The 94,155-nt window shown below is 62.7% G+C and carries 73 protein-coding genes and 1 riboswitch (1 of these 74 cut by a window edge); of the genes, 41 read left to right on the top strand and 32 right to left on the bottom strand.

Annotation, left to right across the window (positions count from 1 at the left end; translation table 11 throughout):
• Positions 1–183, bottom strand: the 5' end (the start) of a protein-coding gene (locus VWZ81_RS17570; RefSeq protein WP_340544588.1) for a primosomal protein N'. 2,013 nt of this gene lie to the left of the window's left edge; the window shows 183 of its 2,196 coding nt (coding positions 1–183); its start codon is at positions 181–183; its stop codon lies off the left edge, out of view.
• Positions 184–375: 192 nt separating this feature from the next.
• On the opposite strand from VWZ81_RS17570, the gene fsa reads away from it, so the two are divergent.
• The 5 genes from fsa (at position 376) to VWZ81_RS17595 (ending at position 4,206) form a co-directional block, all read left to right on the top strand.
• Positions 376–1,029 (top strand): fructose-6-phosphate aldolase, encoded by a 654-nt coding sequence (gene fsa, locus VWZ81_RS17575; protein ID WP_072505527.1) that lies wholly within the window; start codon positions 376–378, stop codon positions 1,027–1,029.
• A gap of 233 nt (positions 1,030–1,262) precedes the next feature.
• Positions 1,263–1,970, top strand: coding sequence for a DUF484 family protein (locus tag VWZ81_RS17580; RefSeq protein WP_340544586.1), 708 nt, complete (start codon positions 1,263–1,265; stop codon positions 1,968–1,970).
• Positions 1,967–2,902 carry a tyrosine recombinase XerC gene (locus tag VWZ81_RS17585; protein ID WP_416542517.1) on the top strand — a complete coding sequence of 312 codons (936 nt, stop codon included), beginning with the start codon at positions 1,967–1,969 and terminating at the stop codon, positions 2,900–2,902. Before VWZ81_RS17580 ends, VWZ81_RS17585 begins: the two co-directional genes overlap by 4 nt.
• Before the next feature lie 97 nt (positions 2,903–2,999).
• The gene (locus tag VWZ81_RS17590; protein WP_416542518.1) at positions 3,000–3,341 is read left to right on the top strand and encodes a hypothetical protein; all 342 of its coding nucleotides are present in this window, start codon (positions 3,000–3,002) and stop codon (positions 3,339–3,341) included.
• A gap of 169 nt (positions 3,342–3,510) precedes the next feature.
• The gene (locus tag VWZ81_RS17595) at positions 3,511–4,206 is read left to right on the top strand and encodes a CDP-alcohol phosphatidyltransferase family protein (RefSeq protein ID WP_340544582.1); all 696 of its coding nucleotides are present in this window, start codon (positions 3,511–3,513) and stop codon (positions 4,204–4,206) included.
• Between the two features lie 60 nt (positions 4,207–4,266).
• On the opposite strand, the gene VWZ81_RS17600 is transcribed toward VWZ81_RS17595, so the two are convergent.
• Positions 4,267–4,788 carry a methylated-DNA--[protein]-cysteine S-methyltransferase gene (locus VWZ81_RS17600; protein WP_416542519.1) on the bottom strand — a complete coding sequence of 174 codons (522 nt, stop codon included), beginning with the start codon at positions 4,786–4,788 and terminating at the stop codon, positions 4,267–4,269.
• 235 nt (positions 4,789–5,023) lie between these two features.
• Between VWZ81_RS17600 and VWZ81_RS17605 the strand changes: the two genes are divergently transcribed.
• Positions 5,024–5,359 (top strand): hypothetical protein, encoded by a 336-nt coding sequence (locus VWZ81_RS17605; RefSeq protein WP_340544580.1) that lies wholly within the window; start codon positions 5,024–5,026, stop codon positions 5,357–5,359.
• Between the two features lie 245 nt (positions 5,360–5,604).
• Here the strand turns inward: VWZ81_RS17605 and ileS are convergent, their stop codons facing one another.
• Positions 5,605–8,535 carry an isoleucine--tRNA ligase gene (ileS, locus tag VWZ81_RS17610; protein WP_416542520.1) on the bottom strand — a complete coding sequence of 977 codons (2,931 nt, stop codon included), beginning with the start codon at positions 8,533–8,535 and terminating at the stop codon, positions 5,605–5,607.
• A gap of 696 nt (positions 8,536–9,231) precedes the next feature.
• Between ileS and VWZ81_RS17615 the strand changes: the two genes are divergently transcribed.
• Positions 9,232–9,642, top strand: coding sequence for a group III truncated hemoglobin (locus tag VWZ81_RS17615; RefSeq protein ID WP_416542521.1), 411 nt, complete (start codon positions 9,232–9,234; stop codon positions 9,640–9,642).
• A gap of 107 nt (positions 9,643–9,749) precedes the next feature.
• Here VWZ81_RS17615 and VWZ81_RS17620 read toward each other — a convergent pair whose 3' ends face one another.
• The 3 genes from VWZ81_RS17620 to VWZ81_RS17630 are packed head-to-tail and all read right to left on the bottom strand — an operon-like array spanning position 9,750 to position 12,741.
• On the bottom strand, positions 9,750–10,787 hold the full coding sequence (locus VWZ81_RS17620) for a YcjF family protein (protein WP_340544575.1): 1,038 nt from the start codon (positions 10,785–10,787) through the stop codon (positions 9,750–9,752).
• Positions 10,784–11,329, bottom strand: coding sequence for a GNAT family N-acetyltransferase (locus tag VWZ81_RS17625; RefSeq protein ID WP_340544574.1), 546 nt, complete (start codon positions 11,327–11,329; stop codon positions 10,784–10,786). The genes VWZ81_RS17620 and VWZ81_RS17625 overlap by 4 nt, the downstream gene beginning before the upstream one ends.
• The gene (locus VWZ81_RS17630; RefSeq protein WP_340544573.1) at positions 11,326–12,741 is read right to left on the bottom strand and encodes a YcjX family protein; all 1,416 of its coding nucleotides are present in this window, start codon (positions 12,739–12,741) and stop codon (positions 11,326–11,328) included. Before VWZ81_RS17630 ends, VWZ81_RS17625 begins: the two co-directional genes overlap by 4 nt.
• Positions 12,742–12,886: 145 nt before the next feature.
• Between VWZ81_RS17630 and truA the strand changes: the two genes are divergently transcribed.
• Both truA and VWZ81_RS17640 read left to right on the top strand, forming a co-directional pair.
• A complete protein-coding gene (gene truA / locus VWZ81_RS17635; RefSeq protein ID WP_416536332.1) occupies positions 12,887–13,660 on the top strand; it encodes a tRNA pseudouridine(38-40) synthase TruA in 774 nt (257 codons plus the stop codon).
• A gap of 172 nt (positions 13,661–13,832) precedes the next feature.
• Positions 13,833–14,504 (top strand): PAS domain-containing protein, encoded by a 672-nt coding sequence (locus VWZ81_RS17640; protein ID WP_340544569.1) that lies wholly within the window; start codon positions 13,833–13,835, stop codon positions 14,502–14,504.
• 55 nt (positions 14,505–14,559) lie between these two features.
• Here VWZ81_RS17640 and queF read toward each other — a convergent pair whose 3' ends face one another.
• The 8 genes from queF to VWZ81_RS17680 form a co-directional block, all read right to left on the bottom strand.
• Positions 14,560–15,024 (bottom strand): preQ(1) synthase, encoded by a 465-nt coding sequence (gene queF, locus VWZ81_RS17645; RefSeq protein ID WP_340544567.1) that lies wholly within the window; start codon positions 15,022–15,024, stop codon positions 14,560–14,562.
• A 26-nt stretch (positions 15,025–15,050) separates the two neighbouring features.
• Positions 15,051–15,758 (bottom strand): 7-carboxy-7-deazaguanine synthase QueE, encoded by a 708-nt coding sequence (queE, locus tag VWZ81_RS17650; RefSeq protein ID WP_340546281.1) that lies wholly within the window; start codon positions 15,756–15,758, stop codon positions 15,051–15,053.
• A complete protein-coding gene (queD, locus tag VWZ81_RS17655; RefSeq protein WP_260075073.1) occupies positions 15,755–16,108 on the bottom strand; it encodes a 6-carboxytetrahydropterin synthase QueD in 354 nt (117 codons plus the stop codon). The genes queE and queD overlap by 4 nt, the downstream gene beginning before the upstream one ends.
• Positions 16,108–16,806 (bottom strand): 7-cyano-7-deazaguanine synthase QueC, encoded by a 699-nt coding sequence (gene queC / locus VWZ81_RS17660; protein WP_416537298.1) that lies wholly within the window; start codon positions 16,804–16,806, stop codon positions 16,108–16,110. The genes queD and queC overlap by 1 nt, the downstream gene beginning before the upstream one ends.
• Positions 16,807–17,080: 274 nt before the next feature.
• Positions 17,081–18,319 (bottom strand): acyl-CoA dehydrogenase family protein, encoded by a 1,239-nt coding sequence (locus tag VWZ81_RS17665; RefSeq protein WP_340544563.1) that lies wholly within the window; start codon positions 18,317–18,319, stop codon positions 17,081–17,083.
• 143 nt (positions 18,320–18,462) lie between these two features.
• Positions 18,463–21,312: an aminomethyl-transferring glycine dehydrogenase gene (gcvP, locus tag VWZ81_RS17670; RefSeq protein WP_416542523.1), complete on the bottom strand. Its 2,850-nt coding sequence runs from the start codon at positions 21,310–21,312 to the stop codon at positions 18,463–18,465.
• Between the two features lie 142 nt (positions 21,313–21,454).
• Entirely contained in the window at positions 21,455–21,817 is a 363-nt protein-coding gene (gcvH, locus tag VWZ81_RS17675; RefSeq protein WP_340544561.1) for a glycine cleavage system protein GcvH, read from the bottom strand.
• Between the two features lie 295 nt (positions 21,818–22,112).
• Positions 22,113–22,193, bottom strand: a riboswitch (glycine riboswitch).
• 223 nt (positions 22,194–22,416) lie between these two features.
• Positions 22,417–23,868: a glutamine synthetase family protein gene (locus tag VWZ81_RS17680; RefSeq protein WP_416542524.1), complete on the bottom strand. Its 1,452-nt coding sequence runs from the start codon at positions 23,866–23,868 to the stop codon at positions 22,417–22,419.
• Between the two features lie 406 nt (positions 23,869–24,274).
• Here VWZ81_RS17680 and VWZ81_RS17685 point away from each other — a divergent pair, with 406 nt between their 5' ends.
• From VWZ81_RS17685 to VWZ81_RS17700, 4 genes are all read left to right on the top strand, one after another.
• The gene (locus tag VWZ81_RS17685; protein ID WP_340544559.1) at positions 24,275–25,045 is read left to right on the top strand and encodes an IclR family transcriptional regulator; all 771 of its coding nucleotides are present in this window, start codon (positions 24,275–24,277) and stop codon (positions 25,043–25,045) included.
• Positions 25,046–25,159: 114 nt separating this feature from the next.
• Positions 25,160–25,990 carry a bifunctional allantoicase/(S)-ureidoglycine aminohydrolase gene (locus tag VWZ81_RS17690; RefSeq protein WP_416542525.1) on the top strand — a complete coding sequence of 277 codons (831 nt, stop codon included), beginning with the start codon at positions 25,160–25,162 and terminating at the stop codon, positions 25,988–25,990.
• A 117-nt stretch (positions 25,991–26,107) separates the two neighbouring features.
• A complete protein-coding gene (locus tag VWZ81_RS17695) occupies positions 26,108–26,602 on the top strand; it encodes a hypothetical protein (RefSeq protein WP_416542526.1) in 495 nt (164 codons plus the stop codon).
• A 145-nt stretch (positions 26,603–26,747) separates the two neighbouring features.
• Entirely contained in the window at positions 26,748–27,737 is a 990-nt protein-coding gene (locus tag VWZ81_RS17700) for a type I glyceraldehyde-3-phosphate dehydrogenase (RefSeq protein ID WP_416536326.1), read from the top strand.
• 85 nt (positions 27,738–27,822) lie between these two features.
• On the opposite strand, the gene VWZ81_RS17705 is transcribed toward VWZ81_RS17700, so the two are convergent.
• The 3 genes from VWZ81_RS17705 to puuE form a co-directional block, all read right to left on the bottom strand.
• A complete protein-coding gene (locus VWZ81_RS17705) occupies positions 27,823–29,250 on the bottom strand; it encodes a uracil-xanthine permease family protein (RefSeq protein ID WP_340544553.1) in 1,428 nt (475 codons plus the stop codon).
• A 136-nt stretch (positions 29,251–29,386) separates the two neighbouring features.
• A complete protein-coding gene (locus tag VWZ81_RS17710) occupies positions 29,387–29,872 on the bottom strand; it encodes an ureidoglycolate lyase (RefSeq protein ID WP_340546280.1) in 486 nt (161 codons plus the stop codon).
• A 28-nt stretch (positions 29,873–29,900) separates the two neighbouring features.
• Entirely contained in the window at positions 29,901–31,316 is a 1,416-nt protein-coding gene (puuE, locus tag VWZ81_RS17715) for an allantoinase PuuE (protein ID WP_416542527.1), read from the bottom strand.
• Between the two features lie 155 nt (positions 31,317–31,471).
• Between puuE and uraH the strand changes: the two genes are divergently transcribed.
• Positions 31,472–31,843: a hydroxyisourate hydrolase gene (uraH, locus tag VWZ81_RS17720; RefSeq protein ID WP_340544551.1), complete on the top strand. Its 372-nt coding sequence runs from the start codon at positions 31,472–31,474 to the stop codon at positions 31,841–31,843.
• Between the two features lie 87 nt (positions 31,844–31,930).
• On the opposite strand, the gene VWZ81_RS17725 is transcribed toward uraH, so the two are convergent.
• Positions 31,931–32,923, bottom strand: a complete 993-nt coding sequence (locus tag VWZ81_RS17725) for a LysR family transcriptional regulator (protein ID WP_416542528.1) — start codon at positions 32,921–32,923, stop codon at positions 31,931–31,933.
• 228 nt (positions 32,924–33,151) lie between these two features.
• Between VWZ81_RS17725 and VWZ81_RS17730 the strand changes: the two genes are divergently transcribed.
• The 3 genes from VWZ81_RS17730 (at position 33,152) to VWZ81_RS17740 (ending at position 40,141) form a co-directional block, all read left to right on the top strand.
• The gene (locus tag VWZ81_RS17730) at positions 33,152–34,399 is read left to right on the top strand and encodes a urate hydroxylase PuuD (RefSeq protein ID WP_416542529.1); all 1,248 of its coding nucleotides are present in this window, start codon (positions 33,152–33,154) and stop codon (positions 34,397–34,399) included.
• Between the two features lie 229 nt (positions 34,400–34,628).
• The gene (locus VWZ81_RS17735; protein ID WP_340544548.1) at positions 34,629–36,482 is read left to right on the top strand and encodes an autotransporter assembly complex protein TamA; all 1,854 of its coding nucleotides are present in this window, start codon (positions 34,629–34,631) and stop codon (positions 36,480–36,482) included.
• Positions 36,479–40,141: a translocation/assembly module TamB domain-containing protein gene (locus VWZ81_RS17740; protein ID WP_416542530.1), complete on the top strand. Its 3,663-nt coding sequence runs from the start codon at positions 36,479–36,481 to the stop codon at positions 40,139–40,141. The genes VWZ81_RS17735 and VWZ81_RS17740 overlap by 4 nt, the downstream gene beginning before the upstream one ends.
• Before the next feature lie 25 nt (positions 40,142–40,166).
• Here the strand turns inward: VWZ81_RS17740 and VWZ81_RS17745 are convergent, their stop codons facing one another.
• Positions 40,167–41,117: a glucokinase gene (locus tag VWZ81_RS17745; protein WP_416542531.1), complete on the bottom strand. Its 951-nt coding sequence runs from the start codon at positions 41,115–41,117 to the stop codon at positions 40,167–40,169.
• Positions 41,118–41,278: 161 nt separating this feature from the next.
• Here VWZ81_RS17745 and VWZ81_RS17750 point away from each other — a divergent pair, with 161 nt between their 5' ends.
• Complete coding sequence (locus VWZ81_RS17750; protein ID WP_416542532.1) at positions 41,279–42,394, top strand: glycosyltransferase family 2 protein; 1,116 nt, start codon at positions 41,279–41,281, stop codon at positions 42,392–42,394.
• The gene (locus tag VWZ81_RS17755; RefSeq protein ID WP_416542533.1) at positions 42,391–43,377 is read left to right on the top strand and encodes a glycosyltransferase; all 987 of its coding nucleotides are present in this window, start codon (positions 42,391–42,393) and stop codon (positions 43,375–43,377) included. Before VWZ81_RS17750 ends, VWZ81_RS17755 begins: the two co-directional genes overlap by 4 nt.
• 35 nt (positions 43,378–43,412) lie before the next feature.
• Here the strand turns inward: VWZ81_RS17755 and VWZ81_RS17760 are convergent, their stop codons facing one another.
• Positions 43,413–44,165 (bottom strand): WecB/TagA/CpsF family glycosyltransferase, encoded by a 753-nt coding sequence (locus tag VWZ81_RS17760; RefSeq protein ID WP_416542553.1) that lies wholly within the window; start codon positions 44,163–44,165, stop codon positions 43,413–43,415.
• A gap of 164 nt (positions 44,166–44,329) precedes the next feature.
• Between VWZ81_RS17760 and VWZ81_RS17765 the strand changes: the two genes are divergently transcribed.
• From VWZ81_RS17765 to VWZ81_RS17800, 8 genes are all read left to right on the top strand, one after another.
• Complete coding sequence (locus tag VWZ81_RS17765; protein WP_416535536.1) at positions 44,330–45,793, top strand: hypothetical protein; 1,464 nt, start codon at positions 44,330–44,332, stop codon at positions 45,791–45,793.
• 266 nt (positions 45,794–46,059) lie between these two features.
• Positions 46,060–52,551 (top strand): type I polyketide synthase, encoded by a 6,492-nt coding sequence (locus VWZ81_RS17770; protein ID WP_416542534.1) that lies wholly within the window; start codon positions 46,060–46,062, stop codon positions 52,549–52,551.
• Positions 52,552–52,553: 2 nt separating this feature from the next.
• The gene (locus VWZ81_RS17775; RefSeq protein WP_416537327.1) at positions 52,554–53,627 is read left to right on the top strand and encodes a glycosyltransferase family 2 protein; all 1,074 of its coding nucleotides are present in this window, start codon (positions 52,554–52,556) and stop codon (positions 53,625–53,627) included.
• A complete protein-coding gene (locus VWZ81_RS17780; protein ID WP_416542535.1) occupies positions 53,624–58,261 on the top strand; it encodes a MupA/Atu3671 family FMN-dependent luciferase-like monooxygenase in 4,638 nt (1,545 codons plus the stop codon). The genes VWZ81_RS17775 and VWZ81_RS17780 overlap by 4 nt, the downstream gene beginning before the upstream one ends.
• On the top strand, positions 58,258–58,971 hold the full coding sequence (locus VWZ81_RS17785; RefSeq protein WP_416542536.1) for a 4'-phosphopantetheinyl transferase family protein: 714 nt from the start codon (positions 58,258–58,260) through the stop codon (positions 58,969–58,971). The genes VWZ81_RS17780 and VWZ81_RS17785 overlap by 4 nt, the downstream gene beginning before the upstream one ends.
• Positions 58,968–59,870 carry a hypothetical protein gene (locus tag VWZ81_RS17790; RefSeq protein ID WP_416542537.1) on the top strand — a complete coding sequence of 301 codons (903 nt, stop codon included), beginning with the start codon at positions 58,968–58,970 and terminating at the stop codon, positions 59,868–59,870. Before VWZ81_RS17785 ends, VWZ81_RS17790 begins: the two co-directional genes overlap by 4 nt.
• Positions 59,867–62,440 carry a hypothetical protein gene (locus VWZ81_RS17795; protein WP_416542538.1) on the top strand — a complete coding sequence of 858 codons (2,574 nt, stop codon included), beginning with the start codon at positions 59,867–59,869 and terminating at the stop codon, positions 62,438–62,440. The genes VWZ81_RS17790 and VWZ81_RS17795 overlap by 4 nt, the downstream gene beginning before the upstream one ends.
• A complete protein-coding gene (locus VWZ81_RS17800; protein ID WP_416542539.1) occupies positions 62,437–63,279 on the top strand; it encodes a glycosyltransferase in 843 nt (280 codons plus the stop codon). Before VWZ81_RS17795 ends, VWZ81_RS17800 begins: the two co-directional genes overlap by 4 nt.
• A gap of 18 nt (positions 63,280–63,297) precedes the next feature.
• Here VWZ81_RS17800 and VWZ81_RS17805 read toward each other — a convergent pair whose 3' ends face one another.
• Positions 63,298–64,515 (bottom strand): glycosyltransferase, encoded by a 1,218-nt coding sequence (locus VWZ81_RS17805; protein WP_416542540.1) that lies wholly within the window; start codon positions 64,513–64,515, stop codon positions 63,298–63,300.
• A gap of 144 nt (positions 64,516–64,659) precedes the next feature.
• Between VWZ81_RS17805 and VWZ81_RS17810 the strand changes: the two genes are divergently transcribed.
• Positions 64,660–66,024, top strand: a complete 1,365-nt coding sequence (locus VWZ81_RS17810; RefSeq protein ID WP_416540639.1) for an oligosaccharide flippase family protein — start codon at positions 64,660–64,662, stop codon at positions 66,022–66,024.
• 22 nt (positions 66,025–66,046) lie between these two features.
• Here the strand turns inward: VWZ81_RS17810 and VWZ81_RS17815 are convergent, their stop codons facing one another.
• The 3 genes from VWZ81_RS17815 to VWZ81_RS17825 form a co-directional block, all read right to left on the bottom strand.
• Positions 66,047–67,333, bottom strand: a complete 1,287-nt coding sequence (locus VWZ81_RS17815; protein ID WP_340544519.1) for a DUF874 domain-containing protein — start codon at positions 67,331–67,333, stop codon at positions 66,047–66,049.
• 103 nt (positions 67,334–67,436) lie between these two features.
• Positions 67,437–68,495 carry a CpsD/CapB family tyrosine-protein kinase gene (locus VWZ81_RS17820; protein ID WP_416537279.1) on the bottom strand — a complete coding sequence of 353 codons (1,059 nt, stop codon included), beginning with the start codon at positions 68,493–68,495 and terminating at the stop codon, positions 67,437–67,439.
• 75 nt (positions 68,496–68,570) lie between these two features.
• Positions 68,571–69,314 carry a sugar transferase gene (locus tag VWZ81_RS17825; protein WP_416542542.1) on the bottom strand — a complete coding sequence of 248 codons (744 nt, stop codon included), beginning with the start codon at positions 69,312–69,314 and terminating at the stop codon, positions 68,571–68,573.
• 846 nt (positions 69,315–70,160) lie between these two features.
• Between VWZ81_RS17825 and VWZ81_RS17830 the strand changes: the two genes are divergently transcribed.
• A complete protein-coding gene (locus VWZ81_RS17830; RefSeq protein ID WP_416542543.1) occupies positions 70,161–71,015 on the top strand; it encodes a 2-dehydro-3-deoxygalactonokinase in 855 nt (284 codons plus the stop codon).
• Positions 71,016–71,030: 15 nt separating this feature from the next.
• Here the strand turns inward: VWZ81_RS17830 and VWZ81_RS17835 are convergent, their stop codons facing one another.
• Positions 71,031–72,161 (bottom strand): THUMP domain-containing class I SAM-dependent RNA methyltransferase, encoded by a 1,131-nt coding sequence (locus VWZ81_RS17835; RefSeq protein WP_416537276.1) that lies wholly within the window; start codon positions 72,159–72,161, stop codon positions 71,031–71,033.
• Between the two features lie 327 nt (positions 72,162–72,488).
• Here VWZ81_RS17835 and VWZ81_RS17840 point away from each other — a divergent pair, with 327 nt between their 5' ends.
• The 8 genes from VWZ81_RS17840 to VWZ81_RS17875 all read left to right on the top strand — a co-directional run bounded on the left by VWZ81_RS17840 (position 72,489) and on the right by VWZ81_RS17875 (position 80,211).
• Positions 72,489–74,222, top strand: a complete 1,734-nt coding sequence (locus tag VWZ81_RS17840) for an ABC transporter substrate-binding protein (RefSeq protein WP_340544511.1) — start codon at positions 72,489–72,491, stop codon at positions 74,220–74,222.
• Positions 74,223–74,374: 152 nt separating this feature from the next.
• The gene (locus VWZ81_RS17845) at positions 74,375–75,451 is read left to right on the top strand and encodes an ABC transporter ATP-binding protein (RefSeq protein WP_416542544.1); all 1,077 of its coding nucleotides are present in this window, start codon (positions 74,375–74,377) and stop codon (positions 75,449–75,451) included.
• A 7-nt stretch (positions 75,452–75,458) separates the two neighbouring features.
• On the top strand, positions 75,459–76,562 hold the full coding sequence (locus tag VWZ81_RS17850) for an ABC transporter ATP-binding protein (RefSeq protein ID WP_340544505.1): 1,104 nt from the start codon (positions 75,459–75,461) through the stop codon (positions 76,560–76,562).
• On the top strand, positions 76,562–77,425 hold the full coding sequence (locus tag VWZ81_RS17855; protein WP_340544503.1) for a carbohydrate ABC transporter permease: 864 nt from the start codon (positions 76,562–76,564) through the stop codon (positions 77,423–77,425). The genes VWZ81_RS17850 and VWZ81_RS17855 overlap by 1 nt, the downstream gene beginning before the upstream one ends.
• Positions 77,426–77,437: 12 nt before the next feature.
• Positions 77,438–78,235, top strand: coding sequence for a carbohydrate ABC transporter permease (locus VWZ81_RS17860; protein WP_008561997.1), 798 nt, complete (start codon positions 77,438–77,440; stop codon positions 78,233–78,235).
• Entirely contained in the window at positions 78,235–78,513 is a 279-nt protein-coding gene (locus tag VWZ81_RS17865; RefSeq protein ID WP_340544496.1) for a DUF2160 domain-containing protein, read from the top strand. The genes VWZ81_RS17860 and VWZ81_RS17865 overlap by 1 nt, the downstream gene beginning before the upstream one ends.
• 158 nt (positions 78,514–78,671) lie before the next feature.
• Positions 78,672–79,067 carry a BlaI/MecI/CopY family transcriptional regulator gene (locus VWZ81_RS17870; protein WP_340544494.1) on the top strand — a complete coding sequence of 132 codons (396 nt, stop codon included), beginning with the start codon at positions 78,672–78,674 and terminating at the stop codon, positions 79,065–79,067.
• Complete coding sequence (locus VWZ81_RS17875) at positions 79,057–80,211, top strand: M56 family metallopeptidase (RefSeq protein ID WP_416537274.1); 1,155 nt, start codon at positions 79,057–79,059, stop codon at positions 80,209–80,211. Before VWZ81_RS17870 ends, VWZ81_RS17875 begins: the two co-directional genes overlap by 11 nt.
• A 193-nt stretch (positions 80,212–80,404) precedes the next feature.
• On the opposite strand, the gene VWZ81_RS17880 is transcribed toward VWZ81_RS17875, so the two are convergent.
• The 5 genes from VWZ81_RS17880 to VWZ81_RS17900 all read right to left on the bottom strand — a co-directional run bounded on the left by VWZ81_RS17880 (position 80,405) and on the right by VWZ81_RS17900 (position 87,482).
• Positions 80,405–82,684: a methyl-accepting chemotaxis protein gene (locus VWZ81_RS17880; RefSeq protein WP_416542545.1), complete on the bottom strand. Its 2,280-nt coding sequence runs from the start codon at positions 82,682–82,684 to the stop codon at positions 80,405–80,407.
• A gap of 166 nt (positions 82,685–82,850) precedes the next feature.
• A complete protein-coding gene (locus VWZ81_RS17885) occupies positions 82,851–84,101 on the bottom strand; it encodes an NAD(P)/FAD-dependent oxidoreductase (RefSeq protein WP_416542546.1) in 1,251 nt (416 codons plus the stop codon).
• 56 nt (positions 84,102–84,157) lie between these two features.
• Entirely contained in the window at positions 84,158–85,588 is a 1,431-nt protein-coding gene (locus tag VWZ81_RS17890) for an aldehyde dehydrogenase family protein (RefSeq protein ID WP_416542547.1), read from the bottom strand.
• A complete protein-coding gene (locus VWZ81_RS17895) occupies positions 85,588–86,532 on the bottom strand; it encodes a proline racemase family protein (RefSeq protein ID WP_416542548.1) in 945 nt (314 codons plus the stop codon). Before VWZ81_RS17895 ends, VWZ81_RS17890 begins: the two co-directional genes overlap by 1 nt.
• Positions 86,523–87,482, bottom strand: coding sequence for a dihydrodipicolinate synthase family protein (locus tag VWZ81_RS17900; protein WP_340544485.1), 960 nt, complete (start codon positions 87,480–87,482; stop codon positions 86,523–86,525). Before VWZ81_RS17900 ends, VWZ81_RS17895 begins: the two co-directional genes overlap by 10 nt.
• A 158-nt stretch (positions 87,483–87,640) precedes the next feature.
• Here VWZ81_RS17900 and VWZ81_RS17905 point away from each other — a divergent pair, with 158 nt between their 5' ends.
• On the top strand, positions 87,641–88,303 hold the full coding sequence (locus VWZ81_RS17905) for a GntR family transcriptional regulator (protein WP_340544483.1): 663 nt from the start codon (positions 87,641–87,643) through the stop codon (positions 88,301–88,303).
• 28 nt (positions 88,304–88,331) lie between these two features.
• Here the strand turns inward: VWZ81_RS17905 and VWZ81_RS17910 are convergent, their stop codons facing one another.
• A complete protein-coding gene (locus tag VWZ81_RS17910) occupies positions 88,332–89,276 on the bottom strand; it encodes a glycosyltransferase (protein WP_340544482.1) in 945 nt (314 codons plus the stop codon).
• A gap of 412 nt (positions 89,277–89,688) precedes the next feature.
• Between VWZ81_RS17910 and VWZ81_RS17915 the strand changes: the two genes are divergently transcribed.
• Positions 89,689–90,099 (top strand): sugar 3,4-ketoisomerase, encoded by a 411-nt coding sequence (locus tag VWZ81_RS17915; RefSeq protein ID WP_416535556.1) that lies wholly within the window; start codon positions 89,689–89,691, stop codon positions 90,097–90,099.
• On the top strand, positions 90,099–91,196 hold the full coding sequence (locus VWZ81_RS17920) for a DegT/DnrJ/EryC1/StrS family aminotransferase (RefSeq protein WP_416542549.1): 1,098 nt from the start codon (positions 90,099–90,101) through the stop codon (positions 91,194–91,196). Before VWZ81_RS17915 ends, VWZ81_RS17920 begins: the two co-directional genes overlap by 1 nt.
• A gap of 35 nt (positions 91,197–91,231) precedes the next feature.
• Here the strand turns inward: VWZ81_RS17920 and VWZ81_RS17925 are convergent, their stop codons facing one another.
• Complete coding sequence (locus tag VWZ81_RS17925) at positions 91,232–92,035, bottom strand: SDR family NAD(P)-dependent oxidoreductase (RefSeq protein ID WP_416542551.1); 804 nt, start codon at positions 92,033–92,035, stop codon at positions 91,232–91,234.
• Positions 92,036–92,283: 248 nt separating this feature from the next.
• Here VWZ81_RS17925 and VWZ81_RS17930 point away from each other — a divergent pair.
• The coding region (locus tag VWZ81_RS17930) for a calcium-binding protein (RefSeq protein WP_416542552.1) at positions 92,284–94,155 on the top strand (1,872 nt) is incomplete at its 3' end.

Consider the following 94,155-nt stretch of genomic DNA (forward strand, 5'->3'; position numbering starts at 1 on the left):
GAAATCGCCCGCCCCCGGCCCCCAGATCACCCCGAGCACACGGCGCGGGCCGAGCGGCACCTCGACATAGGCGCCGAGATGGCAGCCGCCCTCGGGCGCGCGATAGTCAAGGACGCGGTCCAGCGGCTGTGTCGTCAGGACGCCAACCCGGTCGCCTTGGTGAAAAAATGCCTGCTCCTGCACGCGTTTCTGCCTCTTCTGCCCATCCGCCGGGGCCGGGTGTTTCCCCGCCCTGCTGGTTCTGCCCCGGCCTTGGTGCCTGAGCCCGGGCCTGCTGCTCAGCTCGATCCGGGCGTTACGGGGGGTTTTTAAAGCCCGCCCCATCAGGTAAAGGCTAGCGCAATCAAGGCCAACCCATCCAGAGGACCCTAGCCGATGAAATTCTTCGTAGACACCGCTGAAATCGACGCCATTGCCGAGCTGAATGATCTGGGCATGGTGGATGGTGTGACCACCAACCCCTCGCTGATCAAGAAATCCGGTCGTGACATCATCGAAGTGACCAAGGAAATCTGTGATCTGGTCGATGGTCCGGTCTCTGCCGAGGTGACCGCAACAGATGCCGAGACCATGATCGCCGAAGGCCGCAAGCTGGTTGAGATCGCCGAAAACATCGCTGTGAAAGTGCCGCTGACCTGGGACGGTCTGAAGGCCTGCAAAACCCTGACCGACGATGGCCATATGGTGAATGTGACCCTGTGCTTCTCGGCCAATCAGGCGCTGCTGGCGGCCAAGGCTGGCGCGACCTTCATCTCGCCCTTCATCGGCCGTCTGGACGATATCAACCTCGATGGCATGGATCTGATCGCGGATATCCGCACCATCTATGACAACTACGGCTTTGAGACCGAGATCCTTGCGGCCTCCATCCGCAGCGCCAACCACGTGCTGGAAAGCGCGCGCATCGGCGCCGATGTGATCACCGCACCGCCCGCCGTGATCAAGGGCATGATCAACCATCCGCTGACCGACAAGGGTCTGGATGCCTTCCTCGCCGATATCAAGGCTGCGAACATCAAGATCCTGTAAGGCCGGGGACCGTCGATAGACGGCCACGACACGTTAGAGACAGCAAGGGGCGGCCTGACGGGCGGCCCCTTTTTCTTTGTGCCGCTGGCCCGTGCGGGCGATCGCAGGGCGACCTGTATCTGAGGCGTTCCATCGGCAGGGTTTTGCAAAGGGTGTCCAAAATTTTGCCACCCCTGCGTGAAACCCGTGTTATAACACCGGCAAAACCCATCAGAGGTCAAAAAGAGCAGAGCATGAGCACGACGGCAGAACTGGAAGATACCCTGCGCCAGGCGATCCTGGCCAAACCCGACGCCCTGTTGGAGGACCAAAGCGTGATGAGCGCGCTGGTCAGCGCCAATGAGCGCGCGATGGGGTCCAATATCGTGGACCTGCGCGGCATTGCGATGGAGCGGATGGAGGCCCGGCTGGACCGGCTGGAGGACACCCATCGGTCGGTGATTGCGGCGGCTTATGAGAACCTTGCCGGGACCAATCAGATCCACCGTGCCGTCCTGCGCCTGCTGGATCCGACGGATTTTGAAAGCTACCTCGGCAATCTTGGCGGTGAGCTGGCGGAAATCCTGCGGGTGGATTCGATCACCCTGGTGCTGGAATCGCCGCAGCCGGAACAGGATGCCGCCGTGCAGCGCATGGATCAGGTGCTGAAAGTGGTCGAGCCGGGGTTTGTCGAACAGTATATCAACCCGCAGCGGAGCGGGCCGGACCGTCAGGTCACGCTGCGCCAGATGCAATCCGGCAATCCCCGCACCCATGGGGCAAAGGCCGAGTTCATCCGCTCGGAGGCCTGTCTGAAACTGGAACTGGGCGCAGGCCGCCTGCCCGGCCTGCTGGTGCTGGGAGCCGAGGATCCGCACCAGTTCACCCCGCAGCATGGTACTGACCTGCTGGCGTTTTTTGCCGGCGTTTTTGAGCGCTCGATGCGCCACTGGCTGTCGTGACGCCAGCGGCCACAGTGCTGATCTCTCCGGCCTGCCGCGATGCGCTGGAACACTGGCTGGCCGGTCTGGCGGCGCTACAGGGGGCGGCGGCGAATACCATCACCGCCTATCGCGGCGATGTGGTCGAATTCCTCGCCTTCATGACACAGCATTTTGGTGGCCCGCAGGGACTGGGGGCGCTGGCGGAGATTTCCACCGGCGACATGCGCGCCTGGATGGCGGCCACCCGCGCCACCGGGACCGGGGCACGGTCACTGGCGCGCAAGCTCTCGGCGGTCAAGAGTTTCTACACCTGGCTGGCTGAACGGCAGGGGTTTGAACCCACCGCCGTGCTGTCCGCCCGCAGTCCGAAATTCCAGAAGAAACTGCCCCGCCCACTGGCGCAGGAGGCCGCCCGCGCGGTGATCGAGACCGTGGAACATCAATCCACCACCGATTGGGTCGCCGCCCGCGATGTGGCGGTGGTGACGCTGCTTTATGGTTGCGGGCTGCGGATTTCGGAGGCGCTGGGTCTGACAGGTGCAGACGCGCCGCTGCCTGCGGTGCTGCGGATCACCGGCAAGGGCGGCAAGGAGCGGATCGTGCCGGTATTGCCCGTGGCGCGGGATGCGGTGGATCGCTATCTGCGGCTTTGCCCGCATCCGCAGGAGCGCGCGGCACCGCTGTTTCGCGGGGTACGCGGCGGCGCGCTGAACGCACGTATCATCCGCAGCGCCATGGCACAGGCCCGCGCGCAGCTGGGTCTGCCTGCCAGTGCCACGCCACATGCGCTGCGTCACAGCTTTGCCACCCATCTGCTTGAGGCCGGCGGCGATCTGCGTGCGATTCAGGAACTGCTGGGCCATGCCTCGCTGTCGACAACGCAGGCCTATACGGCCGTGGATACGGCACATCTGATGGATGTCTACAACCGCGCCCACCCCAAAGCGTAAGACCTGCGCAAAAGGTGCATCTGCGTAAGCGACCTTAACCCCGCGGTAACGGCCATGGGAGAAATTACTGGCGTCAAATCCAGAAGGATCCCCAGTGATGAGTATCGTATCCCAAAGCCATACCTCCGAAAGCGCACCGCTTGGCGCGCCGTATAGTCCCGCAAACCGCAGTGCCGCCCATGCCACGACCTCCGATATCGGTGATGTGGATTTCAGCCAGTTCTATGAACAGCTGCTGGCGGATCTGGACAGCGATGGCGACCGCCAGATCTCCGATCAGGAATGGGCCGCCTACCGCGCCGGGAAAGCCGCCCGTGGCGAATATGTCGCCAGCCCCGGACCATCGGAGGCCAGTGCCTACCCGCAGCTGGTGGACAGCCGCAATCTGACCGAGACGCTGTTTCGCAAGGCGCTGATGGAAAACCCGGACCACGAGTGACGCCAATTGCGGTGCCGCGACAGCAGGACGCCAGCCAGCGATGGACGCCGAACCGATCCGTGGCAGCAGGTGGCACCGAGGACACCAAAGGCCTGAATTTCCGCCTATGGATGCAGCGTTTTCCCATTGACCACTTGCGAGATAACGGGAAATTCGCCATCAGGGGCAGATGACACCTCAGTTTCGCGCCCTCTCCGTTCACCTGCTCACCGCCACCGGTGCGGTGTTTGCAATCCTCGCCATGCTGGCTGCGGCAGATGCCAAGTGGAGCCTGATGTTTGTCTGGCTCGTCGTGGCCTTTGCCGTGGATGGTATTGATGGGCCGCTGGCCCGCCACTATGAGGTGAAACGCTATGCGCCGGAGTTTGACGGCGTGCTGCTCGATCTGATCATCGACTATCTCACCTATGTGTTCATTCCGGCCTTTGCCCTGTTCAAATCCGGCCTGATGGCAGGCTGGACCGGCTGGATGGCGCTGATCGTGATCACCTTTGCCAGTGCCTTGTATTTTGCCGACACCCGGATGAAGACCAAGGACAACTCCTTTTCCGGTTTTCCGGGATGCTGGAACATGCTGGTGCTGGTCATCTTTGCGCTGGAGCCGAGCCATTGGACCAGCCTGGTTCTGGTCACCCTCCTGGCGATTGCCATGTTCCTGCCGCTGAAGTTCATTCACCCGGTCCGCACCGAACGCTGGCGCAAGGTGTCGCTGCCGGTGGCGCTGGCCTGGACCTTCTTTGCCGGTTGGGCCGCCTGGGTGGATTTCCACCCGCAGAGCTGGGCACATTGGGGGCTGGTGCTGACTTCGATCTATCTGATCTTTGTCGGTATCGCGCAGCAGATCGTGCCGGAGCGCGAGGCCTGAGCCTCAGCCGCTGACGGGGGCATGCCGCCCCGCGATATTTGCAAAAAATGACCGCTGTGGTCAGATCAGCAGGCCGGCCGCGCCTTCGTGGCGCAGCAGGGCCACCTTTGTTTCCACACCGCCTGCACCGGAGAACCCGCCCAGTCCGCCCGCGCCCAGAACCCGGTGGCAGGGGATGATCACCGGGATCGGATTGGCTCCGCAGGCATTGCCCACCGGCTGCGCGGCGGCGCCAAGCTCCCGCGCGATTTCACCATAGGTGCGGGTCTCCCCCAGCGGAATCGCCGACATGGCAGCACAGACCCGGCGCTGAAAATCGCTGCCCGCCACCGCCAGCGGCAGGTCGAACTCCGTCAGCTCATGGGCAAAATAGGCGCGCAGCTGGGCAAGCGCCCGCTCCGTCAGCGCCGAAGCCGACGCTCCGGCGGGCGCCGTTGACCAGTCCAGCCGGACAATGGCCCCGTCCCGCTCGGTCACACAAAGCCAGCCGACCGGCGTGTCGAGACCGGCCTGAGCGATATGCTGTGTCGCGGTTGCAGTGAGCTGCCCGGTCACGATGATCCCTTTTTGCTGCGGCGGCATGCCTCAACGTCGCTGGCCGCCCGGATCGCAGCACCAGGGGCTGCTGATCCCATCCGCCGACTCTCTGCGCGATGGCCCCCGCCGTCAAGGCAATGCCCGATCCGGGGCCGTCAGGATCCTAACCTTTTGGATAGGAACCTATGCCTTCGGCGCTGTCGGCTACCCACAGGAGCGCATGCAATTTCGCCAAATTTTAGTAAAGATGGGTCTCAAGTTGTTAAGAAGGTCAGTCACCATGCAGATCACCGGTCAATCAAATGTCAGCGTGTACCGTATGCTGAGCGGACATATGAATGGGCAGCAGGCCGCGCAGGCGGGCCAGCCCGGTGAGCAGACGGGTGGGCTGGAGAGTGTCGCATCGGTCGCCAAGAAAGCGGCAGCCACATCGACACAGGCAGCTTTGACCGGACCGAGCGAAGGAGCAAGCATGATGGCAGGCACTCAGTATCTGCGTTCAGTGGTTCAACAGAAACTGCAGGATCTGCAGTCGGGCTACCACGCCGGGCCGCTTCCGGTCAGCGAGGTGATCGCCCAGAACCAGTATCGTGCCGCCCAGCGGGTGATCGGCTGAGGCATCCGGGAGGTTCACCCCGGCAAGCCACGCCCCGCCGCGCCGACTGCGGAACAGCAGCACAAAGAGATTTCATAGAAACCCCCGGCGTTTGTTGACAGGGGCCCCTGTCGCGGACGTCCAAAAGAAGCGCGCCGCCCGCCCCATCTAGGAGCGGGCGGCGCGCAGATCCCTGACGGGATCTGTGATCACCACAGGCGAGACGGGCGGACATCAAACCCGCCCGCGCCCAGTCTTAGCGCGGCTCAGCCAAGCGCTGCATCACAGCGGCCGCAGACGCCCGCATGGCTGTGGCTGCCCACATCCGGCAGGATTTTCCAGCAGCGCTGGCACTTATCACCATCGGCCTTCTCGAACACCACCGACACGCCGTCCACCTCGGGCATGCGGAAGGCTTCGGCCGGGGCCGGATCACCGCTGAGCACGATATCGGAGGTGATGCAGACATCGGCGAAATTCACCGATTTCAGCGCTGCCAGAACCTCGGCGTCGCGCACATGCACCACCGGCGCGGCCTCCAGTGAGGCGCCGATCACCTTGTCGACGCGCTGCACCTCAAGAGCGGCGGTAACGACGCGGCGGGCCTGACGGACCTTGGCCCATTTCGCAGCCAGCGGCTCATTCAGCCAATCGGCCGGGGTTGCCGGGATATCCTGAAGATGCAGCGAGCTGTCATCGCCGGGGAACCGCTCCAGCCAGACCTCTTCCATGGTGAAGACCAGGATCGGGGCCAGCCATGTGGTCAGCCGGTGGAACAGGATATCCAGCACCGTGCGGGCCGCACGGGCGTTCAGCGTGTCGCCGTCGCAGTAGAGCGCGTCCTTGCGGATATCGAAATAGAAGGCCGACAGATCCACGGTGGCAAAGTTGAACACCGCCGAGAACACACCCTGGAAATCAAAGGCCTGATAGCCGGTGCGGACCTTGTGATCCAGCTCCGCCAGACGGTGCAGAACCCATTGTTCCAGCTCGGGCATATCGGCCGGATCCACGCGCTGATCTTCGGAGAAATCCGCAAGGCTGCCGAGCATGTAGCGCATGGTATTGCGCAGGCGGCGATAGCTGTCGGCGACACCTTTGAGGATTTCCGCCCCGATCCGCTGGTCGGCGGTGTAGTCGGTCTGTGCGACCCAGAGACGCAGGATATCGGCGCCATACTGCTGGACGATTTTCTCGGGCACAATGGTGTTGCCGAGCGATTTGGACATCTTGTTGCCCTTCTCGTCCAGCGTGAATCCATGGGTGACCACGTTGCGATAGGGCGCGCGGCCCTTGGTACCGCAGGCCTGCAAGAGGGAAGAGTGGAACCAGCCGCGATGCTGGTCGGTGCCTTCCATATAGACGTCCGCGATACCGTCCTCGGTGCCGTCCTCGCGGTCGCGCAGCACAAAGGCGTGGGTGGAGCCACTGTCGAACCAGACGTCGAGCACGTCAAAGACCTGATCGTAATCCTCAGGGTTCGCGATGCCGTCGAGCATCTTCTCCTTGAAGCCATCCGTGTACCAGATATCGGCGCCATGTTCCTCAAACGCGGCCACGATGCGGGTGTTCAGCTGGTCATTGCGCAGGAGGAAGTCGGGATCTGTCGGCAGCACGTCCTTCTTCACGAAGCAGGTGAGCGGCACGCCCCAGGCGCGCTGGCGCGACAGCACCCAGTCCGGGCGGCTTTCGATCATCGAATAGAGGCGGTTCCGGCCGGTCTGCGGGGTCCAGTGCACCAGCTGGTCGATGGAATTCAGCGCGCGGGTGCGGATGGTATCGCCCATCTCGCCCATGCCGTCGTCCAGCTCGCGGTCCACGGAGGCAAACCACTGCGGGGTGTTGCGGAACACGATCGGTGCCTTGGAGCGCCAGGAATGCGGGTAGCTGTGGGTGATGCGACCACGGGCGATGATGCCGCCGGCCTCGACCAGCTTGGCGATCACGGCGGTGTTGGCCTTGCCTTCCTTGCCCTTCTTGTCAAAGATCTGAAGCCCGGCAAAGAACGGCACATGCGACAGGAATTCGGATTCCTCGCCCACGTTGTGGGTCATCCGGTCGATCCAGTTGCGCGCGACGAAACACTCATAGTCATCCGCACCATGGCTGGGCGCGGTGTGGACAAAGCCGGTGCCTGCATCATCGGTGACATGGTCGCCGTCGATCATCGGCACGTCATAATCCCAGAAGCCGTTCGCGCCCTCGATACCATTGAAGGGGTGTTTACAGATCAGCCCTGCAAATTCGGAGGCCTCGACATCGCGGACCTTGGTGAATTCGGTGATGCGGGATTTGCCAAGCGCATCCTCGGCCAGCGCGTTTGCAAAGAGATAGAGATCACCGGGGTTGGTCCAGCTTTCCTCTTCGGTGGCGTCCACACGATAGAGGCCGTAAGCGACCTTCGGATTGAAGGCGACGGCCTTGTTCGACGGGATCGTCCAGGGGGTGGTGGTCCAGATCACCACGCGGGCATCGGCCAGATCGCCGGTCGCATTGGCAAAGCCGAAGGGCACCCAGATGGTGTGCGATTTATGGTCGTGATACTCGATCTCGGCCTCAGCCAGCGCGGTTTTCTCAACCGGCGACCACATCACGGGTTTGGAGCCCTGATAGAGCGTGCCGTTCATCAGGAACTTCATGAATTCATCCGCGATCACCGCTTCGGCGTGGAAATCCATGGTGATATAGGGATCAGCCCAGTTGCCGGTGATGCCAAGGCGTTTGAATTCCTCGCGCTGGATATCGATCCAGCCTTCGGCGAACTTGCGGCACTCCTGACGGAAATCGACGATGTTCACCTCATCCTTGTTCTTGCCCTTCTTGCGGTACTGCTCTTCGATCTTCCATTCGATCGGCAGGCCGTGGCAATCCCAGCCCGGCACATAACGCGCGTCAAAGCCCATCATCTGGTGCGAGCGGACGATCATGTCCTTGATCGTCTTGTTCAGCGCGTGGCCGATATGCAAGTGACCGTTGGCGTAAGGGGGGCCGTCATGGAGGGTGAAGGGCTTGCGCTCGGCATCGGTGCCCTTGGCCGCGGCGGCCTTTTCGCGAAGTTTGTCATAGACGCCAATCAGCGCCCAACGCTCCAGCCAGCCCGGCTCACGCTTGGGCAGGCCCGCGCGCATCGGGAAATCGGTTTTGGGCAGATTGAGGGTGTCTTTGTACTCAGGCGTCTGAGGCGTGTCGGCACACATGTGCAGCGTCCTTTGGATGATCTGGTCGTATTTTGGGATATTCGGTTCGGTGCGATGGCTCAAGCACCTTTGCCCGGCGGCTCACGTGGTCAGAGCGCCGGGGATATAATTCGAATAATGATGGCCGCAACATGGGACATGAGGGCCTTATAGGCAGGAGCGGCAGGCGGGTAAAGCGGCAGATCGAGGTTGGCACGCGGATAACCGTGCGCGATGGTAGCGGCATCTACAAAATATCATTGAACAGTGAACAGATGTCAGCAACTGATCCCATCACGGTTTCGCTTCTCTTCACGCAGTATCAGTTGTCTGCATTTCTGGCTGTTGCGGGGTTTACCGCGCTTGTTTTGCTGGCATGGCTTGCCATCCCTGTGCAGGGCAATCGCTCACGACATCGCCCGTGGACGAACCGCACCCCTCTTGTGGGCTATGCTTTCGCCCTATCGCCCGTCTGGGCATTGCTTCTCCTAGAAACTCTGGTCGCGCTTTTGCAGCTGTCGGGCAGATTTGATCCGACTATGAACGGTGCAGAGATGCGGTGGAGGCATGGGGCGAAACCTACGACGACGTGCCCGACGGCTCTTAACCGAGATACGCCACACCGACTCGCCGCACAATTGGTCGCAGCCTGTGTCCGGGCGGCTGTACCGGCGGCGTGCTCTGGTGTAGCGACGGGATGGAAAGGTGGCTTTTGACATGACCCAGACCGCGCTCGCACGTTTTGACATCACCGCAGAGCAGATCGCTCATGTGGTGGATGTGTTTTATTCCCGCGTGCGGACCCATGCTGTGCTCGGCCCGGTGTTTGCCGCCCATGTCTCCGACTGGCCGGAACATGAAGAGAAGATCGCGGGCTTCTGGCGCAATGCGATACTGCGGGAGAAATGCTATAGCGGCAATCCGATGCGGGTGCATGTCAGCAGGCCGGATGTGAAGGCGGAGCATTTCCCGCTCTGGCTGGGGCTGTTTCACGAGGTGTTGCAGGCGGAGCTGCCGGAACGGACAGCGCTGCAATGGGGCGCGCTGGCGGATCGGATTGGCGAGGGGTTTCGCACCGGGATCGTCGCCATGCGCCAGCCTAAGGATGCGCCACCGAAGCTGTTCTGATCCCGGAGGACGGTGGCTCTCCCGCCTCTGCGGCGGCGCTCTGGCGGGGCCAGAGCCACCTGGCAGCCTTGGGCGTGGCTCATGCTGCGCATGAGCCTCAGGCCTGCCTATTGATCCTTGGAGAACAGGCCGGTCAGGGCGCGCTGGATGACCTTGCGGGTGCTTGGCTTCTGCGCCTTTGAGAAGGCCATCGGGCGGCAGACCTCCATCGCGGCGATGCCAACGCGGGCGGAGAGCGCGCCGTTCACCAGCCCTTCGCCAAAGCGGCGCGAGAGTTTCGACAACAACGATCCGCCCAGCACCGGCTCCAGCAGGTCATCGCCAACGGCCACGGCGCCGGTGGCGACCAGATGGGACAGCACAGCGCGGGTGAGCCGCCAGGAGCCGAGAAAACCGGACCGCCCGCCGTAGATATCGGCAATGCGGCGGATCATCCGCAATGAGGTCACAAGCGCGGTCACCACATCGGCCAGCGCCAGCGGCACCAGTGCGGTGACCGTGGCGACCTGACGTGCGCCACCTTCGACTACGCGCAGGGCGCGGGCATCCAGCGGCGCCAGCAGCTCCGCCTCGGCCAGTTGCAGCAGCGCGTCGGCATCCATGATATCGGCCTTGCGCTCGCTAAGCCGGGCCAGCCCCCAGGCGAGATCCTTGCGGCCGCGATAAAACCGTTCCAGTCCGGAGACATAGCTGCGCGCGGCCTTGAGATCGGCGGTGGCATCGGCGGTCCGGGCATCCGCCGCCAGCAGGGGCTGCGCAGCGCGCAGGCTTTCGACCCGGCGCAGGCGCGACAGCGCGGCCAGTTCGCGCAGACCCATCAGTAGCGCCAGCAGCAGGGCGATGGCAAAGCCTGCGCTGATGGCCCATCCCAGAAGCGGCAGGCGGTCGATCAGCCCGGTGGTGAAATCCCAGGCCGCGACGGAGATGACGGCACCGATGAGGGCCGTCAGACAGGCCCAGAACCAGCGCGCCAGCCGGGAGGGGCGACGGCTGGCCAGCTCCGCCGCCTGTGCCAGCGCGGGCTGTGGCAGGTTGCTGCTGGCGCCATCCAGATCAGGCACCGGTGGTGCGGCGGCCACATCCGGTGCGGCATCTGCCGTGGCGCTGTCGGAGAGGTCAAAAAGAACGGCGTCCTTGCGGGTCATGCTCTGTCCTTTGACGTGGCGGACGGTGATGTGGCGGACGGCCGGGCCTGCGCCGCGGGTCGGGGACCGGCGGCGGGCTGCGGCGTCGGCCAGAGATACTGGATATCCGGCAGGCGCTCATCATTGGTGGCCCCATCGCTGCGCGACTGCTCCCCGAAGCCTTCGCGCCGGTAGAACCGCTGCGCCCCCTCATTGGCCTGATGGGTCCAGAGCTGCAGCGGCGACTGCACCGATTTGGCATAGTCCAGCAGCAGGCGTCCCAGCCCCTGCCCGCGTGCGCGCTGCCGGATGTAGAGCGCACAGATCGTGGCGCCGTCCCGCGCCAGAAAGCCTTCGATCCGGCCGCCGATCTGCACCACGGTGACCCAGCCGCGATCAATCATGATCCCGCAGAAGCCAATCGCCTCGGCACCGGTATGGCGTTTGGGCATCCATGGCGTGTCGACTTCGAACCCGTGCAGGATTTCGGCAATCTTGCCTGCGTCAGTGCTGCGGGCCGGGCGCAGCGCGGGCGGTGGATCAGACTGTGCGACACAGGTCAAAGGCGGTCTCCGATCAGGAATTCTGCCGCCCGGTCGAGGCGGATGTGAGGTGGGCCGTCGCCCGGACGCAGGGTGAGCGGAGCCGGGGCGAAGGCCATGGCCTGATAATCGCCGTCGAGCCAGGTCTCGGCACCCTGCCGGGCCGGGGTCAGCAGATGCGAGGGATCCTGCGGCAATGCGCCGGGATAAAAGGCCGCAGGCTTGCCGCTGTCCAGAAGCGTGCCACGCACGCAGGGCAGCTCGATCCCGTTGTGATGGCGCAGTTCCTCCGTCGTGGCGCGCAGGGCGGCAAGCGACAGCGCCGCCGTCTCGGCCCCGGCGAAGCGGGCCCGGTCGCGGGCATCGCGGGTCAGCGCCTCGATGATGGCGGTCAGCTGCGGGTGCTGCTGGTGATGCAGGTGATCGGCCTTGGTCGCCGCGAACAGGATCTTTTCCACCCGCTTGCCGCGCAGGATCTGGCGCAGAAACCCGTTGCGACCGGGACGGAAGGCGGCAAGGATATCAGTCATCGCGTGGCGCAGATCCTCGACCGCGCGGGGGCCGGAATGGATGGCGCTGAGGGCATCGACCAGCACCACCTGCCGGTCGATGCGGGCGAAATGATCGCGAAAGAAGGGTTTCACGACCTTTGACTTATAGGCCTCAAACCGGCGTTCCATCTCGCGGTGAAGCGACCGGCGCGGGGCGCTATCGCAAAGCGGGACCGGCGCGAAGGTCAGCACCGGCGACCCGGCCAGATCCCCCGGCAACAGGAAGCGCCCCGGTGTGCAGTCATAGTAGCCGGCGGCACGGGCGGCCTGCAGATAGGCGGCAAAGGCCGCGGCCAGATCCTGCGCCAGCGGTTCGTCATGGGGGGCTGTGGCGTCAACCTTCTGCGCCAGATCCAGAAACGCCGCCGCCTGCGACCGACTGCGGATGCGGGTCAGCACCTCATCGCACCACTGGGCGTATGTCTTGTCCAGCAGCGCCAGATCCAGGAGCCATTCACCGGGATAATCGACAATGTCCAGATGCAGGGTGCGTGGTCCCTGAAAGCCCGACAGAAGACCGTTTGGCTGCACCTTCAGACTAAGGCGCAGTTCAGAGACGGCCCGCGTGCTGTCGGGCCAGAAGGGGCGCGGCCCGGTCAGGGCGCCAAGATGGTTTTCGTAGTCAAATCGGGGCACGGTATCATCGGGCTGGGGTTGCAGAAACGCCGTCTCGACCCGCCCTTCGCGTACCGCCGAGAGCTGCACCATCCGCCCCCGGTTCATCAGGTTGGCCACCAGTGAGGTGATGAACACGGTCTTGCCGGCGCGGGCAAGACCCGTGACGCCAAGGCGGATCGACGGTTCAAACAGGCTCTCCGAAAGGGCGGCGCCCGCCCCTTCGACGCTGCGCAAGACCCCGTCTGCCAGTGATGATAATCCCAAAGGTTTGCCCCGTCTTGCCGACCCTTTGCGGGGTCAGATCCTTGTTCGATTTGATCAAGATAAGGGCTGACCGGGTATGATACCACCCCGGCAGGCCGCCATCCGGGACTTGTGCCGCCGCGATTGCCGCGTTACTTGCCCGCTCATGCCGCGTTTTGCTTTGAAAGTCGAATATCACGGCGCACCCTTTGCCGGGTGGCAGCGCCAGAAGGATCAGCCCTCGGTTCAGGGGGCGATCGAGGATGCGCTTGCGCGGCTCGAACCCGGCCCCCATACCATTGCCGCAGCAGGCCGCACCGATACCGGGGTGCATGGTCTGGGTCAGGTGGCCCATTGCGACATGGAAAAGGACTGGGATCCCTTCCGCCTGTCCGAGGCGCTGAATTACCATCTGAAGCCTGCCCCCGTGGCGATTGTGGATTGCGCCCGTGTGGACGACGATTGGCACGCGCGGTTCTCGGCCATTGAGCGGCAGTATCTGTTCCGCATCCTGATCCGCCGCGCGCCTGCCACCCATGACGCCGGACAGGTCTGGCAGCTGAGCCATGATCTGGATGCAGACGCCATGCAGGAGGCCGCGCACCATCTGATCGGCCAGCATGATTTCACCACGTTTCGCTCCTCAATCTGCCAGGCGGCCAGCCCGCTCAAGACGCTGGACGAGCTGCGCGTCGAACGGGTTCAGGGCTTTTCGGGGCCGGAGATCCATTTCCATGTGCGGGCGCGGTCGTTCCTGCACAATCAGGTGCGCAGTTTTGTCGGCACGCTGGAGCGGGTCGGCGCCGGAGCCTGGTCGCCTGAGGATGTGAAATCTGCGCTTGAGGCGACGGACAGGGCCGCCTGTGGACCGGTCTGCCCGGGGCATGGGCTCTATCTTGCGCGGGTCGGATATCCTGACGACCCCTTCTCCGCAACCTGACAAACTGCTGTAATAGTTTCAGAAATCACCTTTCACGGCAGCGGCGATCCGCTGTTGCGGAGGGCGGCATATTTTTTCAGTTTTTTTGGCGCCCTACGGGAACCAACCGTTCGGTTACGCGTTTCGTCACAGATCATATGCTTAATCGGTGGGTGATGACGTGGAAAAAGAGATGGAACTTCTTGGTACTTTGCTGCGGCATTCCACGTTGCCGCTGTCGCTGATCAATCCCGAAGCCGAGGAGCTGGAGCTGGTTTTTGTCAACCGGGCCTTTGAACAGGCAACGGGCTACCGGGCGCAGGATGTGATCGACCGGCCGTGCCCGCTGTTCCAGGGCCCTGCGGTTCAGGAAAGTTCGGTGAGCCTGCTGAAACACGCCCGCGATATGTGCAGACGCGGGTCGCAAACGCTGTGGAACTACAATGCCGAGGGCGAGCCCTTTGAATGTCTGACCTATATCGACCCGATCACCGTTTCACCGGGCAATGTGGTCCTGCTGGGCTGTCACTTTCCGCTGTCGCCGCAGCTGTCATCATCACCGCCGCCGACGGCCAACCGCGAGGATGCTGGCGCGCCGCAAGCTGAGGCAGAGAGAGCCGCCGATGGTGGTTCGAACCGGGCCGAGGAAGTGATTGGCCTTCAGGATCAGAAAGATGAGCTGCTGGACTATGCCCGCAAGGCGCTGATGCGCTGTCTGGAGATGCGCCGCAACACGCTCTACAGCCGGATTGATCTCTACTTCAATCGCCGTCGCGGCAATCTTCTGGGAGCGGAACCGCAGGATGTCGATGCCGCCGCCATGGCCCGCGATCCGTTGCTGGGACCACGGGCGAGCCAGGCCTGACGACCCGGCCCGCATTCAGTGATCAGGCCGTCGGCTGACGGCCAGAGCGACGTTTTCAGCCGCGACCGCGATAGGGCGGCACGCCCTGATCCGGGATCCAGACTCCCTCCGGCAGCGGTCCGGTCTGCCAGAAGACATCAATCGGAATGCCGCCACGCGGGTACCAATAGCCGCCGATCCGCAGCCACTGCGGCTCAAGGTAATCGGCCAGCCGACGCGCAATGGACACGGTGCAATCTTCGTGGAAGGCGCCGTGGTTGCGGAAGGACCCCAGAAACAGCTTGAGCGATTTGCTCTCGACCAGCCATTTGCCCGGCACGTAGTCGATGACCAGATGGGCAAAATCGGGCTGGCCGGTCATCGGGCAGAGTGATGTGAACTCCGGCGCGGTGAAGCGCACGTTGTAGGCGACGTCGGCCTGCGGGTTCTGCACCCGCTCCAGCTCTGCTTCGTCGGGGTTGCTGGGCATTACGGTCGCGCCGCCCAGCTGTTTCAGATCCTTGTAGATATCGTCACTCATCTTCTTTTCTCCTCAGGTCTCTCGGCCTAGACACCGCGTTTGTTGCCCCAGACCAGCACATGAAGCTGTGGCAGCACACGGGGGGTAAACCAGCGGTCTCCGGTTACCTTTTCAATCAGCCATTGCAGACGTTCTGTGGCGGCGGTCAGGTCCACCGGTTTATCCGGGTCCACCTCCGGGTTGCCGGGTTGCAGGTAGAGCGGCAGGTCCGGCAGGCGTTTTGCAACGGCCCGCGCCCAGTCATAATCCCGGTCGTCGAAGATCACGATCTTCACCACGGTTTGCCCGCACCCCTTTGCAGCCTGAAGGCAGTGGTCAAATTTCTGCCAATCCACCTTATGGCCGCTGGAGGGTGGTTTCGGGCTGAGCACCAGCGTGTCCAGCTGGGCAAACCAGGGCTGGTTGATCGAGCCCTGCGTCTCGCAGGCAAAGCGATAGCCCTCGGCCTTTCCGCGTGCGATCAGCTCGGCAAAGTCCTGAATGGCCGGGTTGCCACCCGAGAGCGAGACGGTCAGCGGCTGGCCGCCGCTGAGCTGCGTGACCTCTGCCCAGACATCGCTTGTGGTCATCGGGATCCAGGTCTCGCGGTATTTGCTGTCAACCGCGTGGAGACTGTCGCACCAGCTGCATCGGTAATCGCAGCCGCCAGTGCGGACAAAGACGGTTGGCTCCCCGATCAGGGCGCCTTCTCCCTGGATCGTAGGTCCGAAGATTTCGGCAATGCGCAGGCTCATGGTCGGTACTCGGCCCATGTTTTCGGCGTCTCCGATACCCGCACCGCAGCGGTTTCGGGCCAGCGCGCGACACACCATTCGTAGAAATGACGGGCCATGTTCTCGGCGGTCGAGGGGCCGTCCATCACATCGTTCAGATGGCGATGATCAAAGCTGCCGTCGATGTAATTCTTCAGCGGTGCCAGCTCGTGATAATCGCGGACAAAACCGTCGCTGTTCAGCTTGGCGCCGGCCAGTTCGACCACGACGATGTAATTATGCCCATGCAGCCGCGCGCATTGGTGATCGGCTGGCAGATGGGTCAGCTGATGTGAAGCGGAGAAGTGGAACTCCTTGGTAATGCGGAACATCAGGCGGCCCCTTCCTTGATGGCTGTGCGCCAGAAATCGGGGTCCGCGTAGACTGTCGGATCCTCAACGCCTGCCAGATCGAAGGCCTCACGGCGTTCAACGCAGGTGCCGCAGCGCCCGCAATGATGTTCGCCACCCTTGTAGCAGGACCAGGTCTCGGCAAAGGGCGTGTTCACCGCCGCACCTGCGGTGACGATGTCGCCTTTGGAGCGATGCACGAACGGTGTCACCAGCGCCACATCTGCATAGCCGTCCAGCGCCATGCGCTGCATCGCGTCAAAAGCATCGGTGAAGGCCGGGCGGCAGTCCGGGTAAATGAAGTGATCGCCGCCATGCACCGCCGTTGCCACAGCCGTGTCGCCCTTGGCGGCGGCAATCCCGTAGGCAATGGTTAGCATGATGGCATTGCGGTTGGGCACCACCGTAACCTTCATGGTCTCTTCGGCGTAGTGGCCGTCCGGCACATCAATATCGTCCGTCAGGGCAGAGCCGCTGAGTGCCGCGCCGATCGAACGCATATCAATGATCTCGTGGGGAACCCCGAGCCGCTCTGCGCAGGCGGCAGCATAGTCGAGTTCCTTGCGATGGCGCTGTCCGTAGTCGAACGAGACAAGGCGCGACAGCTGCCCTTTGGCAGCGAGCACATGGGCGAGGGATACCGAATCCAATCCGCCCGAGCAGATGACAAGTGTTTTCAAGTTTTCAGTCCTTGTTTTGATATCCGGGTAGGCTGCGACCGGAAAGGCGTGCGTATAGCGACTGCCGTTAACTACGGCAAGATATCCACAGTATTTTTCCGCGACGTCAGATCAGCCGATGATCTGACCAGTTCACGCGGTGAAATCTCATTCTTTCAACGCATTGGGCTTAACATGAGAAAGGCGCCCTCCACCGGGAGCGCGCCTGACTATTTCTGGAGGCCTATTTTTTTGGTCGGAGCCTCGCCGCTCAGCCCGGATTGGGGGACAAGCGTTAACCCAGATTCTCCTGACTGTAGGCTTTCAGCTCGGCGCGGGCGACCTGCCTGCGGTGCACCGCATCCGGCCCATCGGCAAGGCGCAGGGTGCGCACATGGGTCCAGGCCTGCGCCAGCGGCGTGTCCTGGCTGATGCCCTGCCCTCCGTGCATCTGCACCGCCTCGTCGATCACCTTCAACGCGACACGGGGGGCAACCACCTTGATCTGGCTGATCCAGGGTGCTGCGGCGCGTGCATCGCCCTGATCCATGTACCATGCCGCCTTGAGACAGAGGAGCCGGGCCATTTCGATCTCCATCCGGCATTCGGCGATGATATCGTAGTTGGCGCCAAGCTGGGCCAGCGGCTTGCCAAAAGCCTCGCGGCGCAGCGAGCGGCGGCAGAGCTGTTCCAGCGCGCTTTCGGCCTGGCCGATGGCGCGCATACAATGGTGAATGCGCCCCGGCCCAAGACGGCCCTGCGCGATTTCAAATCCGCGCCCCTCGCCCAGCAGCATGTTTTCAGCAGGCACACGCACGTCTGAGAAGCGGATGTGCATATGGCCGTGGGGGGCGTCATCGTGACCGTAGACCTCCATCGGGCGCAACACCTCGATCCCCGGTGCATCCGCAGGCACCACGATCATCGACTGGCGCTTGTGTTTGGGCAGCTCGTCGCCGCCGGTGCGCACCATGACGATATAGACCTTGCAGCGCGGATCCCCTGCCCCTGAGGCCCACCATTTTTCGCCGTTCAGCACATAGTCATCGCCGTCGCGCAGGCAGGACATGGCAATATTGGTGGCGTCCGAGCTGGCGACATCCGGCTCCGTCATCAGATAGGCCGAGCGGATCTCGCCCTGAAGGAGCGGCGCCAGCCATTGCTGTTTCATCGCCTCGGTGCCGTAGCGCTCAAACACTTCCATATTGCCGGTGTCGGGCGCGGAGCAGTTGAACACCTCTGCCCCCAGCGGGGTTTTTCCCATTTCCTCAGCAAAGTAAGCATATTCGACGGTCGAAAGGCCAAAGCCCTTGTCACTGTCGGTGAGCCAGAAATTCCACAGGCCGTCGGCCTTGGCCTTGGCTTTCAGGCCTTCGAGGATTTCGGCCTGCCGATCGGTGTATTGCCAGCGATCCCCCTTGCCGATCTCGGCATGATACTCGGCCTCCATCGGCATGATCTCGTCGCGGATCATCGCCGCCACCCGATCCAGAAGCGCGCGGTTTTCGCTGCGCATACCCAAGTTCATGTCCATCCCGGCGCCTCTTTGTGTTGTTTCCCTTGGCGGCAGCATGGCGCGGGGGTTGTGCCGCTGTCCAGCCGCGTGACGGGACGTCACAGATGGATAGGCATCGCAGGACAGAAAAACGGGCCCCGAAGGGCCCGTTTCGCTAGTGGTTACTCTGCCGCCTCGGCGTAGTCTTCCATCGGTGGGCAGGTGCAGACCAGATGGCGGTCACCGTAAGCATTGTCGACGCGGTTGACCGGCGGCCAGTATTTGTCGACCCGGAACGCGCCCGGAGGGAAGCAGCCCTGTTCGCGGGAATAGGGGCGATCCCAGTCCTTAACGAGATCTTCCATCGTGTGAGGCGCGTTTTTCAATGCGTTATTCTCCGCATCCATTTCGCCTGCCTCAACTGCGCGGATTTCCTCGCGGATCGACAGCATGGCCTCGCAGAAGCGGTCCAGCTCGGCCTTGGTCTCGGACTCGGTGGGTTCCACCATCAGGGTGCCCGCGACGGGCCAGGACATGGTGGGTGCGTGGAAACCGCTGTCGATCAGTCGCTTGGCCACATCGTCCACGGTCACGTTCGCGCTGGCCTCAAACGGGCGGGTGTCCAGAATACACTCATGCGCAACGCGGCCTGTCGGCCCCTTGTAGAGTACGTCATAGGCGCCTTCGAGGCGCTTGGCGATGTAGTTGGCGTTGAGGATCGCCACCTTTGTCGCCTGCGTCAGGCCCGCACCACCCATCATCAGACAATAGGCCCAGCTGATGGTCAGGATCGAGGCAGAGCCGAAGGGAGCCGCAGAAACCGGCCCTTCCTGACCGCCGGTTTCCGGGTGGCCGGGCAGATGCGGTTGCAGATGCGCCTTCACGCCAATCGGTCCCATGCCGGGGCCACCACCACCGTGGGGAATGGCAAAGGTCTTGTGCAGGTTCAGGTGGCTCACATCGCCGCCCAGATCGCCGGGACGGGACAGGCCCACCATGGCGTTCATATTGGCACCGTCGATATAAACCTGACCTCCGTGATCATGGGTAATTTTGCAGACCTCATGCACGGTTTCCTCGAACACGCCGTGGGTCGAGGGGTAGGTGATCATGCAGCCTGCAAGATTTTCAGCGTGTTTCTCTGCCTTTTCGCGGAAATCCTCGAGGTCGATATCGCCATTTCCTGCGGATTTCACCACAACAACCTTCCACCCCACCATCTGGGCAGAGGCCGGGTTGGTGCCATGGGCCGACATCGGGATCAGACAGATGTTGCGGTGGCCCTGACCGTTGGCACGGTGATAGGCCGCAATGGACAGAAGGCCCGCGTATTCCCCCTGCGCGCCAGAGTTGGGCTGCATGGAGATCGCATCATAGCCGGTGATCTGGCACAGTTTCTCGGACAGATCGCTGACCATCTCTGCATAGCCCTGCATCTGATCGGCAGGGGCAAAGGGGTGGATATTGGCGAACTCCGGCCAGCTGAGCGGCATCATCTCGGCGGCGGCATTGAGCTTCATCGTGCAGGAGCCAAGCGGGATCATCGCCCGGTCCAGCGCCAGATCACGATCCGCGAGGCGGCGCATGTAGCGCATCATCTCGGTTTCGGCCCGGTTCATGTGGAAGATCGGATGCGTCAGATAGTCAGACGTGCGGTGCATGTTTTCCGGCACGCGGTATTCATGGGTGAAGTCTTCGTCCTTGCGGCGAATGCCAAAGGCGCGCCAGACCGCTTCGATGGTCTCAGAACGGGTGACCTCATCCAATGTGATACCAACGCGGGTTTCGCCAACGCGGCGCAGGTTCAGCCCCTCGTCCACCGCCGATTTCAGCACCGCCGATTGCAGCGGCCCCACATCAACGGTGATCGTGTCGAAGAAGGATCGGGGATCAACGCTGAACCCTGCCCCTTCCAGCCCACGGGCCAGACGCACGGTCTTACGATGGATGCGCTGCGCGATGGCTTTCAGCCCCTTGGGGCCGTGGAAGACCGCGTACATCGACGCCATCACCGCCAGCAGAGCCTGTGCAGTACAGACGTTGGAGGTCGCCTTTTCGCGGCGGATGTGCTGTTCACGGGTCTGTAGCGACAGGCGATAGGCGCGGTTGCCATGCGCATCGACCGAGACGCCGACAATCCGGCCGGGGATCGAGCGTTTGTAAGCATCCTTGGTCGCCATATAGGCCGCATGCGGACCGCCTGCGCCCACCGGCACGCCAAAGCGCTGGGTCGAGCCGACAGCGATATCGGCACCCATGGCGCCCGGCTCTTTCAGCAGGGTCAGCGACAGCGGGTCGGCTGCAACGATGCCGATGGCCTTATGCGCGTGCAGCTGCGCGATGTGGTCGGTGAAATCGCGCACATGACCGTAGGTGCCGGGGTATTGGAAGATAGCGCCAAAGACCTTATCCGCCTCCAGCTTGTCAGGGTTGCCGACGATGACCTCGATCCCCAGCGGCTCGGCGCGGGTCTGGATCACGGCGATGTTCTGCGGGTGACAATCGCGGTCGACAAAAAACGCCTTGGCCTTCGATTTGGCGACCCGCTGCGCGACGGTCATTGCCTCAGCGCAGGCTGTGGCCTCGTCCAGAAGCGAGGCATTGGCGATTTCCAGACCGGTGAGATCCGAGATCATGGTCTGGAAGTTCAACAGCGCCTCAAGACGTCCCTGGGAGATTTCGGGCTGATAGGGCGTGTAGGCGGTGTACCAGGCCGGGTTTTCCAGAATATTGCGCTGAATGGCGGGTGGGGTCACGGTGCCGTGGTAGCCCTGCCCGATCAGCGAGGTTTTCAGAACGTTCTTGCCTGCGACCTCACGCATGTGATGCAGCAGCTCGCGTTCCGACAGAGGACGGCCAAACTCCAGCGCGGCGGCCTGACGGATGGTGGCAGGCACCGTTTCGTCAATCAGCGCATCCAGGCTCTCGGCGCCAACCACGGCAAGCATGTCGTCCATCTCTTCGGGAGACGGGCCGATATGGCGGCGGTTGGCAAAGTCATACGGCAGATAGTCCGTGGGTTCAAAAGACATGTGTCGCCCTCTTCAGCAACAGGAGGTTAAGGCAGCGGAATGCTGCGGGCTGGCCCGGTGGTGCGGATTGGCACCGCGATAGGTGCGGGAACAGCGATCAAAAAACCCCGCCGCGCGGAAGGGCGCAGGCGGGGTGAAAGGATCAGCCGATGAAGTCCTTGTAGCCGGCTTCATCCATGTAATCGTCCATCGGGGACAGATCGGACGGCTTGATCTTAAAGAACCAGGCGTCGCCCTGAGGGTCTTCGTTGATCTTGCCGGGGTTGTCGATCAGGGCGTCGTTCACCTCGACGATCTCGCCGTCCAGCGGCGCCAGGATATCGGAGGCTGCCTTTACGGATTCGATGACCACGATTTCATCATCCTTGGAGACTTCGGTGCCGACCTCGGGCAGTTCCACAAAGACCACATCGCCCAGCTGCTCTGCCGCGTGGGTTGTGATGCCCACCGTGATCAGATCATCGCTCTCGGCCAGCAGCCATTCGTGTTCTTCGGTGTATTTCATCAGTCTCTTCCTTTGGAGATCGCGCCGATCTCAGCGCTTATGGCAGCGCGCCCTGGTGGACGGCTGCGGTTTGGGTGTCAAAATCTGCGGCATCACGGGCATGGCACGAGCCGCCGGAGCCAAGCACCGCCCGCAGGGAACTGCCCCGGCCAGCCCGACTGGCGCCGGTATCGTTCCTATTTGCCTGGTCTCAGCAGTCATGCCGATCCATCCCATGAGTTCAGGGCCGGTCCGATCAGGAATGATGGCATGGTCCCGGCATCCAATCGTCACGCAGGCAGAACCTGCGCAATGTGATGCCCCCTCTGTCCCTTTGCCTGAGATCGTTATCCCTTCGGCGCCCTGGTGTGATCAGGGTCTCTCCAGAGTACGTCACGTTTACGGTCCCTTTGGCCTGAGAGTTTCCGGGGCGGTTGCTCCTTCGGCACCAGTGTCGGCAGGCAATTCCTGCTGCAATGGTTCTCCCGCATACGCCTGTATACGGTACCAATAACGGATGTCTCGTTCAAGCTGCAATCGCGGTCTCGAACGCATTTGAACCGCCGCAATCAGGCACCGCCGGCCGACCGCGCAACGGCCCTGCCGGAACCGGTCAAACATCAGTAAAGGTTAAAGTATTCAGCCTGCTCCCATTCGCTGACGGTATCGAGGTAGCGGGACCATTCGACCTCTTTCAGATGGGCGAGATAGTCGACCACATCGCCCCCCAGAGCGATGCGAAACAGGTCGGATCCGCTGAAGGCCTGCAACGCCTGTCCAAGCGAGCGCGGCAGCTTTTGCGCGTCGTCGGAATAGGGCGATGCCGTGGGCGGCGGCGCGCGTCGCCCGGAGGCCAGCCCCTCGCTGCCCGCGATGATCTGCGCGGCCAGCGCGAAATAAGGATTGGCACTGCTGTCGGGCGCGCGATTCTCGATCCGGCTGGAGAGGTCGCCAGGGCGCATCAGGCCGCGCAGCATGGCGCCGCGATTGTCCTCTCCCCATTGTATCCGGTTGGGCGCCAGCTGGTATGGCAGATACCTTTTGTAGCTATTGACCGTAGGGGCAACCAGCAGCGAGGCCGCCTCGGCATGGGCGAGCAGCCCGGCGATCCAGCCACTGGCCTCTTCCGTCAGCTCGCCCTCAACCTCGGGCATGAACAGATTGCGCCCGGTAGTGGGATCTATCAGCGACTGATGGATGTGCCAGCCATTGGCCATCGCGTGATCCTGCCGCGGCTTGGCCATAAAACTGGCGTGTAATCCCTGAGCGGCACAGACTTCCTTGACCATGGTGCGGAACATCACCATCGCGTCCGCCTGCGTCATCGGATCGGCCGGATCGAAGGTGAACTCGAACTGGCTCGGACCCATCTCGATCTCGACAGTGCGCACCGGCAGGCCAAGCGCCTGCGCATTGCGTCGTAACCTGTCCAGAATCGCCTCGGCCTCGCCGTAGCGGGTTTCGGTGAGATACTGGTAGCCCTGAATGAGGTTCCGGGTCTCGATCGGAGCCCCGGGCATCCCCTGCTGCGCATGGCCCAGCGCCGGGTCCACACGTTCGAAGATCTGGAATTCGACCTCCAGCCCGACCACGGTCTTCAGCCCCTGTTCTGCCAATGTCTCCACCGCCCGTTCCAGCACATAGGCCGATCCGAAGGGGACGACGTCGCCATCGTGGAACGCGACATGACAGAAGATCCAGGCCGAATGTGGGGACCATGGCAGCACGCGAAAGGTCTCCGGGCGCGGCACCAGCAGCACATCGCTGGCGCCCTGCATCGGCGTCACAACCTCCTCGGGGTTTTCGCTCCACACCGGGAAGGCGGTGCGATGGGCGGTATCCTTCAGCAACAGTGTCGACGGCACCGCGATTCCCTGCTCAAACAGCGACCTCAGACCGGCGGCGACCAGCGTCTTGCCCCGCAGAATGCCGTGTTGATCGGCAAAGAGGACGCGCACAGTTTCCACGCGCGCCGCTTCGCATTGCGCCAGCACCGCCTCGCCCGCGTGACAGGCCTGCTCTGTCAGCAACCCCTTGCGCGCAAGCGCCCCCTTGATGAGTGACGTCGTCATCTTGTGATCTGACCTTCTTCTGTCCACGCCTTCGATATGTGCTCCGCCGCTCATGACGTTGCGTCGGTCTTCCCCATATCACACCCTTTGCAATGTTTTTGTTATGCAACTGGATAATTTAAGCTTGAACTAAAAAACTAGTTCAGGTCCAGTCTCTTATCAGAGGCGAGGCACATAAAGCTGCGAATTGAACGCAGGGCACAGCGCAGGGCCGAAGACTGGAACTGACAGACAACCCAGGGTGACGGAGGCAGGGGCACCGACAGAACACCGATGATGTCTCAGACCGATGCGGACACGGGCCGTACCTTGTTCGATCTGCGGTCGGTGCTACCGGGATACGATCCATTTGATCCCCTCCCCCGGTGCAAGCAGGCGCGCTGACAAGTATTTTTTGGATGAGAAGATGAGTGAACAAGACCGTAATATTTCCTCAAGCTTTGCCAAGGGGCTGGCTGTTCTGGCGGCGTTTGACGCGGCTACTCCGACGCTGACGCTGGCAGATATCGCACGGCGCACCGGTCAGGATCGTGCCACGGCGCGACGCGGGGCGCTGACGCTTGTACAGGCCGGGTATCTGCGCCAGCAGGGCCGGGTCCTGTCGCTGACGCCGCAGGTGCTGGCACTGTCCGGCGGGTTTCTTCAGGCCAATCAGTTTGGCCGCAAGGTGCAGCCGGTGCTGAACCGTCATGCCCGCAGCCTTGGCGCTGAGATTACGCTTGCGACGCTGGATCAGGGGCGGGTGTTGCTGCTGGCGCAATCCACGGTCGAACATGCACCGGTCACCTATGGGTTTACCGCCGGCGCTCATATCCCGCTGGTCCATACCAGCCTGGGGCGGATGCTGATGGGCTGCCTGTCGGACGACGCGGCTGCCGAAACGTTGGCGACGGCGGATATCCCCCGCCACACCGAGCAATCCCTGACCGAGGTGGATCAAATCCTCGACCGGGTGCGCACCGCGCGGCAGCGGGGCTATGCGGTGACCGACAGTGAGTTCGAAACCGGGATCATCGGTTACGCCGTGCCGGTCTCGCGCCCCGATCAACGGCCTATCGTGGTTGGCAGTTCGTCCCCGCGGGGGATGAACCCGGCACAGGACACCGAAATCTCGCTGCGCGCGTTGCAGCTCTGCGCGGCGGAGCTGCGCCAGAGCCAGGCGCTGGCAGATCTGTAACGCTGCCCGCATCCGATATTCAAAATTTCGCGAAGGATGTTATCCGCAGCGCCCCTCTTGGACCCCCATCGGCAAGCCCGCATAAATACGGCACCCATCACGAAAGGATCGCCGATGACCGCGCCGCGTTATTTCACCCCCAAGGGAGGCCACCCCGGTCAGGAGCAGCTGCTGACCGACCGCGCCATGTTCACCGATGCCTATGCCGTCATCCCCAAAGGCACAATGCGCGATATCACCACCTCATATCTGCCGGGTTGGCAGGGGATGCGGATGTGGGTCATCGCCCGCCCCCTGAGTGGCTTTGCCGAGACGTTCTCGCAATATATCGTTGAGCTGCAACCGGATGGCGGCTCCGACAGTCCCGAACATGACAGCGCCGCGCAATCCGTGCTGTTCGTGACGGAGGGCAAGCTGGATCTGACCGTCGATGGCGTCGCGCATCACCTGGAACCGGGCGGCTATGCCTATATCCCGGCCGGGGCGGCCTGGACCCTGCACAACAGCAGCGACAGCACAGCAGGGTTTCACTGGATCCGCAAACGCTGGGAACCGGCGCCCGGCGTCGAGAAACCCGCAGTTCTGGTCACCAACGAGCGCGACATCGCCCCCAGCGTCATGCCCGACACCGAGGGTCGCTGGGCCACCACCCGTTTTGTCGATCCGGCAGATCTGTCGCATGACATGCATGTCACTATCGTGACCTTTGAACCGGGCGGCGTCATCCCTTTCCCCGAGACCCATGTGATGGAACACGGGCTCTATGTTCTGGAGGGCAAGGCCGTCTACCGCCTTAACCAGGATTGGGTCGAAGTTGAGGCCGGTGATTTCATGTGGCTGCGCGCCTTCTGCCCGCAGGCCTGCTATGCCGGGGGACCGGGACGCTTCCGTTACCTGCTATACAAGGACGTCAACCGGCACATGCCACTAAGCCCACCGCGCTAACCAAGGCGGCGCATCGCCATTGCCAGAACGCACAGCTGCGCTAAGGTAAGTGACATGTTGAAAGACAGTCTCGCGGGTCGATCTCGCCCCGCGAGGTCAGCCATGGAGCCTGCGCCAATGTCGATCATATCTATCGTGTTCACAGGTCTTGCGCTGGGTCTGATGAGCCTGCTGGCGGTGCTGAGCACCCGTGCGGGTCGTCCGGCAACCATCGCCGCCGCTGCCGCTGCCGCCGCCCCGCGCAGGGCCGCTGGCCGCAAGATGGCTGGCATCGCCTTTGCCGTGGTGACGGGACCGTTGCTGCTCACCCTGCCGGGTCCGGCTGATGCTGGCACCGAATCGGAGGCACAGGTGACCGTGGTCAATGTGCTGGGGCGCAGCTGGCATGTGGCCCCGGAGGTGACAGACACAGGTCGCAACACTGGCAGCGCGACGGGACGCTACATGGCGCAGCGCCAGAACGCGGAGCTACAGCCGTTTCGCCCGCCTGCGGTACTGACAGCGCGGCAGGCCGTGCACGCCTTTCACGCTGCAACCGGGTGCCGGGCCCGGGTCGAGACGATGGTGCGCTCCATCAATGGGACGTATTTCGCACAGTTGGCCTGCCCCTAGGCGCACTCCGCCGTGGTTCGCGTGGCCCCGCCCCGCGGCACAGGCGTCGATTTGAAACACCGCGCGGGAAATTGTGACCGAAACCGGAGCAGGATTGCCGCTCTAGCGGATTGAGCCGCGCGCCGCGCCCTGTCATAGCTTGGCCATGAAACTTGCAATCAACGGATTCGGCCGCATCGGCCGCGCTATTCTGCGCCAGATCCTGACGACGCCGCGCGGTGCCGGGATTGAGCTGGTCTGCATCAACGATATCGCACCCTTGGACATGTGCGCCTATCTGTTTCAATACGATAGCACCTTTGGCCCCTATCCCGACGCGGTTGCGATCGAGGGCAACAACCTGCGGATTGCCGACCGGGTGATCCGGTTCCACCAGACAGCCGACCTCAGCACGCTGGATCTGACAGGCGTCGATGTGGTGCTGGAATGCACCGGCATCGCGCGCACATCGGATGTGGCGGGACGGGGGCTGACGGCCGGGGCGCGCAAGGTGCTGATCTCCGGCCCCTCGCCCGCCGCCGAACGCACGATTGTGCTGGGCGCAAACGAGGCCGATCTGGGCGATGGCGCGATCATCTCCAATGCCTCCTGCACCACCAACGGGCTGGCCCCGCTGGTCAAGCTGCTGGACATGCTGCTGGGCATCGACAGCGCCCATATGACCACGATCCACTGCTACACCAATTCGCAGCCGATGGTGGACGCACCGCGCGGCGATTTTGCCCGCTCCCGTGCCGGGGCGCTGTCGATGGTGCCAACCACGACTTCTGCCACCCATCTGATCGACGAGGTACTGCCGCATCTGGCTGGTCGCATCAGTGGTGCTGCGGTGCGAGTGCCAACCGCCAGCGTGTCTGCGGTGGATCTGGTGGTCAGGACCAGCCACCCGATGGCGGCAGACTTCGCCGATACCACCCTGCGCACTGCGATCGAGGCTTCGCAGGTTCTGGGATGGACCGAGCAGCCGCTGGTCTCATCCGATCTGCGTGCCCGAGCTGAATCGCTGGTCCTTGCCGGACCGGAAACCCGTCGGATCGGCAATCACCAGCTGCGGGTGTTTGGCTGGTATGACAATGAATGGGGATTTTCCGCGCGAATGCTGGATATGGCCGCGCTGATGGCAGGGCAGAGCTGAAAAGAGGCGACTGTCTGCGACCATGAACAAAGGGGCCGCGCATATCTGCTGCGGCCCCTGTTCGTTGCACACTCAAGAGCTGCGGTTACTCGCCCGGCAGGCTGCCGCGCCCCTGTCCTGACAGGCCGCCAGAGACCTCTTCCGTGGCCTCGCTGGCAAGCTCCTGCGGCAGCACCAGATTGAGCACAACAGCAATGAGCGCCGCCGGCAGCAAGCCCGAGGTCATCAGGACCCGCAGCGTATCCGGCAGGTGCTGCACCGCACCCGGTTCCAGCTGCAGCCCCAATCCGATGGAGAGGGAAATGGCAAAGATCACCATATTGCGGCGGTTCCAGTCGACATCCGACAGCATCGAAATACCAGCAGCCACCACCATGCCGAACATGACGATGACACCGCCTCCCAGCACCTCAATCGGAATGGTGCGGATGATCGCACCAACCTTCGGAACCAGCCCGCAGAGGATCAGGAACAGCGCGCCGATGGTGACCACATGACGGCTCATGACGCCGGTCATGGCGATCAGGCCCACGTTCTGGCTGAAGGAAGTATTGGGCAACCCGCCAAACACGCCCGCCAGCGCCGAGCCGAAACCGTCCGCATAGGTGGCACCGGAGATCTCCTTGTCGGTGGCTTCCCGGCCTGCACCGCCACGGGCGATACCGCTGACATCGCCCACGGTTTCAACCGCCGATACCAGCCCCATCAGGCAAAAACCGACAATCGCGGCAAAGGAAAACTCGATCCCGTATTTGAACGGCATCGGCAGCGCAAAGGCGCTGGCGCGCGACCAGCTGGTGCCAATGGCCTCGACCGTCACCATACCCATCATCATCGCATAGAGATAGCCGACAATCAGCCCGAGCAGCACCGCCGAGATCGACAGCATCCCGCGGGCAAAGAACTTCAGACCCAGGGTGACGATGATCACCACCAGCGCTGCCGACCAGTTCAGCAGCGAGCCATATTCCGGTGTCCCGATCGCTGGCACGCCTCCGGCGGCATATTGAATGCCGACCTTGACCAGCGCCAGACCGATCATGGTGACCACCAGCCCGGTGACCAGCGGCGGCAGGGCAAAGCGGATACGCCCGATCACCAGCCCCAATGCGGCATGAAACAGCCCGCCGATCAGCACCCCGCCGAACAGCGCCGCCAGCGCATCAACCCCCTTGCCCGCGACCAGCGGGATCATGATCGGCAAGAAGGCAAAACTGGTGCCCTGCACAATCGGCAGCGCCGCACCAATCGGCCCGATGGTCAGTGTCTGCAGCAGCGTCGCCGCCCCGGCAAACAGCATCGACATCTGGATCAGATAGAGCAGTTCGGGAAAATCGGGGGAATTAGAGCCAAAGCCAAATCCCGCCGCCCCGGCCACGATGATCGCCGGGGTGACATTTGAGACAAACATGGCCAGCACATGCTGGATGCCCAGTGGCACAGCCTTTGCCAGCGGTGGAGTGTAATTGGGATCGCGCAGCTGCGCCGGCGTTCCGATTGAGCCATCGGCCATGGATCTGGTCCTCTCTGTTGTTGCTTATTCTGTTGGTCTTGGTCGGTGTTGTGATGACACTCTCATTTGGCGGAGTGCCTGTTGCGAAAGAAAAAGGCGCAAGACCCGCTGGGTCGCTGCGCCTTTGATTGTCAGATCAGGGTCGGATCACCTGATAGGGGCTTTCAAACCAGTGTTCTTCCAGATTGGCGCCCTCTCCGATCCGATCCACCACGGCAAACAGGCCCGGCGCCGTCAGGGGCGTCAGCACCCCGTGCCAAGTGCCCCGGTGGAAGTTGATCGCCTGTCCGGGTTGCGTTTCAAAGGCAAGCGGCAGTCCCGGCACACCACCGCGATCCGGGGCGACGATCACCAGAAATCCGGTTTCACTCATCGGGATGAAGGCCTGACTGCCGTCCGGGTGGCGCTCGACCATCCGCAGAGGCATCGGCAGTTCACGCGGCTCGGCGTTGAACAGGCTGAGACCCGCACGACCGGCGCTGAACTCCATGGTGGCCCGATCGTGATACCGTCCGCAGAGCCCCTGGTTGATGATCTTGTCCGGCGCTCCGGTGCAGTCGATCAGATCGCCAAAGGGGGCAAAGCCCTCGGCTGTGATCGGCTGGATCTCAAGCATCTTCATCGCGGTCTCCGGCATAGCTGGCAGTCCCTCACGGCAGCACATCCCGCAGGCGGAACTCGGCGATACGTTCGACCTGCCGACAGGCTTCGGCAAATTCGCTGTCGCGATCATTGGAGATACGCCGTTCAAATGCTGCAAGAATCGACGTCTTATCGTGGTCGCGCACCGCAATGATGAAGGGAAAGCCGTGTTTTTCCACATAGGCGCTGTTCAATTGCGTAAACCGTGTGCGTTCCGCATCAGTCAGCGCATCCAGCCCGGCGGAGGCCTGCTCGCTGGTGCTCTCCGCCGTGAGACGTTTGGCGGCGGCCAGCTTGCCTGCCAGATCCGGGTGCGCTGTCAGCACGCCCAACCGCTCCGCCTCGCTGGCAGAGCGGAACATCCGGCACAGCGCATTATGCAGCCCCGCCGCGCGGTCATGGGCTGGTCCCAGTTCCAGATCATGGGCCCGTTCGGCAATCCAGGGGGAGTGTTCAAAGATCCCGCCATAGGCCTCGACAAATCGCGCGCGGCTCATCTGGCTGGGGCGTTCACGGCGCTGATGTGGATGGGTTTTCGCCCAATGATCGGCGATATCAATGCGGCGCGGGCACCAGACCCCGTCGACCCCCCGGATATAGTCGATAAACCGTTTCAGCCCCGCCGCCTTGCCGGGGCGGCCGATCAGGCGGCAATGCAGCCCGATCGACATCATTTTCGGCGCACCTTCTTCACCCTCAGCATAGAGCAGGTCAAAGGCGTCCTTGAGATACTGATAAAACTGTTCGCCAGTGATGTAGCCGGGTGCGGTGGCAAAGCGCATGTCGTTGGCTTCCAGCGTATAGGGGATGATCAGCTGATCGCGTTCGCCGACCTCCAGCCAATAGGGCAGATCATCGTCGTAGGTGTCCGAGATATAGTCAAAGCCGCCCTCCTCAGCCACCAGACGCACGGTGTTCTCACTGCACCGGCCAGTGTACCAGCCACGCGGGCGCTCTCCGACCACCTCGGTATGCAGGCGGATCGCCTCGGCAATGGCGGCGCGTTCGTCGGCCTCTGCCATATCCTTGTGTTCGACCCATTTCAGCCCGTGCGACGCGATCTCCCACTGCGCAGCCTTCATCGCCGTGACCTGTTCGGGAGAGCGCGCCAATGCGCTGGCAACACCATAGATGGTGACCGGGATATCCGCAGCGGTGAACATGCGATGCAGCCGCCAGAACCCGGCGCGGGCGCCGTAATCGTAGATCGATTCCATGTTCCAGTGCCGCTGTCCTGGCCAGGGCGCCGCCCCGGCGATGTCAGACAGAAACGCCTCCGATCCCGCATCGCCATGCAGGATATTGTTCTCCCCGCCCTCTTCATAGTTCAACACGAACTGCACCGCGACCTTGGCATTGCCGGGCCAGGCTGCATCGGGCGGCGTCGCGCCATATCCGATCATGTTGCGGGGGTATCTGTTCATTGCCGGGGGCCTCTTTTCAAACAACTCCAGGTCATTACTATGGCAGAAGATCACGGCTATCTTTCAAATTTTCCCGAATACACTATCAGATTGCACAGGTTTGCAGGCCCCGCCGCCATCAGGCAGAGGTAGCCCCATAGCAGGAGGACTTAAGAATGAGCACAAGGACAGAGCCCGGGTATCTCACCACACATGTGCTGGACACCGCGCGCGGCTGCCCCGCCGCCGGACTGCCGATCCGGCTGTATCGGCTGGATGCAGGCGGGCGCACCGAGATCGCGCAGATGCTGACAAATGCCGATGGGCGGACCGACAGTCCGATCCTGCCGAAGAAGGATTTTGTGACCGGTCTCTACGAGCTGGTGTTCGAGGCCGGGGAATACCTGCGCACCAACGGCCAGGCCTCCGGCGAGATGCTGTTTCTGGACGAAATTCCGATCCGCTTTGGCATCACCGATGAGAGCGCGCATTACCACGTGCCCTTGCTGCTGTCGCCTTTCGGCTATTCCACCTATCGCGGCAGCTGAGCGCCACCGCGCCCTGGCGCGGCCATGCCCAACGGACACGGCGCTCCGACAGGAGCGCCGGGGCGGGCGGGAGCTGCTGCGGGTCGCTCAGGTCTCGGGCGTTCCTGCCTGCGCGGGGTCGGCAGCACGCCCCGGTTGCGCGCCATCGACACGCAGCCCATCGACACGCAGCCCATCGACACGCAGCACTGAGGCGAGCCGCGCGGTCATATATTCCATGAACAATCTGGTCTTCGGATCCTGATGGCGGCGATGGGTATAAAGACAGGCCAGCTGGACGGGCACCGGTGGCGTGGCCTCGGCGACCGGCACCAGACGTCCTGCCGCCAGATGCTCGGCAACCTCGAAGAGGGGTTTCAGGATCACGCCCTCCCCTGCCAGCGCCCAATCGGTCAGCACATCGCCATCATCGCATTCGTAGCGCCCGCTCACCGCAAAACGGCGCGGGCCATCGCCGGTCTGCAACAGCCACTGAAACTCGCTGGCGCCGGGGTAGCGCAGGTTCAGACAATTATGCCCATCCCGCAGCAGCGCGTCACCATCTGCGGGCAACCCGCGCCGCGCGACATAGGCGGGCGCGGCGCAGAGCACCCGCTGGCAATCCGCAATCTTGCGAATGCGCAGGTTGCTGTCCTCTGGCTGGCCCAGGAAGAATGCCAGATCCAGCCCCTCGCTGGTGAGATCCACCGCACGGTCCGACAGCCGCAGACGCAGGTTGATCTCCGGGTAGGTGGCCAGGAATTCCGGCGTCTGCGGCGCCAGCAGCCGCCGACCCAGCCCCAGAGGTGCCGCCACAAACAGGGTGCCGCGCGGGGTATCGGTCAGATGCATCACCCTGGCCTCCGCCAGATCCACCGCATCCAAAACCGCAACCGCCCCGTCATAAAAGGCACGCCCCTGCTCGGTTGCGGTCAGATTGCGGGTGGTGCGCTGGAACAGCCGCACGCCGAGGTATTCCTCCAGCTGCGAGATCCGCGCCGAGGTGACTGCAGGCGACACCCTGAGGTCGCGCCCTGCGGCAGACATCGAGCCCAGTTCATAGACCCGAACGAAGGTGCGGATATTGTCGAGGTAAGACATGACAGAGGCCTGCGATTGTTCCAGATTTTTTGATACAGTTTGGCAGTATATGGGAATACCGAAGAAACCCCGCTTTGCCTAGTGTGGCAGGGCTGCGCTAGGCCAGATTGCGCCCCGCCCGGCCCGAACCACCGGGCGGCATCGGCGCCCGCAGGACGCGCAGCGACTGACTGTTAACCCAGCCCCGGCCGCAGCAATGCGCATTGGGCGACAAAGGACCGGATCTGAATGTTTGAGCTGTTGATGATGTGGGATTGGCTGGGCTTTGCCATCCGCTGGCTGCATGTGATCACCGCCATCGCCTGGATCGGCTCCTCCTTCTATTTCATCGCGCTGGATCTGGGGCTGCGCAAGGCACCGGATCTGCCGGTGGGCGCCCATGGCGAGGAATGGCAGGTCCATGGTGGCGGTTTTTATCACATCCGCAAATATCTGGTCGCCCCCGCCGAGATGCCTGACCATCTGACCTGGTTCAAATGGGAAAGCTATATGACATGGCTTTCGGGTTTTGCGCTGTTGATGGTGGTCTATTGGGTCGGTGGCGAGCTGTATCTCATCGACCAGTCGAAGGCGGATCTGGCGCTGTGGCAGGGGATCCTGATTTCAGTCGCGACGCTCTCGGTGGGCTGGCTGGTCTATGACCGTCTGTGCAAATCCGGTCTGGCTGAGCGCCCGACCCTGCTAATGGTGCTGTTGTTCGTGATGCTGGTGGCCATGGGCTGGGGTCTCAATCAGGTGTTCACCGGTCGCGCCATGATGCTGCATCTCGGTGCCTTTACCGCCACCATCATGACGGCGAATGTGTTTTTCATCATCATGCCCAACCAGCGCATCGTGGTGAAGGATCTGCAGGAAGGCCGCGCGCCGGACGCCAAATATGGCAAGATCGCCAAGCTGCGCTCGACCCATAACAACTATCTGACGCTGCCGGTGGTGTTTCTGATGCTGTCGAACCACTACCCGCTGGCATTTGCCAGCGAATACAACTGGCTGATCGCGGCGCTCGTGTTCCTGATGGGGGTGACCATCCGGCATTATTTCAACACACGCCACGCCCGTGCCGGTGATCCGACCTGGACCTGGCTGGCGACGGCGCTGTTGTTCCTGGGCGTGATCATCCTGTCGTCGCTGGGGCTTGAGCATGAGGGCGACGATGCCCCGGAGGAGGCCGCGCTGAGCGGCACCGCGCTGAGCGGCACCGCGCTGACCATGGCCCAGACCGAAGGCTTTGCCGAGGTGCATGAAATCGTTCTGGGCCGATGCAGCATGTGCCATGCCCGCGAACCCTTCTGGGACGGGATCCGCACCGCCCCCAAGGGTGTCTTGCTGGAGACCGAAGCGGATGTGGCCCGCCGCGCCGGTGAGATTTATCTGCAGGCGGGTGTGACCCATGCGATGCCACCTGCCAATATCACCTATATGGCGCCCGAGGATCGCGCTGCGATCCGGGCCTGGTTCCGCGCCGCGCAGATGTAGCCGGTCGTCAGCCCGTCAGCTCCGACCGGGGGCGCGCATCAGCGCCGATCTGTCGCCGATCTGTCAGAGGCTTGATCACGAATTGGCGCGGGAACCTATCACGCGACATTGACGTTACACACCGGGTTTGCCCTATGTTAGGTCTGATCCCGGTCCACATGTCTCGGTGGCGTCAGCGCCGATCCGCCCGAGACCGGGGACCGATCTTGTAGCCTGTCCGGAGCGTCCCATGTTCTATCGCCGATCCTTCCGCCGCTCCCTTTGCCATGTCACTCAACCTCGGGGTTTTGCTCAGCTGGGCCGCAAGGTCGCCCTGGCAACGGCCTTGTTCTTTGGCGGCACATTGGCGCTGTCTGCGGCGGACGCCCGGCTGGTCGCGCCGGGGTCGGACGGCGATTTGCGCGACCTCCTGCAGGATGCTTCTGCCACGCTGGCGACCAGCGCACGCGGCGAGACCGGCGTGCAGCCGCTGATGGCGGCGGCGCTCTCGGATTATCGCACGCTGGTGCAGGTGCTTTACGATCAGGGATATTTCTCACCGGTGGTGCAGATAAGCGTCGATGGGCGCGAGGCGGCCCGGATCCAGCCCCTGAACCTTCCGCGTGAGATCAAGAAGATAGATATCACCGTCAAGGCAGGTCCGAAATTCACCTTTGGCACCGCTGAGATTGCCCCCCTCCCACAGCGACGAGCGGTTGAGATCCCCGAAGAATTTGCCACCGGTCGCACCGCCACCACCGCAGTCCTGCGCGATGCCGCAAACGCGGGTGTGGAAAACTGGCGCTATGCCGGTCACCCGCAGGCCAAGGTCGGCGCGCAGTCGATCACCGCCAACCATGTGGCCGCCAGACTGAATGCGAGTCTGCGCCTGGCACCGGGACCGCAGCTGCGTTTTGGTCGTTTGAAACTGGCCACCCCCTCGAACGTGCGGGCAGAGGCGATACAGCGGATCGCAGGCTTCCCGACAGGCGAGGTGTTTCACCCCGATCTTCTGTCGCGGTCCGCGACACGGTTGCGCCGCACCGGGGCTTTTGCCGCTGTCACCATTCGCCCTGCCGAACGCGCCAATCCCGACGGTACGCTGGATTATGTCGCCAGGATCGAGGATCAGCCGCCCCGGCGATTTACCTTTGGGGCTGAGCTCAGCTCCTCTGACGGGCTGGAGGTGAGTGGTTCCTGGATGCACCGCAATCTCTTTGGCGGTGCGGAGCGCCTGCGATTTGAGGCCCGGTTGTCGGGCATTGGCAGTGCAAATGATCTGGACGGGCGCGTGGCGCTGCGGCTGGACCGGCCTGCCGCTTTTGGTCCCGATGACAGCCAGTTCTACCTGCTTGAGGCCGAGAGGCTGGACGAAGAACATTACACCGCCACCCGTGGACTGGGCGCGGTCGGTCTGCGCCGGGTCTATTCCGACCAGCTTTTTGCCGAGGCCTCCGTTGGCTTTGAGAGCGTGCTCGCCGAAGACGTCTTCGGCAAGCGACGTTTCAAATATCTGGTCGGGCAGCTGCGGGCGGAATACGACGGGCGCGACAGCAGCCTGAGCGCCACCAGCGGATATTATCTGGATGCCCGCGCCCTGCCCTTTATCGGCGTGGATGGCAGCAAATCCGGGCTTCAGCTGAAATTCGACGGGCGCGCCTATAAGGCGCTTGGCAGCAGTGACCGCATCGTGCTGGCCGGGCGGTTGCAGATGGGATCGGTGATCGGCCCGTCGCTGTCTGAGGTTTCGCCCACCCTGCTGTTTTACTCCGGCGGCGCAGGATCGGTGCGCGGTCAGGAGTTCCAGTCGCTGGGCGTGCCTGCGGCGGGCGGGATCTCCGGCGGGCGCGGCTATCTGGCCCTATCGGGCGAGGTACGCGGGCGGATCGGCGAGAAATTCACCCTGGTCGGCTTTTACGATGTCGGGCTGGTGGATGCGGAGAGTTTTGTCTCCTCGGACTCGGCCCGCCATGCCGGCGCCGGGTTCGGGCTGCGCTACGACGTGGCCGGGATCGGCGCTATCCGTCTGGATCTGGCCTATCCGGTAGACGGTGGCAGCGACGACGGCTTGCAATTCTACATCGGGATAGGACAGGCATTTTGAAACATCTTCTCGCAGCCCTCCGCCCTGCCACCCTGTTCTCGCCGCTGCTCGTTGCTGTGGCGCTGACAATGGCCCCTCTGGAAACACCCGCGCAGGAGCGCCAAGAGAGCGGTGGCCTGCTGGTTGATTTTCTCGAAGACACGCTCTCGGGCGAGAGCCGCGCGATCCGCGTTACCGGGCTGGAGGGAGCGCTGTCCTCTCAGGCTACGCTGCAAAAGCTGACCGTGGCAGATAGCGAAGGCATCTGGCTGACCATTGAGGGCGCAGAACTGGACTGGAACCGCCTAGGCCTGCTGCGCGGTGATTTCTCCATCAACACGCTAAAGGCGGATCGCATTCATATCGAACGCGCACCCGCTGCGCCGCTGGACGACCCCAACCTGCCAACCCCCGAGGCGGCGCCGTTCCAGCTGCCGGAGCTGCCGGTGTCGATCAATATCGGTGAAATCAAGGTTGGGCGGCTGACACTTGGGCAGGATCTGGTCGGGGTGGCGGCGGTGCTGACCCTTGATGGTTCGATGAGCCTTGCCAATGGCGCGCTCGATAGCGCCTTGCAGATCACCCGGTTGGACCGCGACAGTGATCAGCTCACCCTGGAGGCGGGTTTTGCCAATGACACCGGCAACATCACGGTTGATATGGTGTTGCAGGAGGAAGACGGCGGGCTTGTGTCCACCGCGCTTGGCCTGCCAGGCGGCCCCGATATCCGTCTCGCCCTGCAAGGACGCGGACCGGTTGAGGATTTCAGCGCCGAACTGGCACTGGATACCGACGGCACCCGACGCCTCGGCGGTACTGTTGTTCTGTCGCCTGCCGGCGACGCCCCGGCGGATCCCAGCGCGGGCAGCCGCCCCATTGGCTTTCGTGCGGATCTGAACGGCGATATCACCGCGCTGGTCGATCCGGTCTATCAGCCGTTCTTCGGCCCAGACATGCGCGCCCGGCTGCGCGGCCAGACCCGCGCCATGGGCGGGGTGATGATCGACGATCTGGCGCTTTCGACACAGGCGCTGGAGGTTTCCGGTTTTGTTGAAATGGCCGCCGGTGGCGAACTTGAAAGCGCCGATCTGAGCGCTGCGGTCACCCCTCCGCCGGGACAGGAAGCGGTGGTCCTGCCGGTGGCAGGCGGTTCGACCACGGTCACCGACCTTGCGCTCCATGCACGGAAACCCGCTGGCCGCGACTGGACCGTGACCGCACGGATGAAACGGCTGGCCAACCCCGCGCTGCGCATTGCCCGTGCCGAGTTGGAGATGACCGGCACCCTGGACCAGAGCAGCGGTCTGGCGCTGGATGGGCAGATCGCCGCCGCGCTGACCGGGCTGCGCCCCACCGACCCTGCATTGGCCGAGGCCCTGGGGGCGGCAATCACCTTTGACGGGCAGGTCACCACAGATGGACCCGGCGCGCTGCGTATCACCAATATGCTGCTGTTGGGCGCGGATTACGGTGCGACCGGCGCGGTCACCATCGACGGTCTGGAAAGCGGGCTGCGCATCTCCGCCGATATTGACGCCAACGCCCAGAATCTTGCGCGTTTCTCCAGCCTTGCGGGACAATCTCTGGACGGGCGGATGACGGCAAAGGCCGTCGGCTCCACCACCCCGCTGTCTGGGGCCTTTGACATTGACCTCGCAGTTCGGGGTCAGGACCTCTCGGCGGGATTGAGGCCTGTCGATGACCTGATCGGCGGCACCACCACCATTGCGCTCAAGGCCGGTCGGGACGAGGCCGGGCTCAGCATCGACCGCTTCGCGCTGGAGGCCAAAGGGCTGACCGCGCGGGCCAATGGGCAACTGGGCAGCACCAGCGGCAACCTGTCCCTCGGCGCCACGCTGAAGCAGCTGGAGAAGGTCCTGCCGCAGGCCCCCGGAGCGCTGCAATTCAGCGCGGATATCACCCGCGAGAACCAGACGTTTTCGGGCATTGCCGAGCTGCAAGGCCCGAAATCCTCCCGCGCGGAACTGACCGGCCAGATCAATATCAACGGCGATGGCGATCTGGAGTTCGACGCCGCGATCAACGCGCTTGAACGTTTTGTACCGACCCTCGCCGGATCATTGAGCGCCAAGGGCACTGCCAGCCGCCGCGCCGGGGTCTGGACCTTTGACGGCGCGGCCGAAGGACCGGCGGGGCTATCGGCTGATCTCGATGGTACGGTCTCCGAAAACAAAGGGGACGCTGATATTACCTTTGACGCGCTGGTGGCCGAGGTACAGCGCTTCGTTCCCGGGCTGCCGGGGCGGCTGACCGCCGAAGGCACCGCCCGTCGCCGCGATGGGGTCTGGCAGATCGATAGCCGCGCGATTGGCCCGGCTGGCGTCACCAGCACCGTAGCGGGCAGCTGGGACGAGGTGCAGGGCCGTGCCGATATTGATGCCAGGGGACAGCTGCGTCTGGAGGGGCTGAACCCCTTCATGTCACCCAATCTGATCCGTGGCCCCGCCCAGTTCGATCTCTCGCTGGAAGGGGAGCCATCGCTGGCCAACCTCAGCGGGCAGATCCGTACCAGTGGGACGTCGCTGGCAATTCCGGCTGCCGCCCAGCGGATAGATGACATCACCGCCACCGTCTCTATTGCGCGGTCCAGAGCCGATCTTCAGCTGACGGCGCAGCCCCGCGATGGCGGCCAGCTGCGGGTCAGCGGACCCATCGGGCTGATCGCGCCCTTTGATGCGCAGTTGCAGATTGCGCTCACCAATGTCGGTCTCAGCGATCAGCTGTCCTATGACACGCAACTCTCTGGTGCGCTGTCTCTGACCGGGGGGCTGATCGGAACCAAAAGCCTGTCAGGGCGGATTGATGTGGGCGAGACCAATATCAACCTTGCGACCGCAGGCGGCTCCGTTACCGCAGCGCCGATCCCGGATATCCGCCATCAGGGTGAGCCTGCCGAGGTGCGCCGCACGCGCGCCCGTGCCGGGCTGATCAACACCGGCGGCGGCGGTGGCGGCGCTGGCCGAACCCTGCTTGACGTGCTGATCAGCGCGCCCAATCGCATCAACGCCCGTGGGCGTGGCGTTCGTGCCGAGCTGGGCGGCCAGATCCAGCTGCGCGGCAGCACCGCGAACCTGGCGCCATCAGGCCAGATCAGCCTGATCCGTGGCACCTTTGATATTCTTGGACGACGGCTGGCGCTTGATGAGGGGCAGATCACCCTGCAAGGCGACCTGCGCCCCTATCTGCTCTTGCGCTCCTCGGCAGCGACCTCCGAAGGCACCGCGACGCTCGAACTCTCCGGGCTGATCGACAGCCCCTCGATCAAGGTGACCTCCGAGCCGGAACGCCCAAGCGAGGAGGCATTGGCGCTATTGCTGTTTGGCGACAATATTCAGGACCTCTCCCCGCTGGCGCTGGCACGGCTGGCGAGCTCCGTCGCTACGCTCAGCGGGCGCGGCGGCAGCAATCGGGCCGAGAGCAAACTGCGCGATGAAACCGGCGCCAGCAATGTTGAGCTGGGTCTCGACAATATCGGCGCGGGCCTTCTGGATATCGGCGGCTATGTGTCGGAGAACGTCTATACCGATTTCAATGTCAACACCCGCGGCGACAGTGAGCTGAGCATCAATCTGGATGTGAGCAAGAGCCTCACCGTCACCGGCAAGGTGGATGGCGAAGGCGAGACCGGGATCGGCCTCTTCTTCAAACGCGACTATTGATCTGCGCCCCAGCCATGGGCGCGGTTCAGCGGCTGCGGCCGGCCATTTCGATTGCAAAACGCGCCGCCCCGCTGACGCCTGCGGCATCGTCGGTGATCAACCACAGCGGCGTGGTTTCACACCGGCTCTGCACGCCGGTCGCAGGTTGCAGGAAGCTTTTGAGGAAAATCTCGCAGGCCGGGGTGCCGAGCACGCCCCGTGCCACGCTGCCGGCAAAAAAGATCCCCTGTCCCGGCATATAGGTCGGCACCAATTCGCGGGCAAAATCCCCCAGCAGCCGCGCCCAGCTGGTCACCGTCTCGGCGGCAGGGCTGTCGGCATCGGCAAGATAATCCGCGACGATCTGCGCGCCGCCCTCTGCCGCGACGCCATGCAGCGCCTGATGATAGCGCACCAGCCCGCGCCCCGAGAATAGATCCTCATTGGTTGCAAAACCGGCAGCTCGCTCTCCAAGCCGTTCGACCAGACCACGCGCGACAGGCGCCGACAGGCTGGTATGGCCCATCTCGGCTTCGGCAGTGTGGCCATCCACCGACAAGGACACGTTGAAGCCGGTGCCGATGCCAGCCACCAGCGCCTGCTGTCCGCGCTGGTGTCCCGCCCGCAGCGACGACAGCTGGCCGGGGATCAGTGCGGGCAGCGAATGCCCGAGCGCGGCCAGATCGTTGATCACGTCAACCCGCGCGCCCTCGCCTAGCTGCAACTGCTGACCCAGGTCCGCTGCCGTCCCCTGCCAGTTGCGGTTGGTCAGCTGATATTCATTGCCATAGACAGGCCCCGCCACCGCGATGCAGGCACCGGCCAAAGGCGGCAGATCGGGCTGCGAGCAATAGGCCGCAAGCACGTCATCGAGACTGGAAAAGCTATCATTAGCAAAGCTTTGCAGCGCCGTGACGCCGATTTCAGGACCGGCAAGGGCCAGCCGCGTATTGCTGCCGCCCACGTCGCCAACCAGCACTGTCATGTCCGAGCCCATGTGCTCTGTCCCTCTGCATGTCCGATTTTTGCGAGACACTGCCGTATTCAGCGTCGAAATGCAATTCTGCGACGGTCATAGTTTTAGCGCTAACATAATGCAATATACTTGCCACGGATCGATGTTTTTGCACAGTTGGAACTGTCCGACCAGGAGCCACGATGACCGGCACAGATGATCCTCCCAGCCCCGCCGCGCCGAAAGCGCCCGATGGGTTGACCCGCCGGTTTCGTGCCCGTCTTGCGGATCGGTTCGACAGCAGGATCGTCATGCCATTTGATCGCCTGCGGTTTCGTGCAACGCTCCGGCACCTGTCGGGGCCGCGCCAAATTCATCAACCGCGCGAAGCGGTTACCGTGGTCGCGCTGGTGCGGGACGGAGCCTATTACCTTGATGTTTTTCTCGCCCATTACCGCGCGCTTGGGGCGGCGCATTTCGTCTTCTGCGACACCGGCTCCAGCGACGACACGCTGGCCCGGCTAGCGGCAGAACCGGATGTCACGGTGCTGCAATCCCGCCTGCCCTGGGGCCGCTTTGAAAATATCTTTCGCGGTTATGCGGCGCGGAAGTTTTGCGCCGGTCGCTGGTGTCTTTTCGCCGATATGGACGAAATCCTTGAATTCGAGGGGCAGGCGCAGCTCGGCCTGACCGGGCTGGTGCGCTATCTGGATCGGCATGGGTATAGCGCGATGATGGCGCAGATGCTGGAAATGTTTCCCAAGGCGCCGCTGCAATCGGTCGCGCAGCACGCCTACCCGGAGGTGCAGCAGAGCTTCTGCCACTACGACATAAGCGCGGTGCGCGCGCTACCCTATCATGATCCGGCTACCGGGCTGGGGTTCTTCCTGTCCCAGAACCAGCTGCCAGATGCGCCCGCGCCTGCACCCAGAATGCAGTTCGGTGGCATTCGCGGCGCCGTCTTCGGAGAGAACTGTTGCCTCAGCAAACACCCGTTGGTTTTTGTCGGTGCAGACGTCGGCCCGGCGGTGCATCCGCATCTGTCGACCGGTGTGCAGGTCGCCGACACGATGGCAGTTCTGAAGCACTATAAATTTGCCAATGATCCGATGGCGCGGGATCAGGCCTCCCTGTCCCGCGCGGCCATCTCCCATGGCGAGGATGCGCTGCGTGTTGCGGGCTTTGCCACGACGCCGGATCTCAGGCTATGGTCCGAAAAGGCTCAGCGCTATGACGGGCCGGAAACCGGGCCGCAACAGCTGCGCGAGGCCGGTTTCCTGCAGGTTTCCCCGCGTTATCTGGCCGAGAGCGCAGCATGACCCGAGATGTGCAGGATTCGCCGGTCGCCGCCCAGACGCCGCCGATTGTCGATGCCGTCGTCATCGGCCGCAACGAAGGGGCGCGGCTGCTGGCTTGCCTGCGCAGCCTGCAAGGTCAGCTGCGTCGGGTGATCTATGTCGACAGCGGGTCGACGGATGGGTCGGTCGCCGCGGCCGAGGCGCTGGGGGTAAAGGTTGTCAGCCTCGATATGAGCGAGCGGTTCACCGCTGCCCGCGCCCGCAATGCAGGTCTGGCCCATCTCGACGGCGACTGTACCTATGTGCAGCTGGTGGATGGCGATTGCGAGGTGGTGCCGGACTGGATCGCCAGCGCAACCGCGCGGCTGGAGGCTGATCCCCGGCTGGCGGTGGTCTGTGGGCGGCGGCGCGAACGTCACCCCGACAGCTCGATCTACAACCAGCTCTGCGATCACGAATGGGACACTCCGGTCGGCCCGGCGAAGGCCTGTGGCGGCGACGCCCTGATGCGGCTTCGCGCCCTGCAGGAGGTTGGCGGCTATCGCAACGACCTGATCGCGGGCGAAGAGCCTGAGCTGTGCCTGCGTCTGGCACGCGCGGGGTGGTCAATCTGGCGGCTGGATGCCGAGATGACATTGCACGATGCCCAGATGCTCCGGTTTTCGCAGTGGTGGCAGCGCAGCCGCCGTGCGGGTTTCGCCTTTGCCGAGGGGGCGGCGCTGCATGGCGCCGGTCCCGAACGCCATTGGGTTGCGGAAACCCGGCGGGCGCTGATCTGGGGCGCCGGGATCCCGGCCCTCATCCTGATGCTGCTGCCGTTTTCCGGTTGGGCGCTGCTATTGTTGCTGGTCTACCCGGTGCAGTTCCTGCGGCTGGCTACCCGGATGGGCCGTCGTCGCGCATTCTATTCCATTCTCGGCAAATTTGCCGAGGCACAGGGCGCGATGGAATATCACTGGCTGCGACTGCGGGGGCGCAAACGCGGATTGATGGAGTACAAATAACTGCCGCTATACCGGCCAGGTCAGGCCAGTTTCCGTCAGGGGTGGCGCAGCCTGAGCGCGTGAAGCAGCTGACCCGGCAGGATTGCCAGACAGCGCAGATAGCGCGGACCCAGGCGGCGCGGGCTGCTCAGCGCCCGCCACAGCCATTCCAGGGCCAATCGGCGCACCCAGGCGGGCGCTCTTTTCTGATGGCCGCCCAGAAAATCAAGCCCCGCGCCAACTGAGGCAAAGCCGACCTCGGGCGCAAGAGCGCGACCACGGGCGGCCATGATCTCCTGTTTGGGGGCGCCAAGCGCCAGAAAACACAGGCCAATCTGCTTGCGCGCAAGCTCGCGCAGGATCTGCTCCGCAGCCTCGCTGCCGGGGTCAAAGCCCGTCGGCGGCGCGTGGCACCAGGCGATTTCAAGCCCCGGCACCTCAGCTTTCAATGCCGCGGAGGCATCCTGAAGCGCGGCTTCGGTGCTGCCTACAAGAGCAACAGGCACCCCGGCGCGCGCGGCCCAACGACAAAGCGGCAGCACCATGTCGGAGCCCGGCATCAGCGCCACCGGTCGTTGTGCCAGCCGCGACAGCCAGACAATGGGCCGCCCATCAGCCACCACGAAATCCTGTGCGGCATAGGCTTTCAGAAAGGCAGGCGAGCTGTGCATTTTCACCAGGTGATCCAAATTCACCGTCGCCAGCGCAAAGCCACGACGGGTCTGGAAATGCCCCATCACCGCCTGTTCCAGCCGCGCCGGATCGGCAATGTTCACATCAATCCGTGTGTCCTGAATATCAAAATACACCCGCATCCCCCCTCATGCGCCAGAAGCGACGCCCCTCTTCGATCACATGGCCTTGCATCTGTTTCAAGAGTTTACCTCAGAATACGAATGCGGGCGACAGCGCAGACATCTGGGGCTAAACTTATGGTCACGGGGGCAAATACAGGAGCGCAGGGCCGCACGCGATGCCAAATGCTTTGGCCTATCTTATGCTGATCGCCTGGCCGGTGATCGCATACAAACTGTTTCGGCGTCTGCCGTTGCAGCAGGCTATTCTTTGGTGCGTCATCGGCGGCTATCTGTTCCTGCCACCGCTTGCGGTGTTCGACCTGCCATTGGTCCCGGATATGGACAAGGATTCCATTCCAGCCGTCGTCGCTTTTGTGATCTGTGTCTATATCCTGCGTAAGCGGGTGGAGATCTGGCCCCGCCATCCGGTGATGCGGGCGCTTGTGGCGCTCTTCCTCGGTTCGGTCATTGCAACCGTCCTGACCAATGGTGACCCGATCGTGTTCCGCGTTCTTGAAAACGCCGAACCCATCGTCTTTCCGACCTATGCCCTGCCCGGGCTGCGCTGGCGCGACCTCGGATCGGTGATGATCAACCAGTTGATCGTCTTGCTGCCATTCTTTCTGGCGCGCCGCTACCTCTCACATCCCGACCAGCAGCGGCAGCTGGTGATGGTGCTGATGGTGGCCGGGCTGATCTATTCGATACCTTCGCTGTTCGAAGTCCGGTTCAGCCCGCAGATCAACACCTGGGTTTATGGATTCTTTCAGCATGATTTCAGCCAGACCATGCGTCAGGGCGGGTTCCGACCGATTGTATTCCTGCCCCATAGCCTGTGGCTGGCGCTGTTCGTGCTGATGTCAGTGCTGGCCGCAACATCGCTGGCCCGCAGTGCCGAAGGCCCGGACAAGCGACGCTATACCATGGCGGCGATTTACCTTTTTGCGGTGCTGATCCTGTGCAAGAGCATCGCCTCGCTGGTCTATGGCCTGATTTTCACACCCTTTGTGGCGATGGCTTCCTACCGGATGCAGATGCGGCTGGCGCTGGCATTGGGGGTGGTGGCGATTGTCTATCCGATGCTGCGCAACCTTGGGCTGGTGCCCGTGGATGCCATCCTTGCGCAGGCCCAGGCCTTCAGTCCCGAACGGGCGCAATCGCTGGGCTTTCGGTTCACCAATGAGGCGCTTATGCTGGATCGCGCCGCCGACAAACCCTGGTTCGGCTGGGGCGGCTGGGGGCGTAATCTGGTACGCAACCTCGAAAGCGGAGAGATCGAATCGATCCCGGACGGTCGCTGGATCCTTGTCTTTGGTACCTTTGGCTGGGTTGGCTATATCGCCGAGATGGGCCTTCTGGCCGGGCCCTTGGTGCTGCTGTGGCAACAGATGCGCCGCCATGCGGCTGCAACGCTGTCGCCCTTTGCCGCGCCTCTGGCACTGATGCTGGCGGCGACGCTGGTCGATATGCTGCTGAACGCGACGCTGACCCCGGTGACATGGCTCTGCGCCGGGTCGGTGCTTGGCTATGCTGAGCGCCTGCGATACCCCGGCCTGTTCACGCCAAAACGGCAGCTGTTCGACGGCCATCAGGCGCTCGCCACCGCGCCGCTGGCCAAGGCACGGCGCAGTGTGCTGTGATGCCGCATTCTCTTCGCAATTCAGGCCGAATTGGACACAATCTGTCCCTATCGATACCGTATATATTTTGCAGGGTTCACACTGCGCACAGGGTAATCCGTCGGCTTGGGGGCCAGCGGGCGCACGCCCTGTTCACAGATTGGGGACCAATTCGTGCCACTGTTGCAAGACCTTTGCGCTCGCAGGGTCAGTGTTGTTGATTGGTTAGGGTTACGTTCGGGCAAGGCTCTTGTTTCGGACACATGGGTTGAGGACGATTGGGGCAATTGAAAACATCCGCGAAAACCACAGATCGCACTCCGTTTGACGCGTCACGCTACAGCGGCGATATCGCCATTGTCGGCATGTCGCTCTGCGTGCCGGGAGCGCAGTCGCCGCAGGCGTTCTGGCAAAACCTGCGTGACGGTGTGGAATCGATCAAACCCGTCAGCGAGCAGGATCTGCTGGCCGCAGGCGAAGACCCCGAGACGCTGTCCGACCCCAATTACGTCGCCGCTACCGCTGCGCTGGACGGCTACGCCGAATTTGACGCCGAGTTCTTTGGCTTCAGCCCAAAAGAGGCGGCCATTCTCGACCCTCAGCACCGCAAATTCCTCGAAGTCGCCTGGGGCGCGATGGAGGATGCAGGTCACCCGCCCGAAAGCCTGAACGGCCCCATCGGGGTTTATGCGGGCTGCGGCATGGGCAGCTATTTCTACTTCAACATCTGCTCCAATAAACCGCTGGTGGATGACGTGGGCATGTTCCTGCTGCGCCATACCGGCAACGACAAGGATTTCCTGTCGACCCGCGTCAGCCATGTCTTTGATCTGAAGGGACCATCGGTCAACATTCAGACGGCCTGCTCCACCTCGCTGGTGGCGGTGCATTATGCCAGCAAGGCCTTGCGCGAGGGCGACTGCGACATGGCTCTTGCCGGCGGCGTCACCATCGAACTGCCACAGGGCCGCGGCTACCTGTTCAAGGAAAACGAGATCCTGTCGCCCGACGGCCACTGCCACGCCTTTGACCACCGTGCACAGGGCACGGTCTTTGGCTCCGGTGCCGGGGCGGTTGCCCTTCGCAGGCTGGAAGATGCGCTGGCCGATGGCGATCATATCTGGGCGGTGATCAAAGGCTCTGCGATCAACAATGATGGCGCCGACAAGGCCGGCTATCTGGCCCCCTCGGTCGAGGGGCAGGCCAGCGCCGTGCGACAGGCGCTGCGCGCCGCCAAGACCCCGCCGGACACCATCGACTATGTCGAATGCCACGGCACTGGCACCTATCTTGGTGACCCGATCGAGGTCACCGCGCTGACCGAAGCCTACCGCGAAACCACCGCCGCCGTGGGTTACTGCCGTATCGGATCGGTCAAGACCAATATCGGCCATCTGGATACCGCCGCCGGCGTCGCCGGGCTGATCAAGACCGCCTTGTCGCTGCATCATGGTCAGATCCCGCCCAGCCTCGGCTATGAGGCACCCAATCCGGCGATTGATTTTGAAACCGCGCCTTTTGTGGTCAATGACCGGTTGCGAGACTGGACCTCGGCCAAGGGACCGCGCCGCGCTGCGGTCAACGCCCTCGGGGTGGGCGGCACCAATGCCCATGTCGTGCTGGAACAGGCTGCACCCCGCCCCGCACCGGAGGACAGCGATTTTCCGTTTCAGGTGCTCTGCCTATCGGGCCATTCGAAGGCCGCGCTGAATGCCAATGCCAGTGCCCTGGCCGCGCATCTGCGCGCGAACCCGGATCTGCCTCTGGCCGATGTGGCCTATACGCTGAAGGAGGGCCGCCGAAGCTTTGCCAAGCGTCGCACCCTGGTGGCCGAAACCGCCGAGGAGGCCGCAGCGCTGCTTGAGGCGGGCGACCCCAGACGCGTGTTTGACCACGACAGCGCCGACCGTCCGCCGGAGGTGGTTTTCATGTTCCCCGGCGGCGGCGCGCAATATGCGGGTATGGCGCGGGATCTCTACGAAACCGAGCCTGTCTTTGCCGATTGGATGGACCGGGGCCTCGACCACCTTCAGGCGCAGCTGGACTATGACATCCGCGCGCTGTGGCTGCCGGAACCGGGGGAAGAAGACGCCGCCAATGCCCGGCTGCAACAGCCGTCGGTGCAATTGCCGCTGATCATGATCGTGGAATTTGCGCTGGCGCAGCTCTGGATCAGCTGGGGCATCCGCCCTGCCGCGCTGGTGGGACATTCGATGGGTGAAAACACCGCCGCCTGTCTGGCCGGTGTGCTGTCGTTTGAGGATTGCATCGATCTGGTGCTGCTGCGCGGACGGCTGTTCGACAAGGTGCCTGCCGGCGGGATGCTGTCGATTTCCCTTCCACTGGATGAGGTTGAGGCCCGGCTTTCGCCGGATCTGGACATCGCCAGCGTCAATGCCCCACGCCTCACTGCCGTGTCCGGCCCGCAGGAGGCGCTGGATGCGCTTGCGGCTCAGCTCACCGCCGATGAGGTGGATCACCAGCGGATCCAGATTGATATTGCCGCCCATAGCCGGATGCTGGAGGGCATTCTGGATGAATACCGCCAGTTCCTGCGCGGGTTGACCCTGACAGCACCGGGACGCCCGATCCTGTCGAACCGCAGCGGCCAGATCCTGACCGACGCCGAGGCCACCGACCCCGAATACTGGGTTGCCCAGCTGCGCAATACGGTCATGTTTGCCGCCTGTCTTGATACGCTGGCTGACGTGCCGAACCGCATCTACCTGGAGGTCGGCCCCGGTAAGGCGCTGTCCTCGCTGGCGCAGATGGCGCCGAAGATCAAACCCGGTCAGGTGCTCAGCTCATTGCGCCATCCCGAGCAGATGATGGCGGATGATGCCTATTTCTTTGGGGTGATCGGACGACTCTGGGCCTGCGGGCTGGACGCCGATTGGGATCAGATCTGGGGCGATGCACGGCGTCAGCGCCTGCCGCTGCCAACCTATGCGTTTCAGCGCAGCCGCTATTTCATCGAGCCCGCGGCCCCGGCCCGCGCCGAGGCTGCCATCATCACCCCGGCCCGCCACGACCAGCTGTCGCACTGGGGATCGCGCCCCAGCTGGCGGCCCGCATTGGCAAGCTGCGATCTGGACGTCACCGGCGAACTGGATCAGCAGCCCGAAACCTGGCTGCTGTTTGAAGACGACGCCGGGCTCTGCTCCGAACTGGCCGCAAGGCTGGATCAGGCAGGCCACCGGGTGGTGCGGGTGCGCCCCGGCGACACCTATGCGCAACTGAGCGAAACCCGCTATATGCTGGCGCCCGAACAGGGGCGCGCGGGCTACGATGCGCTGCTTGCCGATCTGGCGCTGGCCGATCTTCTGCCCAGCCGTATCGGTCATTTCTGGCTGGTAACCGAGGGCGAGACCTTCAGGCCCGGCGCCTCCTTCTTTGATCGCAATCTGGAGATGGGATTTTATGCGCTGACCGCGCTGGGGCAGGCTCTGGCCCAGATCGACCTACCGCAGCCACTGCATATGACAGTGTTCACCACCGGCGCGGCCCAGCTGCGCGACGAACCGCTGCCCTACCCCGAAAAGGCGATGATCGCGGGCCCTGCCGGTGTGCTGCCGCGCGAAATTCCCGACCTTACCTGCGCCACGGTCGATATCGAACTGCCGCGCCGCCCCGGTGGGCTGCGGCGCTGGCTGGCGGAGGACCAGCCCGCGTCGATTGCGGATCGCCTGCTGGAGGAGCTGCTGGCGGAGCCTGCAAATGACACCGCACTCTGGCGTGGTGACAAGCGCTACACCCTGCGGTGGCGCCCTGTGGAGCTGTCGGAGGAGGAGCAGATCACATCGTCACTCCCCGGCTTCCGCGAGGGTGGCACCTATCTGATCACCGGCGGCTACGGCGGCATCGGACGCACCATCGCCGCGGATCTGATGCAGAGCTATGGCGCCAATGTGGTGCTGATCTCGCGCGGTGGCCTGCCCCCGCGTGACCAATGGGACAGCTATCTGAACCGCCACAGCCCGGCCAATACAACCGCCCAGCGCATCCGCGCCGTGATGGCATTGGACGCCATTGGCAGGGGCCGGGTCTTGCCGCTGGCAGCCGATGTCTGCAACAGCGAACAGATGCGCGCAGCCGTCGCCAAGGCCGAGACCGCCTTTGGCCCCATCACCGGTGTCATCCATGGCGCAGGCCAGATCAATGACGCGCCGGTTCTGGCCAAGACCGAGGACGACATTTCCCAGGTGCTCGCCCCGAAAGTCAGCGGGTTGCGGGTACTGGACGCCATTTTCGGCACCGACACGCTGGAGCTGATGGTGCTGTTCTCCTCCTCCTCGACGGTGACGCGCCCGATCGGCCAGGTCGATTACGTCGCCGCGAATGAATATCTCAACGCCTTTGCCAAGCACCGCAGCGGTGCCGGGGCTGCGGGCAACACAACCCGTGTCGTTGCCGTCGATTGGGGGGTCTGGGCAGATGTCGGCATGGCGGCAGATGCCATTGGCGCCCGCCAGCAGGAGGCCGGTGATGATCCGATCCCCTGTGATCAGCCGTTGTTTGACAGCCGCCAGTTTGCCCCGGATGGCGGGGTGCTGTTTCATCGTCGGCTGAGCAGCGACCAGTGGATCCTTGATGAACACCGCACCAAGGATGGCACTGCATTGATCCCCGGCACCGGCTATATCGAATATGCCGCCGAGGCACTTGCCGAACTGGGGCATGAGGCGCCTTTTGCCCTGCGTGATCTCTATTTTCTGCGCCCGCTCGTGGTCTCGGAGACAGCCGCCTGCGATATGGTCGTGCGGCTGCTGCCGGTAGAGCGCGGTTATGAGTTTGCCGTCTATAGCCGCACGGCGGAGGGATACGCCCTGCATGTTCAGGCGCTGCTGGAGACGGATATCGCGGCGCGGCAGCCCGGTCGGCACCCCCTGCCCGATCTGCTACCGGTGGCCACCGAAACGTCACCCTGTACCAAGCGCGAACGGCTACGGACACCACAGGAGGCGCATCTGAAGTTCGGCCCGCGCTGGCATGTCCTGCAACAGATGCGACAGGGGACGGGCGAAGGCATTGCCCGGCTGCAACTGCCGGCCATCGCCGCCAAGGACGGCACGCTGCTGCCACCCGGCCTGATGGATCTTGCCACCGGATGGGCGATTGACCTGATTCCCGCCTATCGCGGTGCCGCGCTCTGGGTGCCGGTGTCCTATGACGGTATCGAGGTCTTTGCTCCGCTGCCCTGCGACGTGCTCAGCCATATGCGGCTGATGGACAGCGATGCGACCAGTGCCCGGTTCGACATCACCCTGACCACCGAAGATGGCACCGTGCTGGTTGAGGTCCGGGGCTTTCAGATGCAGCAGCTGCCCGGTGCAACCAAACTGGCCCCGGCAGAGGGAGCAGACGCCAGCGGCGCGGATCTGGGGCTGGCCGCATCGCCGGGCGCACAGCCGCTGTCGCCCGAGGAACGCCGACTGCATCGCAATATCAGCCAGGGCATCCGCGCCGAAGAAGGCCCGGACGCGCTGCGCCGGGCGCTGGCGACTGGCCTGTCGCAGGTGGTGGTATCCTCCCTCGCGCTGCCGGATCTGATGGCACAGGCCGATCAGCCTCCGCAGCAGGCGCGCGAGGACAGCCAGAGCTTTGAACGGCCACAGCTCGACACCGACTACCTCGCCCCGCGCAACGCGGTTGAGGAGGAGATCGCGGCGCAGTTTGCCCGGCTGCTTGGGGTGGCGCAGGTCGGGGTCGACGACAGCTTCTTCGACCTTGGCGGCCATTCCCTTGTCGCGGTCCGGCTCTTTGCACAGATCAAGCGCAGCTTTGGAGTCGATCTGGCGATTTCCACCCTGTTTGAGGCCCCCTCCGTCGCGAGGCTCGCCGAACTGGTGATCGCCCGCACCGGCGGCGGCCTCACCACCGAAACCTCTGCCGACCACACAGGCACGCCCCAGGCCGAGACGCCGACATATACCCATCTGGTGCAGCTCCACCCCGGCGATGGCACCGGGCGACGGCCTTTCTTTCTGGTGGCCGGCATGTTCGGCAACGTTCTGAACCTGCGCCATCTGGCGCTGATGGTTGGCAAGGACCGCCCGGTCTACGGGCTGCAGGCCCGTGGCCTGATCGGCGACGACGCCCCGCATGACCGGCTTGATGCGGCAGCGCGCGACTATCTCGCCGAAATCCGCAGCATCCAGCCGGAGGGGCCTTATCTATTGGGCGGGTTTTCCGGCGGCGGGCTGACCGCCTATGAAATGGCCCAGCAATTGCGCGCCAGCGGCGAAGACACCGCCGCGCTGATCCTGCTGGACACACCGTTGCCGATGCGACCTGAGCTGAACCACCGCGACAAGGCGCTGATCAAATGGGCCGAGCTGCGCCGCAAGGGCATCGGGTATCTGGGCGAATGGATCGGCAATCGCATCGCCTGGGAGATCGAAAAACGCCGGTATGCCGCCAGCGAAGACAGCAGCGCACCCGTGTTCAACAACCGCAAAGTCGAACTGGCCTTCCGCGCCGCCTTGCCCGCTTATGAGCTGCGCCCGTGGAGCGGACCTCTCACATTGTTCCGCCCGCCGCTTGATCGCCATTGGCAGGTCTCGGCAGGGAACTGGGTCAGCCGCGAGCGCGAATATGTCTATGACGACAACGACTGGACCCGCTGGGCGCCAGCGATCGAGGTCGTCGAGGTGCCGGGTGATCACGACAGCATGGTGCTGGTGCCCAACGTCAGCGTGCTGGCAGGCGAGGTCAAGGCGCGGCTTGATGCAGCCGACGCCGCCGCGCTGCGCCAAAGCGCGCCAAAGGCGGCAGAATGACCATGACCGACAGCCCCGCCCCACAGCAGACGGAGACCTGCGCGCGCCCGGCAGCCGGGGCCGAACCGGCGCGTATTCTGACCATCATCCTGAACTACAAGACGCCCGAAATGACGCTGGACTGTGCCGCCGCCGCGCTGGAGCAGATGAACGCGCTGCAAGGTGAGGTGGTGATCATAGACAATGGCTCTGGCGATGGGTCCTATGACAAATTGCTGACGGCGGTGCAGGAGCGTGGCTGGCTGGACAGCGGCCGCCTGCGCCTGATCGCCAGCGACCGCAACGGCGGGTTTGGGGCGGGCATGAACATCGGCTTTCGCCTCGGCCTCGCCGATGGCAGCGCGCCTGAGTTTTATTATCTGCTGAACTCGGATGCCTTTGTGCAGCCGGGAGCGATCCGCGCATTGCGGGATTTCTTGCAGGCCACACCAACCGCCGGGCTGGTCGGCTCTTATGTGCGGGGCACCGATGGGACGCCCCATTGCACCGCCTTCCGGTTCCCGACCATTGCGGGGGAATTCGAATCCTCGGTGCGGACCGGCATCGTGACCCGCCTGCTGAAAGATGCCGTGGTGCCCATGGAGATCCCGACCGAGCCAACCCAGCTGGATTGGACCGCTGGTGCCAGCCTGATGATCCGACGCGAGGTGATCGAGGCGGTTGGAGGTTTTGACGAGACCTTCTTTCTCTATTTCGAGGAAACCGAATTGTGCCACCGTGCCGCCCGCGCCGGATGGAGCACGCATTATCTGCCGGAAAGCGAGGTGGCCCATGTGGGATCCGCCTCAACCGGGATGAAGGATTGGCAGCGCACACCGCAATACTGGTTCGACAGCAGGCTGCACTACTTTCTCAGCACCCATGGGCGCGCCTATACGGTCGGAGCCACATTGGCGCTGATCACGGGCAGCCTGCTCTATGGGCTGCGGCGGCTGGTGTCGGACAAACCCGCCTCGGATCCGCCCTATTTTCTGCGGGACCTGATCGTTCATCATAGCCGCGCGATCTTTCGCCGCCGCCAAACCCAGCCTATGGAAACGCGCCAGACCCCGTCTCAACCGGAGGAGCAGAAATGACCCCATTCTCCTGTATCGTGCTTGGCAATGAATCGCTGCTTGTCGCCTGTGCCGACACCTTGATGGCCCGTGGCCACAGCATCGCCGCCGTAGTGACCAAAGACGCCGAAATCCGCCAGTGGGCCGCTGACAAGGGGCTGAGCGTGCTGGAGGATGCGCGCGACTTTGGCGGATCGGTGGACTGGCTGATGTCGATCGCCAATCTCGAAATCATCCCCGACAGCGTGCTGACCCGCGCGACCAAGGGCGGCGTCAATTTCCATGATGGACCTTTGCCGCGCTATGCCGGTCTCAATACGCCGAACTGGGCCCTGATCGAAGGGGCGACGGAATACGGTATCACCTGGCATATGATCGAAGGCGGTGTGGATGAGGGCGACATCCTCGCCCAGCGCCTGTTTGAGATTGCCGGGGATGAGACGGCCTATAGTCTCAACGCCAAATGCTACGCCGCGGCGATGGACAGCTTCGGCGATGTGCTGAGCCAGCTGGAAACCGACACGCTGGCGCGGCAGGCGCAGGATTTCAGCACCCGCAAGCTCTATACCCGCGCTGATCGGCCCGAAGCCGGCGCCCTGCTGGACCTGTCGCAGCCTGCGGCTGATGTGCACCGGCTGATCCGCGCGCTTGATTTCAACGGCTATTGGAACCCGCTCTGCGCGGGCAAGCTACATCTGGGCACGGAGGACAGCGCGCCGGTGGTGCTGATCGGCTCTGCCGAGGTGGTGCCGGGATCGGCGGCACCGGGCACGGTGCTAGCCGTCGACGACACCAGCGTCACGCTGGCCTGCGACGACGGCGCGCTGCGGCTGCTGGGGTTGCACCATAGCGATGGTCGCCTGATCCGCGCCGGCACCCATGTCCAAACCGGGGATGTGCTGCGGCAGCTGAATGCGGAGACGCGCCGCGATCTGACAGGGCGGCTGGCCGCAACACAGGCAAGCGAAGCCAGATGGCGCGCGGCCCTCGCCGCGCTGCCTGCCACGGATCTGCCGCTTGCCAGACCCGCGGGCGATGCCGGTGCCGATATCACCAGCCACGCGCTGAACCTGCCCGACGGCCATGCCATGACGGAGGCCGATGCGGTGACCACGGCGCTTGCCCTGGCGCTGTGCAGTTCAGGGTCCGAGGCTGCGGGGATCGCGCTTAGCAATGATGCGCTGCAACAGGCGGCGGTCACAGGGATGATCTGTGACTGGGTGCCGGTGCAATCCAGCCGCGACAGCTACCTGGCAGACCTGCAAACCCGCCTACGCGAGGATCTCGACAGCATCCGCAACAGCGGCGGATTCGCATCCGATCTGATCGCCCGCGCGCCAGAGCTGCGGCAGACCGCAGGCAGCGGCCTTTGCCCCGACATCGGCTGCAATCTGGGGAGCGACCGGCCCATTGCGGGATGTGCGGCGACGCTTTGCCTGACGGATGGCAGGTTGACTCTGGAGGCCGATAGCACACGCCTTGATGCGCAGGCCGTCGACCTGCTGATCGCTCGGATCAACATGCTGGTCGCAGCGCGCGACGCAGCGGCCGAGGGGACTTTTGCCGATCTGCCCGTTCTGCCAGAGACCGAACGGCAACAGATGCTGGTGGCCTGGAATGAAACCGCTCTGACCGGGACGCAGGACACCACCATCCCGGCAGAATTTGCAGCCCAGGTGGCGCGGACCCCGGAGGCCACAGCGCTGGTCTACGAAAATCAAAGCCTGACCTACGCGGAGCTATCTGAGGAGGTCGAACAACTGGCGGCGCTGCTGCGCCACCGGGGTGTTGCGCCGGGCAGCCATGTCGGCATCTATCTGGGGCGGAGCCCTGCGCTGGTCATCGCGGCGCTGGCGACCATGGCCGCGGGCGGGGCCTATGTGCCGCTTGATCCGGCCTATCCGGCGGATCGGATCGCGCATTTCATCACCGACAGCGCGGCCAGTGTGATCCTGACCGACAGCCGTCTGCGCGACCAGCTGCCCGGCACCGCATCTGCCGATGTTCTCTGTCTGGATGATCTGCCGGAGACACTCGCAGGCAGCGGTGGGCCGACCACCCAGCCGGGACCGCAGGATCTGGCTTATCTGATCTATACCTCCGGCTCTACCGGCACCCCAAAGGGGGTGATGGTGCGCCATGGCAATGTGGCAAATTTCTTTGCTGCAATGGACCAGCGGGTTCCGCATCAGCCGGGCGATTGCTGGCTGGCAGTGACCAGCCTGTCGTTTGATATCTCCGTGCTTGAGCTGTTCTGGACCCTGTCGCGCGGCTTCAAGCTGGTGCTGTCCAGTGATGAGGCACGGTTGCAGCTGTCCAATGGCCCCATCGCAACCAGCGACCGGGGGATGGACTTCAACCTGTTCTATTGGGGCAATGACGACGGCCCCGGTCCGCGCAAATATGAACTGCTGCTGGAGGGCGCGAAATTCGCCGATCAGCACGGGTTCAACGCGGTCTGGACACCGGAGCGGCATTTTCACGCCTTTGGCGGCCCCTATCCGAACCCGGCGGTAACCGGCGCGGCGGTGGCTGCGGTGACGAAGAATATCGGGGTGCGCGCGGGCTCCTGCGTGGCGCCGCTGCACCACCCGGCCCGGATTGCCGAGGAATGGTCGGTGATCGACAATCTGACCGGCGGCCGCGCCGGTATTGGCTTTGCCTCGGGCTGGCAGCCGGATGATTTCGTCCTGCGCCCCGAAAACACCCCCCCCGCCAACAAGCCTGCGCTGTTTGAGGCGATCGAGACCGTGCGCAAGCTCTGGCGCGGCGAGGAGGTTGCCTTCCCGCGCAAGGATGGCGGCGACCACGCGGTGCTGACCCAGCCGCGCCCGGTGTCAAAGGAACTGCCGGTCTGGGTGACAACGGCCGGCAACCCCGAGACCTGGCGCGAAGCTGGCAGCATCGGGGCCAATGTGCTGACCCATCTGCTGGGCCAGAGCATCGACGAAGTCGCGGGCAAGATCGCCATATACCACGACGCCCTGCGCGCGGCTGGTCACGATCCGCGCGATCACAAGGTCACGTTGATGCTACACAGCTATCTTGCCGATACCCGCGAGGAAGCCCGCGCCACGGCCCGTGAACCGATGAAGGATTACCTGCGCGCAGCGGCCGGTCTGATCAAGCAATACGCCTGGGCCTTCCCCGCGTTCAAGAAACCCGAGGGGGTGAAAAACCCGTTTGAAATGGATCTCGGGATGCTCTCGACAGAGGAGCTGGAGGCCATTCTGGACTTCGCCTTTGAACGGTATTTCGAAGACTCCGGCCTGTTTGGAACCATTGCCGATGCCATGCAGCGGGTCGAACAGCTGAAGCGGATTGGCGTTGATGAAATCGCCTGTCTGATCGACTATGGCATCGCGCCCGAGGTGGTGCTGGAGGGGCTGAAACCCCTTGCGGAGGTGCTGCGTCTTGCCAATGCCCCGCAGGAACTGGCGGCGGAGGATGTCTCGCTGGCGGCGCAGATCCTGCGCCATGGCGTCACCCATATGCAATGCACCCCGTCGATGGCGCGGATGATCACCGCGGATGCCGATGCGCGCCCGGTGCTGGGGCGGCTGTCGCACCTGCTGATCGGCGGGGAGGCGCTGCCGGGAGATCTTGTCGCGGATCTGCGCGGGGCGACCAGCGCAGAGATCCACAATATGTACGGACCGACGGAGACCACCATCTGGTCAACCATGCAGACCCTATGCGGCGTGCCCGCCGGGACCGCCCAAATCGGGGCGCCGATTGCCAATACCACTGTTTATGTCGTCAAGGACGATCTGTCTCCGCAGCCGGTCGGAGTGCCGGGGGAACTGCTGATCGGCGGCGCAGGCGTCACCGCCGGGTATTGGCAGCGCCCCGAGCTGACTGCGGAACGGTTTATTCCCGATCCCTTTGGTGATGCGGGCGCCGCGGTGACCTCGACCCATCTTTATCGCACCGGCGATCTGGTCCGCTGGCGCGGCGATGGCAAGCTGGAATTCCTCGGCCGTAGTGACCATCAGGTCAAGATCCGAGGCCAGCGGATCGAGCTGGGCGAGATCGAGGCCGCGCTTGCTGCCATGGACGGGATAACCGGCGCGGTTGTGGTGGCGCGCGACAGCGGGGCAGACACCCGGCTGGTTGCCTATGTCACCGGCGCGCTGCCGCCGGATCAGGCAGCGCTCAAGGCCGCGCTGGCGCAGCAGCTCGCTGCCGTCATGGTGCCAAGCCATATCGAACATCTCGCCGCCTTCCCGCTGACGCCGAACAAGAAGATCGACCGCAAGGCCCTGCCGGACCCGAAACCGGTGCGGATCACTGCTCCCACCTCCGACACCCCGCTCAGCGCCGGAGCGCAGAGCAAGATTGCCGAGATCTGGGCCGGGATCCTTGGGGTCAGCGGTATCGGGGCAGAGGACAATTTCTTCACCCTCGGCGGTCATTCCTTGCTGGCCGTGCAGGCCCACCGCGACATTCGCGGCGCTCTGGATGTGCCGAAGCTCTCGATCACGGATATCTTCCGGTTTCCGACGCTGTCGGGGCTGGCCAGCCATATCGACACGCTGACCGGAGCGGCCCCGGCAGAGGACACCGCCGCCCCAGCGGTCGATGCGGCGGCAAAATCCGATATGATGTCGAAACGCCGCGCGATGCGGGCCAACCGCAAGGCCCGCAGCGGATGAGCCTTGCCGATCCGCTCTCACGCAGCGCCCGGCACAAGGCGCTGATCCGCCGGTTGTTTGACGCCTGTGTCGTGGTGGAAACCTGCGATCCGCAGGACGATCCGCCTCCGCCCTTCCCTGAGGAGGCCGCCTGCCTGTCGCCAAATGCCGTCGAGAAGCGGCGGCGCGAGTTTGCGGCGGGCCGCGCTGCCGCGCATCGCGCGATGTCGTCCCTCGGCATGACGCCCAGCGCCATTCCGGTCGGCCCCAAACGGGCGCCGGTCTGGCCGCCTGAGGTTGTCGGCTCGATCAGCCATTGTCACAGCGCCGCCGTCGCCGTTATGGCCCTGCCCCAACAGATGCGCGGGCTCGGGGTCGACGTGGAGGAGGACACGCCGCTGGCGGATGACCTGATCCCGCAGATCTGCCGCCCGGCCGAGCGTGACTGGCTCGCACAACAAAACAGCCCCGGCCAACTCGCCAAAGTGATATTCTCGGCCAAGGAAGCGGCTTATAAATGTCAGTACCGCCTGAGCGAGCGGTTCTTTGGCTTTGATGGGATGGAACTTGAGATGGATTTGGCGCAGGGCACCGATCAGATCAGCGGGACGTTTTGCGCGCGGTTCACGGCGGATCAGCTGCCGTTTCGAAAAGGCGACGCCATTGACGGGCGTTTTGTTATCGGGGAGGGGCTGATCGCAACCGCCGCACAGCTGCCACAGGTGCGATGATCGGACGGCGCGGTTTTCTTGCACTCCTGTCTCTGCTGCCGATCGGCGCGCAGGCGACACCCTTTGCGCTGCCACAACTAAGCCCCCCGGCAGGGTCGATGCAGGTGTTTCACCTCGGCCACTCACTGGTGGGCCCGGATATGCCGCATATGGTGCAACAGTTGGCGCCAGAGGGGCATCGTTATAACAGCCAGCTTGGCTCCGGCACGCCCTTGCAGGATCACTGGGAGCCGGATCTGGACATCCTGCATTTCGATCAGGTCAATCACCCTCCGGTCTGGCGAGATGCACGCGAGGCGGTTGGCTCCGGTGAGTATGACGCCGTGATCCTGACGGAGATGGTCGAACTGCGCGACGCGCTGCGCTATTTCAAAGGCGCGCGATACTTTCGCCGCTGGGCTGATCTGGCCCGGGCGGGGTCGGATCGGACGCGGATATACCTCTATGAAACCTGGCACCCGCTGGATACGCCGGATGGCTGGCTGAAGCGGATCGACGGTGATCTGGAACAGCTCTGGCTGGGCGGGCTGGCCGGATCTGACAGCCGCCGCAATCCGAGACGTCCCGCCTATCTGATCCCCGCAGGACAGGTGATGGCCGCCGTCGTGCGCGCCGCCGAGGACGGCCAGATCGACGGGATGACTCATCGCGAGGCGCTTTTTGCCCGCACATCCGAGGGGGCGCTCGACCCGATCCATATCAACGATCTGGGCGCCTATGTTGTGGCGCTGACCCATGTCAGCGTGCTTTATCACAAAAACCCGGTTGGCCTGCCGCATCAGCTGCAACGCGCCGATGGCTCGCCTGCGGATGCTTTCAGCGCCAAAGCCGCGCGGCAGGTGCAGGAGATGGTCTGGCAGGTGATCACGCGCCACCCCCGCACTGGTGTTTCCCCATGACGCTGGCAGACCTGGTGGCCAGTGTCGTCATGGTCGGGCATTCCCTGTTCGGACCCGACAATCCGGTGATGCTGGACCAGCTCCTGGCCCGGCAACCGGCCGCGACTGCCGGACAGATCGCCGGAGAGGTCAGGGTCGAGGCGCAGATCATCAACGGCGCGCCGCTCAGCTACAATTGGACACATGCCGATCAGGCCGAGGGGATCAATGCCCGCACCCGTCTGGCCGAAGGCGTGGATGCGCTGATCGTGACCGAGGCGATCCCCCTCGCCAACCACCTGAAGTGGAGCGATACCGAGGGGGCGCTGACGCAGTTCTACAACCTTGCCCACACCGCCAACCCTGAGGTTGAGGTCTATCTGCAGGAAACCTGGCACAGCCTGAACAGCGGAACCGGGGTTGAGGTGCCTTTTGATCCGGGGGCGACAATGCAATGGCGCGACCGGCTGGCCGCGGATCTGCCGCGCTGGCAAAAGGTCGTCGACACGGTCAACAAAAAGACCGGCGGAGAGATCAGGCTGCTCAAGGCCGGTCAGGCGATGGCGCGACTGGATGACGCCATACAGGCAGGTACGGTGCCGGGCCTTGCGCGGATCGAAGATGTCTTTGCCGATGATATCCACCCCAATGATCTTGGGTTTTATTTTCTGTCCGCGCTGCAATACGCGGTGCTGACCGGTCAGTCTCCGGTGGGGCTGCCGCACCAGCTGCGCTCCAAATGGGGCGGTCGCTATGAGGCGCCCGCGCCGGACCTGGCGCGACGACTGCAGGAGATTGCCTGGGATGCCGCTCAGGACCGAACACAGCGGGCAGCCCTGCCTGCCGATCCGCCGCCGCTGCCCGACGACCCGATGCTGCCTGCGCTGAACCGAGTGGTTCCGGCCAGCCAGACCAGCACGCCGCGCGACATCGCCGCAGCGCAGGGGCTGCCCCAGGGCGCCGAGGTGCCGCCTCAGCCGATTGCGATGAACCTGGCCTCGATTGCCGATTGGAGCCCGCAGGCTCCGTTTCTCGACCATTTCAAAACTGCCCGTCCGTGGATTGGTCATCTGGCCGGGCAATGGGGGGGCGCGGATTATGCCGATCTTGCAGCAGCGGGATATCTGGACCCTGATGGCTGGCCGACCGCAATTCCACCGGAGCTTGGCTCGGTCGGGACGCTGATCCTCACCGATTTGCCTGCGGAGGCCGCCAGCCTCTCTGGGCGCTATGTCCTGCTGTTTGACGGCGACGGGATTGTCGAGGTGACGGGGCGGGCCAAGAACATCCGCTACGGCAAGAGCGAAATCCGCTTTGACTATACGCCCGGTCCCGGCGCGGTCGAAATCCGCATTCAGCGCAGCGACCGGCAGGGAACCGGTGACTATATCCGCAACATCGCGGTGGTGATGGAAAAACACCTGCCGGACTGGCAGGCCGGCGCCATCTTCAATCCGGATTTCATGGCGCGGATGCGTGGGTTTGCAGCGCTGCGATTCATGGACTGGATGTCCACCAACGACAGCACGCAGGTTGGCTGGGAGGATCGCCCAAGGGTGCAGGACTACAGCTGGGCGGCCAAAGGTGCGCCAGCGGAGGTGCTGGTGGCGCTGGCCAATCAGCTTGGCACCGCACCCTGGTTCACCCTGCCCCATATGGCCGACGACACCTATGTCCGTAACTACGCGCGGCTGGTGCGGGAGCAGCTGGACCCCGCGCTGACCGCCTATGTGGAATATTCCAACGAGGTCTGGAACTGGCAATTCGAACAGGCGGTCTGGGCTGATGATCAGGCCCGCGCCCGCTGGGGTGGCCAGGATCTGTGGATGCAGTTCTACGGTGGCCGCGCTGCCGAGGTTGCCGCGATCTGGACGGAGGTTTTTGGCGCGGCGGCCGATGACCGGCTGGTGCGCGTTATCTCTACCCAGACCGGGTGGCTGGGGCTGGAGGAACAGGTGCTGACCGCGCCGCTCTGGGTTGCCGAAGATGCCACGCGCCGACCGCCGGCCCGCGCTTTTGACGCCTATGCGGTGACCGGCTATTTCGGCGGCGTTCTCGGCCTGCCGGAACGCGCGCCAATTCTGCGCGCCTGGATTGCCCAGAGCCGCGAGCAGGCTGAGGCCGCCGCCAGGGCCAAGGGTCTCAGCGGAACCGCCGCAGCCGATTTTGTCGAGGCGCATCAATATGATGCCGCCAGCGCATTGGCTGCGGCAGAATTGCAGGACGGGCTGGTTTCCGGTAGTTCAGACGACACGATCAGCGATCTTCTGGGCCGGGTTCTGCCCTATCATGCCAAAGTTGCAGAGGCCCACGGACTCGACCTGATCATGTATGAGGGCGGCAGCCATGTGGTTGGCCTGGGTCCGATGGTCGATGACGACATGCTGACCGGTTTTTTCAGCCATTTCAATTACACCGAGGAGATGGGCGGCCTGTATCGCAGCCTGTTGCAGGGCTGGCCCGCCTTGGGCGGAAGTCTGTTCACCGCCTATTCGGATGTTTCGGCACCCGGAAAATGGGGCAGCTGGGGCAGCCTGCGCTATCTGACCGACGACAACCCGCGCTGGCGCGCTGTGGAGGCGGCGAAATGAAACCGCTGTTGAGCGTGCTGATCCCCGCACATAATGAGGCGGGCTATATCGGGTCCTGTCTGTCGGCGCTGTTTGCCAGTGATCCGCTGCCGGATGGCGCCACCGCCGAGGTCTTGGTGATCGCCAACGGTTGCACTGACACCACGGTCGCGGCGGCGCAGGCGGTGACGGTGCCGCCCGGCTGGGATTGCAGGGTGATTGATCGGCGCGAGGGCGGCAAGATCGGGGCTCTTCAACAGGGAGAAGCGCAGGCCACCGGTGGCATCTTGGTGTATCTTGACGCCGATGTGTGTGTCGCCCCACCGCTGATGGCGCAGATATGCCACGCGCTGGATTGCACCGCGCCGCGCTATGCCAGCGGGTCGCCCCGGCTGGCACCGGCCAAGAGCCTGATCAGCCGCCTTTACGGGCGGTTCTGGGAAACACTGCCCTTTGTCCAGCAGGGGGTGCCGGGGTTTGGCCTCTTTGCGATGAACCGGGCCGGGCGCGGGCGCTGGGAAGACTGGCCGGACATAATCGCCGACGATATCTACGCGCGCCTCAGCTTTGCGCCCCACGAGCGTCTCCGGCTAGAGGCAAGCTACCAATGGCCGCTGATCGAGGGGTTTCGCAATCTGGTGCGCGTGCGCAGACGCCAGAATGCCGGGGTTGCAGAGATTGCCGCGCGGTTCCCCGCACTGCTGGCCAATGAGGACGTCACCCGCCCTGGCCCCGCAGCAATTGTCGCGCGGGCGCTGCGCGACCCGGCGGGATTTATGTCCTATGCGACTGTTGCCATCGCGGTGAAGTCGCCGATGTTTCGCGGCCGACAGGAAACCCGCTGGACGCGGGGCCGCTAGGCGGGCCATTGCGCTGGCCTAGCTGGACTGCCCAGCAATCGCCGATCGGAAATGCGCCGCCATCTTTGCGGCCTCTGTGTCGCTGTCGTGCCGCTCCAGAACCCGGGCGCGCCCGGCCTGCCCCATGGCAACCCGTTTGGCATGGGGCGTCGCTGCCAGATCCCGGATGGCCTGCGCCAGAGCAGCAGGATCACCCGCAGGCACCAGCCAGCCGGTCTCTCCCGGCAGCACCAGTTCAGGCGTACCCGCGATATAGGTGGCAATAACCGGACGTGCGGCTGCCATGGCCTCCATCACCACCATGGGCAGACCTTCGGCAAAGGAGGGCATCACCAGCGCCTGCGCGCGGGCCAGTTCAGCCCTGACATCAGCCTCGGAGAGCCAGCCGGTCAGCGTGACATGATCGCCAAGCCGGTGCTTCGCTATGGCGGCCTCCAGATCGGGGCGCATCTCACCATCGCCGATCAGCGCAAGATGCAGATCGGGATAATCCGCGACCAGACGCGCCATGGCCTCGATCAGCATCATCTGGCCTTTCTGCTCCACAAAGCGACCGATGGCGGCAATCCGCAATGCGCCTTCCGGCAAAGGCGCGGGATCCGCAAAACGTGCAGGCTCAATCCCGCAATGCACCACCTTCAACCGCTCCCAGCTGCCAAAGGCCGCCCAGCGGCTCAGTTGACTGCGGCCAAAACTGCTGATGGCTACCGCAAATCTGGCGCGGTTCAGTTTCTCCCCCAGGGACAAGGGTTGCGGCGCGTCGAATTCCTCTGGCCCGTGGGTGGTGAAACTATAGCCCGGCCCGCCCAGTTCAGAGGCCAGAAGTGCAACGGTGGTCGCATTGGTGCCGAAATGCGCGTGCAGGTGGGCGATCTCCTGCTGCGCGGCATAATCGGCGACGTAGGCAGCCTCGGCCAGATAGATCAGATGACGCAGACGCCCCGCCTGCGACGCCGCCCCCAGGCGCCAGGCCGTGCGGAGCGCGCCGATCAGACGTCGCGGCGTCCTGCGAGCAGACCGCATCAGCGCCCGGAGCAGACCGATTGCACCCCGGTCGAGGACGTAGAGGGTGCGCGCCTGCTCGGCCTGATCGCCGGGATCCACCAGAGGGGCACTGCTGCGCCGCATGGCGATCCGATGGATCACGTGACCCTGGCGCTCCAGCGCCTGTACCTCGCGCCGGATGAAACTATGCGACGGCTGCGGATAGGTATTGAGAATATACGCTATTTTCACGAGGACGATGGCCCATTTTATGCAAGACTTGTCGCAGGCTATCGTCAGTTGTCACACTTGCCCAGCATTGCCGCGATCATGCCGCGGAATTGACGCCTTTTGGGATCAGTATCGCAAGTGTATCGCAAAACCTCGAGGATATTGATGCCGCAGGTCCTGTCGCTTTTCCAAGGAGAACGCCTCGCCGCCCGCGTGTTGCGCTCGGCCTCCTGGCTGATGATCGGCTATGGCGGCAGTCAGGCGCTGCGGCTGGCGGCGAATCTGGTGATGACGCGGCTGCTGTTCCCCGAAGCCTTTGGCCTGATGGCGCTGGTCAGCGTTGTGGTCACCGGGCTGGCGCTGTTTTCCGATATGGGGATCGGTCCGTCCATTGCCCAGAGCAAGCGCGGCGACGATCCGGATTTCCTCGACACGGCCTGGAGCGTGCAGGTGGTGCGTGGCTTTGTCCTGTGGGGGTTGACCCTGCTGTTGGCCTGGCCTGTTTCGCAATTCTATGGCGCAGCGGAATTGCTGTGGTACCTGCCGATTGCCGGTATCGCGCTGGTGCTCAACGGATTTGACCCGATCCGCGTTGAGACGGCGCATCGCCATTTGCTGGTCGGTCGACTAACGGCACTGGAGCTGATCAGCCAGGCCATTGGCATTGGCGCCATGGTTCTGCTGGCCTGGTGGACGCAATCGGTTCTGGCACTGGTCCTGGGCAGTGTCCTGCAGGCAGGCGTATTCCTGCTGAGCGTGCATCTGGGACTGCCGGGACGGCCCAGCCGGTTTCGATGGGAGCCGACGGCGCTGCGTGAATTGCTGCATTTCGGCAAATGGATTTTTCTGTCGACCGCCTTCTGGTTTCTGACCTCGCAGGGCGATCGGGCCATTCTGGGCAAGTTCGTCCCGCTGGACGTGCTTGGTATCTACAATATCGGATTTTTCCTGGCGAGCTTCCCGATGGCACTCGGCCATGCGGTGAACCAGCGGCTGATGATCCCGGTTTACCGCGACAAGCCTGCCCATGCCGCACCGGAGTACCGGCGCAAACAGCGCCAGCTGCGCGCCGGGCTGAGCATGATGATCCTGTCGATCCTGCTGACGATGGCCTGGCTTGGCCCCTGGCTTGTCGATCTGCTCTATGATGCGCGATATGGCGATGCCGGTCCGATGGTGGTTCTGATCGCGCTTGCCATGGCTCCGGCTGTGATCACCATGACCTATGATCAGGCCGCGTTGGCCGCCGGGGACAGCCGGTCATTCTTTGTTTTTACGGCGGCGCGAGGGATTGCGCAGACGGTGCTGTTTCTGGCCGGGGTGATGCTGTTTGGCCTGACAGGCGGGATCGCCGCGCTGGGGCTGGCGATGGTAATGGCCTATCCGGTGATGATCTGGCTGGCCTGCAAACACCATGTCTGGGATCCGCTGCATGACCTGCTGTTTATGGTTCTGGCTCTGATGGTTGGCCTGTCCGCGATCTGGTGGCACTGGGACAGGCTGACGGCGATGATCGCCGCAGTTGGCTAAGAACCAAGACCGAACGCCTCTTTCAGCCGCTTGCTTCGGCCCCCGGCGGGCGCCGCCTGTTGAAGCCTCTGCGCAGCCGCGCGAGGAAGCCGCGCCGCCGGGGTGCCGTGTCCAGATAGGGGATCGCAACAACCGGTGTCAGGCCGGTCTCCCGCTCCATCTGCGCCACGCTGCGCAGCACCGGGTGCCGCAGCTCAAGCAAGAAGGCGATGCCAAGGGCCAGTCCGATACTGGCAACACCGCCCATCAGTGCCTTTTTCTTGCGCCCGCCTGTTGCCGGATAGTCCGGAAGCGGCGCGGATTCGATGATATTCAAGCGCTCCGACTGGCGCGAGGCCTCCAGACGAAAGCCCACTTCCGCCTCGGTCCGGCGCTGAGAAATCGCATCCAGCTCGCTTTGCAGCTGGCTCATCCTGCGCTCATAGACGCCAAGCTGGCGCTCCACCTCCGGTGTGGTTTCCAGCGATCGCTCAAGCGTCGACCTGCGGTTCAGCAGCAGTTCGCGCTGCGCGTCCAGCGTGGCCAGTTTCTCCTCAAAGACTTCCAGCATGCGACGGGCCGTGGCCTGACGCTGGTTCGATGTGGTCTGATCCGCCTGTCTGCGCAGCTCGATTTGCTCGCGCTCGATTTCCAGCAAGCCGGTATTGAGCGATGAAATCTCCTCGCGGCGCATCTCGATCCCGCCGGGAAGTGCAACGTTATTGGCGTTGCGATAGGCGGTGATCTCATTCTCGAGCTCGGCCACCTCGCCGATGAGCGCGGCTTCCTTGTCGGCAAAAAAGGTCAGGGTTTCCCGGGCCTGTTCGATGCGCGAGCTCTGGCTCAGTTCAATCGTGCGGGTGGCGAATTCACTGGCAACGGCCTGCGCCTGTTCCGGCGTCGGCATCAGCGCCGAGATGGTCAGCACCGAAATCGTGCCGTCATCGGCAAACCCCTCCCGCGCGGCAGCAACCCCGGTCAGCGAGACGGAGTCGCGCAGCAGCGCCACCTTTTCAGAGGGGACAAGGCCTGGCAGTTCCTTGTAGAGACCGTATTTCTCGATGATTTCCAGGACCGAGCCACGCGCCATCAGACGCTGCTCGATCAGTTGCAGCCGCCGCGCCGAAGATCCGTCAACGGTGGATTTGGCAAGTTCGTCGGCGATCTTCGGCCGGGTGATCTGCAGGACCGCCGAGCTTTCGTAGAAATGCTGCTGCTTTGCCGCGACCCATAGCGACACCATGGCACCCAGCAGGACAACCCAAAGGATCACCGACGCGCGCCGTCGCAGCATATCCAAAATGTCATCCAGAGTGCGGATCGGTCCCATGTGTCGGCTCGTTTGATGGTTGGTTGCGGTTGGTCGTCGGTTCAGAAACGGCGCGCGCGCCGGGAGGCGGGATCAGGGACCTCGGCGAGGTCCCCGGTCGGATCTATTGGCCAAATTGCAGCAAACCGGCGCCCCGCGCGCGGTTCAGGCTGACGCCCAGCAACTGGGTTTGACCATCAAAGAGTTTTTCACAGGCCGCGAGATGTGCCGCCGTGGTACGGGTGCCGTCGGCAATCAGCAGAACGCCATCGACCTGCGGCAGAAAGGCGGCGGTATCGTCATGTTCCAGAACCGGCGGCAGATCGAACAATGTCACATCCGCGCCCGTGCTTAGCACCATGTCGTCGATCACGCTGGCGCACCGCCCGTCATGCAGGATTTCGGCGGCGTTGCGGTCCGGGGCTGCGGTCAGCCCGACGGCCAGGGAGGCGGCGGGGCGGATCAGATGCTCTGCCAGCGTCAGCTCCCCTGATAGAAAGCCCGGCATATCGCCGGCCGGTGGCAGTTTCAGCGCGGAGGCGACACCGGGTCTGCGAAAATTCAGATCCATCAGCACCGTGCGTGTCCCCGGAACCCGCGCCATGCTGAGCGCGAGGTTGACGGCAGAGAACGTGGCCCCGCACCCGGCTGTCGGCGCCGCGATGGCAACCCGCTTCCAGCCCTGTGCCTTCAGACTGTGAAGCAGGCGGGTGCGCAGCAGGTCAAAGGCGTTGGCGGTGGGGGAGTTGCGAAAGAAATTCACCAGCGGCGAGCGCGCCACCTGATGGCCGCGAATGTCCAGTGGGACGCGGTGGAGACGCTCCCACATCTCGGGCAGGGTCGCGGGCAGGCGCTGCGGCTTTGGATCCGTATCTGAGATCCCTTCGAGCGGCCTGTTTCTGCTGCTCTCAGGGCGCCGGGCAAAACGTCTGCCTTCATCGGCCTGCGCGCTGCGCGCGGCAGCCGCCATTTCTCGGGCACTTTCACCGCCCTGTTGTGGCGCGTTCGGCGCAGACTGAGGCTGCCCGGTCAGAGCCGTGTCATGCTCTGGGTCCGAGGAGTTGCGCCCCTTGCGGCGGCGAAATCTCTTAAAGCCTTGTTGCGTCATTGCAATGGGGTCGTCCCACTCCAGTTTCTGTCCACAGGTGCCAGGGGCCTCCGCGTCGTTGATCGCATCTTTCATGAAACCCCCTCGCAGTTCTACCACGTTAGGCAAGATGCGCCTATAGTCCGGCCCATCACAGTTAGATGCGATCGGTTAATATCCCGTGCCTCGCAGAACGACACCCACCGTCCGCAGCAAAAGATCGACATCCGTGCGCAGGCTCAGGTCGCCGTGATAGCTGGTATCGGCGCGGGCGCGGGTGGCAAATCCACTCTCATTGCGCACCGAGACCTGCCAGAGACCGGTAATCCCGGGTTTGAGATCGAAATAGGCGGTGGCATCGCCGTAGAGCGACAGTTGATCGGGCATCATCGGACGCGGGCCAACCAGGCTCATCTCACCGATCAGAACATTCCACAGCTGTGGCAGCTCATCCAGTGACGTGGTGCGCAGGAAGCGGCCGACCGGCGTGATGCGCGGATCTGCCTTCAGCTTCTGCGTCTCGTCCCATTCGCGCCGCATGGCCGGATTGCTGGCGAGATAACGCTCCAGCAGCTTGTCGGCATCGCGCACCATGGTGCGCAGCTTCAGGATCGAGAATACCCGCCCGCGCTGGCCAAGGCGATCCTGCGTGTAGAAGGGATTGCCCCCTTCCAGCCAAAGCGCAAGCGCGGCCATCAGGATCAAGGGCAGGCTGATCGGCAGTGTGAGCAGAACCAGCGTGATATCGAGCATACGTTTGCCGAAAACGGCATAACCCTGACGAGACATTTTCGAGGACTGGGCCTGAACGTCGTCGCGCAGTCCGGTCAGGTGACTGTCGAGCGCCCGGCGCGGCGAAGATGATCGCGCCGAAAGCTCTGCATTCATATTGGCAACGGACTTGGCGACAGACACAAAACGCGCTTCCCTGACCAATGCCACAGGATAGCCGTTTCCGACCAACGGCCAGCGCGACCATGTCGCCCGACCGACCGCAACACCAGGCGGGCGAGCAGCCCCCTCTTGCACGAAATCCTTCATTTCCAACCCCAATCTAGGACCGCCCCCGCGATCCTCACCCGTGCGCTGAAACAACAGCGACATTGCCCCGCCAAAGCGGGCGTACTCGCACCAATCTGAGTATCCCGGCACGACAGCGCCCCGGGTCCCAAGTCCAATAAGATCGATGGTTCTTCTCCAGCCGCACCCCCATGAGGCTGGCACCTTCGTCCCAATCAGGCGGCCCGTTCAGGTCGCCCTCCGAACCGCAATTGCGGCCATTTCTTAATAAAGCAATTTTACGCAAATCTCAGTAAAATCGGAGATACGGCAGTATTCGCTCAATTTTCAGTAAATCAGGGCGCCAACTGAGAAACAATTCCTCTAAAGGATAGGAACTATCTCCACAGCCTACCCAAAAGTATAAGGAATCAACCAAGACTCATGGCTAAATTCGAGTCCACGCCGGGCTTATCCAATAAGGAATGTTAACCTTCTTCATCGGGCGGCTGGATCCGTTAACCATTTCCCCGCCATTGCCGAAACAAAAATAGCGCCAATCCGGGCCCGATTGTCGCCTGAAGCCAAATGGCGCCAAATCCGGGGCTGACGTTGATCATTGACCCGGAACTTGGCAAGGAGGGGCCTGGTGCCGGAAACCGCCGTCACCGCATTCCCGTTTCGGGATCCGGGCAAAAGGACATCGACATGTGCGCTGCATCTTCTGAGCCATCCTCTGCATCAACCGCCGGGGCCGCCCCGATGAAATCTGCCAACTGGGTGGCTGCGGATCACGCAGACGGTCGCTTGATGGTCTGGCTGATGAACGAAGGGGACGCCGTGCAACATGTCTCCGCCAGCACAGGCGCCGATTTGATGGCGGATCTGGCCTGGCTGGTTGGCACGCTGCATGGCTGCGCCCCGGAGACGCCGATCCTGCTCAATGATGACAGCCTGCGGGGCGGCACGACGGGCACGATCGCGGTGCCTGCCAAGGTCACGGAGCTGCCGATGGGAGAGGCGATGCTGGGGACGCATCCGCTGCGGTTGCTTGGCGGGCTGTCACAAAGCGCTCCGGTTGGAGTGATGCGCGGTGCCGTCAATCGCATTGCGGGGTTCCTCAGCCTCAACCCCGACTGGGACGGCGTGATCTGCATTGCCGGGATGACGACCCATTGGGCACTGATCAGCGCAGAGGAAGTGGTCAGTTTTCAGGGCTTTCTGACACCCGGACTGTGGCGCAGCCTGGCGCCGGGATTGGGCATTGAAGGGGGCGCAGAATTTCAGAGTGCCGAGCGCACCGCTCTGACAGCGGCGATGGAAACCATCCAGTCCAAACCTGAAGCCCTGGCCGCGCGTTTGGCCGAGCTTCAGGTTCTGCGGGACGGATCAGACAGCGAAACCTCTGCGCGTCTTTGGGGGCTGCTCCTTGGTGCAGAGCTGTCGGCGGCGCGCCCCTATTGGTTAGGGCAGAATGTTGCCCTGATCGCAGCTGCGCCGCTGGATGTGCCCTATTGTCTTGCGCTCAATCACCAGGGCGTGCCGGTTACCCGTACCGACGCCGATCGCATGGCTCTGGCCGGTCTGGTCCGGGCCTGGCGGGGCATCACATCCTAGGATCTGCCAGAGCGCCTATGGCAGCGGATTGGTCTGGAACAGCCGGATCTTCAAACCGCCATGGGCCACCGGCGGACCAAAGGGTTTGAAGGGCAAATTCGTCGCCTTGGCCAAGGAGGTCTCGCTGGTGACGATGCCGACGCGCCAACCACTGAAACGGGCCATCAGCGTTTCCCCAAGCGCCGCATAAAGCGCGTAAAGCAGCTTCTTGTTGCCGATCCGCGCGCCATAAGGCGGGTTCACGATCACCAGACCCGGTTTGCCCTCCGGACCCAGATCCGGTGGCGTCAGGTCGCTGACCGCCTGCTGAACAATGGTCACCAGATCGCCGACCCCTGCCCGTTCGGCATTGGCGGCGGCCATGTCAACCGCGCCATCATTGCGGTCGGATCCGTAGCAGCGTGCGCTGGTCTGGCGCGGGTTCTGCTCAGCACGCAGGGCCTGCCAGGCATCGGGATCAAAGCTGGCCATCTGTTCAAACGCAAAACTGCGGCTGCGGCCGGGAAACAGCCCTCTGGCGATCTCGGCCGCCTCGATCACAAAGGTGCCGGAGCCGCACATCGGATCCACCACGGGCTCCTGCCCGTCATACCCGCAGTCCCGCAGGAACAGAGCGGCGAGGTTCTCGCGCATCGGCGCCTTGCCCACGGCTGTCTTGTGACCGCGCTTGTGCAGCCCCTCGCCGGAGGTATCGACGCTGAAGGTGCAGAGATTATCCTCGATCCGCAGTTTCACCGTGATGGGGGCATCGGCGCTGATCTCGGCGCCAAGCTCCTCTGTGATCGCACGTTCGATACGCTGGGTGGCCGCACCTGCGTGGTAGATCTTGGATTTCTTGTTGGTTGTGGTCTCCACGCGGACCGGGACATCCGCGCGCAGCACATCCGACCAGGGAAATTTGCGGGCGCGCTTGTCGAGCTGCGCGAGGTGAAACGCACGGAAAGAACCGATACGGGCCAGCACGCGCGCGGCGCCGCGCAATTGCAGATTGGCGCGCCAGACATCGGGCCAGCCGCCTTCAAAGGTGACGCCACCGGGTACCGTTTTGGCACCGGCAAAGCCAGCCTCCGTCGCTTCGCGCTGCAGGGTCTGCTCCATCCCCGGAGGGGCGGTCAGGAAGATCTCGAATGTATCACATGTATCCATGACCTCTCCTTAGCGGCAAAACCCCCTGTCAGCGACGGCAAATTTCGCCATTCGGCGCGGCGGCGATGGCCGCTACCGTTGCCGTGCACGCAAGTGCGGATCGCGCACAGTGGGATTCCCGCGACGATTGCCGCGATGCAGCACCGCAGAGCCCATCCGCACGGTCAGATCACTCGCCTCAAGGTGGATTTATTTATCTTTAAAATTCAGCATCTTACGACAAACTAAAAAATTAGTTTGACAAGATAGACTGCGGTATGGAACCTGTTTGTCAGCCGGGTGCCACGGGGCATCTTTGGCCACAATAAATCACTAGGGAGGAGAAAGATGCGGAAGTATCTTTTGTCCGCAGCCGCGGTTATTGCCGTGGTCGCGGGACAGGCAGCCTATGCCGATGAGGCCGCTGCCAAGAAATGGATCGACGAAGAGTTCCAGCCCTCGGTTCTGACCAAGGATGAACAGCTCTCGGAGATGCAATGGTTCATCAAGGCGTCCGAGCCGTTCAAGGGCATGGAAATCAACGTCCTGTCCGAAGGCATTCCGACGCATAGCTACGAATCCGAGGTGCTGACCAAGGCGTTCGAGGAAATCACCGGCATCAAGGTGAATCACCAGATCCTCGGCGAGGGTGAAGTGGTTCAGGCCGTGCAGACGCAAATGCAGACCAAGCGGAACCTGTATGACGCCTATGTCAACGATTCCGACCTGATCGGCACCCACTCGCGCCTGCAACTGGCCTATAACCTGACCGACATGATGGAAGGCGACTTCTTCGACGTCACCAACCCCGGTCTGGATCTCGGCGATTTCATGGGCACCCAGTTCACCACGGGTCCCGACGGCGATCTCTACCAGCTGCCCGATCAGCAGTTTGCGAACCTCTACTGGTTCCGCAAGGACTGGTTTGACCGCGAAGATCTGCAGGCCGCGTTCAAAGAAAAATACGGCTATGATCTGGGCGTTCCGGTCAACTGGTCCGCATATGAAGACATCGCCGAATTCTTCAGCGAAGACGTCAAGGAAATCGACGGGACCACAATCTTTGGTCACATGGACTACGGCAAGCGCGCGCCTGACCTTGGCTGGCGGATGACCGACGCCTGGCTGTCGATGGCCGGTGCCGGTTCAAAAGGTGAGCCGAACGGTGTGCCGATCGACGAATGGGGCATCCGCATGGAAGCGGATTCCTGCAACCCTGCCGGTGCAAGCGTGACCCGCGGTGGTGCTGCCAATGGTCCGGCTGCGGTCTATGCGATCCGCAAGTGGGACGAATGGCTGCGCAAATACGCCCCTCCGGGTGCTGCATCCTATGACTTCTACCAGTCGCTGCCCGCTCTGGCACAGGGCAACGTAGCCCAGCAGATCTTCTGGTACACCGCCTTCACCGCCGACATGGTGAAACCGAAGTCCGAAGGCAACAACACCGTTGACGACGAGGGCAACCCGCTGTGGCGGATGGCGCCCAGCCCGCATGGTCCCTACTGGGAAGAAGGCCAGAAGGTTGGCTATCAGGACGTGGGTTCCTGGACCTTCCTGAAATCCACCCCGGTTGATCGCGCCAAGGCGGCCTGGCTCTATGCTCAGTTTGTTGTGTCCAAGACCGTTGACGTGAAAAAATCCCACGTTGGTCTGACCTTCATCCGTGACTCTTCCGTGAACCACGAGAGCTTCACCGAGCGTGCGCCCAAGCTGGGTGGTCTGGTCGAATTCTACCGTTCGCCCGACCGCGTTGCATGGTCCCCGACCGGCGTGAACGTGCCTGACTATCCGAAGCTGGCCCAGATCTGGTGGCAGCAGATCGGTGACGTGAACTCCGGCGCCTTCACCCCGCAGGAAGCCATGGACCGTCTGGCCGAGGAAATGGACATCACCATGGCCCGTATGCAGCGTGCAGACGAGCAGGCGAATGTCTATGGCGGCTGCGGCCCGCGTCTGAACGAAGAGAAAGACGCCGAGTGGTGGTATGCCAATGGCGGCGCCAAGCCGAAACTGGAGAATGAGAAGCCGCAGGGCCAGACCGTCAACTATGACGAGCTGGTTGCCCGCTGGGCATCTGAGTAACCCCTCCTCCCCGTGGGGAGCGCGCGGATCTATCCGCTGCGCTCCCCGCTTTCGCCCCGGAGCGTGGCTGGCCCTCTCCGGGGCAATTTTTTCCCAAAATTAGATCGCGCATGCCGCGCGCAACAGGCCGTCCGCCGGAAAGTCAAAGCAAGATGGCACTCGAACTCAGAAACGTGACCAAACGCGTCGGCGCCCAGCTGCATATCAAGGAAACCTCCCTTGTGCTGGAGCCAGGTCACTTCAACGTCCTTCTGGGCGCCACCGGGTCAGGCAAGACCTCTCTTATCAAGATGATGGCGGGTCTTGACCCGATTGCCAGCGGACAGGTGCTGATGGATGGTCAGGATGTGACCTCGCTCAGCACTCAGAAGCGCAATATCAGCCTGGTGCACCAGTTTTTCATCAACTATCCCCATATGACCGTCTACGAGAACATCGCCTCGCCGCTGAAGGTGGCTGGTATGGCGAAGTCCGAGATCGAAGGCCGCGTCGAAGAAGCCGCAGACATCCTGCAGCTGCGTCCGATGCTGCACCGTCGCCCGCATGAGCTGTCCGGTGGTCAGCAGCAGCGAACGGCGCTGGCCCGCGCAATTGCCAAGGAAAGCCGTGCGGTGTTCCTGGATGAGCCGCTGGCGAACCTCGACTACAAGCTGCGCGAAGAGCTGCGCGATCAGCTGCCCGAGCTGTTTGCTGGTCGTGGCGCCGTTGTGGTCTATGCAACCTCCGAACCGGAAGAGGCGCTGCTGCTGGGTGGGAAGACCGCGCTGATGCAGGATGGCCGCGTCACCCAGTTCGGCACCACTGCCGATATCTATCGCAACCCCGATAATGTCGCAGCGGCGCGCGTATTCTCCGATCCGCCGATCAACACCGCCCCAATCGTGAAGCAGGGCCGCACAGCGCGCCTGGGCAATGACGTCAGCTGGTCGCTGACCGGCGCGGCGGCAGATCTGGCAGATGGCCCCTACACCATCGCGATCCGCCCCTACCACGTTCTGCCGATCGCCAGCCCTGCGACCACGGTGCAGCTGTCGGGCCGGGTGCAGGTGACGGAGCTGTCCGGCTCTGAAAGCAGTGCCCATTTCGACATGGGCTTGGATGCAGATCACGGCAGCTGGGTCTCCCTTGCTGCGGGGGTTCACCCCTATGAGGTCGGCGAACTGCATGATTTTTATATGGATCCCTCGGCGGCATATGTCTTTGCCCCTGATGGCTCCCGCGTGGCGTGAGGCGCAAATGGCAAAAATTACACTCTCAAAACTGCGGCACAGCTATGTGCCGACCCCCTCAAGCGAATCCGACTACGCCCTGAAGGAAATCGACCTCGACTGGACCGATGGCGGTGCCTACGCCCTGCTTGGTCCTTCGGGTTGCGGCAAATCCACGCTGCTGAACATCATATCCGGCCTGTTGGTGCCCTCCGAAGGGCAGATCCTCTTTGACGGCAAGGATGTCACCAAACTGCCCCCAGATCAGCGCAACATTGCGCAGGTGTTCCAGTTTCCGGTGATCTACGACACCATGACCGTTTACGACAACCTCGCCTTTCCGCTGCGCAACCGCGGCCGTGACGAGGCAACGGTCAAAGAGCGCGTGATGGCCATTGCCGAGATGCTGGAAGTGACTGATCTGCTCAACACCCGCGCCGCAGGGTTGAGCCCGGACAACAAGCAGAAGATCTCCATGGGCCGGGGTCTGGTGCGCGAGGATGTGAACGTCGTCATGTTCGACGAGCCGCTCACCGTGATCGACCCGCATCTGAAGTGGAAACTGCGTTCGAAGCTGAAAGAACTGCATCAGCGCGTGAAGGCCACGATGATCTATGTGACCCACGACCAGACAGAGGCGCTGACCTTTGCCGATCAGGTGGTGGTGATGCAGGATGGTCTGGTGGTACAGATCGGCACCCCGGTTGAGCTGTTCGAACGCCCCGCACATACGTTTGTTGGCCATTTCATCGGCTCACCTGGCATGAACGTGCTGCCTTGCGACCTGCGCGCAGGCCAGCCCTATATCGGCACCCAGCCGATTGCACTGGAAGGCCCGATTTTGGGTGACGCCAAAGGCAAGACCGAGGTCGGCATCCGGCCCGAGTTTGTCACGCTCGCCGCGAACGGCCTGCCTGCAACTGTGACCAAGGTTTCGGATGTCGGGCGGCACACCGTTGTCGAATGTGAAGCTGAAGGCCAGCGGATCAATGCCGTGATCGAAGGTGCAGGCCCCGCCAAGGGCGAGGCGGTCCACCTGTCCTTCCGTCAGGACCAGACCCGGCTTTATGTCGATGGCTGGATCGCGACAGAAGCTGCCCAATCTGCCACCGCGACCGAGGAGCAGGCATAATGAAAACCGAAAACCAAAAGGCGTGGTTCTTTGTCCTGCCTGTCCTTCTGCTCGTTGCCTTCAACGCGCTGATCCCGATGATGACCGTCGTCAACTACTCCGTTCAGGAGACATTCGGCGACAACGTGTTCTTCTGGCAGGGGCTCGACTGGTTCCAGCAGATCCTGCGCTCTGACCGGTTCCATGCCGCGCTGGGACGCCAGTTCCTGTTCACCTTCCTGATCCTGATCATCGAGGTGCCGCTGGGCATCGCCATTGCGCTGTCGATGCCACGCAAGGGGTTCTGGGTGCCGGTCTGTCTGGTGACCATGGCGCTGCCGATGCTGATCCCGTGGAATGTGGTCGGCGCGATGTGGAACATCTTCACCCTGCCGGATATCGGCCTCCTGGGGTATTTCCTGAACCACGTGCTGGGCATCAACTATGATATGACACAGGACCCGATTGCGGCTTGGGTGACCATCGTGACCATGGATGTCTGGCACTGGACCTCGCTGGTGGTACTGCTGAGCTATGCCGGTCTCGTGTCGATCCCCGACGCCTATTATCAGGCGGCCAAGATCGACGGCGCCTCCAACTGGGCCGTGTTCCGGTTCATCCAGCTGCCGAAGATGAAGACGGTGCTGACCATCGCGATCCTGTTGCGGTTCATGGACAGCTTCAACATCTACACCGAGCCGTTTGTTCTGACCGGCGGCGGACCCGGCAATTCCACCACGCTGTTGTCGATCGACCTGGTGAAGATCGCCCTTGGTCAGTTCGACCTAGGCCCGGCTGCCGCCATGTCGCTCATCTATTTCGCAATCACGCTTCTGGTCAGCTGGCTGTTTTACACGCTGATGACCAAAGACGACCAGAATTGAGGATCTGATACGATGCAAAAACGTACCATCGTCCCCATCGTCTATATCCTGTTCCTCATGCTGCCGATTTACTGGCTGGTGGCGATGAGCTTCAAGACGACGAATGAAATCCTGTCCGGGTTCTCGCTGTTCCCGCAAACCTTTACGCTTGAGAACTATGCAACGATCTTTACCGATCCGAGCTGGTACTGGGGCTACATCAACTCGATCATCTATGTGTCGATCAATACGGTGATCTCCGTCGCTGTTGCCCTGCCTGCGGCCTATGCGTTCTCGCGCTACCGCTTTCTTGGCGACAAGCAGCTGTTTTTCTGGCTGCTGACCAACCGGATGGCGCCGGCCGCGGTGTTTGCGCTGCCGTTCTTCCAGCTTTATTCCGCTGTCGGCCTGTTCGACACCCATCTCGCGGTGGCTCTGGCGCACTGCCTGTTCAACATTCCACTGGCGGTCTGGATCCTTGAAGGGTTCATGGGCGGCATCCCCAAAGAGCTGGATGAAACCGCCTATGTGGACGGCTATTCCTTCCCGCGCTTCTTTGCCACGATCTTCATCCCGTCGATCAAGGCAGGCGTCGGCGTGGCGGCTTTCTTCTGCTTCATGTTCTCTTGGGTGGAACTGCTGCTGGCCAAGACATTGACCGCCGTTGCCGCAAAACCCATCGCGGCCACCATGACCAAAACCGCCTCAAGTGCCGGGTATGAGCTGGGCCTGCTGGCGGCCGCGGGCACATTGACAATCATTCCGGGCGCGATCGTGATCTATTTCGTCCGCAACTACATCGCAAAAGGCTTTGCGATGGGGAGGGTATAATGCTGAGTTGGATGGCCTGGACCTGGCCCACCGCCCTTGTGTTCATCGGGATCTTTTCGGCCATCGGCCTGATGATCGTTCTGGAAATCCGTCAACCCGGAGGCGACACCCGCAAAGGCGCGCTGGGGCTGGTGACAACCCGTGGCGACCGGCTGTTCATCAGCCTGCTGGGCACCTCCTACATCTTCCTGGCCTGGCTGGGTCTGGTGGGGATGCCGCTGTGGTGGCCGCTGGGGCTCTCGATCGGCTGGTTTGTCTTCACCTTCTGGAAGGTCTGACCGCAGTTCATTGGCGAAGGGCCCCTTGGCGGGCCCTTTGTCGCAAGACCATCACCGTGTTTTTCGCGGTCTCGGGACCACTCTCTTAAAAAAGTAGTTTTCAAACCTCCCCCCAATCCCCTAGCATGATCAAAGCCCAGGACAACCGGACAGACATGATGCGAAAGAAACAGGACAACCCGCTTTTGACAGAGGTTGAACTCGAATTCATGACTGTTGTCTGGGAAACCGGCGGCGGCACGGTGCGCGATATCTTGGCCGAACTGAACAAAAGCCAAGAACGGGCCTACACATCGGTCGCGACTGTGCTGAAGATTATGGAACAAAAAGGGTTTCTGAGCAGCGAACGAGCTGACAGATCCTTGGTCTACCGTCCTGCGGTGCCCAAGGCGGATTATCAGAAAACCACTCTCAAGAACCTTTCGAGCAAGCTCTTCAACGGCGCCCCGGCGGCCCTCGTCGCCCGCCTGGTGGATGACGAGGATGTCACCGACGAGATGCTCGTGGAGATACGGGCCTTGCTGAATGAAAGGTTGGGGGACGATGAACGCTGAGAGTTTTCTGAACGCCTATATTGACCTGAATTTACTGCTCCTTGCCGGCACCGTTCTTTGGCTGGCTCTGCGGGCGATCCTGGCACGCAGTCGGCTGGGCCCGGCGTTTCGCCCACAGCTCAGGCTGCTGAACGGCATGACGCTTTTGCTGACGGTGTCACCGATACTGGTGGTTGCTCTGACCACCTATGTCGTCTCCCAGCCGCCCACCCTGTCGGACATGCTGGTGGCGCAGTATCTGCAGGGCAATGTCAACATGAGCGCCACACGGTTTGAGAGCATCCTTGGCCTGCGCGAAGATCTGGTGAGGGCGTTGATGGCGCAGACCAGCCTCTGGGCGCAGCTTGCCATTGCCGCGCTCATTGTCGGTGCCCTCCTTTCCCTCGCGCAGCTGGGCTTGGCCGTGCTGCGGCTGCGGTCGGGATTGCGACAGGCCTATATCTGGAAGCGGCTTGGCCGTATCGAAATCCGCATCAGCGACCGGAGCACAGTCGCCTTCTCCACGCGCGGCCTGTTTACCCGCTATGTTGTGCTGCCCTCCGCGCTGGTCACAAACCCATCGGATCTGCGGTTGAGCGTTGCCCATGAATTGCAGCATTTCCGCCAGTGGGATGTGGAATGCGAATTCCTGCTGGAGGCACTGCGCCCCTTCCTGTTCTGGAACCCCGCCTATCACCTCTGGCGTCGTGAAGTGCAGATGCTGCGGGAATTTGCCTGTGACCAGGCGCTGATGACGCGCGGGCAGCGGGATATCCGCGCCTATTGCGAATGTCTGATCCGGGCCTGCACCCTGGCGGCGCGGGATCCGATCCGCTTCGTGCAGCGCAGCCCCTCGGTCGCATTGGTAGATCGGCGCGAACTGCGCCGTGGGGCCACGCTGGCCCGGCGCATTGATGTGGTCACCGCAGCGCAGCAGCCCCAAGATCCCCATATGTTTGGCTGGATGCTGGTTTCGACGATGCTGGCGACCGGGGTGATTGCCACCGCGCTCCTGATGCAGCGGCCCGGCGACTGGAGCCATGACCGGATCATGTTGTCGACCATCGTCAATCTCGAGCGGATGGCCCACCGCAACGCTGTGACCGATACCAATCAGACGGCTGTCACCGCCTTGCAGGGTGGGTTCATGACGCTCACCAAATAACCCTGTTCGGTGGTTCACGACCTGCGACGGCTGTCAGAACTGCATCCATTTCTGCTGATCGAGACAACCTCTAGGCCGTACCGATGAGTTTGCGCAGCCGCGGTGTCGATCCCGGAAAAACAAACACCCGATCACAAAAAATCGCCCGATCTGAAAATCAGACCGGGCGATTCTGTCTCATGTCTTGATGCGGTCAGCCGTAGGCTGAGTGTGCGCCAGCAGCCCCATCCGCCGCCCAGTCACCTGAGCCTGCGCTGGCTGCGCCATTGCCGAGCTGGAACCGCGAAACCACGCCGGTCAGCGCCTGTGCTTCATGTTGCAGCAGCTGGCTGGCGGCAGAGGCTTCCTCTGACATTGCGGCGTTTTGCTGAGTGGTGCCATCCAGACGCCCCATAGCGCCGTTGATGTTCTCCAACCCTTTGGATTGTTTCTGCACGCCATCTGCGATTTCAGTGATGAGGTCGGATACATTCGTGACCTTTTCGATGATCCCGCTGAGCGCATCCCCCGCACGCCCCACCATGGCCACCCCGTTTGCCACATGTTCCTCGCTTGCCGACGTCAGCCCCTTGATCTGCCCAGCAGCTTTGGAGGCCCGCATCGCGAGGGCACGCACCTCAGAGGCGACAACTGCAAAACCAGCACCGGCCTCACCGGCCCGTGCCGCCTCGACGCCTGCGTTCAGTGCCAGAAGATTGGTCTGGAAGGCGATATCGTCAATCATGTTGATAATCTGCGAAATCTGCTCGGAGGCATCCTGAATCTGGTCCATCGCCTGGACCGCAGACGTCACGATATGGTTGCTGTGTTCGGCCTCGTCGCGTGTACCGCGCATGGTCTCATCGACCTGCCCGGCCCGGTCGGCGGTCTCTCGAATGCTATTGGTCAGGTCCTGCAGCGCTGCTGCGGTTTCCTCCAAAGTCCCGGCCTGAGCTTCGGTCCGATGCGCCATTTCCTCGGCGGAGGCGCGCTGCTCTTCGGAAAACTTGTCGACGTTATGAGCCGCATCCACCACCTCAGACAGCGAATCGCGCAGGTTGACCAGGCTGCGATTGAAATTCTCGCGCAGCGTTTCGTAGTGCTCCGCAAAAGGTTGTTGGATGTCGCAGGCCAGGTTACCGCGCTGCAACTCGGCCAGGGCGCCGCTCATCTCCTCGACAACCGCAGCGGTCTGTTTTGCGGCTTCTTCTTCGCGCTCGGCGGCCTCATCCGCGATCAGCAGCTTGTCGCGGAACATATCCAGACTCCGGGCCAGATCGCCCAGTTCATCACCACGGCCACGACCGCTGATTTCACTTGCGTAATCTTCGGCAGCCAGCGCATTCGTAGCCTCGCGCAGCGCCAGAATCGGGCGGGTGACATGGCGTGCCGCGACGAAAGACACCACGATAGCAATCAGGACCGAAACCCCGATCATCAGCATCGCCACAAGCCGGATGTCGCGAACCTTTGCAAAAGCTGCCTGTTCTTCGGTCTGTAGCACCAAAGACCAGTCAAAGCCCGCAATGTCCAATGGCCGCACCATGGCAATGATGGGTTTACCAGAGATGGATGTGGCGCCCTCAAACAGACCGCTATCGCCCGCCGCGGCCGCCTTGGTTACGGCGTTCTCCGGCAGGGCATCGCCAATGGCAAACTCCCCTTCGATCACCGAAGTACTGCGTGCGGTGCCGTCGCTGCCAACCAGGAAGATGTTCTGATGCCCATCGACGTCCATGTTGGATGTCAGCGCGGCCACGACTGCAGCGCTTGAAATCTGAACCGCCATCACGCCGATGACTTCTTTTTTCTTGTTGAATACCGGCACCGCCATAAAGGCACCTGCACCGCCGCCGCCCGGCGCGTAGGTCGCAAAATCAGCGGTCACAACCTGACCTTCCTCGGCGTTGAGCGCTGCGCTGAACACTTTGCCTAGGCCGCTTTCGGCATTCTCGCCCGAACCGAATTGCTGAATGAAGTCTTCGCGTTTCTTTACCGAATACATCAGCTGGCCGGATGCGTTCAGAAGATAGAGATCCTCATAGCCGTTGACCTCCAGCGACTGCAGGAAAGTCGGGTGATAGGTCGCATGGGACTGGCTGTAATAGGAGCCATCGCCCGGATCGCTCAGCAGATGACGCTCGTTCGCCGCGTTGGGGTTTTCCTCGATGTAGTGACGCCGCAGGAACCCAACCGGCTCTTCTTCGATCATCGTGTAGACGCGGTCGAAGTTGCTGATGGCCCGGAATACCGTTGGCTGCGACGCGTTGATCGACAAGTCGCGGCGCGCGGCCTCCATCATGAAGCTCAACGCCTGCTCACCGGAACGGGCGGTGGTCGCTTTCGACGCATAAACGAAATCGCGAATGCTCTTCTCCGCCATCGAATAGACGAGGAATGAGACTGTCACCAGAAACGTTGCCGTCAAGGCCACCATAATCAGGGGCAATTTCAGCTTGAGCGAGAGTTTCGGGGCCTTGGGCATGACGCGCATGTCTCCTCTTAAAAGTGCCGATTCTGTCGCAAGGCGACCGAATAGCCTAAGAGATAGCCAGACAATTCCTTCTATTTCGTTCACGTTCGGTTTGCGAACAACTGTGGAAAAAACAACGCCGCGCCTTTCGGCACGGCGAAAATGACAATAGATGCAGACGGTTGTGTCAGAAGCGATCCGCTGCAAAGGCAGAGAGGTCGATGGCGGGCCGACGCGCCTCGACCAGATCCGCGACCAGCTCGGCCGTGGCCGCCGATTGTGTCAGGCCGACATGGCCATGGCCAAAGGCATAGATCACGCGCGAGTCACGGGTGGCGGTACCGATCACTGGCAGGCTATCGGGCAATGAGGGGCGATAACCCATCCACTGGGTGCCATTGGCCGTGTCCAGTTCGGGCATGAACTGCGCGGCCTTTGCCAGGAGCGTGTCGGCGCGTTTGAAATTCGCAGGCAGTTTCAGCCCGCCCAGTTCGACAGCGCCGCCAACACGGACTCCCCCGCGAATCCGGCTCACCACAAAGCCATGTCGGCTGAAGGTAATATGCGTGCGCAGATCAAAACACCCCGCCGGCAGGGTCGTATTATAGCCGCGCTCGGTTTCCAGCGGCAGCCGGTCCCCCAGCCTGCGTGCCAGGTGATGTGACCAGGCACCGGCGGCTATCACGACATGATCCGCCAAGAGCGGCTCGCCCTCGGTCATTATGCGAATGCCATCGTCGCCGGTCTCCAGATCGCGCACATCGCCCTTGCGAAACTGGCCACCGCGCGCTGTGAAGGCCTGAAACAGATGCTCAACCCAGGCCTTGGGGTCGCAGGTGTTCATCCAGTCGGGCGTAAACCCTGCGTGGGTAAACCGGGAGCTGAGACCGGGTTGGATCTCGGCGATTTCAGCCGGGCTGTGGAGCAGAGAAAACCGGATGCCGTGATCACGGCGCAGCTGCCAGCCGTACTGGCTGGCCGCGAACTCGGCCTCGGATTCATATAGCTGCAGGGCGCCTTCGCGCTGGATCATCGCTTCGCCGCCGGTATCGGAGATCTGGCGTTCCGTCGCGGCCTTGGCAAGGTGCATCAGAGCGGCCTGGGCCTTTACCACGGCCTGATAACGATCCCGCCAGCTGGCCCGCCAGAAGCGGATCAACCAGGGCGTCAGCTGCAGCGCGTAGGCAGGCGGCACAGACAGCGGGCCAAGCGGATCAAGGAGCCAGCCCGGCGCCTTTTTCATGATGCCGGGCGTCGCAAGCGGCTCAACATCGGTGAAGGCAAAGGCCCCGGCGTTGCCAGCGGAGGTTTCCTCGGCCACGCCCTTGCGATCCAGCAGGACAACCTGCCCGCCGCTGGCTGCAAGCTCGCTTTGCAACCGCAGAGCCGTGCTGACACCCACGACACCTGCACCGATAACCACAACCGTCTTTGTCATCTGCCCCCCATTCGTGACTGTGGCGAGGCCCCCGCCCCGCCACCTGCTAACCGGCGTTACGCCAAGGTATAGGCAGTTTTGACTTTTGTATAAAAGTCTTTCGCATGGCTGCCCTGCTCGCGGGCGCCAAAACTGGACCCTTTGGTGCCGCCAAATGGAACGTGATAATCCACCCCGGCGGTCGGAAGATTCACCATCGTCATGCCGGCCTCGACATTGGCCTTGAAATGCGTCGCATATTTAAGCGATCCGGTGCAAATCCCTGCGCTGAGACCAAACGGTGTGTCATTGGCAACCATCAGCGCCTCGTCATAGTCGGCAACGCGAATAACCGATGCCAGCGGGCCAAAGACTTCTTCCTGATTGATGCGCATCTCGTTGGAGGTCTCGGTCACCAGAGCAGGCGAAAGATAAAATCCCTTGGTGCTGCGCTGAAGCGTCTGGCCTCCGAGCACCCGCCCGCCTTCGCTGGCGGCGACATCTATATAGTAGAGATCCTTCTCCAGCTGCCGCTCATCCACAACCGGGCCAATCTGGGTCTCCTGATCCAGCGCATTGCCGACCCGAAGATCTGTCATCCGCTGGCCCAGAGCCGCGACAAAACGGTCGTGGATGCCTTCGGTCACGATCAGCCGCGAAGAGGCCGTGCAGCGCTGACCGGTGGAGAAGAACGCGCCATTGAGGCTGGCCTCGACCGCGGTCTCCAGATCGGCATCATCCAGCACCACCATTGGGTTTTTGCCACCCATTTCCAGCTGCAGCTTCTTGCGCTGCGCGCCGCAGGCAGCCGCAATGGCGCTGCCGGTCTCAACCGAACCGGTAAAGGAGACAGCATCAACATCACGGCTGTCCACAAGCCGCTGACCAACGGTGCTGCCGGTGCCAAAGACGATGTTGAAGACACCATCGGGCAGACCGGAGCGGTTGATGATCTCGGCCAGCGCATGGGCGCAACCCGGTGTCAGTTCGGCCGGTTTCAGAACAACCGCATTGCCATAGGCCAGTGCCGGGGCGACTTTCCAGGCCGGGATGGCGATGGGGAAGTTCCAGGGCGTGATGAGGCCGACAACGCCGACCGGAGAGCGGGTCACCTCGACACCGACGCCGGGGCGAACCGAGGCAAGTATCTCACCCGCCTGGCGCAGGGTTTCACCCGCGAAGAACTTGAAAATCTGCCCGGCCCGCGCCGCCTCGCCGATGCCTTCGGGCAGCGTCTTGCCTTCTTCGCGCGACAGCAGCCGACCCAGTTCGGCCTTGCGGGCCAGGATTTCGGTGCCGATGGCGTCCAATACATCAAATCGCTGTTGCGGCGTGCTGGCGGCCCAGCTCGGGGCGGCGGCCTTCGCTGCGGCAATGGCGCGATCCATGTCTTCGGCCTGGCTGTTGGCGGCGTAGCCCAACATGTCCTGCGTGTCGGACGGGTTGATATTGGCGCTGGCGGCGGCGGTCTCCGACCAGTCGCCGGCGATCAGGTTGCGATAGTCCATCAAAATACCTCTTGGGTGGTGATCCCCGCCCGATAGGGGTCTGCGGGATCAAAGTTCAAAACTGTGTCTCCGGTCACAAAGGCCGTGCCGGTTATGGTCGCAATCACTCCGCCGCTGGAGCCTCTGCGGTATTGCAGCGAATAGGTGCTGCCGATCACGCTTTCCTGAATCCAGGTCACGCCGGGCGCCAGATCGCCATCACCAGCAAGGCAGGCCAGTTTCGCCGCCGAACCGGTGCCACAGGGCGAGCGGTCATAGGCTGTTCCCGGGCAAAGCACGAAGTTGCGTGCATGCCCTTCGGAGGTCAGCGGTGGCGCGACATACTCGACGTGGTCGATCATGGCGCCGTCGCGCCCGGTGATCCCCTGCTCGGCCAAGGCAAGCCGCAAGTCAACGGCCCGCGCGGTCAGCTGGTCGATATGGGCCAAAGTGAGCGGTGCCGGTGCATCGGAGGTCAGGAAGAACCAGTTTCCACCCCAGGCGATATCGCCCGTGACGGGGCCTTGATCTGGCACCTCGACCACGACGTTGGCGCGATAGCGGTAGCTCTCAACATTTTCGACAGCGGCGCGATTGGCGGACTGCAAATGGACGCCGACGGTCCCAACCGGCGTTTCGATATGGTGTCGGCCCAGATCAAGGCGCCCGAGATGATGCAGGCTAACTGCGGTTCCTATGGTGGCATGGCCACACATGCCCAAGGGCCCGACCGGGTTGAAATAGATGACACCGACGGCGCAGCCGGGATCTGTCGGCGGCACCAGCAGGGCACCAACGATGGCGTCGTGACCACGTGGCTCCGACAGTACCGATGTGCAAAAGCTCCGATGCTCGCGGAACAGGCGCTCGGCCCGCTCCGCCAGTGATCCACTGCCAAGGTCCGGCCCGCCCGAGAGGATCAGACGGGTCGGCTCTCCAGCGGTATGGCTGTCGATTACCCGCATAGCGCCGCAACATCGGGTTGCTGGCTCCAGTCGGCGTACCAGCTGCGGAAGAGGTCATATTGCGCTTCGACATAGGCTTTCTGGCTGGCGCTGAGCCGGTCGCTTTCGTTGAAGTGCAGCTGGTATTCGCTGTCGCCGTTCAGCACCATCAGGTGCTTGTAGTAGAGAACCAGATCCGCACCTTCGTCGAAGGAGGACAGCACCGCCAGTGCAGCTTCCAGTTCAAGCGCCTGCCGACGGGCTGTTGCATTGCCCTTGGCCGCCAACTGGCAAAGCGAAACAAGATGCAGCACCTCAGCAGGCAGCGCATTGCCGATCCCGGTGATCGCGCCCCCGGCCCCACAGTTCACATAGCCGTGGAACACGGTGGTATCGACGCCGATCATCAGGGTAACGCTGCTGTCCTGCGAGGTGATGTTCTCGGCTGCATACCGCAGGTCCTCAGCGCCGCCGAATTCCTTGAATCCGATCAGGTTCGGATGGTCACGACGCAGGTCAAAGAACAGATCAGCGCGCGTAGCGAACCCATAATAGGGGCTGTTGTAGATCACCGCAGGCAGCGTCGGTGCGGCAGAGAGCACGGCCGCGAAATGGTCGCGCTGCGCGGCCACGGAACTGCCGCGCGACAGAACGCGCGGGATCACCATCAGACCGGCGGCCCCGACCTCGGCGGCATGAGCGGCATGGGCAGCGGCCTGCGCCGTATTGACAGCGCCAGTACCGACGATAGTCGGCACGCCAGCGGCAACCAATCGGGCAACGCCTTCCATCCGCTCGGCATCGCTGATCAGTGGCCAGTCTCCCATCGATCCGCAATAGACCACCGCCGACATGCCCTTCGAAATCAGCTCCTGCCCCTTTTTGACCAGCGCATCGAAGTCCGGTCGGCGGTCGGCGGTGCAGGGGGTCATCAGGGCCGGGATACAGCCGGAGAATACGGGGTGTGTCATTGTTGGATCCTCTTCAATGGATATGAACCCGAGGGTGCTGGCTCTCGGCGCTATGCTTTATTGCATAATACATATTGGATCCAATATTCAATATGATATTTATCTGCACTTTCCCCGCAATGATGATCAAGGGTATAAACCGGACAAGGAGCGAAGATATGAAGTTGAAATCCGTTGATATATCCAAGACCGCGTCTGCCTCGACGATCGTCTTTGACGCCCTGCGCAAGGCGATTATCGAAGGAGACCTGAAGGAAGGTGAGCCGCTGCGGCAGGATGAGATTGCCCAGATGTTCAACACCAGCCGAATCCCCGTGCGCGAAGCGATTTCCAGACTTGAGGAACAGGGCCTGGTCAAAACCCAGCGCTACAAGGGCGCTGTCGTCTCAGGCCTGTCGGCGCAGGAAGCCAAGGAGATTTTCGATTTCCGCGCGGTTCTGGAATCGGAGGTGATCCGCCGTGCTGTCCCGCGGATGTCGCCTTTGGCGCTGGCCAATGCCAAGGCCTGCCTGGAAGCGTTCTCGCAGTCGGAAGATCCGATGACCTGGGGCGAGTTGAACCGGGATTTCCACTCCACACTCTATCGAGAGAGCGGGTTGCAATACCACATGGATGTGATCGACAATGCGATGGACCGCGTTGACAGCTACCTGAGGGCGCAGCTGGTGCTGACCAATGGTAACGAACGGGCCAATCGTGAGCACATCGCTATCTGGGAGGCCTGTGTTGCAGGCGACGCTGACCTTGCAGCGGCGCTCACACGTGACCACATCACCGGCTCCTGCGAAACGCTGCTGCAACGATTGGAGGATTTCGGCTAAGCGCCCGGAGCCGCCGCCGCAATCTCCCTTAAGACGTCTTGAGCGCCTTCTTGCGACGCCGCCGCTCGGATAAAATGAAGCCCAGCACCGACCAGGGATGCTTCAAGGCCGATTTGTCCAGTTTCCGCAGCCCGCCCTTCAGATAGGTGCGGCGCAGTTGCCGTTCCTCAAGTCGGCTGCGGATGGCCTCGAGAATCGGGTCACCTTCGGTCAGACCGAAAACCTGCGCATCGGACAGGCGCTGGCGCAAAAGCGAAACCTCGCGGCCGACCTCTGCCAGACGTTTTTTGCGAAAAGCCTCGGCATCTGTGATGGATTGCTGCGTGCTGGTCTGCCCCATACCGACCCGATAGATGATAAGATCTTCGTCGATGAATGCGACGCGCCCCTCCAGTGCAGCACGGAACCCAAGCACAAGGTCCTCGTAGCAGTCTGCATATTGGATCGGACCATACTTGCGGAAGAGATCCTTGTGCCAGGCACAGGTCGCCCCAAGGAACAACTGCATCGAACAGGCCGCGGACATGGCATCGGTCCGGGTGTAGAATGTTGCCTTGGCATAGGTTTTGGGCATCGGTTTGCCGTCCAATGTCTCGACCTGGCCGTGCGAGAAGACCAGAAGCGGATCGTCACGCTCAAAGACTTCAATGGTCCGTGCCACGCGCCCCGGAAGAGAGATATCATCGCCGGACGCGGCAATGATGACGTCACCTGTACTCAGGTTGAAGCATCGTTCGATATGTTTGTTGACGCCCAGGTTCTGCGGGTTCTTGTTGAGCACAACGGAATGTGGCCCGGAGTAATCGGCGACCAGCGCCTCCATCGCCTCAAAGGTGCCATCCTGCGAACAATCGTCCGACAGCAGAATCTCGATAGGATCGCAGTCTTGTGCCAGCACGGCCTCAACCGCCTCTTTCACATAGTCCCGCTGATTGTAGGTAAGAAGCACAACTGAGTAGCTGTATCTGTTCATTTCAACCCAATCCAACCTGCACGCACGCGCAGAAAATCCATAGCTGTTGCCCCTGCGGGTCTCAGGCCTGTCTTACCACCTGGACGCCGACGCCGTTAGACCACCAATACTGCAGTTTGCAAGAAGGAGCCATGCCCGACAGCTGCGGTTGCCCGTGTGCGCAGCCAATGAAACTGCCTGCCCGCTGGCACCGCAATCGAGTGATCCCGGCGGTCTTCTGGCGGTCACAGTCACTTAGGCCAAGTTCCGCAATACAGGCGCGGCATGCGCCAATTCGATTGATCGGAGATGACAATATGGTAGACAGCTGTGCCAATAGACCAGACTGGATCGCTCTTTTTCGATGATAGATCCGACGTTTGCTCCGATCAGCTGCCAAAGCCGGTCGTTGCCACAAGACCGGAGTACGGATTTGCCACTCAGCGACTGCAAATTTATCGACTTGCCCAAGATCGAAGATGCCCGCGGCAACCTGACATTTGTCGAAGGGATGAACCACATCCCGTTTGATATCAAACGCGTCTATTACCTCTACGATGTACCGGGCGGATCGGATCGCGGCGCGCATGCGCACAAGGGTCTGCACCAGTTCATGATCGCGATGTCCGGCAGCTTTGACGTTGTTCTGGATGACGGGTTCGACAAGAAACGCTTTCATCTGAACCGCTCATATTTCGGCATCTACATCTGCCCGATGATGTGGCGATATCTCGATAACTTCTCCTCCGGTGCGGTCTGCATGGTGATGGCATCCGCGCCTTATGACGAAAGCGATTATATTCGCGACTACACCGACTTCCGGCAGGCTGTGGGGGCAACGTGATGCAGGTTCCGTTTCTCGATCTGAAAGCGGCCTATGATGAGCTGGCAGAGCGCAGCGAACCCCGGATGCTGGAGAGCCTGCGCTCCGGCTGGTATATCCTCGGCCCGGATGTTGCCGGGTTCGAGCAGGCGTTTGCCCGCTACTGCGGCGTCTCACATGCGCTTGGTGTTGCGAACGGGCTGGATGCCTTGCGCCTGGCACTTGTGGCGCTGGAAATTGGGCCGGGAGATCGGGTGCTGGTTCCCTCCAACACCTATATCGCCACCTGGCTGGCAGTATCGCAATGTGGCGCGATCCCGGTACCGGTGGAGCCTGATCCGGCAACCCATAATATCACGGCTGACGGCATACGCGCCGCCATGGTGCCCGGCGCCAAGGCGGTTATTCCCGTTCACCTATATGGCCAGCCCGCAGACATGACCGCGATCATGGCGGTTGCCCGTGAATTGGGGCTGAAGGTGATCGAGGACGCCGCGCAGGCGCATGGCGCGCGCTGGAACGGACGCTCCATCGGCGGAACCGGTGATATCGTCTGCTGGAGTTTTTATCCGGGGAAGAACCTCGGAGCATTGGGAGACGGCGGCGCGGTCACCACCGATGACGATGCACTGGCCGACCGGCTATCGCTGCTGCGCAATTACGGGTCTCACGAAAAATACCGCAATGAGGTTGCAGGGTTCAACAGCCGCCTCGATCCGGTTCAGGCCAGCTTCCTGACCGTGAAGCTGGCGGTGCTGGACGACTGGAACGCACGGCGGGCGCAGATCGCCGCGCGCTACCTGTCGGAATTGTGCGATCTTGGCATTGCGCTGCCCAATGTCGCGGCCAAGGCCGATCCCGTCTGGCATCTGTTTGTGGTGCGGCACCCGGACCGGGACCGGCTGGCGAAAGATCTGGCCGATGTCGGCGTCCAGACCCTGGTGCATTATCCGATCCCGCCACATGCGCAGGCGGCTTATGCTTCCTTGGGTCTGACGGATTCGATGCTGCCACTGGCAACGCAGCTGGCCCGGGAGGTGATCAGCCTACCCATCGGCCCGCATCAAAGCCACGCGCAGACCGATCATGTGATCAGCTGCCTCAGGCGGCTGGCCTGACCCCTGCCCCCTGCCCAGGTCAGAGCATGGTGCCATCAGGGATTTATCGGCTGGAAAGCATTGTCGAGATGATCGACCACCTCAACCCTTGCCGGGCTGCGCAGGAGCTTTGCGTATTTGTATTTGAAGGCACCGCTGGACAGTTCCACAATCCGCCCGGCCACCCAGCCGGGGTCAAGCATGGTCGATGTGTCTTCCGTGGTGCCGTCCCAGAAATTCGTACGTATCGCTGACGGAGCGACGACCAGCACCTTGCCGATCCCGTCGCCGCGCACCAGCGCCGCCCCCAACATGCCAAGACCGGCCTTGGTCGCGCAGTAGGCAGGCATTCCCGCCTGCGGTTTATACTGTGAGCTTGAGGTGATCAGCATCAGTTTGAGCGGTCCGGATGCCTGCCGGACCAGTCGCTGGATCAGCATCATAGGCCCCAGCAATCCGACATTGGTCATCTGCGCAAGCGCGGCATCCTCTAGCGAGGCAATCGTCCCCTGCTGCAAAAAGCCCGCGCAATAGATCAGGGTCTGCACATCTCCGACCTGCCGCGCCAACCGATCCAGTTCCGTGATCAGATCGCTGGAATCCTCAGTCACCGAAAGTGCATGAAACCGTGCGCCGCTGCAGCCCGGATCGGCCCGTCCGGTGATGGTGACCCGGTGTCCCTCGGCAACGTAGTGCCGCGCCAGTGCTAGACCGACGCCAGAGCTTCCGCCGACAATCAGAATGTTCTTCTTCACAGTCACCTCGCCCCCGCATCCACGAGGCAACTGATAGCCCTGCCCAGGAGCATCCGCAACATCGCCTGCGACGCCGTCGCCGATCGACACAGAGGCAGGATTCAAGGCGGATCCCAGCCCGCAACCGCTTGCGATGAACATCTGCCGGAGCCGCGGAAACCATTGTCAGGCAGCGGCCAAATCCACGCTGGAGGCTGTACTCCCTGCCACTTGGAGCGGCGGTTTGGGCCCGATTTGGCCGTTTCAACTAAACTTTAAGCACCATCTTCTAATTTAGTCGCTCAGATCTGGACGGCTCCAGCACCGGTACAAACAACGCGTTTTGCGTATCGCACAGTAACCCGAGGTGAAAATTGGTAACTAGAACAATTGAATCGTTTTACCTCGGAACGTTTTCCGATCTGGATCCAAACGAAGCCAACTTTGCATCTGAAAACTCCTCCATCCTGGTTGGCGCCACGTTCGGCAGCTCGGGCGCGCCGCTTTATGACAACATCGACAGCCTCACAGTAAACGACCTCAACAGTGACGGGCAGCTCCTTGAGAACGACAACGGACAAAGCGCCGATCAGCTGATCTATGGCGGAATATCCTCCGATATCGACAGCGCCATCGACTACAATGTCCTTGTCACCTATTCCGATGGCACCACGGCTACGACGCAGATGCTGATCCTGCAGGATACATCAGGTCGGGTGTTCCTTAACCCCTACAGAGAAGGTGACCCTGCCAACAACGTTCTCGACGACAAGCCGATCGAATCCATTCAGCTCACGTCAGTCATCGGTGACAACTACTCCTTTGCCTTTGCCGACCTCGAACAGGATGCCTTTATCGACGGCACGGTCGACGGCACCGCAGGGAATGACAGCATCGGCGCCAGCTATATCGATGCCGACGGCACCCAGATGAACGCCTATGGCGGCGACGATACCGTGGATGCTGGAGCGGGCGACGATACAATCTATGCCGTAGCCGGCAACGACAGCATCGTCGCGGGCGCGGGCAACGATATCGTCTACGGCGGAAGCGGCAGCGATACCCTGATCGGCGGAGACGGCAAAGACACGATCTACGGCGGAACCGAGGCCGACCTGATGACTGGCGGCGCAGGCGACGACGTCTTTGTCACAGGTGCTGGCGATACAGCACAGGGCGGGACCGGCGACGATACCTTCTATAACTATGCACCAGAAGGCATAGGCGGCACGATCAGCATCATCGGTGGCGAAGGGGACGAAGACGGGAATGGCGACTGGCTACGACTGACGTTTGAGGACGGCGGCGCCTGGGAAAACGATCCGCTTACCGTCACGCTAACCAGTAGCGAGGCCGGTTCCGTGACCGGTGGCAGTTCGACCATCAATTTCTCTGAGATTGAATTCATCTCCACAGGCCTTGGAAACGACACCATCGACCTGTCGAGTGGCAGCACCGGTATGCGGATTGATGCCTCATCTGGGGATGACAGCGTGACCGGCGGCACCGGCGCCGACACAATTGATGGCGGTAGCGGCAACGACGTTCTGGGCGGCGGTGCCGGGGCCGACACAATCGATGGCGGTACAGGCGACGACGTGCTGGACGGCGGCGGCGGCGCCGACACAATCGATGGCGGCAGCGGCAATGATACGCTTCTGGCCAATTTCGGCGCCGACACCTTTATCGGAGGTGCCGGGATTGACACCTACGATATCGTCAATTCTGATGCGTCGTATGTCAACTTCAACATCGATCTCACGACCGGTACGGACCAGCACGGCAACACCTATAGCGGGATCGAGAACATTCTCGGCGGCACAGCCAATGACAGCCTGACAGGCGACGGCGCCAATAACCTGCTGGACGGCGGCGCGGGCGCGGACACGATTTCGGGCGGTACTGGCGCTGATAGCCTGTCGGGCGGGGACGATGCCGACACGTTTGTGGTCGAGGACGGCTTTGGCGCGGACACGATCATCGGCGGCGAAGGGGTCACCACCGGCACGGATTACGACACTATCGACCTCTCCGCCGTGACCAACCCGGTCACCGTGACCTTCACCGGCTCCGGCGCGGGCACGATCAGCGATGGCACCAGTACGCTCACCTTCTCCGAAATCGAGCGCGTAATCCTGGGCGATTCAGCCGATGTGGTGGACGCCACCAACGACGCAGGCGGGATCGAGATTATCGCAGGCGGCGGCAACGACACCGTGACCGGCGGATCCGGGAACGATACAATC

Source organism: Phaeobacter sp. JH20_34, assembly GCF_048056095.1.
Taxonomy (GTDB): domain Bacteria; phylum Pseudomonadota; class Alphaproteobacteria; order Rhodobacterales; family Rhodobacteraceae; genus Phaeobacter; species Phaeobacter bryozoorum.

Bases quoted from the DNA above. Each gene is read 5' to 3' on its own strand.
- fsa (WP_072505527.1), top strand. From the start codon at position 376: ATGAAATTCTTCGTAGACACCGCTGAAATCGACGCCATTGCCGAGCTG.
- VWZ81_RS17580 (WP_340544586.1), top strand. From the start codon at position 1,263: ATGAGCACGACGGCAGAACTGGAAGATACCCTGCGCCAGGCGATCCTG.
- VWZ81_RS17590 (WP_416542518.1), top strand. From the start codon at position 3,000: ATGAGTATCGTATCCCAAAGCCATACCTCCGAAAGCGCACCGCTTGGC.
- VWZ81_RS17595 (WP_340544582.1), top strand. From the start codon at position 3,511: ATGACACCTCAGTTTCGCGCCCTCTCCGTTCACCTGCTCACCGCCACC.
- VWZ81_RS17600 (WP_416542519.1), bottom strand. From the start codon at position 4,788: ATGCCGCCGCAGCAAAAAGGGATCATCGTGACCGGGCAGCTCACTGCA.
- VWZ81_RS17605 (WP_340544580.1), top strand. From the start codon at position 5,024: ATGCAGATCACCGGTCAATCAAATGTCAGCGTGTACCGTATGCTGAGC.
- ileS (WP_416542520.1), bottom strand. From the start codon at position 8,535: ATGTGTGCCGACACGCCTCAGACGCCTGAGTACAAAGACACCCTCAAT.
- VWZ81_RS17615 (WP_416542521.1), top strand. From the start codon at position 9,232: ATGACCCAGACCGCGCTCGCACGTTTTGACATCACCGCAGAGCAGATC.
- VWZ81_RS17620 (WP_340544575.1), bottom strand. From the start codon at position 10,787: ATGACCCGCAAGGACGCCGTTCTTTTTGACCTCTCCGACAGCGCCACG.
- truA (WP_416536332.1), top strand. From the start codon at position 12,887: ATGCCGCGTTTTGCTTTGAAAGTCGAATATCACGGCGCACCCTTTGCC.
- VWZ81_RS17640 (WP_340544569.1), top strand. From the start codon at position 13,833: ATGGAACTTCTTGGTACTTTGCTGCGGCATTCCACGTTGCCGCTGTCG.
- queF (WP_340544567.1), bottom strand. From the start codon at position 15,024: ATGAGTGACGATATCTACAAGGATCTGAAACAGCTGGGCGGCGCGACC.
- queE (WP_340546281.1), bottom strand. From the start codon at position 15,758: ATGAGCCTGCGCATTGCCGAAATCTTCGGACCTACGATCCAGGGAGAA.
- queD (WP_260075073.1), bottom strand. From the start codon at position 16,108: ATGTTCCGCATTACCAAGGAGTTCCACTTCTCCGCTTCACATCAGCTG.
- VWZ81_RS17665 (WP_340544563.1), bottom strand. From the start codon at position 18,319: ATGGACATGAACTTGGGTATGCGCAGCGAAAACCGCGCGCTTCTGGAT.
- gcvP (WP_416542523.1), bottom strand. From the start codon at position 21,312: ATGTCTTTTGAACCCACGGACTATCTGCCGTATGACTTTGCCAACCGC.
- gcvH (WP_340544561.1), bottom strand. From the start codon at position 21,817: ATGAAATACACCGAAGAACACGAATGGCTGCTGGCCGAGAGCGATGAT.
- VWZ81_RS17680 (WP_416542524.1), bottom strand. From the start codon at position 23,868: ATGACGACGTCACTCATCAAGGGGGCGCTTGCGCGCAAGGGGTTGCTG.
- VWZ81_RS17685 (WP_340544559.1), top strand. From the start codon at position 24,275: ATGAGTGAACAAGACCGTAATATTTCCTCAAGCTTTGCCAAGGGGCTG.
- VWZ81_RS17690 (WP_416542525.1), top strand. From the start codon at position 25,160: ATGACCGCGCCGCGTTATTTCACCCCCAAGGGAGGCCACCCCGGTCAG.
- VWZ81_RS17695 (WP_416542526.1), top strand. From the start codon at position 26,108: ATGTCGATCATATCTATCGTGTTCACAGGTCTTGCGCTGGGTCTGATG.
- VWZ81_RS17700 (WP_416536326.1), top strand. From the start codon at position 26,748: ATGAAACTTGCAATCAACGGATTCGGCCGCATCGGCCGCGCTATTCTG.
- VWZ81_RS17705 (WP_340544553.1), bottom strand. From the start codon at position 29,250: ATGGCCGATGGCTCAATCGGAACGCCGGCGCAGCTGCGCGATCCCAAT.
- VWZ81_RS17710 (WP_340546280.1), bottom strand. From the start codon at position 29,872: ATGAAGATGCTTGAGATCCAGCCGATCACAGCCGAGGGCTTTGCCCCC.
- puuE (WP_416542527.1), bottom strand. From the start codon at position 31,316: ATGAACAGATACCCCCGCAACATGATCGGATATGGCGCGACGCCGCCC.
- uraH (WP_340544551.1), top strand. From the start codon at position 31,472: ATGAGCACAAGGACAGAGCCCGGGTATCTCACCACACATGTGCTGGAC.
- VWZ81_RS17725 (WP_416542528.1), bottom strand. From the start codon at position 32,923: ATGTCTTACCTCGACAATATCCGCACCTTCGTTCGGGTCTATGAACTG.
- VWZ81_RS17730 (WP_416542529.1), top strand. From the start codon at position 33,152: ATGTTTGAGCTGTTGATGATGTGGGATTGGCTGGGCTTTGCCATCCGC.
- VWZ81_RS17735 (WP_340544548.1), top strand. From the start codon at position 34,629: ATGTTCTATCGCCGATCCTTCCGCCGCTCCCTTTGCCATGTCACTCAA.
- VWZ81_RS17745 (WP_416542531.1), bottom strand. From the start codon at position 41,117: ATGGGCTCGGACATGACAGTGCTGGTTGGCGACGTGGGCGGCAGCAAT.
- VWZ81_RS17750 (WP_416542532.1), top strand. From the start codon at position 41,279: ATGACCGGCACAGATGATCCTCCCAGCCCCGCCGCGCCGAAAGCGCCC.
- VWZ81_RS17755 (WP_416542533.1), top strand. From the start codon at position 42,391: ATGACCCGAGATGTGCAGGATTCGCCGGTCGCCGCCCAGACGCCGCCG.
- VWZ81_RS17765 (WP_416535536.1), top strand. From the start codon at position 44,330: ATGCCAAATGCTTTGGCCTATCTTATGCTGATCGCCTGGCCGGTGATC.
- VWZ81_RS17775 (WP_416537327.1), top strand. From the start codon at position 52,554: ATGACCGACAGCCCCGCCCCACAGCAGACGGAGACCTGCGCGCGCCCG.
- VWZ81_RS17780 (WP_416542535.1), top strand. From the start codon at position 53,624: ATGACCCCATTCTCCTGTATCGTGCTTGGCAATGAATCGCTGCTTGTC.
- VWZ81_RS17785 (WP_416542536.1), top strand. From the start codon at position 58,258: ATGAGCCTTGCCGATCCGCTCTCACGCAGCGCCCGGCACAAGGCGCTG.
- VWZ81_RS17790 (WP_416542537.1), top strand. From the start codon at position 58,968: ATGATCGGACGGCGCGGTTTTCTTGCACTCCTGTCTCTGCTGCCGATC.
- VWZ81_RS17795 (WP_416542538.1), top strand. From the start codon at position 59,867: ATGACGCTGGCAGACCTGGTGGCCAGTGTCGTCATGGTCGGGCATTCC.
- VWZ81_RS17800 (WP_416542539.1), top strand. From the start codon at position 62,437: ATGAAACCGCTGTTGAGCGTGCTGATCCCCGCACATAATGAGGCGGGC.
- VWZ81_RS17810 (WP_416540639.1), top strand. From the start codon at position 64,660: ATGCCGCAGGTCCTGTCGCTTTTCCAAGGAGAACGCCTCGCCGCCCGC.
- VWZ81_RS17815 (WP_340544519.1), bottom strand. From the start codon at position 67,333: ATGGGACCGATCCGCACTCTGGATGACATTTTGGATATGCTGCGACGG.
- VWZ81_RS17820 (WP_416537279.1), bottom strand. From the start codon at position 68,495: ATGAAAGATGCGATCAACGACGCGGAGGCCCCTGGCACCTGTGGACAG.
- VWZ81_RS17830 (WP_416542543.1), top strand. From the start codon at position 70,161: ATGAAATCTGCCAACTGGGTGGCTGCGGATCACGCAGACGGTCGCTTG.
- VWZ81_RS17835 (WP_416537276.1), bottom strand. From the start codon at position 72,161: ATGGATACATGTGATACATTCGAGATCTTCCTGACCGCCCCTCCGGGG.
- VWZ81_RS17840 (WP_340544511.1), top strand. From the start codon at position 72,489: ATGCGGAAGTATCTTTTGTCCGCAGCCGCGGTTATTGCCGTGGTCGCG.
- VWZ81_RS17845 (WP_416542544.1), top strand. From the start codon at position 74,375: ATGGCACTCGAACTCAGAAACGTGACCAAACGCGTCGGCGCCCAGCTG.
- VWZ81_RS17850 (WP_340544505.1), top strand. From the start codon at position 75,459: ATGGCAAAAATTACACTCTCAAAACTGCGGCACAGCTATGTGCCGACC.
- VWZ81_RS17855 (WP_340544503.1), top strand. From the start codon at position 76,562: ATGAAAACCGAAAACCAAAAGGCGTGGTTCTTTGTCCTGCCTGTCCTT.
- VWZ81_RS17860 (WP_008561997.1), top strand. From the start codon at position 77,438: ATGCAAAAACGTACCATCGTCCCCATCGTCTATATCCTGTTCCTCATG.
- VWZ81_RS17865 (WP_340544496.1), top strand. From the start codon at position 78,235: ATGCTGAGTTGGATGGCCTGGACCTGGCCCACCGCCCTTGTGTTCATC.
- VWZ81_RS17870 (WP_340544494.1), top strand. From the start codon at position 78,672: ATGCGAAAGAAACAGGACAACCCGCTTTTGACAGAGGTTGAACTCGAA.
- VWZ81_RS17875 (WP_416537274.1), top strand. From the start codon at position 79,057: ATGAACGCTGAGAGTTTTCTGAACGCCTATATTGACCTGAATTTACTG.
- VWZ81_RS17880 (WP_416542545.1), bottom strand. From the start codon at position 82,684: ATGCGCGTCATGCCCAAGGCCCCGAAACTCTCGCTCAAGCTGAAATTG.
- VWZ81_RS17885 (WP_416542546.1), bottom strand. From the start codon at position 84,101: ATGACAAAGACGGTTGTGGTTATCGGTGCAGGTGTCGTGGGTGTCAGC.
- VWZ81_RS17890 (WP_416542547.1), bottom strand. From the start codon at position 85,588: ATGGACTATCGCAACCTGATCGCCGGCGACTGGTCGGAGACCGCCGCC.
- VWZ81_RS17895 (WP_416542548.1), bottom strand. From the start codon at position 86,532: ATGCGGGTAATCGACAGCCATACCGCTGGAGAGCCGACCCGTCTGATC.
- VWZ81_RS17900 (WP_340544485.1), bottom strand. From the start codon at position 87,482: ATGACACACCCCGTATTCTCCGGCTGTATCCCGGCCCTGATGACCCCC.
- VWZ81_RS17905 (WP_340544483.1), top strand. From the start codon at position 87,641: ATGAAGTTGAAATCCGTTGATATATCCAAGACCGCGTCTGCCTCGACG.
- VWZ81_RS17910 (WP_340544482.1), bottom strand. From the start codon at position 89,276: ATGAACAGATACAGCTACTCAGTTGTGCTTCTTACCTACAATCAGCGG.
- VWZ81_RS17920 (WP_416542549.1), top strand. From the start codon at position 90,099: ATGCAGGTTCCGTTTCTCGATCTGAAAGCGGCCTATGATGAGCTGGCA.